The organism is Methylobacterium sp. PvP105 (assembly GCF_017876975.1).
GTDB classification, from domain to species: domain Bacteria; phylum Pseudomonadota; class Alphaproteobacteria; order Rhizobiales; family Beijerinckiaceae; genus Methylobacterium; species Methylobacterium radiotolerans.
The window spans coordinates 5597019-5709123 of sequence record NZ_JAGIPA010000001.1 but is presented as its reverse complement, the minus strand read 5'-3'; the positions used below and the strand labels follow the sequence as shown (position 1 = coordinate 5709123).

The following is a 112105-nucleotide window of genomic DNA, read 5'->3' as shown; positions in this document are numbered from 1 at the left end:
CTCCCAGCTCGGGACGGACGATGAGGCCGCCGGGCACCCTCCGTCTCACGAGCGCATCGCCCTGGCACGCGAGACCGAAGCGGCACCTGCGCGCGTGCGGAGGGCGTCGCGACCACACGGACCGAACGCATGGGTCGTGCCCAGCTACTGCGTCGTGATCGGCGGCGTCGGCGTCGTTCTGGGGTTGTCGATATGGCTCGTCTGATGATGCGGCCGCCCAGTCACGCCGTATGGGTCGATGTCACCGTCGGGCTGACGGCCGGGCTGGTGGCAACGCTGGTGACGAACCTCGCCCAGCGTCCGTTGCGGTGGACCACCCCGGAGCGCGTTGATCGACACGAGAAGCGGGTGCGCCCCGGCGCATCCTCTTCCCTGGTCGCGGCACAAAAGCTCTGTGCTGCGATGGACGTCGACCCCACGCCTCGCCGGCACGAGATATCGGGCAAGGCGATCCACCTCGCCACCGGTATGGGTTGGGGCCCGGTCTACGGCCTGTTGCGGCGGTACGCCGGTCTGCGGCCCTTCACCGCCGCGCTGACCTGCGGGACCGCCATGTCGCTCATTCTGGACGAATACCTGGTGCCCACCCTCGGCCTCAGCGCGCCCAATCATCACTATCCGACCTTCACCCGCATCCGAGGCTTGGCCGCCCATCTCGTCTACGGATCTGCGGTGGCGATAGTGGCGGAGGGGCTTGGCCGCTCGCTCGAACGGTCCCCAGCCTATGGGGCCCGTCATCAGCAGTCCCCGGTTCGGGGGGCAGGCGGGTGATCGGCGGGACGCGGCACGACCATCGCCACGCCGCCGACATCTGCCGGGAGAACGGCTGGGGCGTAGGAACTCGCCTGATCGGCGACGCAGGTCTCGGGGCTACGGTGATCTGCATCACGGCGCTCGGCACAGAGGTGATGCTCGCACGCATGATCAGCCATGATGGCGATCCCGTTGCCTATTGCGGTGAGCAGGCCTGGCGCCTCGGAGCGCGCGATTGGTGCCGGATCGGGTGCTGACGTGACCTTGATCAGAGTCGTGCGCCGGATGCCCCTGCGGTCGAGAAACCCGGGCGCGCCCAGTCCCCTGGACGTGGACTGCATCGGAGAAGTTCGGTCCCGAGGGCCGCTGCGGTGGCAGAGCCCTTGACGGACAAGCCGAAGCGGGCTGGCCGGGCACGCCGGGCCAGGAGGTTGGTGAGGCCTGATAGCTGTCAGGCCGAGCCTCACTCGATGTGGCGGAAGCGCTGCCCTTCCGGTCGGGGCTCGATCAGGCGGGCCAGCCTGGCCGCCATATCGCTGTGCCCTGCCGCCCAGCGACCGCGGATCGAGGAGGGCGAGTAGTCGAAGCTCTTGGTGGCAAGCTGGTCGGGGCCTGCTCGATAGACGAGGTGAAGCAGCGTCACCGCCGGACCGCTCGGATCGAGCTGTTGCCGCAGGTCGTACTCGCGCTTCAGGCTGGCGATCGCCCAGCGGGGGGCGCTCCCATGCAGAGCCTCATAGGCTCCGGCGTGATAGGCGCCCACCGCGTTTCCGCCCGCGAGCACGAGCACGAGATCCTGAGGCGATCCGGACCGGCTCTGGCGGTGGACATGCAGGCCATCCTCGCACGACGGACGCTGATTTTCCCGCGAAGCCGGAGCCCCGCGGAAGGTGAGTCGTCACGGGCTGAACCGCTCGAACGACCTGTCTGTTGCGGCTCCTATGGAAGCTTCACGCGGTTTCTACAGGAACCCGCTCCCCGAATGCCCCGCGAAGGCGTTTGCCCGCCGGATACAGCCGACCACGGTGCGCGGATCTCGGTGGCCCGACTGGTCCATGACGCGGGCGGGATCCGCCCCGCGCCCCGCGGCCGCGGTGATGTAGCCGGCGCGCAGGCCGCGCGCTCCAGAGGTCGACGCATCGAGGCCAGCTGCCGGGGCGACGCCGGCCTTGCGCCGGGCCCCCGTCATGGCAGCCCGCCCGCCATCATCGTCCGCCGGATCGGCGGCGCCGGCCAGCTTGTGCGCGCAGCGGATTGCCGCGAGCCGGCGGCCGAGCGTCGAGGCGGCGCGGCCGGCTACCGCTTCCGGGACGATGAACCCCGCTACAGCGTCCGGGCTCGCCGGCAACGGCCCGGACCCGCGCCGGGCGCACCGGTCCCGAAACGCGCGGGCATCCGACGGACAGGCCCGCACAATCGCGTCCGCCCTGCCGCCACGGTGATCGGCGCGAAGGAGGCTTCGGCCCCGGCTGGCAGCCTCGCCGCGACCCCCAGAGCCTCAGTAGGCCGACTGTCAGGCATCGTCCTCGGGCGCGAACACCTCGCCCTCCTCTGCCAGGCGCGTGTTGTCCGCGTCGGCCCGAAGCTCGCTCAATGCGCGATGCTCGGAGAGCAGGCGCCGCATCGTCCGATCCGCGTCCGAGCAATCGGCCGGCTCGGACGAGGCAGGGTCGCAGCCTTCGATCGTCTCGGCGGTCTGCCGATCGACCGCGGCACGCTCCTCTCGACTGAGCCCCGCGAGATCTCCGAGCCCCAGGTCGCGGGCAACATGGGCGGCGATCTCCTCGCGCTTGGCATGAAGGGCCAGAACACGCGCCTCTGCCGGGTCCTCGGCATCATCGCGCCCGACCTGTCGCGCGAGTGCGAGGCGCCAGCCGCGCGGGAGCGACGCGCCGCGCATCCGCATCCTGTCTGTGACGCTGGCCACCACGAGCTGCCAATGCTCGGGGCACAGCTCGGCGAGAGGTCTGCCCTGACCGAGGTTGCGTGCGGCCTGCTCGGCGGCCTCTGTCCACTCCGATGGCAGGGAGAGCGTCTCGGTCGGGATGACGACGGGTACCTCAGACATGCCGAACCCCTCCTGCTCACTTTACGACATACCAGCACCGGATGCCGGCCGCGCGCCAGTGACCGGCGACGCGATGCCTCCACCACACGCGCTATAACCGAGGTTTCACTTCTTCATTGCTCTGGCAGTTCACCCTGATTCTAACGTTTCAGAATGACGATTGTCGCAAAATACAGGGTCAGAGAGACACCTGCAATTGGACGTCTCGCCGTTCTGTCGCCACGTGCGCGCGGCGACGCCTGAGCATGAACGCTCGCGAGCAAGTCCAGCATTTCGGAAATGCCGCGATCCGTGTTCCTGGCGCGGACACCCGCTCCGAGGTCGGATCATCGGACCGGCGCGTGCTTCCGGTTCTCCCGGCAGACCGACGCGATCCATCTGCGCTGGGGCACGACCGACAAGGCGTGTCTGAGCTGTGGCTGCGCTCGTCCGTGCAGGTCTCGGCGCCCTGGCCGGCCCCGCCTAGGCCGTGCCGGCCGGTCCTGTGACCGGCATCTCGTCGCCGTCCGGCAGGCTGACCAACGTTCGGATGCGGCGCCATCAGGTGCGGCGACATTCCATGGCGCGGGTCCCGCAGCGGTAGCCCGGTGCGGGCTTCCGCGTGCGCTGCATCCGCCACCGGACCTCTCACCTTCGACATCGTGCAGAGCTACAGCGGCCGATGGCGAAGGCGGAGTCGATCAGCCACCGCCGCCGCCGCCGCCGCCGGTCCCGGGACCGCCGAGGTTGCCGTCCTTGTTCGGCGTGTTCCAATGGATAATGCCGTCGTCAGGCGGCCGCAGCGTCGTGGTTGGTGGCCGCAGGGATGAGAATGGCGGCGCCGCAATGGCCCCCCGAGGAGAAGTACTGCTGGCTCGATGGCGCCGCGCGAAAGCTTCGGTGCTCCAGAAACCTGCGAGCGCGACGACGAACCATCTGACCGCCGCGCCTCTCATGGTCGACCCGCCTCGTGCTGAGTTGCGCCACACAGCGGCGACGGCTGTGCGCAGGTTAGCGCACCCTCCGGCAGCGGCAACCTGTTCCGGCCTGCTGCGCCCTATCGGCCGGCGGGCTGTCTCGATGCCGAGGTAACCAAGCGGTCGGCCTCCGCACTCAGCAGCTCAACTTCCGGCCTTCCGCCATCCCGACCTTCCGGTAGTGTTCCAGCCCGGACTTGATTGCGCGACCGATGACAGCCCGGCGCACGTCCGGATTGCAGCGCAGATACTCCTCCTCGTTGAAGGCGTAGTCGCCACGTCCGCCCCGCGCGCCTCGGTCATAATCCCGATCGTAATCGCGGCGATCGCGCTCGCCGTAGCCGCGATCGCCGCGATCTCCGTAGCCTCTGTCGCGGGAGCCGTAATCGCCGCGGTCGTAACCGTAGTCGCGCCCGCCGTAGGGCTGCGCGAAGGCCGGAGCTACGCCGCTGAGGAGCGCCAAGCCGAGGACCGTCGTCGAGATCACCTTCATATCGCGTTCCTTGCTGCTGAGACTGTGGAACGCCCTCAGCGTAGGGTGGTTCGCTGCGAGCCGCCATCCCGGGCGCCGCGGCCACGACCGCGACGGCTGACAACCTATTCCGCGACGCGGTGCAGAACCATGGACGGCAGGTGGCCGAGACGGATGGGCAATCGGGCAATTCGTGACTGCTTAGGTTCTGCGTAATCCGAACCCTCGGCACTGCATGATTTCCCGTTGAGGTCGCGCCTTCGGGATGTATACCACTCTCGGTTGCATCAGTTGACCGGAACAGGGCGGCGCGTCCGATGCCCCAAGTCATCCTCGCACGCGGGCAACTGAGCGAGTGGTTGCCCAGGAGCAGTCCGGGTCTTCTGATCTTCGCGCTCGGCGCACTGCTATGGGTCTCGATCGTCCTCTGCATGCTGCCGATCACCGTGCTGGCATTTCCCGCTGGATGGATGTTCAGGAACAAGCCGCAATTGCACGCGAAAGCCGTGATGATCCTGGTCTGTATCGGAGCAGCCAATGTGGTGATCGCTCCGGCGAGTGCGCTCTATATTCTATATGCCTGAACGGCCGGCTGCGCGGGCGCTTCGCCGCGGGAACGGAGCTTGCGGCATCGACTCGGTACGCTGATTAGACGGTGAATTATGGCTCACATCGAGACAGTGTCGGTTCAGGATCAATCCACGCGTCCCTGGATGGACCGCTTTCTCACGATGATCATGGTTGCAGGCGGCGTGGCAACGGTGGCGTGGATCGCCGCGATCTTGGTCGCTGGCTGGCAAATGGCCGCGGTGCTGATGGGCCTGAGCGCAGTCTGACCGTCGTCCTCGCCACGGGGTCGCTGCCATCGCTTCCGGGCAGCCTGTTCCGCGACGCGGTGCAGGACCACGGGCGCCCGATTGCGCCGCTGAGTCGGTCAGCCTCCACCGATGCCACCTCAGGAGACCTCGGTCTCGGCGCTTTCCCGAGCGAGCCGCCTTGCTCGCAGCTCCGCTGCCCGCACTTCCAGCTCGTGCTTCTCGGCGTCGAGTTCCTTCTGGACCTGCTTTGCCAGCGTCCGGCGGGCCTCGTACCGGGCTGGCGGCGTCGGTAGATGGCCGAAGGGGCCGCGACCGCATCGAGTCTCGACGCCGCTCGATGCACGAAGCGGAGCCGGGCTGTCGGCTGAGCCGGGCGAGCCGTGATGATATGGCCGCCCGGAGAAGTTCTACGGTTCGCGTCCATCGTCGGCGCGGGCGTCTCAGGACGTCGACCACTCACGCATGACCTCATCCGCCGGCCGGTCCAGGCGAACCTTGCCGCCGTCGATCGATTGCACGAAATCGACCGGGATGAAGTGGTGCAGGCCACCGGCAGAGGCGTCCTTCTTCGTCAGCTTGATCTCGCCCTTATCGATGTGATCGACGGTCCCGACATGTTTGCCGTCCGAGCCGACCACCTCGGCATGCTCCTGGATCTGTGCGACATCGACCATCGGCTTCACTCCCTGTTGAGCTGCCGTAACCGGCGGCCGAACGGCGATGTTCCGGTTCGGTCGGTCGGCACCGACTGAGCTGGCGCTGAGCCATGTCATGGACGGGACAGCGGAGCCGCGTTAGCTCTCTGGCCTGGCCACAGTGATCCCGAGCGTCGGCGACTTGCGCCGCAAGTCCGAGGTGACGGACGACGAGATCGCGGCGGCGGCGACCGCCTACCTGAAGGACGAGAACGCCAAGCCGTTCGCCTTCGAGTCTGGCCACACCGATGCAAGTCTCAGTGGAAGCGGTCGCTGCCATCAGGCGAGATCATCTTGCGCGCCAGCAGAACGCCGGCCACCATCAACGCCTGCCGCAATATCGGCAGCATCTCCTTGGCGTGGTCCTGTTCGATCAGCCCGTGCGCGATCAGCAGATGGTCGGCGACCGCCTCCAGCGTCGAACCGGGCGGCGTTGCCGGATGCATGGGCGGCGGGACGAAGCGTGCGAGCGTTCCGTAGGCACCGATGGGTTCAGAACCGGTCGGGGTGATCTCTGTGAGTGATCCCAGATAACCCAGGAAGGTGTGGCCCGGCGGTCCATAGGAGGGGACGGCGCCAATCATCACCCAGGCGTAGCTGCCATCCGCACGACGCAGGCGGAGGCGCAGGCTGTATTCGCTCTGCTGATCACGGGCGGTGCGCAGGAAGGTGACGGCGGCCCCGTAATCCTCAGGATGGATGCAGGTGAGCCAGCCCAGTTCGGCGGCTGCCGTGGCGGCTTGGCCGGTGAACGCGGTCCACTCCGGGCTGACGTAGGTCACGCCGCCGTCCGCCCTCGTAACGAAGATCATCTGAAACGCCCCCAGCTCCGATTGTTCGGCGCCATCGAAGGCCGCACGTCGACGCCGAGACTGGTGAGCCTAACGAGGGCGACATCAGTATAATTCAACCGCTGCGATCGGTATCTGGCGGCGGCACGGCGCCGGAACAGAACTTTTCAGGCTTTGATTTTTCTCGTGTCATGGAAAAAGATCGATAAGCCTGGTTGGGCCGTTTTGAACCGGCTTGCCGATGTGCTGGGCGTTGCCCCAGAACATTTCTTCATCGATGCTTCGCCGACAGGTCCGGCCGCGAGCGCGGAGGAATGCATGCGCTGGTGGTCGGAAATCGCGACGGAGGAAGGGCGTCGGCAGGCTCTCCGAGCCCCTTCAGCGATCGTAGAACGTGATCGCGAGTAGCCCCAGCGAACGCTGCTCTGGCCGGTCGCAGAGGCCGTTCTACGACCGCGTTGACGGCGGAGTGAAGTCCCGGCCCTGCCTCCGCATCCGGGAATACAGAATAGCACCAGTAGCTCGCCGATGGGCAGGATGTGTCGCGGCGCACAAAACCCGGCGAACGATCGGCGGAGTACGCCGTTGAGAGGTCACAGCCGGCCAAGCACAGCCGCCGCGATCGAGACCGCCGCACCGACGATCTTCCTCACGCGACCCGACTGACCGGATGGCTTCCCCGCGAAGTCGAACGAACCCGCATGGAGATCGTCATGAAGCTGCATCTGCTCGCTGCGGCCGCCCTGGTCGCCGTCGCCACGCCCGCCCTGGCGCAGGGCATCGACAGCAGGCACAGCCCCTATCCGGCTTCGGCCTACTCGGGCTACGCCGGCAACGCCTCGGTGGTCCTGCCGGACATCTCGGTGACGCACTATCGCACCGCCCCGGCCTACCGGTACTCGGGCCAGCATGCCGGTGGCCCGGCCGACGCTTTGGCCCGCTGACGGCCGACACGACTGCGTCTCCCGCGAAGCTAGGTGAGACGCGGCCCCGGAACGTTCCGGGCGCCCGAGCCATGGTGTGGAAGCGCACCTGAGCGGGCGTCCAGCGCCACTTATGCACGCGACGAAGCCTAACGGCGGTTGTGCGCCGCACCGTGCAGGCTTAGGTCGGCGGTGTGAGACCGCGATGGCGTCGCGGTCTGGCAGCCCTTCCCAAGGGCGTTTCCTCCCAAGACTTCGGGCCGCTCCCTCGGGAGTGGCCTTTTTTCTGCGCGCCCGGTTGCTACAGCGACGCTTTCCCTCTGCCGACGGGCCCGAGGCGTTCGCGACACCGCACGGCGCTGTTGCAGGCGGACACGCCACGATGGCCCGCGACCCTGCCCGAGGTTGAGCGCAGCCGATCCGCTCGTGGCTCCCTCGAAGAGGCCGTTTTCGGGCTTCCTTCCGACCCGGCGCAAGGGTTCGCTAACCCTGCCGCACCAGGCTGGCGCGTATGTCGAAGCGTCCCCTCCGCACCTTCCGGGCCCTCCTATGGATCGCCGCCCTGATGCTGTGCTGCTTCTCCGCAGCCATGCTGGCCGAGGCGAACAGACCGAACACGGAAGGGGATCAGCGCCTCGCCGGCGATCCTGCCGTCACCGGCTCGGTGGCGCGCATGCGCTGGTGCGGCGCCGCGCCTTGGTGTCGTTAGCGATCCGTCTTCGATCCACCTCGCTCAGCAGCGCGTCACATGCCCCTCATACGAGACCTGCTCGCCCGCTTCCGCCAGACGGTGACCGCCTATGCCGGCGACGACGCGCTGATGCAGGCCGGCGTCTCCGCGGCTGCCAATGTCATCGTCGCCGACGGCGAGGTCGCGGGCGATGAACTGGAAACGGCCCTCGCCGGCGTCCTCGCCAGCCCGATCCTGGAGAAAGGCTACGACGTCCTGATGCTCGATGAGGCGCTACACGAGGCGATCGGTCGAGCCGGCACCCGGGCTGGCCGCGCGGAGAACCTGCGACGGGTCGCGGCGATTGCCGGTCGGCCCATGGACCAACGCGCGGGCGTGTTTCGAGTGGCGGCCGATGTGGCAGATCACGACGGCATCGCCGCGATCGAGCGCGCGGCCCTGTCCGAGATCGCCGCCGCGCTTCTCGTCGACGCGGATGCGCTCCGCGAAGCGGCGGCGCAGCCTAAGCGATCGCGGATGGCGGTGTAGCGCCATCGTCGACGAGCTCACCGATCAACGCCCACACCGCCTGATGCTCGGGGCCTCCGCGATCGGCGGCGAGAAAAGCCACCAATGCCACGTCGGTGACGTGTCCGCCCGAAGCTGGGTTGGCCTCGTGCCGGACGAAGCTGCGACCGTCGGACGGATCGCGCAGCAGGAGCCAGCGATCTCCGTTCGGACTCAGATAGAGGTCGCGGCTCAACGGCGGGCGGCCCATGTCAGCGGGCAGACTGACCAAGATACGCCGCGACGCTGGTGACGCGGGATCCGACCATCCTCACGGCCTTGCGCAGGCGGTCCTCGGTCACTCCGAAGTGCAGGGACCAATGCTCGCGGGCGGCGCGGTCGAAGACGTCGATGTGGGCCTTGTCGTGCAGCTCGGTGGGCATGGCTGAACCCGAGGATGTGGGAGCTACGATGGGTGTCCGGCTTTCAACGCCGAGCCACGATCCCGGTTGCAGCTATCGTCGTGCCCGCCGCGATCGCGCCGTGTTCGGCGCGCCTCCGGGGCGCACCGGCGGTGGCGGACCGCCGATCCCACTCCGTTCGAGCGTGCACCGCGTGCTGAACACCCTCTTGGCGCGTCTCGCTGTCCTCGCTGTCATGGCCGCCCACACCGTCTACAGGCTCGCGCGGCTGCCCTCGCCGACTCGTGCGCGGTCTGCTCCGGCACGGGGTTCGGCCAGCCTCGCCCACGGCGCACGAGCCCAGTCTTGTCCCCGAGCGGACGGCCCGCGTTGCGTATCGGTCCGCGCGTGGGATCGGACGCGTCCCCGGCCCGTGATCAGATCGAGGCGGGGCCGAGCGGCCGGGAACCCCGATTGCGCCTCGCGCCTTGGCTTCTCGCAACATCGAGGGAGGCCGGCATGGGTCAGGACGTCGACGCGGCGCGCGAGGCCTTCGGCACGGTACCGCCGGGCCGGCCGATCGGCGAGGTGGGGAAGCCGGATCCGGCGACTGGCGGAACCGGCCCGCACTCGCCGGGCAGTCCGGAGCCTGAGGCCGGCGTGGGGCCGGAAAGCGGCGGCTACGACAACCGACCGGATCTTCCCGGGCCCGACAACGCCAAGGGCGGTCACGGCGCCGGGTGACGCGTAACGATCCTCCCGGAGAGGCCACCGATGGAAGCCAGCGACCTGAGACACCCAACCTTCCGCGTGCTCACCTTCCGAGACGGGCGGCAGGTGATCGCCGAGGATGTGGAGACCGAGATCGCCGCGCGGACCCGCTTCGCTTCGGCCGTTGACCTCTGCGAGACCCGGGACGATGCCCACAGCCACCATGTCGAGCTGCGCGCCGGGTCGCGCGTGCTGGACAGGTGGCCCGGCACCGGCACCTGACGGCGCGGTGATCGTTCCGGCAGGCGTCGCGCGGGCCGCTCTGTAGCTCGGGGGCTAGTCTCGGATCTCCTCGACGTCGAGGCCGCCAGCGCGGAGGTCGTAGCAGCCGGCCTCGTGGGCCATGGCGTCGCGTGCCGCGAGCGGGTTCGTGGCCGATCCGGTCCAGAGGATGGCTCCCGTCACCTCGTGCCGGATCCGAAACACCTTCATCGCCGTCCGCCCGTGCCGAGCGCGCAGATCCGCGCGGCGGTGGCAGGCTGTTCCGGTATGGAGCGTGCGGCGCACGATCAGTGTGCCTTGCCGGTTCGGCGGCTGGTGACGCGGAGTTCCGCCTGCCCAGCCGCCGGCAGGTCGCTCCTAGTAGCGGCGCTCGCTGCTCGCGCTCATCCGCCTCGAGACGTAGTCGCCCGTATACGATTGCTGACCGAAGACCAGCCAGCCGAGACCGAAGCCGATCGCGCCCGCGATGAACAGGCCGGCCATCGTGCCGCTGTCCATGTCACTGACGGCGCGACTGCCCTGCCGATAGTAGCGGGACCCGTACTCGGAGGCGTTGTCCCACGCGTCCGAAGCCTTGTTCGTGGCATCCCGCAGCGTCTCTCTGGCCTGATCGGCGACGCCGGCACCGCCGCCGGCCGAGCCGCCGGCCTGGTCTGATCCTGGCCGGCCGTCAGATCGTCCGACCGGATCGTGTGAGCGGATGTCTGCCATGTCAGCTTTCCTCCTGCGCTCGCTTTTGAGCAGCTTGCGTGTTCCTCACCCCGCAGAGTGCCCATGACCAACGGTCCGGCTCGGCACGGTGCGGGAGTGGGCGCACGAGGGGGGAACCGGCCGATTGGCGGAGGTGATCCCTGCACGTGAAGTTCAGGCGCCTCGCCGGTTCCGGCTGAGGCCCGGTGCGGCGGGGGAACTGCATACCGCAGAGCGCCGGCTCACGGCCCATGCTTGCGGGCGGGATGTGCCGGTACTGGCCCTGATCCAGTTGGGCGCCAGGATGTCGCCGTTCTCGATGATGATCCAGGGCTTCGCGTCGTCCGCATCAATCGCCTCGGCCGCGGCTTGTTGCAGGACCAGATCCGCGCACGAGAGCGGGTCATCGGCGCTGTCGCCGTCGCCCGCGTTCGATCGCCGGCGGTCATGGTGCGGCTGCCTCTTTCCGAGGGCTTCGGCGCGCGCGGAGGACGGACCTGAGCGGCGGCGCTGGGCCGCGGCCAGGCTCAGCCGCCTCCTGGCCCGGCGGCTGTCGCGGGCGCGACGCGTCCCGTACCCCGCGCGCCCGCCCGCGTCGCTCCCGGCGGGAAACGGAGAGCCCGGATTCGGAGCTGTCCTGGCGCTGTCCCGGGGTTCTTGCCGCTGCGCAAACTCGGTGCCAACCCGTTGAAACACCTGGCGACCCCGGTAGGGCTCGAACCTACGACCTGCCGCTTAGAAGGCGGCTGCTCTATCCAGCTGAGCTACGGAGTCTGGTGCCAAAATCGTGGTAGCAGGCCCCCCGGTACCTGTCACCAAGAGACTCTGTCACAAGGCATTTCCCCTCTGCAGAGGCCCTCTGTCCGGGGCATTCGGGAGGGGGCACTTAACCCTGGGCCGACCGCGGCCCGGAGGTCCAGACGGAGGGCGGGGCCGACCACGTTTGCCACGGGTGCGCTCCGGGGTAGAGCGGGCGTCGACCCGGGAGCCGTGCAGGCCGAGGAAAGCCGCCGCGGTCCTCACCGGGACGCAGATCGACGACCTCATCGAGGAGGCCCGCGCGAACCGGACGCCTGCTCGGGACGTGAGCGTCGGCGGCTGCGCGGGTGCGACGCTCAGGCTGACGCCGACGGCAGCGGTCTATTCGATGCGTTTCCGGCACGCGGGTGAGCCGCTGCGAATCCGCCTCGGCGATGCGGGCGACTGGACGCCGGTGCAGGTGCGCTCCGCCGGGGCTGCGGTCCGCGCCCGTGTCGAGGGAGGCGCCGGTGTCCCAGACCCGGCCTGGATCGCACTCAAGCGGTCGGCGCTCGTGGCGAAGGCGGCCAGGGGCGAGGCGGTTGTCGTCCAGACCCACATGCCGAAGAACCGCGCCCCCAAGACGTGGACATACAGGCAGGCCCGGGACGCCTGGGTCGCGCACCTGGAGGCGGAGGCCGAGAGCCCGGCGCAGATCTACCGGCCCGACACCGTGCGGAACTACAGGTCTGTCATCGGCTGCCCCGCGATGCGGGCCCTCGACGACCGGTTCGTCTCCCGCAGCCCGGCGCCCGACGTGGCCGAGGCGGTGGCCGGCCTCGTGTGAGAGGGCAAGCGCTCCCAGGCACGGGACGTCGTCCGCGGCTCGAAGCGGTTCTGGGCCTGGATGGTCGAGCCCGGGCAAGTCCGCCTCAGAGGGTTGGGGGATCTGGTGGGAGGGGCACCGGAAGGTGGGCCAAGGTGCCCCGACGGCGCGGGACCCGTTCGCCGGTCGCCACGCCGTCCCTCTGCCCCCGGTCGTCTGGCGTCGCGTGCAGGCTTACGTCGAGCGCACCACCGACGTTGCCAGGGCGGCCGGGCGCCAGAGGTCCCCCTGGATGTTCCCCCTGGTTCGAGCTCGCCGCGCCGGCGGCCAAACGGACTGGCATCTCCACGAAGATACGCTGTGCGACGCCCCACGACGTCCGCAGGGCGTTCGCGTCCTACCTGCACGAGGAGGCGAGGATCTCCTCCGACCGCGTCGGGCTCGTCATGGACCGTGCGACGAGCGACCTGCCGCACGTCACCGACGACAACGGCATGGCCCGCCGGTACACCAGGGACGAGATCCTAGCCCTGAAGGCCAAGACCGAGCTCAAGGCGCAGCTTGTCGCCGAGCACCGGCGCCAGCGCGGCATCGGGGACGCTGCAGCCGAACGGGCCCGTCGGCGTTCCGCATCAGCGAAGGCTCACGCCGAGGGCCGGACCACTCGGCAGCGTCAGCGACGGGGACCGGTAGGAGGGGCCGAGCCTGCCTGAGCCCGGCGGTTTCGGCCGAGGGCCCGCGCCACGTCCGCCGGCCGCTCCGCCCGCACGAAGCCGGCCCGGCAGCGTTCGCGCCCGGAGGCTTCCGCCATGTCCTCGGCGAAGGCGCGCATCAGGGCGTCCCGCTCCTCGCCGGCCGCCGCGTCCCGCAGATCCTCGTAGCTGAGCATTGACCCCTCCGGATTTGAGAACAAAATAGGAACGACCTGGACGGCTTCAACGGGGGCGAAGGACGCGACGCGCGAATCTCGGGTTCTCGGCGAGTTCCCCTCTCGACGTGTCCGCGTGCCGTGCTGCTGGTGCCCCCGGCGGCGCGGGGACGACGACACTGAGCGGCTGTCCGCACGGCAGCCCCTTCGCGGAGGCTGCCCGTATGACGATCGACGAGGCGGCCGGTCAGCCACGTCGGCTCGACGTTGCGGCCGGCTTCACGCTCCGGGCGGCGGCTGGAGGCGACCTGATCGAGGTAGCCGTAGAGGTCGCGCTTCGGCAGCGTCGCCGGGTGGTAGCCGGGCCGGCCCGTCGCAGCTGGCACCACGCCCTCGAAACCCCGAACCGCGAGATCGAGTGCGTCCACGAACACGTCGACGACGCGCACCGGATCGTCCTCGGACAGGTAGGCGTCCAACCGGTTCGGCAGTGGCGTGACGTGGTCGCGATCCGCACCCCGGACGAACCGCGCCATACAAGCCTCCACAGGCACGCAGAGCCTATCCGAACTCCAACGTCCTCACACGGCCTCTACCCTGAGCGGCCGTCGAAGTGGTCCAGCCGAGCCCCTCGTCGGGCTCGTGAGATCGTGGAATTCGGCCAGCCGATCCGCCTCTCCCCGGCCGATGGCGGCCAGCAGCCGGCATAGCGTGGCGTCGTCGGCCAAGGTGGTTCGCCACAGAAACCGGGGCGCCTTCCGTGGGCCGCCCATCCTTTTGCTGCTCTAACCCGAGCGGCCTGACTGTGACGATGCGCGGCGGTCGGGGATGGCGGTGAGCGGAACGTCTGCGCGACGGTCTCTGGCACAGACGAGCGGGCACCGATCATGAGGTACGCCGCAGCGGCGAAGCACCGCTCGTCGAGCCGGCCCGTTAGCCGGGAACTGACTCAGAGCTGTGCTCCGAGCTCAGACGAGAGGCGTTCGCCGGCCTCTCGGAGCCGCGGCTTGAGAGTCTCGGCTCGCTCCGCGGTCAACCGAGACGCTGGACCGGACAGAGCGATGGCACCGATCAACCGCTGCTCTGTCCCGAACACGGGCATCGCGATCGACGCGACGTGAGGGTCGGTGATACCGGAAGAGTACAGGGGGACCTGAGCCGTCGAGCTTTCCGTAGCCCTCCGGTCGCCGAAAATCCTCAGAACCTGCGCGATGGCGGACTCGTCCATCGGCCGCATGTCGCCGGGGCGGACGTTCATCCGCAACGGTGACGGTGAGTCGGCACGGAACAGGCACAGCCGCTGGTTGCCCCGGCGGATGTAGAACGAGGCCGTCTCGAAGGACTCGGCGGCGAGCCGCTCCAGGACCGGGACGATCCGCTCCTCCAGGGCGAAGGATTGCTGGTAGACCGAGCCGATCCGGGCCGCCTCGACACCGAGGCGATAGCGCCCGTCGTCCAGGCGCTCGATCAGGTCGAACTTCTCCAGCGAGATGCACAGCCGCATGATCGTGCTCTTCACGAGCGACGTGCGGCGCGCGAGCTCGGAGAGTTCCAGAGCGTCGTCGCCCCGCCGGAACGCCGTCAGCACCGTCAGAACCCGATCGGCCGAAGCCACGCCCTCGAGATTGGGCCGCGCGCGCGCCTCCTTCGCCATCTCTTCGCACTCGTTCCGGTTTCGCGGGATTCGGGACACGCGATCCATAGCCACCGGCCTACCGCTCACCAAGCCGTGACGGGCCGCTTCCACGACATCGTTGACAACCGCCGCCGCGTGATGGATTAAAAACGAAACGCCGTTTCAAAACTGGCGATTCGGGAGTGGACGTCATGGCGCAAGGGCAGCAGTCCCGAGCTCCGGCCCACGCGGTCGACGAGCGGAACCTTCATCGCAAGATGATGCGGCGGATCCTGCCGTTCCTCTTCGTGTGCTACGTGGTCAGCTACCTGGACCGCGTGAATGTCGGCTTCGCCGCGCTCACGATGAACGCGCATATCGGGCTCACCGCGACGTCGTTCGGCATCGGCGCCGGGCTGTTCTTACTCGGCTATTTCCTCGCCGAGATCCCCAGCAACCTGATCATGATGCGTGTCGGGGCCCGGCTCTGGATCGCCCGGATCATGATCACCTGGGGCCTCGTCTCGGCGGCGACGGCCTTCGTGACCGGGCCGATCCAGTTCGGCATCGCCCGGTTCCTCCTCGGCCTCGGCGAGGCCGGGTTCGTGCCGGGCGTCTTCCTCTACCTGAGTTTCTGGTTCCCCTCCGCCGTGCGCGCGCGGGCCACCTCTCTCTTCCTGCTCGGTATCCCGGTCGCCAACATCGTCGGCTCGCCGATCTCCGGCGCCCTGGTGCAGATCGAAGGCTTCGGCCTCGTGGGATGGCAGTGGCTCCTCATCCTCGAAGCCCTGCCGGCGGTGATCCTCGGCATCGTCTGCCTCTTCGTCCTCACCGACCGGCCGGAGAAGGCGCAGTGGCTCACGCCCGCGGAGCGTGACGTCCTCGTCGCCACGCTCGCGGCGGAGAAGGCGGCCATCGAGAAGAAGCATCCCATGACCCTGGCGCAGGCCCTGCGGAACTGGCGGGTGCTGACGCTGGCGGCGATCAATTTCTGCGCGATCATCGGCTCCCTCGGCGTTGGCCTGTGGCTGCCGCAGATGATCAAGCAGCTCGGGCTCGCGAGCTCGGTGGTCGGGGTCGTCGCCGCCATTCCCTATGTCTGCGGCGCGGTGGCGATGGTGGTGTGGGGCCGCGTCTCCGACCGGGGCGGTGACCGCACCATCTATCCGGCCCTGTCCCTGGCTCTCGGTGCCGTCGGCCTGACCGCGAGCACCCTGACCCCGACACCGGGCCTGACCATCGTGGCGCTCTGCGTCGCGGTGATGGGCATCAACTCGTACACGGCGACCTTCTGGGCCGTGCCCTCGGGCTTCCTCACCGGTCGCGCCGCGGCGGGCGGGATCGCGATGATCGTCTCGATCGGCAATCTCGGCGGCTTCGCCGGCCCGTACCTGATCGGCGTGATGCGCGAACTGTCCGGGGGATTCACCGCGCCGCTGCTGGCGGTCGGCGGGATCCTGCTCCTCGGCGCCCTGATGATGCTGGCCCTGGGGCGGCAGATCCGGCGGGACACAATCGCCGTCGCGGTCCCGGCGTGACCGCCATGATCCCGCCTCTCCCCTCCGGCCCGACGGTGACCTCGCTGACCGCGGCCTTCTGCGCCGAGCTGCGCGCGCGGGGCTTCGCGGGCGACCTGACGATGGCCGAGGCCGACCGCACCGTGCTCGCCACGGACAACTCGATCTACCAGATCATGCCGCAGGCCATCGCGTTCCCGCGGGACCGCGACGACCTCGTGCGCATCGCGACCCTGCTCGCCGAGGAGCGGTTCGTGGCGGTGCGGATCGCCCCCCGCGGCGGCGGGACGGGGACCAACGGCCAGTCCCTGACGGACGGGATCGTGGTCGACCTGTCGCGGCACATGAACCGCATCCTCGCCATCGACCCGGTGCGCCGCACGGCGCGGGTCGAGGCGGGTGTGGTGAAGGACCAGCTCAACGCGGCCTTGGCCGAGCACGGCCTGTTCTTCGCCCCCGAGCTCTCGACCTCCGACCGCGCCACCATCGGCGGGATGATCGCGACCGACGCCTGTGGTCAGGGCTCCTGCCTCTACGGCAAGACCCGCGACCACGTGCGCGCCCTCACCACGGTGCTCGCCGACGGCACCGTCTGGCATTCCGAGCCCCTCGACGCGGCCGGGCTGGAGGCCGCCCAGGGCCGGCCCGGTCTCGCGGGCGCCATCCACCGGGAGGTCGACAGGCTCCAGCGCGCGAACGCGGCGCTGATCGAGACGACCTTCCCGCCGCTGAACCGCTGCCTCACCGGCTACGACCTCGCCCATCTGCGCCGCGCCGACGGCCGCTTCGACCTCAACGCCGTGCTGTGCGGTTCGGAGGGCACGCTGGGCCTCCTCGCCGAGGCGACGCTCAACGTCCTTCCGCTGCCGCGCCACGTCGCGCTCGTGAACCTCCGCTACGACAGCTTCGACGCGGCCCTCCGCGACGCGCGGACCCTCGCGGCCTTCGGCGCGGCCTCGGTCGAGACGGTCGATTCCAAGGTGCTGGGTCTCGCCCAGCAGGATCCCGTCTGGGAGGGCGTCGCCGCCTACTTCCCGGAGGATGCCGGCGAGCGGGCCCGCGGCGTCAACCTGATCGAGTTCGTCGGCGACGGCGCGGAGGCGGTCGAGGCGGCGCTCGCCCGCCTCACGGCGACCCTGGACGAGGCCGGGACCGCCCACGGCCGGCGCGGCTACACGGTGGCCCGGGGCGAGGCGGAGGTCGGCCGCCTCTGGGCGATGCGCAAGAAGGCGGTCGGCCTGCTCGGCAACACCAAGGGCGACCGGCGGCCCATCGCCTTCGTCGAGGACACCGCCGTCCCGCCGGAGCATCTCGCCGACTACATCGCGGCGTTCCGCGACGCCCTCGACCGGCGCGGGCTCGAGTACGGCATGTTCGGCCACGTCGATGCCGGCGTGCTCCACGTCCGCCCGGCCATCGACATGAAGGCGCCCGGCGCCGAGGCGCTGGTCCGCGCCGTCACCGAGGACGTCGTCGCCCTGACGCGGCGCTACGGCGGGCTGCTCTGGGGCGAGCACGGCAAGGGCGTGCGCAGCGAGTTCTCGCCCCGCTTCTTCGGCCCGCTCTACCCCGTGCTGCAGGCGGTGAAGGCCGCCTTCGACCCGCGCAACCAGTTCAACCCCGGCAAGATCGCCGCCCCCGAGGGCGCGGCGCTCCTGACCGTCGACGGCGTGCCGACCAAGGGCCAGCGGGACCGGGCGATCCCGGAGGAGGTCCGGGCCGGCTACGACGAGGCGCTCCACTGCAACGGCAACGGCGCCTGCTTCAGCTGGGACCCGGACGAGGCGATGTGCCCGTCCTGGAAGGGCACCCGCGAGCGGCGCCACTCGCCGAAGGGCCGCGCCCAGCTGATGCGCGAGTGGCTGCGTCGGCTCGCCGCCGAGGGCCGCGACCCGCTGGAGGAAGCCCGGCGCCTGCGCGCCCGCCCGGGCTGGCGCGCCTTCCCGGCCCGCCTCGCCGCGACCCTGCGGCGGCGCGACGACTTCTCCCACGAGGTCCACGAGGCGATGGCGGGCTGCCTCGCCTGCAAGTCCTGCACGGGACAGTGCCCGATCAAGGTCGACGTTCCGACCTTCCGGGCGAAGTTCCTCGAACTCTATCACGGCCGCTACCTGCGGCCCCTGCGCCACCACGCCGTCGCCGCCCTGGAGATCGCCGTGCCGCAGCTGGCGCGGGCGCCCCGGCTCGCGAATGCGGCGACGTCCCTCGGGCTCGCGCGCGTGGTCGGCCTGGTCCACGTCCCGCGGCTGTCCGGGCTCGATCTGCACGAGGAGCTGAAGCGCCGCGGCGTGGCGCCGGCCGATGCGCGGACCCTGGGCCGCCTCCCGGAGGCCGAGCGGTTGACGAGCGTCATCGTCGTGCAGGACGCCTTCACCAGCCACTACGACACGCCCGTCCTCCTCGCCCTCCTCGACCTGCTGATCGGGCTCGGCCTGCGGCCCTGGCTCGCGCCCTATCGCCCGAACGGCAAGCCGCTGCATGTCCACGGCTTCCTCGGCCGGTTCGCGCGGCTGGCGGCGGCCAACGCCGACGACCTCGGCCGGCTCGCCGCGACGGGCGTCGACCTCGTCGGCCTCGACCCGTCGATGACGCTGACCTACCGCTCCGAGTACCGGCAGGCCCTGCCGGGGCGGGACCTGCCGCGGGTCCACCTCGTCCAGGAATGGCTCGCCGGCCGCCTCGACCGGGCCCGTCCGGCCTCCGGGTCCGAGCCCTACTGGCTGCTGCCCCACTGCACCGAGCGGGCGACGGCGCAGCCGGCGCTCGCCGATTGGACCGAGGTTTTCGCCGCCCTGGGATTGCGCCTGTCGGTCCTGCCTTCCGGCTGCTGCGGCATGGCCGGGACCTACGGCCACGAGGCCGAGCACCGGGCGATGTCGGAGCGGATCTACGGCCTCAGCTGGGCCGGTCACGTCGCCGGGAGGGGCCGCTCGGGCCGCCTCCTGGCGGACGGCTACTCGTGCCGCTCGCAGGTGAAGCTCGTCGACGGCCTGCGCCTGCCGCACCCCGTCGAGATCCTCCGCGACCACCTCGCCGCCGGCCCGCTGGCCTGCCGGCGGACCACCCCCCTCACCGCATAGCCCGACAGGAGCACAGCATGGCAGACCGCACGCAATTCCGTTTGGGCCTCGTCGGCTACGGCGAGATCGGCAGCACGCTCGGCGCGGGCCTGCGCGGTGCCGGCCTCGAGTCGATCGCCTGCTACGACAAGTACGCCTTCGACGGACCCTACGCGGACCTCATCCAGGCGCGGGCCAGGGACGCCGGCGTCACCCTCGTCCGCTCGAACGGGGACCTCGCCGAGGCGGCCGACCTGATCGTCAGCGTCACGCCGGGGGCCGCCTCGCTGGAGAGCGCCGACGCCTTCGCGCCGGTGCTGGCGAGCCGCCACACCTTCCTCGACTTCGCCTCGGCGACGCCGAAGATCAAGCAGGGTGTCGCGGCCAAGCTCGAAGCGACCGGCGCCCGCCTCGGCGACGGCTCGATCGAGGGCACGCCGCTGCACGGCTATTCCATGCGGATGCTGTCGAGCGGCCCGGCCGGCGAGCGGGTGCGCGACCTCCTCGTGCCGTGGGGGATGCAGATCGAGTTCACCGGCCCGGTGCTCGGCACCGCCTCGGGCATCAAGATCATCCGCTCGGTCCTGATCAAGGGGATCGAGGCGCTGACCGACGAGATGCTGCTCGCCGCCCATCAGTACGGGATCGACGAGATCGTCCTCGCCTCGGCCTCCAAGACCCTCGCCCGGCCGTGGATGGACACGGTCCAGAGCCTGACCCCGTCGGGGGTGATCCACGCCAAGCGCCGGGCCGAGGAACTGGAGATGTCGGCCGACGCCGTCGCCGATGCCGGCGTCGAGCCGATCATGGCCCGCGCCGTCGCCGAGCGCCTGCGCTGGAAGGCGAGCCTCGGCCTCAAGGACCACTTCAAGGGCGTCGTCCCCCGGACCTACCAGGAGGCCCTCGACGCCATGATCCTCAAGGCCGGCCTGAAGCCCGTCGCCTGACGCCCCACTCACCTCCCCGCATCGCAGGACGAACAGCCATGGCCATCGGTTTCAAGATCCACCCGCGCACCCGCACGGTCGACCCCGCCACCGTCGAGAAGTTCAAGGGCATCGCGGTCGCCAACATCAGCGACTCCATGAACCGGATGAGCCACGGCGGCGCGCGGATCCGGCCGCTCCACGCCGGCGGCGTGCTCAGCGGCGTCGCCCTGACGGTGCGGGTGCGCCCCGGCGACAACCTGATGATCCATGCCGCCTTGAACAGGGCGAAGCCCGGCGACGTCCTCGTGGTCGACGGCGACGGCGACCTGACGAACGCGCTGATGGGCGAGCTCATGATCTCCCACGCGCAGCAGATCGGTCTGGCCGGTGTGGTCCTGAACGGCGCGGTCCGCGATTACGGCTGGATCCGCATGAACGCGTTCCCGGTCTTCGCCGCCGGCATCACCCACCGCGGCCCCTACAAGAACGGGCCGGGCGAGGTGAACGCCACCATCGCCCTCGACGGCATGGTGATCGAGCCCGGCGACCTGATCGTCGGCGACGACGACGGCGTCGTCTGCGTGCCGTTCGACCAGACCGAGACGGTCTTCGCCGCCGCCGACAAGAAGCAGCAGGGCGAGGCCAAGACCATGGCGGCGATCCAGGCCGGCACCGTGGACCGCTCCTGGGTCGAGCGCGCCCTCGCGGAGGCGGGCTGCGAGGGGATCTGATCCCCTCCGGGCAGGACCGCACCACCGGGGCTCAAGGGCGCGGGACGTCACGCGAGCCGCATCTCGACAACAAGGGAGGTTGGGACGTGAACGTCTCCGAACACGCCAAGCATCCGCTCGAGGCCGCGACCATGCGCCGGGTCATTCTCCGGCTCGTGCCGTTCCTGATGCTCTGCTACTTCTTCGCGTTGCTGGATCGGGTGAACGTGGGCTTCGCCGCCCTGCAGATGAACAAGGATCTCGGGCTCACCCCGGCCATGTTCGGCTTCGCGGCGAGCCTGTTCTTCGTGTCCTACTTCCTGGTCGAAGTCCCGAGCAACCTCGCCCTGCAGAAGGTCGGGGCGCGGCGCTGGATCGCCCGGATCATGATCACCTGGGGCCTCGTCACCATCGGCATGGCCCTCGTGACCGGGCCCCACTCCCTCTACGTGATGCGCTTCATCCTGGGCGCGGCGGAGGCCGGGTTCTTCCCGGGCGCGATCCTCTACCTGACCTACTGGCTGCCGAGCGCCTACCGGGCGCGGATCCTGGCGACCTTCACGGTCTCGATCCCGCTGGCGACCTTCCTCGGCTCGCCCCTGTCGGTCACGCTCCTCGAACTCGACGGCCTGCTCGGCCTCAAGGGCTGGCAGTGGCTGTTCGTGCTGGAGGGCCTGCCGACCGTGTGCCTCGGCATCGCCTGCCTGTTCGTCCTGACCGACCGCCCCCGCGACGCGCGCTGGCTGAAGGACGACGAGCGCGCCTGGCTCGTCGGGCGCCTCGACGACGAGGCGGGCAAGCGCAAGCCCATCGGCCACATCTCCCTGTGGCAGCTCGCCCGCAACAAGTACTTCCTGACGATGGCTCTGGTCTGCTCCGGCGCCTCAGCGACGGGGAGCGTGCTGTCGGTCTGGCAGCCGCAGATGATCAAGTCCTTCGGCCTGACGAACCTCCAGACCGGCTTCGTCAACGCGATCCCCTACGGCATCGCCACGGTGCTGATGGTGCTCTGGGGCCGCCACTCCGACCGCCGGGGCGAGCGGCGCTGGCACACGGCGATCCCGCTGCTGCTCGCGTCCTTCGGGCTCGCGTATCTGAACCTCACCGCGGGCATCGCGACGGCCGTCATGGCCGTGACCTTCGCCCTCGTCGGCGCCTACTCCTTCAAGGGGCCGTTCTGGGCGCTCTCCGCCGGGTGGCTGTCCCCGGGGACGCTGGCGGCCGGGCTCGCCGGCATCAACGCCATCGCCAATCTGATCGGCGGCGGCCTGATGGTGAACGTGGTCGGCCTCGTGAAGGACGCCACCGGCAGCTTCGCCCTCGGGATGCTCCCCGTCGCCGCGCTGGATGCCGCCGCCGCGATCTGCGTGATCCTGATCAGCCGCGCCCATGCCCGCGAGGCCCGGACGGCGGCGCTGCCAGCCTGATCCACCGCTCCCGCACCCACACCGAGGCCACGCGATGTCGTTCTTCGCTCCCCCGCCGGCCGTGACGGCCGAGGTCTTCACGCGCCTGCCCGACCGCTTCCGCAAGGTCCGGCCGACAGCCTGGGCGAACGCCAACCGGGGCGGGCACGCCATCGACTCCTTCCTGGAGGGCCCCGTCTTCGACCGGGCCGGCCGGCTCTACGTCACCGACATTCCCTTCGGCCGGATCTTCCGCATCGACCCGGCCGGCGAATGGGAGCTCGTGGCCGAGTACGACGGCTGGCCGAACGGCCTGAAGATCCACCGCGACGGGCGGATCTTCATCACCTGCTACAGGCGCGGCCTGATGCTCCTCGATCCCGATACGGGGGCGGTGACGCCGTTCCTGGAGACGGCGGGCTCGGAGGGCTTTCGCGGGGTCAACGACCTGACCTTCGCGCGGAACGGCGACCTCTACTTCACCGACCAGGGCCAGACCGGGCTGCAGGACCCGACCGGCCGGGTCTACCGCCTGCGCCCCTCCGGCGAGCTGACCTGCCTCGTCGACACGATCCCGAGCCCGAACGGCATCGTCATCGACGATGCCATGGGGAGCCTGTTCGTGGCCGTGACCCGCGCCCAGCAGATCTGGCGGGTGCCCCTGAACGCCAGCGGCCTCGTCGCCAAGGTCGGCGTGTTCGCGCAGCTGCACGGCGGCCTCGGCGGTCCGGACGGCATCGCGCTCGATGCCGAGGGCTGCCTGATCGTCGCCCATACCGGGTTCGGCTCGATCTGGCGGCTGTCGCCGGTCGCCGAGCCGCTGCTGCGGGTGAAGTCTCCCGCCGGGATCTCGACCACCAACGTCGCCTACGGCGGCCCGGACGGCGCGACCCTGTTCATCACCGAATCCCAGACCGGCAGCATCCTGACGGCGCGGATGCCGTCCCCCGGCCAGACCCTCTTCTCGCATCACTGACCGGACCGGACGGATGACCCCCTCGATGACCCGCCGCGCGCACATCGCGGCCCTCGTGGCCGGCGCCGCCGGCGCCGCCGGCCTGCGGCCCGCAGCGGCGCAGACCGTCCCCTGGTCCTCGGGCACGGATCGGCCGACCTTCACCGTGCCGCCGGGCGCCACGGACTGCCACCACCACATCTACGATGCGCGCTTCCCGGCCGCGCCCGGTGCGACCCTGCGGCCGCCGGATGCGAGCGTCGCGGATTACAAGCTCCTGATGCGGCGCCTCGGCCTCACCCGGCACGTCGTGGTGCAGCCCTCGACCTACGGGGTCGACAACAGCCTCCTCGTCGAGTCGGTGAAGGCGTTCGGGCCGACCGCCCGGGGCATCGCGATGCTCGACGCCGCGGTCACGCCCGAGGAGCTGAAGCGCCTCGACGGGGCCGGCATCCGCGGCGTCCGGTTCGGGACGCGCCTGCCGGGCGGTGCGCCGATCACCGACATGGTGCCGGTTGCCCGGAAGATCGCCGAGCTCGGCTGGCACATCCAGCTGGTCTCCGACGGCGACAAGATCGTGGAGCTGGCCGACACCCTGAAGGGCCTGCCGGTCCCGGTCGTGTTCGACCACATGGGCCACCTGCCCGAACCCGCCGGCCCGGACCATCCGGGTTTCAAGGTCATCGCCGACCTGATCGACAAGAACGGCGCCTGGGTGAAGCTCACCGGTGCCTACATCCTCTCGAAGGTCGGGCCGCCGACCTACGCGGATCGCGGCCGCCTCGCCCGCGCCTACGTGGCGCTCGCCCCCGAACGGCTCGTCTGGGGCAGCGACTGGCCGCATCCGACCGCCGCGGCCGACGCGAAGCCGGACGATGCCGTGCTCATCGACCTGCTGGCGGTCTGGGCCCCCGACGAGGCGGTGCGAAACCGCATCCTCGTGGCCAATCCGGCCAAGCTCTACGGCTTCTGATCCGATCCGAGACGAGAGAGGCCTCGCCTATGCTCAGCCAAACCCGATCCCGGCGCACCGTCCTCCAGGGCGGCGCGGCGCTCGCCCTGGCCACGGCCGCCGACCTCCGTGACCGGCCGGCGGACGCCGCGGACGCCACGCCGTTCTCGTCGGGGACGGAGGCGCCGGCGATCGCCGTTCCGCCGAACGCCTGCGACTGCCACATCCACATCCTGTCGACCCGCTATCCGGCCTCGCCCCACTGGAAGGGCCAGCCGGTGCTGGACAGCGACGTCGCCGCCTACCGCCAGGTGCAGGCCCGCCTCGGGACGAGCCGGGTGGTGGTGGTGACGCCCTCGACCTACGGCACCGACAACCGCCCGACCCTCGACGGCGTGGCGCAGTTCGGCCCCTCGGCCCGCGCGGTGGTCGTGGTCGATCGCGACGTCACCGATGCCGAGCTTCGGACGATGGCGGGCCGGGGCGCGGTCGGCATCCGGGTGAACTTCGGCACGCCGCAATCCTGGGGGCCGACCACCGCGGAGCGTCTCGAGACGATGGCCCGCAAGGTCGCGCCGCTGGGCTGGCACGTCCAGATCTACGCGACCGGCGACACGATCGTGGAGCTCGAACCCGTCCTGAGCCGCCTGCCGACGCCCCTGGTCATCGATCATCTGGCGCGGCTCCCGCCGGACCAGGGCGTGAGCCATCCCGCCTACGCCGCGGTGCGCCGGCTGCTCGACGGCGGCCAGACGTGGATGAAGCTGTCGGGGGCCTACCTCAACACCGCGAGCGGACCGCCCGCCTATGCCGACGCGACGGCGGTGGCGAAGTCCTTCGCGGCCGCGGCCCCGGAGCGCGTGGTCTGGGGCAGCGACTGGCCGCACCGGGGCGAGAAGCACCTGCCCGACGACGCCCGGCTGCTCGACCTCCTGGCCGAATGGGTCCCCGACGACCGGGCGCGGGCGCGGGTTCTGGTCGATAATCCCGCGGCGCTGTACGGGTTCGGCTGAGCGAAGACGGAGGAGCAGATCCGGGCCCAAGCCGCGGTGATCGTGTCTGCTTCAGCGATCCTCCACGTCGCGTGACGCGGCCGAACGGGCTCGAAGCAGCCCGCCGATCCGGCCGAAAGCGGAAGGGACGCGCTTCTGCGGGTTGCTCAGGACAGGAGCGCGAGCAGACCGGACAGGTCGGGTCGTTCATCGATCGTCCAGAAGGCGTCGAGGACGCGACGCGCCTCGAGCGGATCGAGACGCTTGCCCGCGTTCATGCGAAACTTGCGTTCGACGTCGTCGCGGGTCATCGGCCTCGACACGAATCCCGGCACGTCGTCGACCTGCCTCACGATCTCGCGCCCATCCCTCAGCGTCGCGGTCAGTCGGTTCGGCACCGCTTTCGGCTGCATCGCCGTGAGGGCAGGGTCCTCGGCGACGGTGATCCGGTCAATGAGGGCGAGCAGGGCCGGATCGCTCAGCCTGTCGGGGGCGTAGCTGTCGTTGGTGATGGCTCCGTCGAGCATCGCCCGCGCGGTGATATAGGGCAGGCTGTGATCGGCGGTGTCCTTCGTCGTCGGGCGCCACTTCTCGCGGTCGCGGCCGGCGGTGACGTAGCCGAGATGGGTCGTGTCGATGCGCAGGCTCTGAACGGCGTCGACACCACCGGCTTCCGTGACGACGTCGATCGCCGCCGGGATCGCCGTCAGGCAATAGACCTGGGCCGGATAGGGCTTGATCCCGCATCGCGAGATCCGGAAGGGGCGCCCCTCACCGCCGAACGTCGCCACGTCGACGGTGAACGGGCCCGAGACCTGCTTGAAGAATCCGGCGCGGCCTTCGAAGATCGGCGCCGGGCCCGTGAGACCGGCGCGGGCGAGGCGCGCGGCGAACACGCCTGCGCGGGTCGCCTCGGCATCGGCCACGCCCTTCCAGTCCGAGAGCGTCTGGACGCGGGTCTGGTTCATGGCGATATGGCCGTTGATCGCGAGATTGACGGCCTGGGTCAGGGCTTCCGGGGAGAGACGCATCAGCCGGCCCGATGCCAGCGCGGAGGCAGGCAGGCAGTAGACCGGATGGTCCCAGCCACGCCCCGTTACTTCCGCGGCATCGAGCAGGCGGCAATTGATCTCGTAGGCGAGGGCGATCGAAGCGATCAGTTCGCGGCCGGTCGCACGCTCGGCCTCGGCGACGGCGAGGCAGGCGGCGATGGCGTCGCTGGGGTGACCGGGCTCGCGGCCGACATAGACGTCGTTGAAATCCGCGTAGCGGATGGCGACGCCGTTGGCGAAGGCTGCGAGTTCCGGGCTGCTCCGCCGGTCCGTGCCGAGCACCGTCGCGGCACCCGCTCCGTCGCTGAGCGCAATGTCCCGACAGATCCGCACCGGGCCGGCATCGAGGGCGGCGAGCCCGCATCCCAGCGCGTCGATCAGATGGACCTTCGCGGTCTCGACCGTGGCCGTGTCGAGATCCTCGAATCGCAGGGCGTGGGCGTAGGCCGCGAGCCGGTCGGCGAGGGGCGGCCCGTCACCGGAGGCGGCCCTCGCCGGTGCGGCGGCAAGGGATGCGGCCGCGGCCAGCCACGCGGCCACCTGACGGCGGGAGGGGTCGGTCGGGATCCGCATCGCGCCCTCCCGTTCAGGCGAAGCCGTAGAGCGTCGCCGGGTTGTCGACGAGGATCCTGTCGCGGGCAGCGGCGCTGCCGGCCCAGTCGGAGAGCAGGTCGAACAGCACCGCGTCGTCGGGCTTGTGCTTCTCCGTGACGTGCGGCCAGTCGCTACCCCAGACGAGGCGTTCGGGGGCGAGCCGCACGAAGGCCTGAGCGGTGCGCGTCGCGTCCGGATAGCCGGGCGGACCGGCCTCGGTGTTGAGGTAGGCGCCGGCGAGCTTCACCCAGGCCCGGCCCTTCTCGACCAGTCCGGCGATGGTCGCGAAGGCAGGATCGTCGGGCCCCCTGGCCGGGTCGAGGCGGCCCATGTGGTCGAATACGATGGGGCATGGCAGCCTGTTCAGCAGGGCCTCGTTCTCCCGGATCTGGTTCCCGGACATGTGCAACTGCACGTGCCAGCCGAGATCGGCGATGCGCTTGGCGAGCGGCTCGATCGTCGCGATGGGGGCCACCGTGTCGTTGGGATTCCACACGCTGAAGCGAAGGCCGCGGACGTAGCCGGCGTCGAGGCGCTTCAGCTCGACGTCGGTGACGTCCGGGCGCAGGACGGCGATGCCGCGCCCGTTCCCGCCGAAGCGCGCGAGGGCGTCCAGCAGACAGGTCGGGTCGGTGCCGTGATTCTTCGGCTGGACCGGCACGGCGCGGGTCGTGCCGAGACGCGCCTGGAGCAGGCGATACGCGTCGAAGGTCATGCCCGGGGGCTTGGGCGTGTCCGGCGGCGGGAAGCGCGCGTCGATGATGTGGAAGTGGCAATCGCAGGCCCGGGCCGGCGCACGATGGCGCGGCCGCTCGGTCCCGGCCGAGTTCGGCACCGATCCGTCGGTCGCGCGCGCCCAGTCGGACGTTGCCATGCCGGCCATGCCGGCCATGCCGGCCATGGCGGCCGCGACGAAGCCGCGGCGTGACAGCGTGGGCATTCCCAGCCTCCCTGTCATTGTCGTCAGCGGGCGTCGCCGCTGCGGACCACGCCCGCGGCGACGAGGTCGTCAAAGGCCGCGCCCGCGATGCCGATCTGCCCCAGCACCTCGCGGTTGTGCTGGCCGAGGGTGGGCGCGGGCGTGCGGATCGCGCCCGGCCGGTCGTGGAGCCGCGGCACGACGGCGTGCATGGGGATGAGCCCCATGTCGGGGTCGGGATAGTCGGCGATGAGTTCGCGCTCGACCACGTGCGGGTCGGCGACGAGCTTGGCCGCATCGTTGATCGGGCCGATCGTCACCTCGGCGGCCTCGAAGAACGCGACGTTCTCGTCCTGCGTCCGCTCCGCGATGAAGGCGCCGATGATCGCGTCGAGCTCGTCCACGTGGCGCAGCCGGTCGGCGTTGGTGCGGAAGCGCGGATCGTCCACGAGGTCGGGGCGCCCGATCGCCCGGAACAGGCGCTCGGCCATCTTCTGGATCGAGCCCGACAGGCCGACATAGAGCCCGTCGCTGCACCGGTAGGCGTTGCGCGGCGCCGAGTTCGTCGAGCGCGAGCCGGTCCGCGGCTTTCCCTTGCCGGTGAGCCGGTAATGGGCGGCCTGCGGGCTGAGGATCGCGAAGAGCGGATCCAGAAGCGGCAGATCGATCACCTGCCCCCGGCCGCCGTTCACCTCGACCTCGCGCAGGGCGATCATGGCGGCCGAGGCGCCGGTGAGTCCGGCGACGCCGTCCGCGAGGTACATCGGCGGCAGCACGGGCTCGCGGTCGGCGAAGCCGTTCATGGCGGCGAAGCCCGAGAAGCCCTCGATGACCGTGCCGAAGCCGGGCCGCTGCGCGTAGGGCCCGTCCTGCCCCCAGCCGGAGATGCGGATGATCGTCAATCCGGGATTGAGGGCGTGCAGAGACTCCGGCGCGAGGCCCATCGCTTCCAGCACCCCGGGGCGGAAGCTTTCGATCAGCATCTGGCAGGAGGGCACGAGCGCGCGGAGCACCTCGACGGCGCGGGGATCGCGCAGCGACAGGCACAGGCTCTTCTTGTTGCGGGCGTAGATCTTCCAGTGGGTCTCGACGCCCTCGGTCTTCCAGGCGCGCAGGGTGTCGCCCTCGGGGGGCTCGACCTTGATCACCTCGGCACCGAAATCGCCGAGCATCTGCGTCAGCACGTTGCCGGCGAAGAGCCGGGAGAGGTCGAGGATGCGCACCCCGTCGAGGATACCCCGGGCCTCGGGTCGGTAGGCGCGCCGGTGCAGTTCGCGCTCGGTCATGGGACTTCCGTCGCGGTGTGGAGATCGGACAGCGCCACGACGGCGCGGGCGCGGGCCAGGAAGGGCGGATCGATCATCCGCCCGTCCACGAGGATGGCGCCGAGACCCCGCGCCTCGGCCTCGGCGGCCGCCGCCAGGATGCGGCGCGACCACGCCACCGCGTCCGGGCTCGGCAGGAAGGCGGCGTTGGCGATGTCGACCTGGGACGGGTGGATGCAGGTCTTGCCCGCGAAGCCGTGGCGGCGGGCCGCCTCGCACTCGGCGCGGAAGGCCTCGGGGTCCCTCACCGCCGCGAAGGCTCCGTCATAGGCGGGCAGGCCGGCCTCGGCGGCGGCGAGCCGGACGGCGACGCGGATCTGAGCGAGGGCGGCTTCGTCGTGCCGGACGATGCCGCACGGCTCCAGCAGATCGGCGTAGCCGATCTGCAGGCCGGCGACGCGGGGATGGGCGCAGGCGAGGTCAGCCGCCCGGCGGAGGCTTCTCGGGGTCTCGATGTTGACGAGGAGGCGAATGCGACCCGTCGGATCGAGGCGGTCGAGGCGCGCGGCCGCCTCGATGATGGCGGCCGGATCCTCGACCATCGGCAGGTTGATGAGATCCGTGCGCGGCAGGGACACCGCCTCGAGGTCGCGCGCGAAATGCCCGGTGCCGGGGGCGTTGACCCGCACCACGACCGCCTTGCGCAGGGTGGTCGGCGCTTCCCGCAGATAGGTCGCGAGCGTGTCCCGCGCCTCGTCCTTGCGGGCTTCCGGCACGGCGTCCTCCAGGTCGAAGGAGAGGGCGTCGGCGGGGCCGGTGGCGGCCTTCGCGAACAATTCGGGCCGGGAGGCCGGGACGAACAGCTTGGAGCGCATCAGCACGGCGCGCCTCCGTCAGGCGATCTTGAAATGCGCCATCGCGACGATGGCCACGGTGACGGTGAGGGCCCCGCCGATCCGCGTCGCGACCTGGGCGAAGGGCATCAGTTCCATCCGCTCGGCGGCGGTCAGGATCATCACGTCGCCCGTGCCGCCGAGGCCGCTGTGGCAGGCGTTCACGATCGCGGTCTCGATCGGGTACATGGCGAGCCAGCGCCCGACGACGTAGCCGGTGCCGGTCAGCGCGAGCACGGTCGCCACGATGGTGACGAGGTTGGCCGGGTGGAACGCCTCGACCAGCTCGTGCCAGGGAGTCAGCGCCACCGCCGTGCTGAACAGCAGCGGATAGGTCACCGCCACCACGAAGAAGCGGAACACCACGCGGGCGCCTTCTTCCAGCGAGGCCGGAACCGCCCGCAGCAGCTTCGCGAGGACGACGAGGAACAGCATCGCCACCGGCGCGGGTAATCCGATCAGCGCGTGGATCAGCGTGCCGAAGACGTAGACGGCGATGCCGGTGATGCCGCCGGCCGCGACGGTGGCGACGTCGATCCCGGAGGTGTTGCGGTGAGCCGCACCGTGGTCGGCATCCGTGTCTCCGTCAGCGGCGGGCTGGAGCCGGCCGTTGCCGGTGAGGTCGGGGCGGCGCTTGCCCAGCGTGTTCAGGGCGCCGCAGATGACGATGGCGACGAGGTTCCCGAAGAACACCAGCGGCAGGATCTGCCCCAGCATCCCGCCGTGGTCGACGCCCAGCGCCTCCGCGTAGCCGACCGAGAGCGGGATCGCGCCCTCGCCGACGCCCCCGGCCATCACGGGCACCACGACGTAGAGGATCGACCGCCAGAAGCCGATGCCGACGAGCCAGCCGACACTTCCGCCCATGAGGAGGCCGGCGAGCGACCCCAGCGCCAGGGGCACGAAGATCTTGGCGAAGCCCTGGATCAGCACCCGACGGTCCATGCTCAGGATCGAGCCGACCACCACGGCAGTGATGAACAGGTAGATGAAGTTCGTCGACTTGGTGAAGGTCGTCACCGACTGCACCAGCGGCGCCGGCAGGAGCTGGTGGGCGACGAGGAACGAGGGCAGGAAGATCGTCACCAGGGACGATCCGCCGACCGCCCGCAGCAGCGGGATCCGCCGGCCGATCTCGGCGCAGGTGAAGCCCCCCGCGACCAGGACGGCGATCATCACCGTCACTTCGCCCGAGATCTTACCCCTGACGGCGAAGGCCGCGATGAGGGCCAGCAGCAGCACATAGACGGGCAGCGGGACGATGCCGACCCGCGTCTCCATGGCCTGAGTCCAGAAGGGTTTCGGCGTCGATATCGAGCGGGTCGAGGTCGCGACCGTGGACCCGGCAGCGGCACGCGCAGTCATCGTTTCCTCCGCATCGCCCCGTGTTCAGCCGGAGTCGCATCGTGTCGGGCAGGCGTCGCCCCGCGCCTTGTCCCGCAGCGGCATGGTCGAGTAAAATGAATTGATCGCATCAATTCATGACGTTCCGGCATGAAACTCCCCGTCGACGGTGTTCAGGCCTTCGTTCTCATTGCGGAGCTCGGCAGCTACCGCCGGGCGTCCGAGAGTCTCGGCTTGACCCAGACCGCGCTCACCCGGCGGATCCAGAAGCTCGAGGGCTTTCTCGGCGCGATGCTCCTCGACCGCACCACGCGGACGGTGCGCCTCAGCGCCGTCGGCCGCGAGTTCCTGCCGCTGGCCACGCGGCTCATCGCCGACTTCACCCAGGGGATCGAGCGCTTGCGCACGACCTCTCGGCTGGGCGTCGGCGACGTCACCGTCGCGACCGTCCAATCGATTGCCTTCCGTCGGATGCCGGCGGTTCTGCAGGCCTACGCGCGCGATCATCCGCAGAACCGGGTGCAGATCCTCGAACGCTCCGGCGCGCTGGTCACCGAAGCCGTGCGCAAGGGTGAGGCGGATTTCGGGATCCACATCCAGCAGGAGGCCGATGCCGATCTCCTCGAGGATCGGCTCGTGCGGGATCCGTTCGTGCTGATCTGCCACCGCAGCCATCCGCTGGCCGGACGGCGCGAGCTTCGGTGGACCGAGTTATCCGGTACGGATCTCGTGACGCTCGGCGGCGCCAGCGGCAACCGGGCGCGCGTCGAGGCTCAACTGGCAGCCGCGGACTTGCCGCCGCGCGGTCGGTTCGTGGTCGAGAGCACGCCGACCGCCCTGGCGCTGGTGTCGGCCGGCATCGGCGCCGCGATTCTCCCGGCGGCCCTCGGGGGCGCTTCTCCGCGCGACGATCTCGTTGAGGTCTTGCTGACCGAGCCCGCGATCTACCGCACGATCAGTCTGGTGCGCCGCCGCAATACCTCCCTGACGCCGGCCGCAGCCATGTTCTACGAGGCACTCAAGGCTGAACTGTCGACGGATCTCGATGAGTTTGCACTGCGAGGAGATCCGGGCGGCGCCGCCCTCCTGCGCCGATGAGGGCGTGCCGCCGGAAAATCTCGCTCTCGGGATCCGCCGTCAACGCCCTGCATGACCGGGAAGGGGCGCAACGCGGGACGGGCGGTTGGCGGAACAGGGCTGCCCGCGCCGCGTCCGGCGCATGACCGACGTCGGAGATACCGCGGAAGCCAAGCTGGAATGAGCCGGCTCTCGACCGGGCCCTCTCCCGGCTAAGGAGCTGCGATGGGTTTCCGGGCCGCCGTGGCAGCATCCGACTATCCTCGGGCGAGCGGTTCGCTGAGGATGCCGTGCGGCGATGTGCGGCGATGTGCGGTGATGCGCAACGCTGCGCTGCACGCGCCCCGCGATCCCGCGCCGGCCGCGGGCCGGGGTTGCGCGCTGCCGCGGATCCGGTCAGGCCGGAGCGCGGTTCATGCCGGGGCGCCGCGCCCCCGTCGGGAGACCGAGCTTGACCGCGCCGAGTCCCACAGCCTCGCCCCCCGGACGTCTGCGGCGGCGCCGCCTCGCGGCCGGCCGGGGCAGCCTGAGCCGGCCCGGCGGCGACCTGCGGCGCCTGCCCACGGGTCTCGATCTCCGGAACGTGCGGCTCGTGGAGGGCGTGCGCGCCGCCTTCGCGTTCGGCGTCGTCATCCTCCTCAACATCTGGATCCAGTGGTCGCCGCTGCTGACCATGGCGCTCGCCGCCAACCTCGCCTGCTTCTGCGACAACGGCGGCCCGATGCGCGCGCGCCTGCGCGTCCTCACCGCCTTCTCGTTCCTCGGCGGCCTGCTCTGGGCCGGCCTCGGCCTGATCCAGCCCCTCGGCCTGCCGGTGGTCGTCCCGGTCGCCTGCGCGCTGATCTTCGCCTGCTCGTACGCGCGCGTCTGGAGCGTGCAGGCCCAGTCGGCCGGCAACGTGCTCGTGGTGGTGCTGTGCATCGCCCTCGACCGGCCGCTCGACGGGGCGCAGGCGGCCGTCACCGCGGCGATGTTCGCGGCCGGCGGTCTCTGGGCGACATTCCTGGCCCTGGTCATCTGGCGGCTGCACCCGTACCGCCCGGCCCACCGGGCCGTGGCGGAGGTCTGGCACAACCTCGCCCGGCTCTGCGGCGACCTCGAGCGGCTCGTCGCCCTGCCGGAGCCCGACACGGCCGCCTTCGACGGCCACGCGCGGGGCCACCGACGCGGCGTGCGGGCGAGCATCGAGACCGCCCGGACCATGATCCTCGACCTCGCCCGCTCCCGCGAGCGCGTCTCCGACCGCACCGCCCAGGCCCTGCTGCGTCTGGAGAGCGCCGAGCAGATCTTCGCTGCCCTGATCGCCGTGGGCGAACTGATCGACAGCCGCCCCGACGCGCGCCGCCGGGCGCTCGCCAAGGTGTTCCTGCGGCGCCTGCGCCCCCTGCTGGTGACCATCGCCCGGGCGATCCGCGACGACGTCAACCTCGACCTCGCCCGCCTGGAGCACTCCATCGCCCGGGTGGCCGAGGGCCTGTCGGAGGACCCGACCCTGGCCCGCCTCGCCGACCGGATCGTCGGGCGCGTGCGGATCGGCGCCAAGCTGTCGACGCCGGACGGCTACCGGCCCGGCGGCACGATCACGGAGGGCGGCAGCCTCGACCGCTGGACCCGCTACGTCGGGCCGCTGGCGCAGAACTTCACCCTGGCCTCGCCCAACCTGCGGCACGCCCTGCGGGCGAGCGCGGTCGCGGCGCCGGCGCTCGCCGCGACCCTGACCTACGCGGGCGCCTTCACGCACTGGCTGGTGATGACCGTGGTGCTCACCATGCAGCCCTTCTACGCGGCGACGTGGCAGCGGGCGCTGGAGCGGATCGGCGGCACGGTGCTGGGCGGCCTCGTGGGCGCCGTGCTCGCCTACTACGCCACGAGCCCGCTGGCGGAGGCCGGGCTGATCCTGGTGCTCAGCATCGTCGGCTTCGCGGCGCGCCAGATCTCCTACGGCTTCTTCGTCACCTGCCTGACGCCCCTCGTGGTGCTGCTCGTCGAACTGCTGGAGCCCGGCCACAGCTCCTGGGAGATCGTCGCCATGCGGGGCGGCTTCACGGTGCTGGGCGGCGTGATCGCGGTGGCGAGCTGCCTGGTGCTCTGGCCGATCTGGGAGCCCGATCAGGTCCGGCAGGAACTGCGCCGGGCGCTCAGGGCGCAGGCCGGCCTCGCCGAGGCGGTGCTCCGCGCGCCGCCCGGCGAGGGCCGCGAGACCGCGATCGCGGCGCAGAGCCGCGAGGCCGGCCTCGCCCTCAACGATCTGGAAGCGGCGCTGTCCCGCGCCCTGCAGCAGCCCCGGGCCGGCAGCCACCCGGAGGTGGAATCCGCCCTGGTGGCCGACGCGACCCTGCGCCGGATCAGCGCCCGGCTCATCGTCCTGCGGCACGCCCCGGAGGCGGCCGCCCCCGAGGCGGAGCCTTGGCGGGCCTGGATCAGCGCGACCCTGGCGGCCCTGGGTGCCGACAGGCCCGTGCCCGAGCGGCCCGCGCTGGATCGCGGGCAATCGCTCGTGCGCCTCGTCAGTCAGGTCGATCTTCTGGTCGGAACCCTGCGCCCCGGGGAGATCCGGGCCGCGGCGGGGGGCGATGGCGGGGCGCCGGAAACCGGGCGCGGGGCCGACGCGCGCGCGGGCCAGCCGGTCCTGCCGTCCTGACGGACGGGCCTGCCGAGCCCCGCGCGAGGGCCGGTCCCGCGGCGTTCCCGCGGGCCCGGTCTCCCGTCAGAACCGCGGCAGGGCGTTGGCCGGGCCGCCGGCATGCGGGCCGCTGTAGCGGTAGGCGGCCGCCCGCGCGGGACCGGCGTCGTTCCGGTACAGGGCGGGGGCGTTGCCGACCCAGCCCGAATAGGCCGAGGCCGGGTAGGGCGAGTGCTTCGAATCGAGGCCCTGCGCGAGGGCGGGCGTGGCGACCGCGGCGACCAGGGCGGCGGCGGCGAGCATGCGGACGGTCATGGTGATCTCCTAGTGTCTTCGTATGACTTCGACGGGAAGTCATCCGGTCAACCGTGTCGAGTGAGGAAGATCGTCGTCGCGATGCGCTGGGCGGCGGTCTTGATCGCTCCGGCTTTGCTTGGCCGAATGTGACCTCTCAACGGGGATACTCTGCCCCGGGTTCGCGCGCCGCCGTGCGCTGGCGCACGGGGAGACGCGGCGCGGGCCGGGAGGCCGGAGACCGGCCCGGCCGGGGATGCGTCCCGCGCCGAAGCGTGGCACAGACCGCGGCCTGAAAGGGATGCAGACCATGCGGCTGATCGTCGGCCTCGGAAACCCGGGCGCGCGCTACGCGGGCAACCGCCACAATATCGGCTTCCTCGCCGTCGAAGCGATCGCCCGCCAGCACCGGGCGAGCCCGTTCCGCCACCGCTTCCAGGGCGAGGCCGCCGAGGTGGTGCTGGGCACCGAGCGGGCGATCCTGCTGAAGCCCTCGACCTTCATGAACGAGTCCGGCCGCGCGGTCTCGGAGGCGCAGCGCTTCTACAAGATCCCGCTGGCCGACGTGATCGTGCTGCACGACGAGCTCGACCTCGCCCCCGCCAAGCTCCGGGTGAAGCGCGGCGGCGGCAATGCCGGCCATAACGGCCTGCGCTCGATCACCGCGCAGTGCGGCAACGACTACCGGAGGGTGCGGCTCGGCATCGGTCATCCCGGCGACAAGGCGCTGGTCCATGCCTACGTGCTCAACGATTTCGGCAAGGCCGAGCTGCCCTGGGTCGAGGATCTCTGCCGGGCGGTGGCCGACCACGCCGCCCTGCTCGCCGCCGGCGAGGACGCGAGCTTCCAGAACAAGGTCCACCTCGCCATGGCCGGCCGCGGCTGGGACGACGTGAAGACGCTGGGCGCCAGAAATTGACACGCCCACACGGGGACGGGATATCGGGGCGGGCGAGAGGGTCCGATGAAGGCGGTGCGCGTCGCGCCCGGCTGTCGGCGGTTCGATTGCCTCCCGGCGGCCGCGGCCCGGCGCGTCGGTGCCGCGCGTGCTCGACCGAGGACAGGGCGCGCGGCGTGTTCGCGGACCCGATTCTCATCAACCCATTCCGCGCGTCGCCCGACGACGCGCTGCGACGGAACTGACCCATGGGCTTCAAATGCGGCATCGTCGGCCTGCCGAACGTCGGCAAGTCGACCCTCTTCAACGCGCTGACGCAGACGGCGGCCGCCCAGGCGGCGAACTACCCGTTCTGCACCATCGAGCCGAATGTCGGCGAGGTGGCGGTGCCGGATCCGCGGCTGACTGACCTCGCCCGGATCGCGTCCTCGAAGGAGATCATCCCGACGCGGCTGACCTTCGTGGACATCGCCGGCCTCGTCCGCGGCGCCTCCAAGGGCGAGGGCCTGGGCAACCAGTTCCTGGCCAATATCCGCGAGGTCGACGCGATCGCCCACGTGGTCCGCTGCTTCACGGACGGCGACGTCACCCACGTGGAGGGCAAGGTCGATCCGGCCGCCGATATCGAGACCATCGAGACCGAGCTGATGCTCGCCGACCTCGACAGCCTGGAGCGCCGCGCCCAGTCGCTGGAGAAGAAGGCCAAGGGCGCCGACAAGGAGGCCAAGGAGACCCTCGACCTCGTCAACCGCGCCCTGCCGCTCCTGCGCGACGGCAAGCCCGCCCGCCTCGTGGAGCGCAAGCCCGACGAGGAGAGGCTGTTCCAGCAGCTCGGCCTGATGACCGCCAAGCCCGTCCTCTACGTCTGCAACGTCGACGAGGGCGACGCCGACAAGGGCAACGCCTACTCGGACGCGGTCTTCGCCCGCGCCAGGGCGGAGGGCGCCGTGGCGGTGGTGGTCTCGGCCAAGATCGAGAGCGAGATCGCCGTGATGCCGGAGGCCGACCAGGCCGAGTTCCTGGAGGCGGTGGGGCTCACCGAGCCGGGCCTGAACCGGGTGATCCGCGCCGGCTACGACCTGCTCGGCCTCGTCACCTACTTCACGGTCGGCCCCAAGGAGGCCCGCGCCTGGACGATCACCAAGGGCACCCGCGCCCCCGGGGCGGCCGGGGTGATCCACTCGGATTTCGAGAAGGGCTTCATCCGCGCCGAGACGATCGCGTTCAAGGATTACACGACCCTCAACGGCGAGGCCGGGGCCCGGGACGCCGGCAAGCTCCGGCTGGAGGGCAAGGATTACGTGGTGCAGGACGGCGACGTGCTGCACTTCCGCTTCGCCAACTGAGGCCGGTGCTGTCGGCACGGTGCGCGCGCTTCATCCCCGCCCCGCTGATCAACGAGACGAGCCCGCCATGCCCGATCCCGCCCTCGAAGACTTCTCCGTCGGCGACGTGATCGTCGGGGAGCCGCTGACGGTGACCCGCGACGACATCGTGGGCTTCGCGAAGGATTTCGACTTCCAGCCGTTCCACCTCGACGAGGCGGCGGCGGAGACGACCTTCGCGGGCCGGCTGATCGGCTCGGGCTGGCACACGGCGGCCCTGGGCATGCGGCTGCTCCAGCAGGGGCCGTTCCGGGGCGGCTCGTCGCTCGGCGCGCCGGGCATCGACGAGCTGCGCTGGCTCGCGCCGGTCCTGCCCGGCGACGCCCTGACGCTGACCTTCCGGGTCGCGGGCCTGCGCGACTCGGCCACGAAGCCCGGCCTCGGCTTCGTGACCGCCGAGCTCGCCCTCGGCAACCAGCGGGCTGAGACGGTGCTGACCCAGCGCTTCACCTTCATGCTCGCCCGCCGCGGCACCGACCCCCTGCCCCCGCGGCCGGTGGAGACCGGCGTGCCGGGGCCGGTCGCCGAGCCGGAGGATGCCGAGATCCTGCCGTTCCTGCGGGATGCCGAGATCGGGGCCGTGCGCGACCTGGGCGCCTACCCGTTCACCGCCGAGGCGATCGTGGCCTTTGCGCGGGCCTACGATCCGCAGGCCTTCCACCTCGACCACGACGCGGCCAGGCGCAGCCATTTCGGCGGCCTCTGCGCCTCCGGCTGGCACACGACCGCCGCCTACATGAACCGGATGCTCACGACCCGCGCCCGGGACGCCGCCTACACGGCCAGCCGCGGGCCGGTGCCGGAGGCGGGGCCCTCCCCCGGGTTCAAGAACCTGCGCTGGCTGAAGCCCGTCTACGCGGGCGACACGGTGCGCTTCAGCGCCAAGCTCACCGACAAGCGCGCCTCGGCGTCACGGCCCGGCTGGGGCCTGGCCTTCGCGCGCAACACCGGGGTGAACCAGCGCGGCGAGGCGGTCTTCGCCTTCGACAGCGCGGTCTTCCACCGCTGGGAGCCCTGAGCGGGCCGGGCCGTCAGGCCGGCGCCTTGCCGAGCACCGCGAGGGACTGGCCCAGATGCGCGCCCGACGGCCACGGCGCCGCCGTTCCGTCGAGGAACGTCACGCTGTCGAAGCCGATATGGTCCGCCCAGGTCTGCCAGACGCTGCGCTCGATGAACGTGTTGAGGTGCGGCACCGTGCTGGTGCGCTGCTCGCCGACCGTCTTGGTGAAGACGCCCCAGTGCGAGGCCATGCTGAACTCGAGGAACGAGGCCACGACGCGGCCGCCGGGCCTGAGGGCGCGGTGCATCTCCTCCAGGTAGATGTAGCACTCCGTGTGCAGGAGATGCGTGAACACGCTGAAGGCCGAGACGAGGTCGACGCTGCCGTCGGCGACCGGCAGCGACAGCGCCGTGTTCCTGGCGAAGCGGTAATCCTTGGGACAGCGGCGCTTGGCGTAGTCCAGCAGCTCCTGGACGACGTCGAGGCCGAGATACGCGACGGTGCCGGTGCGGGCGAGGTGAACCGCCAGGCGCCCGGAGCCGCAGCCGAAATCGACCACCGACTGGCCGTCCCGGAGCCCGAAATGGTGGAGGATCTCGCACTCGATCGCGCCGATCCGGTCGTAGTCGCCGCCCACCGCCACGCTCATCGCCTCGTCCAGGGGCAAGTCGCGCGTCAATTGGCGTACGTACGCCTCGTAATCCTCGACGAAATGAAATCTCGCCATCGCGGCCACCTCGAAGGCATCGAGATCGGACTGGGATGATCAGTCCGTCCGCCGTCGAGACGTGTTCTTCCCCGCGGCGGTCCAGCATCCGTTGTGCCGAACACCGTCGATCCGGGGAAGCATCGGCGTGGATACGGGGCGCGAATTGCCCCCGAGGCTGCCTTTTCGGTCACACCGCGTTCGGGACGCCCCGGATACTGCGCCGGGCGGCCGCGGCCGCCCGGAACTCCGCCCTCACGCCGCGTTCCGGCGCTCCGGGTAGAGCCCGTACAGGCCCTCGCGGCTCGCGTCGCAGATGCCGCGCTCGGTGATGATCCCGGTCACGAGGCGCGACGGCGTCACGTCGAAGGCGGGGTTGGCCACCGGGCTGCCGGGGGAGACGACCTCGATCGTGGCGAAGCCGCCGTCGGGCAGCCGGCCGGTCATGTGGGTGACCTCGCGCCCGTCGCGCTCCTCGATCGGGATCTCCTTCACCCCGTCGTCGAGCGTCCAGTCGATGGTCGAGAACGGCAGGGCGGCGTAGAACGGCACGCCGTTGTCGTGGGCCGCCAGCGCCTTCAGGTAGGTGCCGATCTTGTTGCAGACGTCGCCGCTCGCCGTGGTCCGGTCCGAGCCGACGATGCAGAGGTCGACGTCGCCGTGCTGCATCAGGTGGCCGCCGGCATTGTCGGCGATGACCGTGTGCGGCACGCCGTGGCCGTTCAGCTCGAAGGCCGTGAGCGCGGCGCCCTGGCTGCGCGGCCGGGTCTCGTCGACCAGGACGTGGACCGGCACGCCCCGCTCGTGGGCGGCGTAGACCGGCGCGAGCGCCGTGCCCCAGTCCACCGTGGCCAGCCAGCCGGCATTGCAGTGGGTCAGCACGGTGATCGGCCGGTCGCCGCCCCGGGCCGTGTGGAGGTCGGCGATGATCTGGCCGCCGTGGGCGCCGATCGCGCGGCAGCTCGCCACGTCCTCCTCGGCGATGCGGCCGGCCTCCGCGAAGGCGCGGGCGAAGCGCTCGTCCGGCGCGGTCTGGCGCAGGTTGGCGGAGACCCGGTCCAGCGCCCAGCGCAGGTTGATCGCGGTCGGGCGGGTCGCCGCGAGCGTCGCCACCGCCCGGTCGATGCCGTCGTGGGAGGCGTCGGCCCGCATGGCGAGCGCCAGCCCGTAGGCGGCCGTGACGCCGATCAGGGGCGCGCCCCGCACGATCATCGTGCGGATCGCCACCGCGGCGTCCTCCAGCGTGGCGAGGCGCCTCAACTCGAACGCGAAGGGCAGGCGGGTCTGGTCGATCACCTGGACGCTGACGCCGTCGGGGTCCGGGAAGATCGTGCGGTAGGGCTGGCCGTCGATATTCATGGCCGCTCCTGTGCCACAGCGGGGCGGCTTTTGCATCCTCCCGGGCGCCGGCACGACGGCCTGGGGATGCCCCGCCCGGCGGCCGGTCAGCCTTCCTCAACCTTAGCGGGTCGTTAAGGCGCTCGTGCCTAGCCTCGGGGGTAAGTTCCCGTTTCGCGTCCGGTCCCGCATGCGCTCGCTTCGCCGTCCCGCATCGCCCTACGAGACTTTCGTCGACAGCGTTCGCCCGTTCCTGGGCAAGCGCCTGACGGAGCTCGGCGGCTTCGTGCTGTTCACCGGCGCGGTCGCCCTGACCGTGGCGCTGGCCACGTGGTCGATCGACGACCCGAGCCTGAACCACGCCACCGACCACGCCGCCCACAACGTCCTCGGCCAGCCGGGCGCCGTCGTGGCCGATCTCGCCATGCAGATCCTGGGCCTGGGCTCCCTGGCCTTCGTGCTGCCGCCGGTCCTCTGGGGCATCCGGCTGATGCGGGAGCGCGACCTGCCCGAGGGCGGCCTGCGCATCGCGCTCTGGATCATCGGCTTCTGCGCCGCCAGCGCGGTGGCGAGCGCGCTCCCGCCGACGACCCGCTGGCCGCTGCCCACCGGCCTCGGCGGCGTGGCCGGCGACGGCCTGCTGTCGATGGCGCGGGTGATCGTCGGCGCGGTCTCGTCGGCGGCGGCCCACCTCGTCGGCTTCGGCTACGCCGCGGTGGCGATCCTCAGCCTGACCGGCGCCTGCCGATTCGGCGCCGTCGAGGAGGAACCCCTGCACGACGACCCCTACCCCGTCCGGCGCGCGCCGGCGCGGGGCCGGGATTCGGGCCGGGACGAGCGCGAGGATTCCGACGAGCCGAGCCTCGGCCTCGTCGGTGTCGGCGCCCTGGCGCAGGGGCTGATGGGCCTGCGCGGCGCCGCGGCCGAGCGGATCGCCGCGTGGCGCGCGGGCCGGGCCGAGCCGATCGACGGCGCGTCGCCCGCCCTCGCGGCCCGCCGCGCCTTCACGGACGCCGATCTCCCCTGGGCCGACCACCTGCCCGAGGGCCGGCAGGCCGGCGCGAGCCGGCGCGAGCCCGTCTTCGACGCCTCCGAGGACGCCACCGCGGCGCCGGCCCGCCGCGCCGCGCCGCCGCGGGACGACGCGGAGGACGATCCGGACACGTTCGAGGCGCCGCAGCGCCCGGTCCCGCCGCGGGGCGAACCGACCGCGTCCCGGGTCGCCCCGCCGCCCGCCGCGCCCGTGCCGGCCCGGCGCGCCCCCGCGCCCCCGGTCCGCCCCGAGGATTACGCCCTGCCCGCCCTCGACCTGCTGGCGGCCCCCCGCGGCCCGTCCCAGGCGAGCCTGATCTCGGCCGATGCCCTGGAGCAGAACGCCACGCTGCTGGAGGCGACGCTCGGCGATTTCGGCGTGCGCGGCGACATCCTGGCGGTGCGGCCGGGCCCGGTCGTCACCCTCTACGAGCTCGAGCCCGCCCCCGGCACCAAGTCCAGCCGCGTGATCGCGCTCGCCGACGACATCGCCCGGTCGATGTCGGCGGTCTCGGCCCGCGTCGCGGTCGTGCCCGGCCGGAACGCCATCGGCATCGAGCTGCCGAACGCCAAGCGCGAGACGGTGTACCTGCGCGAACTCCTGGCCTCGACGGACTTCGCCGAGAGCAAGCACAAGCTGGCTTTGTGCCTCGGCAAGAACATCGGCGGCGAGCCGATCATCGCCGACCTCGCGCGCATGCCGCACCTGCTGGTGGCCGGCACCACCGGCTCGGGCAAGTCGGTGGCGATCAACACCATGATCCTCAGCCTGCTCTACCGGCTCAAGCCGGAGGAGTGCCGCCTGATCATGGTCGACCCGAAGATGCTGGAGCTGTCGGTCTACGACGGCATCCCGCACCTGCTCTCCCCCGTGGTCACCGACCCCAAGAAGGCGGTGATCGCCCTCAAGTGGGCCGTGCGCGAGATGGAGGAGCGCTACAAGAAGATGGCCAAGATCGCGGTGCGCAACATCGACGGCTACAACGCCCGGGTCGCCGAGGCGGCGGCGCGCGGCGAGGTGCTGACCCGGACCGTCCAGACCGGCTTCGACCGCCACACCGGCGAGGCCGTGTACGAGGACGAGGCGATGGACCTGGCGCCGCTGCCGTACATCGTGATCGTGGTCGACGAGATGGCCGACCTGATGATGGTGGCCGGCAAGGACATCGAGGGGGCGATCCAGCGTCTGGCGCAGATGGCGCGGGCGGCGGGCATCCACCTGATCATGGCCACGCAGCGGCCGTCGGTGGACGTGATCACCGGCACGATCAAGGCGAACTTCCCGACCCGGATCAGCTTCCAGGTGACGAGCAAGATCGACAGCCGCACGATCCTGGGCGAGATGGGCGCCGAGCAGCTTCTGGGCCAGGGCGACATGCTGTTCATGGCCGGCGGCGGGCGCACGACGCGCGTGCACGGGCCGTTCTGCTCGGACAGCGAGGTCGAGAGCGTGGTCGCCCACCTCAAGCGCCAGGGCCGCCCCAGCTACCTCGACGCCGTCACCGCCGACGACGAGGAGGGCGCGTCCGAGAAGGGCGGCGAGCGCGGCGGGAAGGGCAAGGCCGGCGCCGCGGAGCTCGAACTCGACGGCGCGGTGTTCGACCAGGGCTCCTTCGGCGAGGCCGGCGGCGACCTCTACGACCAGGCCGTGCAGGTGGTGCTGCGCGACCAGAAGGCGTCGACGAGCTACATCCAGCGCCGCCTGCAGATCGGCTACAACCGCGCCGCCTCCATCATGGAGCGGATGGAGATCGAGGGCATCGTCGGCCCGGCCAACCACGCCGGCAAGCGCGAGATCCTCGTGGAGGAGGCGGTCGGCTGAGAGCGGGGCCTGTCGCGTCCGCGGCGCCCCCCTCCCCTGCCGCCTGGGCAGGTTCGAGGCGCTGTCTGTGACGGAGCGCCCCTCGCCCCGGCGAGGGCGGGGCCACGCTCTCTCGACCTGACGCGCGTGCCGGCCGGGACCGCGGGCCTGTGCAGCCCGCAGCTCAGGGGAGAGGCCGCACGGGGCGGGTCGCGGTATTCGACCACGCCTGCCCGACCCGAAAAAATCTCGCCCGGCGCGGAACCGGCCGCTCACCCGCACGTTACGCGCGTGCGAGGCCTGGAAACGGGCTCGCTCTGAGGGCGCCGGACACGGTGTCCGGCGCTGCTTGTAGTCACGTTGCTCGTCGGAGGATGTGGTTATGAGGACGTACGACGTTTCGCCCCTGTTCCGGTCGTCCATCGGGTTCGACCGTCTGTTCGAGCTGCTTAACCAGGCCGACCGCGTCGAGCCGTCGACCGCCTGGCCGCCCTACAACATCGAGAAGGTGGCCGAGGACCAGTACCGCATCACCATGGCGGTCGCGGGCTTCACGCCCGACGAGATCGAGCTGACCCAGCAGGACACCACGCTCCTCGTCTCGGGTCAGAAGGCCGCCCAGGAGGGTGAGAAGCACTACCTCTACCGCGGCATCGCGGCCCGCACCTTCCGCCAGACCTTCAATCTGGCCGAGCACGTGAAGGTCGTGGGCGCGTCCCTGGAGAACGGCCTGCTCACCGTCGCGCTGAAGCGCGAGGTGCCGGAGGCGCTGAAGCCCCGCCGCATCGCCATCGGCGGCACGACGGCCGCGTCCGGCCAGGACAACGCCCCGGCGCAGATCACCCGCGAGGCCAAGGCAGCCTGATCGGCAGCCTGATCGGCAGCCTGATCCGGTGTCCCGGGCCGCGCGCCCGGCCACCCCCTTATCGACACGGATGACATCCCTCACGGGTCCGCGGACCCGCGGGCCCGTTCCCACGACTGCACCGCATTCGATGGAGCGAGGACCATGAGCGTGAGAGATCTGATTCCCTGGAACCGCACCAGCACCCCGGCGCCGACCGCCCTCGCGCAGGGGTCGGCCAGCCCCTTCCTGACGCTGCACCGGGAGATGAACCGCCTGTTCGACGACGTGTTCGGCGGGTTCGGCAGCGTGCCGAGCCTCGCGGACCGCGGCTTCGGTTGGCCCCAGGTCGAGCTGGCGGAGGCGGACGGCGCGCTGCGCGTCTCCGCCGAGCTTCCCGGGCTCGACGAGAAGGACGTCGAACTGCTCATCGCGGACGGAGTCCTGACTCTGAAAGGCGAGAAGCGCGCGGAGACCACCGACAAGGACCGCGGCTATTCCGAGCGCAGCTACGGCCGCTTCGAGCGGTCGATCGCCCTGCCCGTGCCGGTGGAGGAGGATAAGGCCGAGGCGACGTTCCGCAACGGCGTCCTCACCGTGACGCTGCCGCGCGCCGCCGAGGCGCCGGAGCGCCGCCGGCGCATCGCCATCAACGGCGCGGGCGCGCCGGTCGCCAAGCACTGAGCCGGTCCTGGGCCTGTCCTGGCGGCGGCCGCCCCCGCGGCCGCGGACACGAACGCATGACGCGACGGCCGGCGGCCCCGACCGGGACCGACGGCCGTTCCAGCCTTTGCTCACGATGAGGAGGGTCGCATGCAGCCGATCGATACGAACCACGTCCAACCCGAGATCGCGCGCCTGGGTCCGGTGGCGGCCGCCAGCCTGAGGCCGCAGGCGGTCGAGCCGTTCGAGGCCTTCGTGGCGCCGGGCGACGTCTTCCGGCATCCGCGCGAGGTGCTGCGCTATCCCGGCCTGTCGCGGGCCGAGAAGCGGGCGATCCTGGCCTCCTGGGCCTCGGACGCCCGCGCGGTCGATTCCTGCCCGACGCTGCGCTGCCTGCCGGGCTGCCGGGCCGAGCCCGTGCCGCTGAGCGCGGTCCTGGAGGCGCTCCAGACGCTCGACGCGGGCTCGGCACCGCCCGCAGCCCCGGCGCCGCGCAGGCCGCCCGACCCGGCGGCGTTCATCCGCCGCTGGCGGCGCGGTCCGACCGGACCGGAGCCCCTGCTGAACTGAGCCGGGGAGGCGCGCGATGGCAACCTTCGACCTGCGGGGCGGGCACAGGGGCCTGTCCCGGTCGCGGCGCGGCCGGCGCGGAGGGCAGGTGCGGACCACCGACGGGACCGTGCTGGGCCGCTGGATCCTGTCCGCCGCCCTGTGCGTCGCCCTGGCGGCGCCCTGCCCGGCCCCCGCCCTGCCCTGGGTGCTGGCCGCCCTGCTGAGCCTGTCGGGCTTCGCGTGGCTCGGCCGGGCGCTCACGCAGGCCGGTCCGCCGGCCAACGCCCCGCACCTGACCGCCTGGGACGCGGCCCTGCTGTCCTTCGCGGCGAGCTTCGGCGTGCAAGCGGCGGCGCGGCTCGGCCTCTTCGGCGGCTGAGCGCGCCCCTTTCGGGAGGCAACCATGCAGGATGGGACGATCGGAATCGGACACAACAGCCCGCCCGGCCCGGCCGGCGCGCCGTGGCTCGCCGGTCGCCGGGCGCTGATCCGCCGGCGCGGGCGCTCCGTCGACACGGCGGGGCGCGCCCGGGCCGGGACGTGGCTTCTCACCTTCGAGCGGGAGACGCCGCCGGAGCGGGAGCCGCTGATGGGCTGGACCGGCGGGCGCGACACCCTCGCCGCGGAGGTGGTGCTGACGTTCCCGACGCGGGCGCGGGCGGTGGCCTACGCCGAGCGCCAGGGCCTCGCCTACCGGATCGAGCCGGACCCGCCCGACGGCCGCCGGGCGGGGACCCTGCGGGTCTGGGGCGCGCACCGGGTCTCCCGGGCGCCGCCCGCGGGCCTGCCCGACCTGGAGCGCGCCCTGCTCAACCCGGCCGCGGTGTTCGACGCCCCGGCCGCGGTGCGCGATCATCCCCGGCTGCTGCCGAGCTGCAAGCGCGAGATCCTGCGGCGCTGGGCCTGGGACGAGTACCTGAAGGAGGTCGCCGCCGCCGAGGGCATGGCCGAGGGCGAGCCGTCGCGGCTCGACGCCGTGAAGGCCGCCCTCCTGGCGCTCGGCGAGGCGTGGCGCCCCGATCCCGCCGCGCCGGCCGCCGCGATCCCGGCGCCGCGGGCGGTCGACCGCGCGGCGGCCTGAGCGCGCGGGGACGACCGGTCCGGCCCTCCGCCGGTGGCGACGCCGCGCCCCCGGAAGGCCCGCGCGGTGCGGCCGTCACACGACCGAGAACCGGAACTCCGTGGCGGCCGCGAAGGTCTCGCCCGGCCGCAGGACCGCGGACGGGAAGCCCGGCTGGTTCGGCGCGTCCGGAAAGCCCTGGGTCTCGAAGCAGACGCCGTCGCCCGAGCGGTAGATCCGCCCGGACGGACCGATCAGCCGCCCGTCGAGGTTGTTGCCGCTGTAGAGCTGCAGCGCCGGCTGCGTGGTCCAGACGTCGAGCCGCCGCCCGCTTCCGGGATCGACGCAGCTGGCGGCCGGCCGCAGCGTCCCGGCGGCCCCGCGCAGCGCGAAGGTGTGGTCGTAGCCCTTGGCGTAGGTGAGCTGCGGGTCTCCGGCGCGGATCCGCGCCTCCAGGGCCCGCGGCGTGCGGAAGTCGAACGGCGTCCCGGCGACCGGCAGGAGCGCGCCGGTGGGGATCTGGGTCGCGTCGGTCGGCGCGAAGGCGTCCGCCTCGACCTGCACGAGGTGGCCGAGGACGCTGCCCGTCCCCTCGCCGGCGAGGTTGAAGTAGCTGTGATTCGTGAGGTTCAGGATCGTGGGCCGGTCGGTCACCGCGGCGTAGTCGACGCGCAGCACGCCGTCCTCGGGCAGGCTGTAGGTGACGCGGACGTCGAGGTTGCCGGGAAACCCCTCCTCCCCGTCCGGCGAGCGGCGGACCAGGACGAGGCGCGCCGCGTCGGAGAACTCCGCCCGCCACAGGCGCCGGCCGAAATTCTCCGGGCCCCCGTGGAGGGTGTTGGGGGCCTCGTTCACCGGCAATCGGTAGCCGTGCCCGTCGAGGCTGAAGCGCCCGCCCGCGATGCGGTTCGCGTAGCGGCCGACGATCGCGCCGAAGCTCGGGCTCACGGTCTCGTAGCCCGCCAGGGTGCCGAGGCCGAGCACGACGTTGGCCGGATGGCCGGCGCGGTCGGGCACCTCGATCGCCGTGACGGCCGCACCGTACTCGATGACGGCGACGCGCAGGCTGCCCCGGCTCAGGGTGTGGCGGCTGACCGATCGGCCGTCCGCCGTCGTGCCGAACGGTTCGGCCGGCATCAGGCTAGCGCTTCCAGACGCCGAGCCGCTCGCTCCGGGCGTGGTCCTCGGCCGCGACCAGCTCGGGGCTCGCCTCCGGAGAGGCGCGACCGCCGCCGTTGAACAGCACCACCTCGGAGAGGTCGCGCCCGTCGACGAGGCAGTTCATGTTGGCGCTGCCGGGGGCCGGCTGGCAGGTCACCGGCCGGTTGCCGATGTACCGGGCCAGTTCCTCCGCCTGGCCGCCCCGCACCCACTCGACGCCGAACAGGTGCACGACCTTGCCGCCGACCTTGAGGGTCGCGGTGTCGATCACCTGGGCCTGTCCGGTCACGGCGTTCGGCGGCAGCGGCGCGTCGGGCTCGGACTCGCCGCCGGTCTCGGGGGGCGGCGTCACCGTGTCGGGGGCCGAGGCGGGCGGGTTCGCGGGCCGTGCGTTCGGCGCGGGGGTGCTCGGCGCCTCCGTGCGGGAGCCGGTCGGGGCGGCGGGACGCCCGGGTTCGGGCGCGGAGCGGTCCAGCACGACCCCCGCGGCGAGGACCGCCACCAGCGTGCCGGCGACGGCGCCCAGGAGCAGGCGGCGCTGCCGGCGCGCGCCGTCGTCGGCCCCGTCTCCCCCGAGGCCGAGCCGGTCGCGCAGGTGGCCGAGGCCGCCGCGCAGCGTCTCTCCGAACCGTCCCGGGCCGCTGTTCCAGGCGGCGGTCGGATCCGCGGCCGGGGCGGGCGCGGCCTCCGCGTCGGCGGCCGCGCCCGCCGGGCGGGCGAAGCGGCCGCGCAGGTTCGTCCGCAGGCTGGCGAAGCGGCCGGCGGCGTTCTGCGCGAGCGCGCGGCCCTGCTCGGAGGAGCGCTCCGCCAGGGAGCGCGCCCGCTCGGACTGGGTCCCGACGAAGCGGGCGGTCGCGGCCTTCATCTCGTAGGCGCCGCTCAGCAGGGACGAATCGCGGGCCTCCTCGGCGGTCCGCGGGGCCGGTTCGGGCTCGGGCTCCGGCGGCAGGAACAGGGCGGGATGGCGCGCGCGCAGCTCCGCGATCAGGTCCGCGAGGGTCATCGGCTCGGACGTGTCGTCCCGCCGCCGCACGGCCCCCTGGCGGTCGAGGACGCGGAGGCCGGTTCCGGCCTCGTCGGGGGCGCAGGCGGCCTCGGCCAGCAACTCGAGGGTCCGGACCGCGACGGGGCGCGGACGCGCGCGCGCGATCTCGGCCCGGATCGTCTCGCGCAGGGCGAGGCGGCCGGGACTGTCGAGGACCGGCCGGGCCGGCTCCGCCTCCTGTTTCTCCACCACCGTTGAAGACGTCATTCACCCGATCCCGGCATCACCGACGCGCGGCGCGAAGGAGGCCCGACCGCACCTCCTGACGAAGCCCGCCCGCGGGCGCCTCACGGAACGCCCGACCACCGGGACCGATCCCACGACACGCCCCCAGCCCGCTTCCCTGCACGCCCTTCCGCGAGTCCCCCCGCAAGCCCGTGCCCGCCGCGGGGCGGCGGACCGCGATGCGGGGCTCTTACGCCTTGCCGGGCGACGCGGCCAGGGTTCCGGCCTGAATGCTCCGCCGCAGGACGCGGCCGGTCTCGCCGAGGATGTAAGGCCGCGTGCCGGCGAAGCCCACCTCCAGAACCAGTTCGGCCTCGCCGCTGGAGACGGCGCCCCGGCCCGGATTGGCGGTCCGGAAATCCACGAGCGCGCGGATCGTGCAGGTCTCGGCGTCGCAGGCGGCGCGCATCGCCCGCGGCTCGTAGCGCCGCTCGGGCCAGCGCTGGACGAAGCTGCGCTTCTCGGCGACGAGGGCCGCCGTGGTGATCGGCCGCCCGTAGAAGCGCACGCGGGTCGCGTAGTACTGGGTCGCGGCGCCGACCATGGTGTCGCTCGAGCCCGAGACGGTGGCGAGGTAGCGCGTCGTCAGCGCCCGGGCGGCGGCGGCGCGCTCCGCCGGCGCACCCGGCGCCGGGGTGACCGCGGCCGGCGTCTCGGCGAGCCGGTGCGGGTGGCGCGCGGCGTGGTGCAGGGGCTCCCGGACCGGCGGGCGCTCCAGGGCGGCCGCCCGCTTCGGGCCCGGCGCGCGCGTCGCCGCCGCCTTCGGCAGGGCATCCTCGCCCGGCTCGGGTCTGGCGGCCTGCCGGACCGGTTCGGCGGCGCGCGCGCCATCGGGCTGCGCCTTCGCGCGGGCGGCGACCGCGTCCTGCCCCCGCGGATCGACGGCCGTCGCCGGCGCCTTCGCCGCTTCCGTCCCCGCAGTCCGCGCCGGACCCTGCGCCGGTGCGGCGGCCCGGGGCGGCGGGTCCACCCAGGCGCTCTGGGCGGCGGCACCGCCCGCGAGGGCGAACGGCAGGAGCGCGCCGAGGGCGAGAACCTGGGGACGGACGGGACGTGTGGCGGACATCGGTGCCTTCCTGGCGGCCGGGGCGGGCATCATGGAGAACGCGCCCGCGTGGGTGAGGGGTTCCACGAAGGGCTCGGGCGCGCCCACATCCTGCCGAACTCTGCGACGTCGGCCAGCCCGGGATTGCGGGGATGATGGGGTTGCGTTCGTGCGTTTGGGTACCAAGTCGGGGACAGTCTTGGCCTCTGGCCGCTTCCGGGTTCCGATACCGCGTTCCAGACCGCCCGCTCCCTGCCGTGCCCCGAGGATCCCTTGTCCCGACCTGAGACCGAGTCGCCCCCCGGCCCGCTTCCCGGGGGCACGCGATGAGCACGCAAAGGCGTCGGGCCCTGCTGCTCTGCAACGCCAAGGCGCGCAACGGCGCCCTGGATCTGGACGAGGTGCGGGGAATCTTGCGGGCGGGCGGCATCGAGCCGGAGGAGCCGCCGCCGGAGGCCGATTGCCGCGACGTGATCCGTGACCGGGTCGGCGCGGTCGACCTCGTGATCCTCGGCGGCGGCGACGGCACCATGAACTACGCCGCGCCCGCCCTAGTGGACAGCGGTCTGCCCTTCGCGATCCTGCCGCTCGGCACGGCCAACGACCTCGCCCGCTCCCTCAACCTGCCGCTCGACCCCCTGGCGGCGGCCCGCTTCATCCCGACCGCGCAGGCGCGGCCGGTGGATCTCGGCTGGGTCAACGGCCACTACTACTTCAACGTGGCGAGCATCGGCTTCTCGGCGGAGCTCGCCGGCGAGCTGACCGCCGAATCGAAGAAGACCTGGGGCGTGCTCGGCTACGCGGTGGCGGCGGTGCGGGTGCTGCGCCGGGTCCGGCCCTTCACGGTGACGATCGAGCACGACGGGGTGGTCGAGAAGGTCACCACCATCCAGGTCTCGGTGGGCAACGGCCGCCACTACGGCGGTGGCATGACCGTGGAGGAGAGTGCCGCGGTCGACGACGGCAAGCTCGATTTCTACAGCCTGGAGATCAATCACTGGTGGCGTCTCCTCGCGCTGCTGCCCGCCCTGCGGCGGGGCACGCAGGGGCGGGCGGGCGACGTGCGGGCGTTCCACACGCGGGAGATCCGGCTCTCGACCCGCAAGCCGCGGCCGGTGAACACCGACGGCGAGCTGACCACGCACACGCCCGCCCACTTCAAGGTCTTCCCGAAGATCCTGCAGGTCCTGGCCCCCGAACCGGTGCGCGGTCCCACCCCCTTCGACCTCACCGCCCTGGGCAACCGCCTGTTCCCGACCAGCGAGGCGCCCCGCCTGTGACCGACCTGATCCAGCTCGCCAGCCAGCCCGCCGTCTGGGCCGCGCTCGCCACCCTGGTGGTGATGGAGGTGGTGCTCGGTGTCGACAACCTGATCTTCATCTCGATCCTGACCAACAAGCTGCCGGCCGAGCAGCAGACCCGGGCGCGGCGCATCGGGATCGGGCTCGCGCTGATCCTGCGCCTGGGGCTGCTCGGCACCGTGGCGTTCATCGTCCACCTGACCGAGCCGGTCTTCGCGGTGTTCGACCAGGCCTTCTCCTGGCGCGACCTGATCCTGATCGGGGGCGGCCTGTTCCTGCTCTGGAAGGCCACCAAGGAGATCCACCACACGGTGGATCCGGAGCCAGAGACCGCGGGGGCGACCGGAGGCACGATCGGCTTCGGCGCGGCGATCGGCCAGATCCTGCTGCTCGACCTCGTCTTCTCGATCGACTCGATCATCACGGCGGTCGGCATGACCGAGCACGTGCCGGTGATGATGGTGGCGGTGGTGGTCGCCGTGGTGGTGATGCTGGTCGCCGCCGAGCCGCTCTCGGCCTTCATCGCCCGGAACCCCACCGTGGTGATGCTGGCCCTCGGCTTCCTGATCATGATCGGCATGACGCTGATCGCCGAGGGGTTCGGCGCCCACGTGCCGAAGGGCTACATCTACACCGCGATGGCCTTCTCGGCCGGCGTCGAGGGCCTCAACATGCTGGCCCGCCGGCGCCGCCGTCCCGCCCGGGACGGCGCCTCCCCGTCGACCGGGCCGTCGCGGCGCGCCTGAGGGCGGGACGAGCGTCATGCGGATCCGCGCAGCCCTCCTCCTCCCGCTCCTCCGGCTCCTCCCCACCGCCGCGCACGCGGAGCCGAGACCGATGACGCCCGATCCGACGGTCCTGCACGACCTCGCCCCTACCGGCACGCTCCGTGCGGCGATCAACCTCGGCAACCCGGTCCTGGCCCAGGGCGGCGCCGACGGCCCGGCAGGGGTTTCGGTCGATCTCGCGCGGGCGCTGGCGGCCCGGCTCGGCGTGCCGGTGGCGTTCGTGACCTTCCCGGGGGCGGGCGCGGTCTCGGGCTCGGCGGGCTCCGGGACCTGGGACATCTGCTTCCTGGCGATCGACCCGAAGCGGGCCGAGGGGATCGCCTTCACGGAGCCCTACGTGCTGATCGCCGGCAGCTACCTCGTGCCGGCCGCCTCGCCGATCCGATCCCCGGAGGCGGTGGACCGCGACGGCGTGCGCGTCTCGGTGGGGCGCGGGAGCGCCTACGACCTGTTCCTGAGCCGGGCCCTGACGCGCGCCACCCTGGTGCGGGCCCCGACCTCGGCCGAGGCGGTCACGGCCTTCGCCCGCGACGGGCTCGACGTCGCGGCCGGGGTGCACCAGCCCCTCGCCGCCTACGCGGCGGCGCACCCGGAGGTGCGGCTGCTGCCGGGGCACTTCATGGAGATCCCGCAGGCGATGGGACTGCCGGTCGGGCACCCGGCGGGAGCCGCCTATCTCGCGGATTTCGTCGCGCGGGCGAAGCGCGACGGGCTGGTGCGGCGCGGCCTGGAAGCCAGCGGACAGGATCCGGATCTGGCCGCGCCGTGAGAGGCGAGCCGGATCGTCGAACCGGCCAGCGGTCACGGTGCCTTCACCGGGGGTGAGGATTCGATACCGGGTCGGGGTGAGATCCTCCGGCAGGGCTCACCCGCTCCGTCATCACGCGCGAGGCGAAGTGATCCAGGCCGGCGCGACCTCCCTGTGACCGTCACGCGACCCCGGATCGCTTCGCTCCGCTCGCGAAGACGGCAGGAGCGGAGCGACCGGGCGGATGTCGGATCACACCACCAGGTTCACGATCCGCCCCGGCACGACGATCACCTTCCGCGGTGCCTTGCCCTCCAGCACCTTCTGGACGGCCTCCAGCGCCAGGGTCGCGGCCTCGACGGCCTTGGCGTCGGCGTCGCGCGGCACGGTGACGTCCGCTCGCTTCTTGCCGTTGATCTGGACCGGCAGGGTCATCTCGTCCTCGACCAGCAGCGCGGCCTCGGTCTCGGGCCACGGCGCCTGGGCGACGAGGCCGCCGCGGCCGAGGACGGACCAGCACTCCTCGGCGAGGTGCGGCATCATCGGGGCGATGAGCTGGACCAGGATCCCGGCGGCCTCCTTGGCGGCGGCCGGCGAGACCGGGCCGCGCAGGCCGTCCTCCAGGGCGTTGGCCAGGGTGTAGATGTGGGCGACGCAGCGGTTGAAGCGCAGGCGCTCGATATCGTCCTGCACGGAGGCGAGCGCCCGGTGGGCGGCCTTGCGCAGAGCGAGATCCGCGGCGCCGTCGCCTTTCGCCTGCCCGGCGGCGTTCACCAGGCGCCAGACCTTCTGGACGAACCGGGCCGCACCCTGCACGCCCTCCTCGGTCCAGATCACGTCGCGCTCCGGCGGCGAGTCGGACAGCATGAACCAGCGCGCCGTGTCGGCCCCGTAGCTCGCGATGATGTCGTCGGGGTCGACCACGTTCTTCTTCGACTTCGACATCTTCTCGATCGGGCCGATCGCGATCGGCGCCTGAGTTTTCACGTGAAACGCGCGGCGCTCGCCCTCCTCGGTGGCGAAGCGGATCTCGGCCGGGGGCACCCAGGCGCCGGCCGCGTCCTTGTAGGTCTCGTGGACCACCATGCCCTGCGTGAACAGGCCGGCGAACGGCTCGGCGACGCCGGCCCAGCCGGTCTCGCGCATCGCCCGCATGAAGAACCGGGCGTAGAGCAGGTGCAGGATCGCGTGCTCGATGCCGCCGATATACTGGTCCACGGCCAGCCAGCGATCGACCACGGCCCGGTCGGTGGGGGCGTCCGCCAGCCAGGGCGCGGTGAAGCGGGCGTAGTACCAGGACGAATCGACGAACGTGTCCATCGTGTCGGTCTCGCGCCGGGCCGGCGCGCCGCAATGCGGGCAGGCCACGTTCCGCCACGCGGCGTCCCGCTCCAGCGGGTTGCCGGGCTGGTCGAAGGAGACCTCCTCGGGGAGCTTCACCGGCAGGTCGGCCACCGGCACCGGGACCGGGCCGCAGGACTCGCAGTGGATGATCGGGATCGGGCAGCCCCAGTAGCGCTGCCGGGACACGCCCCAGTCGCGCAGGCGGAACTGGACCTTGCGCCTGGCGACCCCCGCCCCTTCCAGCCGCCGGGCCACGGCCTCGAACGCCTCGCCCGTGCCCATCCCGTCCAGGAAGCGCGAGTTGATCATCCGCCCGTCCTCGACATAGGCGGTGTCGGTGATCACGAACGTCGCCGGGTCCTGCCCTTCCGGGCAGACCACCGGCGTGTTGCCGAGCCCGTACTTGTTGGCGAAGTCGAGGTCGCGCTGGTCGTGCGCCGGGCAGCCGAACACCGCGCCGGTGCCGTACTCCATCAGCACGAAGTTCGCCACGTAGACCGGCAGCTCCCAGGACGGGTCCAGAGGATGGCGCACGGTGAGGCCGGTGTCGAAACCGTGCTTCTCGGCGGTGTCGATCGCGGCCTGGGCGGTGCCGGTGCGGCGGCACTCCTCGATGAAGGTCTGCAGCTCCGGCCTGCCCTCGGCCAGAGCGGCCGCCAGGGGATGGTCGGCCGCGATCGCCAGGAACTTGGCGCCGAACAGGGTGTCGGGCCGGGTCGTGTAGACGGTCACCGTGTCGGGCTCGCCGGCGACCGGCCGGGCGAGGCCGAACTGGACCTCCAGGCCTTCCGAGCGGCCGATCCAGTTCTTCTGCATCAGCCGGACCTTCTCAGGCCAGCGGTCCAGCCCGTCGAGAGCCGTCAGCAGGTCCTCGGCGAAGTCGGTGATCTTGAAGAACCACTGGGTGAGCTCGCGCTGCTCCACCAGGGCGCCGGAGCGCCAGCCGCGCCCGTCGATCACCTGCTCGTTGGCCAGCACCGTGTGGTCCACCGGGTCCCAGTTCACCTTGGCGGTGCGGCGGGTGACGAGGCCCTTCTCCAGGAAGTCCAGGAACATGCGCTGCTGGTGCTTGTAGTAGTCGGGATCGCAGGTCGCGATCTCCCGGCTCCAGTCGAGCGACAGCCCCATGGCCTTCAGCTGGTCGCGCATCGACGCGATGTTGGCGTAGGTCCAGTCCCGCGGGTTGACCTTGCGCTCCATGGCGGCGTTCTCGGCCGGCAGGCCGAAGGCGTCCCAGCCCATCGGGTGCAGGACGTTGAAGCCGCGGGCGCGCTTGTAGCGGGCGACCACGTCGCCCATCGCGTAGTTGCGGACGTGGCCCATGTGGATGCGCCCCGACGGGTAGGGGAACATCTCGAGCACGTAGTATTTCGGGCGGGGATCGGAATTGTCGGTCTCGAACAGCCGCTTCTCGGCCCAGGCCTCCTGCCAGCGCGGCTCGGCATCCTTGGCGTTGTAGCGCTCGACGGGCTGGGGGGCGGTGCTGGCGGTCATGGATCCGGCTGGGTCAGGGGCTCGTCGGTCATTCCGAAGGATGACCACGGCACGGTCGCGCCGCGATAGCATATCTGCGCCGCAGCCGGTCAACGCGGCGCGCGATTCGGACTTGCGCGGGACGCGCGAACGCATAGGTCCTTCCGCAGCAGAGACGGTACACGGGAGCGGCCGGCCCTGGGCTGATTCCATCCCTCCCCGCATCCCGCGGTGCCCGCGTCGGCGGGCCTCGAAGGAGGGCTCCAGGGATCGCAGCGGCCGGCTGGAGCGCCCCTTCGCGACCTCCGCTGCGCTCCGGCACCTCGGGATGAGGGGTCTGAGCTGGACAGCTGGGTCGCCGGGAAGGTGCCGCCGAGGTGTTGTGTACCGTGGGGCGCCTGGTTCGGCGTCCGGCAGCGATAGGACGGCCCGCTATGGACGACGCGATCACCGACCCGAACCCGCCCGCGACGGACGGGATGGGCCAGCGGACCGACAAGCTCCCCGTCGGCCAGGCCGACGTCGCCGCCGGTCTCGCCGAGGTGCGGGCGGCGATCGCCCGCGCCGCCGAGGATTCGGAGCGCGATCCCGCCGAGATCCAGCTCGTCGCGGTCTCCAAGACCGTGCCGGCCGAGGGGATCCTGCCCGCGCTCAAGGCCGGCCATCGGGTCTTCGGCGAGAACTACGTCCAGGAATCCGTGGCGAAGTGGCCGGGTCTCCGGGCCCGGTTCCCGGACGTGGAGCTGCACCTCGTCGGGCCGCTGCAATCCAACAAGGCCCGGGAGGCGGTGGCCCTGTTCGACGTGATCCACTCCCTCGACCGGCTGTCGCTCGCGGCGGCGCTGGCCAAGGAGATCGAGCGGTCCGGCCGGACCCCGAAGCTGCTGATCCAGGTCAACACCGGCGCGGAGCCGCAGAAGGGCGGCGTGCTCCCGGACCAGCTCGCCACCCTCCTGTCGGAGTGCCGGGAGACCCACGGGCTGGCGATCCAGGGCCTGATGTGCATCCCCCCGGCCGAGGACCCGCCCTCGGCCCACTTCGCCCTGCTGGCCCGGCTGGCGAAGGCGCACAACCTGCCGATCCTCTCCATGGGCATGAGCGCCGACTTCCCGGCGGCGATCCAGCTCGGCGCCACCCATGTCCGGGTCGGGACCGCGATCTTCGGGGCCCGGACCCGGAAGGCCTGAGCCGGACGCGCGCCTCAGCCGATCCGCAGGTGCGTCCGCGGCCCGAGGCGGCGGAGCAGGCGCAGCAGGTCGGCCCGGGCCAGGGCGACGCAGCCCTCGGTGGGGCGGTAGCCGTCCCGGGCGATGTGCAGGAAGATCGCCGAGCCCCGCCCCTTCCGGATCGGGGCACGGTTGTAGTCGAGGTCGATCACCACGTCGTAGAGCCCGTCGTCCCGCCACATCGATTCGGCGCTGACCCCCGGGGCCGGCAAGCGGATCGGCCGATTGTAGCGGCGGTCCCGGCTCTCGTCGCACCAACCGTCGGCGGGGCGGGTCGCCCGCAGGGGCAGCAGCGTGCGCGGCCGGATCGCGAGATGATCGGGCCGGTAGGCGCCGCCGCGCAAGCGGAACCGCCCGCGCGGCGAGCCGCCGTCGCCCTCGCGCTTGTCGCAAACGATGCCGCCCGCCCCGAGGGCGCAGGGAAACACCGCCCGACCGACGAGCAGCTGCCCGCGCCGCCGGTCCCCGACGAGGGCGCGCACGCGGATCTCTCCCAAGGTCAGGCGGATGGGTCCCCCGCTCGGCCGCCGCATGTCCGTCCTCCCGAATCCGTCCGGTCCCGCGGGCCTTATGCCCGGGATCCGTACTTCGAACCGGTGAAAAATTGCGCGCAAGGCAACTTCCGGCCACAAACGGCGCCCTATCTCTCGGCCGAACCCGGGCCGCCGAGCCGGGATTCGGGAGCGCGCCAGCCCTCCGCCTCGCCGCGGGGACCGACGACCTGATCCCGGAGCGGCGTGCCCCGTTCCCGCAGCCCGTTCGCCGGCGCGCTTGTCACGGCGGCGAAAGGATGCGGAAACACAAGCCTGGGTAGGGTCGTCGCGCGATCCTGCCGCGATCTGACATCATCGCATGCTGCACCCGGCAGGCCGCCCCTCGCCCCTCCCGCAGCACGCACTGGGGCCCGGACGATGCCGAACGCCTACCGCCTGCTGATCTGCGACGACGACGCGATCCTGCGCGACACCCTGACCGAGCAGCTCGATCTCTGCGACGAATTCACGGTCTTCACCGAGGCCAACGCCGCGGACGCGATCCGGCGGGTCGCCGCGGAGCGGATCGACCTCGCCGTGATGGATGTCGGCCTGCCCGACCTCGACGGGCGCGAGGCCGTGCGCCGGATGCGCGCCGGCGGCTTCCGCGGCCCGGTGATCATGCTGACGGCCCAGGATTCCGAGGCGGACCACGTCGAGGGCCTGGAGGCCGGCGCCAACGACTACGTCACCAAGCCGTTCAAGTTCGGCATCCTTCTGGCCCGGATCCGCGCCCACCTGCGCAGCCACGAGGCCTCCGAGGACGCGGTCTTCCAGATCGGCCCCTACACGTTCCGCCCGGGGGCCAAGCTCCTCGTCGGCGAGCGCGGCTCCAAGCTGAAGCTCACCGAGAAGGAGACCGCGATCCTGCGCTTCCTCTACCGGGCGGGCCGGGCCGTGGTGAACCGCGACACCCTGCTGGCCGAGGTCTGGGGCTACAACGCCCAGGTGACCACGCACACGCTGGAGACGCATATCTACCGGCTGCGCCAGAAGATCGAGCCGAACCCCGCCACCGCCGCGATCCTCGTGACCGAGGGTGGCGGATACAAGTTGCTGCCCTGACGAATTGAAGCTTTACGTGTAGGCGATCCGGCGGGTTCGCGTATGCGCAGGGTGGTGAGGCGTTCTTGGGGCTCGACGACGATATCGCGATCCTCGCGGCCGCGCCGCTGTTCGGCTTCCTCGACCGGGACGCCCTGCGCCTGCTGACCTTCGCGGCGGAGCGGCGCGACCTCGCCGACGGCGACCTGCTCTTCGCCCGCGGCGACCCGGCCGATGGCGGCTTCGTGGTCATGGCGGGCACGATCCGGCTGGAGCCCCGGCTCGCGGGGGCCGAGCCGGTGCGGGCCGGGCGCTCGGCCCTGATCGGCCAGCTCGCCCTGTTCGTGCGCGGGACGCGCCCGACCGAGGCCCGGGCCGAGGGGAGCGCCGCGGTGATGCGGATCACCCCGATGCTGATGCGCCGCGTGCTGGAGGAGTTTCCCGCCGCCGCGCAGGCCGTCCACGACACCCTGGCGGACGACCTCGCCGATCTGGTGACCGATCTCGATCAGGTGCGCGAACTGCTCGAGATCATCGACGGCATCTCCTCAGGTGACAGCTCCGGTGGCCGCTTGTAAGCACGGGCTCCCGCCGCAAGAGTTCTGATCCGTTCCATGTCCCAGGCCGGCAAGCCCCATTCCGATCTCGCCCATTCCGATCTCGCCCAGACCATCGAAGCCGCCTGGGAAGACCGCGCCAACGTGTCGACCGCGACCCGGGGCGCGGTGCGCGAGGCGGTCGAGGCGGCCCTGGAGCTGCTCGATTCGGGCAAGGCCCGCGTCGCCGAGAAGTCCGGCAACCGCGACTGGGTGGTGAACCAATGGCTGAAGAAGGCGGTGCTGCTCTCCTTCCGCCTCAACGACATGGCGACGATCGAGGGCGGCCCCGGCGGCGCGCCCTGGTGGGACAAGGTCGCGTCGAAATTCGCCGGCTGGGGCGAGGCCGAGTTCCGCGCCGCGGGCCTGCGCGCCGTCCCGGGCTGCTTCGTCCGCCGGGGCTCCTACATCGCCCCCGGCGCCGTGCTGATGCCGAGCTTCGTCAATCTCGGCGCGCATGTCGGCGAGGGCACGATGGTCGACACCTGGGTGACGATCGGCTCCTGCGCGCAGGTGGGGAAGAACTGCCACATCTCGGGCGGTGCCGGCATCGCGGGCGTTCTGGAGCCGCTGCAGGCGAACCCGGTGATCATCGAGGACGACTGCTTCATCGGCGCCCGCGCCGAGGTGGCGGAGGGCGTCATCGTCGGCCAGGGCAGCGTCCTGTCCATGGGCGTCTATATCGGCGCCTCCACCAAGATCGTCGACCGGACCACCGGCGAGGTCATGTACGGCCGGGTGCCGCCCTACTCGGTGGTCGTCTCGGGCACGATGCCCGGCAAGGCGCTGCCGGACGGCACGCCGGGCCCGGGCCTCTACTGCGCGGTGATCGTCAAGCGCGTCGATGCCGGCACGCGGTCCAAGACCGCCATCAACGAGCTGCTGCGCACCTGAACATCCGGAAGCTGGCGGGAGCGCGATGGAGACGTCGGAGCTGACCCTCACGGTGGCGGGCCGGACGGTGCCGACCCCCTGCGACCGGATCGGGGCGGGGCCGGACGCGCTCCTGCTCCCGGCCCTGTCGACCATCTCGGCGCGGGCCGAGATGCGCGGCCTCGCCGGCCTGCTGGGGACGCAGTACCGCTGCCACGTCCCCGACTGGCCGGGCTTCGGCGCCCGGCCGCGGGCGCGGGTCCCCCTCGCCCCGGCGACCTTCCACGCCTTCCTGGACGCCCTGCTGGCCGCCGCGCCCGGCCCCTACGCCCTCGGCGTCGCGGCCGGCCACGCCGCCGGCTACCTGGTCGCGGCGGCGCGGCGCCACCCGCGGGCCTTCGAGCGGCTGGTCCTGGTGGCCCCGACCTGGCGGGGACCGCTGCCCACCGCGATGCCGGGCCGGGCGCACTGGTTCCCGCGCATCCGCCGGGCCGTGGAGGCCCCGGTCCTCGGCGAGGCGCTCTACCGGATCAACATCAGCCCGCCGATCATCGGCCGGATGATGCGCGCCCACGTCTACGCCGACGCGGCCCGGGTCACGCCGGCGGTGATCCGCGACAAGCACGCCATCACCCGTCAGCGCAACGGCCGCTTCGGCACCGCGGCCTTCGTCACCGGGGGCCTCGACCCGGTCGGCAGCCGCGACGCCTTCCTGGCCCTGTTCGGCGACGGCCTGCCGCCGACCCTGGTGCTGCGGCCCGCGGGCGCCCCCCGGCGCTCGGGCGCCGAGATGGACGCCCTCATCGCCGACGGTCGCGTGACCGGCGCCGCGATCCCCGGTGCCCTGAGCCCGCACGAGGAGCACCCGGACGCCGTGGCCGCCGCGATCCGGGCGGCGTGAGCGCGGTGCGCGGCCCGGGGCGGGTGACAGGCGGCCCGGATCGCCGCCGCCTCGCCCTGGACAGGCGTGTGTGCCTGTGCAGGGACTGAAGCGGCCGGCTGAGCCGTTCGTCCGGCAGCGGGCGCGCCCCGCAGATTCCATCCGATAGAGCCCCGGATCCGATGCTGCGCACGCCGTCCCTGCCCCTCCTCGCCCCGGCCGCCCTCGCCCTCCTCCTGGCCGTCGCGGCCCGCGCCGAGGATTCCCCGCGCCCGGCCCCCGCGGCCCCCTCGGCAACACCCGCGGCCCCGTCCCTCGGCGCCGACACGCTGAAGCCCGGCAAGCCGGCCGTGAAGCCCTACCTGGCCGAAGGAGCGGTGCCGGACGCCGTCCAGTTCCTGCCCTCCCCGCCGGCCCACGACGCGCCCCTCGACAAGGCCGACCGGGCGGCCTTCAGCAGCACCCGCGCCCTCAAGGGGACGCCCCGCTGGGAGCTCGCCGCCAACGACGTGTCGGAGGGGGCCGCCGCCGTGCTGGAGAACTTCGCCTGCGTGCTCGGCACCCGGATCGATCAGGCGCGGGTGCCGGCGGTGATCAACCTCCTCGAGCGCGCCCGGCTCGATCTCGCGCGGGCGACGCGGGGGCCCAAGGTCCATTACCGCCGCCTGCGCCCGTTCGTCGGCAACGAGGCGCCGATCTGCGTGCAGCGCAGCCAGGCCCTGGCCGACAGCTTCAGCTACCCCTCGGGCCACGCCACGCAGGGCTGGGCCTACGCGCTGATCCTCGCGTCCCTGGTGCCCGAGAAGGCGACCCCGATCCTGGCCCGCGGCCGGGCCTACGGCGAGAGCCGGATCGTGTGCGGCGTGCACTGGCTCAGCGACGTGGCGGCGGGGCGCCTGACCGGCACCGCGGTCTTCGCCGCCCTGATGGGCGACGCGACCTTCCGGGCCGATCTCGACAGGGCCCGCGCCGAGCTTCGCGCGGCCCTCGCGGGCCCCGGGACGGTTCCCGATCAGGCCGCCTGCACCCGGGAGGCCACCGCCCTGCGGGAGCCGCCGCTCGAGTTCTAGGCTCGAACCGCTCCAGATTTGAACGCTTCTAAGTGTGTGATTTGCAACACGTTTTCGGCTTGATCAAGAGACCGTGAGTAATGGTACCTGAGCTCCAGGCGCCGTCTGTAGGCGTGTTTCTGGGTCTCCGATGTCGCTTCGTTCCGCTCAGTCCGGCCTCCTCCTCGCCACCACCGCTCTGACCACCGTCGCCTTCGTTCGGGCCGCCGCCGCGCAGGACGCCGCCGTCCAGCTCAACGAGATCTCCGTGGAGGCCACCCGGCCGGCCATCGCGGCCCCCGCGGGATCCGGCATCGGCGGCGGCAATGTCAGCGGCGGCGACGGCGGCAGCGCGGCCACCAGCGGCGGCGGCGGCGGACCCTCCGGCGTCACCGGCTACGTGGCGCGCGTGAGCCCCACGGCGACGAAGACCAACACGCCCCTGATCGAGACCCCGCAATCGGTCTCGGTGGTCACCCGCGAGCAGCTCAACGACCGCAACGTGCAGGATCTGGCCCAGGCGATTGCCTACACGCCGGGCGTGTCGAGCAGCGTGTTCGGCTTCGACCCGCGCTACGATGCCTTCTACATCCGCGGCTTCAGCGCGACCTACAACGGCATCTTCCGCGACGGCCTGCGCCTCAACGCCGTCGGCCTGACGATCCCGCGCAGCGAGCCCTACGGGCTGGAGGCGGTCACCATCCTGAGAGGGCCGGCCTCGGGACTCTACGGTCTCGGCTCGCCCGGCGGCATCGTCGACTCGACCTCGAAGCGCCCGGTCTTCGTGCCCTTCGGCGAGGTGCAGTTTCAGGCCGGCAACTACGACCGCTTCCAGGGCAATTTCGACATCGGCGGCCCGGTGGCGGGCACCGACGGGACGTTGGCCTACCGCGTGACCGGGGTGAAGCGCCAGTCCAACACCTACCTGCCCGGCGGAGACGACGACCGCACCTTCATCGCCCCGTCCTTCACGTGGCGACCGGATTCCGACACCAGCTTCACGTTCCTCAGCGAGTATTTCGAGTCGCGCCTGCCGGGAACGTCGTTCTTCTACAACGATCCGGGCTTCCGGGTGACCAATTTCTACTCCGGTGACCCGGCGTTCAATCAGTACAAGCAGCAGCAATATCGCATCGGCTACGCTTTCGAGCACAAATTCTCGCCGGATCTGATCTTCCGTCAGAACTTTCGCTACTATGATGTCCGCGCGGATTACGATTACACGTCGATCACGGGACTCAATCCTGCCCGAACCCTGGGCTCGCGGACGGCCGGCGCCTACCTGGACACGCTGAGCCAGATCTCCCTCGACAACCAACTCGAAGGCCACTTCACCACCGGTCCGATCCAGCACACCCTGATCGGCGGGGTCGATTACGCCCATTACGACTACACGCGCGCCTTCGGCTTCGGTGCCGCGCCGGATCTCAACCTCCTGACCTTGAACTACGGGCAGCAGGTCATCGCCCGGCCGCGTTACACGAACTTCCAGAGCCAGGCGCAGGATCAGATCGGTGCCTACTTGCAGGAACAGGCCAAGCTCGGGCGCTTCGTCCTGACCCTCACCGGCCGGCACGACTGGGTCTTCCAGAACACGAGCGACCAGACGGCCGGCACGGTCGCCAACCAGACCGACCGGGCCTTCTCGGGCCGTATCGGGCTGAATTACCTGCTCACCGATTTCCTGGTGCCCTACGCCAGCTACGCCACGACCTTCACGCCGCAGGTCGGCATCGACGTGAACGGGAACCCGTTCAAGGCCGCGACCGGCGACCAGATCGAGGCCGGCGTGAAGGTGGCCATCCCGAACACCAACATCACGACGTCGTTCTCAGGATTCGACATCGTGCAATCGTCGCTCCTGCGGCAGGATCCCAATAACATCGCCAATCAGGTCGCGACCGGGTCGGTGGAGTCCAAGGGATTCGAGGCCGAACTGACGGCCAATTTCGCGCCGGGAACCAACCTGACGCTGTCCTACACCCATCTCGATCTTCGCTACCTGCGCCAGACCTCCCTGGTCACGGGTCGGCCGATCGACGGCAACGCCCTCTCGGGCATCCCGGGCGACAGCTTCACCGCCTTCGGAACCTATCTGTTCGCGCCCTCCTCGCCGCTGGCCGGCCTGCAACTGGGCGGCGGTATCCGCTACGCCGGGACGAGTTTCGCCGACGACGAGAACACCGTCCGCAACCCGACCGTGACCCTGTTCGACGCGCTGGTCGCCTACGATTTCGCGGCCCTCGACCCGAAATACAGGGGCTTCCGCGCGCAGATCAACGCCACCAACATCTTCGACCGCAGCTACACGACCTGCCAGGCCGGCTTCTGCTATCGCGGCGCGCCCGCGACGGTCATCGGCAGCCTGATCTACCGCTGGTAGTTTGCGGGGGCGGGGGCCGCGGCATGGCAGGTCCCCGTCCGCGGCACTGGAGCCGGGATCGGAAACCGTCCTAAGGCCGGAGCATCGTCCTCCGACCCGGACCCGCCATGCTCTCGACCCTGCTGGTCGTGCTGCCGATCTTCGCGCTGATCTTCGCCGGCTGGCTGACGCGGCGGATCGGAGTGCTCGGAGCCGCCGCCACCACCGAGCTCAACCGGTTCGTGGTCTTCCTGGCCCTGCCGGCGCTCCTGTTCGACGTGACCGCGCACGCCCACTGGAGCGCCATCTGGAAGCCCGGCTTCATCGGCGCCTTCGGGCTCAGCAGCCTCGCGGTCTTCGGTCTCACCGTGATGATCCGGCGCGGGGCGGGGAGGCCGCTGGCCGACGCCGCGGTCGACGGCCTCAACGCCGGCTACGCCAATACCGGCTTCATGGGCTTCCCGCTGGCGCTGGTCGCCTTCGGGCCGGAGGCGCTCGCGCCCACCACGGTGGCGGCGATCCTCACGGTCTGCGGCGTGTTCGCGGTGGCGATCGTGCTGATTGAGACCGGTCTGCGGCGCGAGGCGGCCGCCACGGGCCGCGGCGGCGGGGCCCGCCGGCCGGTCTGGTGGACGGTTATCCGCTCCCTCGTGCGCAACCCGCTGCTGGTGGCGCCGGCGCTGGGCGCCCTGGTGCCGAGCGCCGGGCTGACCGTGCCGGAGGCGGTGGCCACGTTCCTGAAGCTCCTCGGCGGCGCGGCGGCGCCCTGCGCCCTGGTGGCGCTCGGCCTGTTCCTGGCCCAGGCCCGCCACACCGGGGGCGGGCAGGGGCGCACCGCCGCGCTGCTCGTCGGCCTGAAGCTCGCGCTCCACCCGCTCCTGGCCTACGGCCTCGGCCGCTACCTGTTCGACCTGCCCCCGCTCCTGCTCCACACCGCCGTGCTCATGGCCGCCCTCCCCACCGGCACCGGGCCGTTCATGCTGGCCGAGTTCTACCGGCGCGAGGCCGACCTGACCGCCACCGTGGTGCTGGCCTCCACCGTGCTGGCCATCGTCACGGTCTCGGCCTACCTCTCGGCGATCGCCTAGGCGTCGCCACCCCCCGGCGCTCCGGCGCTCCGCGGCCTCACGGTCGGAAACGGGACGATCACGCTCTTGCCGCAGAGGAATCGTAACGTTTGCCCCGTAGCGTCGTGGCGCGGCACGCCGTGTCCGCGCTAGAACGATCCGACAGGCAGGGGCGGAACGACGGCGGATGGTGGGTTCGGGAGTTTCCATCGCGGGGCGTATCGCCCGCCTCGCCTGCGCGACGGGCCTGGCGCTGAGCCTCTCGGCCTGCTTCCGGCCGCTCTACGGGCCGACCGCCTCGGGAGAATCCGTCCAGGCGCTGCTCGCCTCGGTGCAGGTCGACGACGTGGCGATGGCCCAGGGCCAGGAGCGCCTCGGCCACTACCTGCGCAGCGAGCTGGTCTTCGACCTCGACGGGTCCGGCCATCCGGCGACCAAGCGCTACCGGCTCAAGCTCTCGGGCTCCGAGATCGTGCAGACCCCGATCGTCTCGTCCACCACCGGCCGCGCCGAGGCCGGCACCCTGGTGGCCAACATCAAGTACAGCCTGGAGGACATGGCCGGCACCAAGGTCTACACCGAGGGTGTCGCCACCTCGACCGCGACCTACGACCGCTCGGTCCAGCGCTTCGCCAGCCAGCGGGCGGCGCGGGACGCCGAGATCCGGCTGGCGAGCGTGCTGTCCGATCAGATCAAGAGCCGCCTCGCGGCCGTGCTCTCGACAAAGCCGTAACCCGACGTGACGGCAGTCAAGGCCGGCGAGATCGAGGGGCTGATCCGGCGCGGGCCCGATCCGCGCATCCCCGTCATCCTGGTCTTCGGGCCCGATACCGGTCTGGTGACCGAGCGGGCCCGGAAGCTCGCCGAGGATTTCGTCGACGATCCGGCCGATCCCTTCGCGCTGGTGCGGATCGACGGCGACGCCCTGGCCGCCGATCCGGGCCGGCTGTGCGACGAGGCCGGGACGATGGGCCTGTTCGGCGGCCGCCGGTCGATCTGGGTCCGGCCCGGCACGCGCAACTACGCGCCCGCCGTCGAGGCGGTGCTGGGCGCGACCGTCGCCGACGCCCGCATCGTGGTGGAGGCCGGCGACCTCGCCAAGAACAACCCGCTCCGCACCCTCTGCGAGCGCTCGCCGAAGGCGCTCGCGATCCCCTGCTACGCCGACGACGAGCGGACCCTCTCGGACCTGATCGAGCGCACCCTCCAGGAGCGCGGCCTGCGCATCGACCGCGCCGCCCGGGAGGTCCTGGCCCGCAGCCTCGGCGGCGACCGTCGCGCGAGCCTGATGGAGATCGAGAAGCTCGCCCTCTACGCCGCGGGGGAGGGGGACAAGACCGTGACCCTCGAGCACGTCGAGGCCGTCACCAGCGACGTCGCGGCGAGCGTGCTCAACACCCTGATCGACGCCGCCTTCGACGGCCGCCGCGAGGCGGTGGAGCGCGACTACCGCCGCTTCCGGCACGAGGGCCTCGATCCGGGCGTGGTGCTGGGCTCGGCGCTGCGGCACGCCCTGACACTGCTCACCACCCGCCTCGACAATCCCGAGAAGACGCCCGCCATGATGGCCGCGACCTGGCGGGGCCTGCATTTCAAGCGCAAGGCCAGCATCGAGGGCCAGCTCGGCGCGTGGCCGCCCGGCACCCTCCGCCAGGCCGTCGCGGCCCTGCAGGAGGCCGTCCTCGCCTGCCGGCGGGCCGAGCCCGACCTGGCCCACGCGCTGGCCTCGGCGGCCCTCCTGCGGGTCGCGGAGGCGGGGGCACGGCGGCGGCGCTAGCCGGGCTCAGGCGCCGTCCGCGCCCCCGGCACGGCGGCGCGCGAGCCACGCGCCCCAGAACAGGCTGAAGAAGAAGCGGGTCGGCGTCCCGAAGCCGGCGGCATCCAGCAGGTCCGCGACGGCCTCCTCGGAGTGGGGCGGGTCGGCGCCCTGCAGGATCTTCCCGCGCCGGGCCTCGATCTCGTCGGCGCCGGCGCCCTGCTGGCGCCAGCGCTCGCCCCAGGCCGCCAGGAGCAGGGGCTGGCTCGCGTAGGCGTAGTGGTTGCCGGCGAGCACCAGGGGCGCCCCCGGCCTCAGGTGTCCGGCGATGGCGTGCAGGATCGCCCGCTTCTCCGCGTCGCCCGGCAGATGGTGGAGCACGCCGATCAGGGTCGCGGCGTCGTAGGTCGCGTCGCGGGGGAGGGCCTCCACCGGGCCGCGGACGATCTCGGTCCGGTCGGCGAGTCCGTCCCGCTCCAGCCGCGCGACCGTCAGGTCCATCATGGCGCTGGAGGGGTCGACGGCGGTGAAGCGCCAGGCCGGCTCGAGGGCCGCCGCGGTGACGATCTCCGTGCCGCCCCCGCCCGCGCCGACGACCAGCAGCCGCGCGGGCGCGCCGCGACCCAGGGCGGCGGCGAGCATGCAGGCGGCGAGCTCGTGGCAGGCGTCGTAGCCCGCCAGGGCGATCCGGCTCTGCTGCGCGTACGCCCCGGCCCGGTCGGCGTCGAACTTCCGCGCCGCCGCGCCGCCCTGCTCGGCCAAGCTCCGCTCCTCCGCTCTACGGGGCGCCGACGGCGCCGCCTCAGGCGTCCGAGACCTTGAACCGGTTGAGCAGGGCCTGCAGCTCGTCCTGGGTCTCGTAGCGGATGCGGATCTCGCCCGAATCGGCGTCCTTCGGCTTGTAGGAGACCGGGACGCCGAGCGCCCGGTGGATCCGCAGCTCCAGGTCGCGCACCGTCGCGGGGCGCTCGGCCGAGAGGCGCGGGCGCCCCGGGCGCGGCGTCTCGGCCGGGGCAGCCTCCGCGGAGGCGATGGCCTCCACGTCCCGGACCGACAGGCTCTCGGCCACGACGCGGCGCGCCGTCGCCTCGGGATCGCGCACGGCCAGCAGCGCGCGGGCGTGGCCGGCGGTCAGCTCGCCGGCGGTGACCCGCTCCTGCACGGACAGCGGCAGGTTGAGCAGCCGGAGCGTGTTGGCGAGGTGGCTGCGGCTCTTGCCCAGGATCTCGGCCAGCTCCTTCTGGGTGTACGAGAAATCCTTCATCAGGCGCTCGTACCCGGACGCCTCCTCGATCGCGTTGAGGTCCGTGCGCTGGACGTTCTCCAGGATGGCGAATTCCAGCGAGCCGCGGTCGTCGATCTCGACCACCACCACCGGCACCTCGTCGAGGCCGGCGCGCTGGGCGGCCCGCCAGCGCCGCTCGCCGGCCACGATCTCGTAGGTCCCGGGCACGTCGCCGATCGGGCGGACCACGATCGGCTGGATGATGCCCCGCTGACCGATCGAGGCCGCCAGCTCGGACAGCTCCGTCTCGGCGAAGCTCCGGCGCGGGTTGCGCGGGTTGGCGCGCAGGAACTCGATCTGGACCCTGCGCTGCTCCTCGGCCTTGGTCGAGGCGCGGCCGGCCTCGTTGAAGTCACCGATCAGCGCCGCGAGCCCGCGCCCCAGTCGAGGCTTCGCCCCCTCCTCCGCCATGATCGCCACCCGTGTCACGCTCCACACTCGCCCCTCGTACCGGGAGGGGGACTCAAATCCGTCAGGCCGCGGCCGGAACCCGGCCCTCGCGCTGGATCACCTCCGAGGCGAGGCGCAGGTAGGCCTGACTGCCGGCGCATTTCAGGTCGTACAGCAGCGCCGGCTTGCCGTGCGAGGGCGCCTCGGAGATCCGGACATTGCGGGGGATCACGGTCTCGTAGACCTTGTCGCCCATGAACCCGCGCACGTCCGCCACCACCTGGGCGGAGAGGTTGTTGCGCGGGTCGAACATCGTCAGCACGATGCCCTGGATCGTCAGCTTCGGGTTCAGGGCGCCGCGGACCTGCTCGACGGTGCGCAGCAGCTGGCTGAGGCCCTCCAGGGCGAAGAACTCGCACTGCAGCGGCACCAGCACCGCGTCGGCGGCCGCCAGCGCGTTGATGGTCAGCAGGTTGAGCGAGGGCGGGCAGTCGATCAGGACGTAGCTGATCCGGCTCAGGCTCGGCGCCTGGGTCAGGCTCTTCAGGACGCCGCGCAGCCGGTGCGCCCGGTCGGGGAGGGTGGCCAGCTCCAGCTCCAGGCCGAGGAGGTCCATGGTCGAAGGCGCCAGCGACAGCCGCGGCACGGCGGTGGGGACCACGGCCTGCGCCAGGGAGGCCTCGCCGGCCATGACCTCGTAGGTCGAGACCCGGCGCTTGGCGCGGTCGATCCCGAGGCCCGTGGAGGCGTTGCCCTGCGGGTCGAGATCGATCACCAGCACGTCCTCGCCGATCGCCGCCAGGGCGGTGCCGAGGTTGATCGCCGTCGTGGTCTTGCCGACGCCGCCCTTCTGGTTGGCGAGCGCCAGCACGCGCAGAGGGCGTCGCATGGATGAATCCATGGACCGGTCGGCGGGATCGCCGAGGATCGCTTCGCTCATCGGTGGCTCGGGGCGGCGAGGGCAGTGACGCGCACGATCCGGGCTTCGGAATCGGTCCGGCTCGGCACGAGGTCGTTAACGACTCTCCACTGCGCGCCGGCCTGGGTCAATTCGGCTTGTACGTCCCGCCCCTTCGGAAACAGGCCGGTGGTGCCCGTTTTCAACAGAGGCTCGGTCCAGGCGAGGAGCTGCGTCATCGGGGCGAGGGCGCGGGCGCAGACCACGTCGGTCCCGCCGTACTCACCGATCACCGCCTCGATCCGCGCGTTGCGCACCCGGGCCGGGGCCTCGGTCAGCCGGGCGGTCTCGGTGAGGAAGGCGCATTTGCGCGCGTTGCTCTCCACGAGGTCGACCCGGACGCCGCGCTCCCGGCCGGCGATGGCCAGGATCAGGCCCGGGATGCCCGCCCCGGAGCCGAGATCGAGCCACGTGCGGGCCTCCGGCGCGAGGTCGAGCAGTTGCAGCGCGTCGTCGATATGGCGGCTCCAAACCTCCGTCAGGGTCGCGGGGCCGACGAGGTTCTTGATGGGCTGCCAGCGTCGCAGCTGCGCCACGTAGAGGTCGAGCCGCTCCGCTGTTTCACGTGAAACACCGGCAGCCGCCAGGACACGGGCGCGATCCGGATCGCTCATGCCGGGTGCCGGTCCACGGGGGCCGACGGCGCGCGCGCGCCGCGCCTTGCGTGGGCGGCCAGGAGGGTGAGGGCCGCCGGGGTAACGCCCTCGATCCGGGCCGCCTGCCCCAGGGTCCCGGGGCGCACGGTCTCGAGCTTCACCCGCATCTCGTTTGAGAGGCCGCTGATCGCCGCGTAGTCGAGCCCCGGCGGCAGGCGCACCGCCTCGTCCCGGCGGAAGGCCGCGATGTCGGCGTTCTGGCGGTCGAGGTAGACCGCGTAGGTCGCGTCGGTCTTCATCCGGTCGGCGATCCGCGGGGGGACCTCCGCCAGGTCCGGCCACACCGCCGCCAAGTCCGCCCATCCGATCTCCGGGTACGCGAGCAGCTGGAAGCCGGTGCGGCGGATGCCGTCGCGGTTGAGGCTGATCCCGTGGGGCGCGGCCTGGCTGGGCGTCAGGCTCACCGCGTCGAGGCGGGCGCGGGCCGCGCCGAGCGCCGCCTGGCCGGCCGCGAACTGGGTCGCCCGGTGTCCCCCGACGCAGCCGAGCGCGATCCCGCGCGGCGTCAGCCGGGCGTCGGCGTTGTCGACCCGCAGGGACAGCCGGTACTCCGAGCGCGAGGTGAACATCCGGTACGGCTCGCTGACCCCCTGGGTCACGAGGTCGTCGATCATCACGCCGAGATACGACTCGGCCCGGTCGAAGCCCGCGATGCCGAGGCCGCCCGCGTGCCGGGCGGCATTGAGGCCGGCCACCAGGCCCTGGCCGGCGGCCTCCTCGTAGCCCGTGGTCCCGTTGATCTGGCCGGCCAGGAACAGGCCCGGCAGGCGCTTCACCTGGAGGCCGAGATCGAGCTCCCGGGGATCGACGTAGTCGTACTCGATGGCGTAGCCCGGCCGCAGGATCTCGACCCGCTCCAGGCCCGGGATCAGCCGCACGAGGTCGCGTTGCACCGCCTCCGGCAGCGCCGTCGAGATGCCGTTCGGGTAGATGGTGGGATCGTCGAGCCCTTCAGGTTCCAGGAAAATCTGGTGGCCCTCCCGGTCGCCGAAGCGCACCACCTTGTCCTCGATCGACGGGCAGTAGCGCGGGCCCCGGCTGGCGATGCCGCCGGAATACATCGGCGAGCGGTGCAGGTTGGCGCGGATCAGGTCGTGGACGGCCCGGGTGGTCCGGGTGATGCCGCAGCGGATCTGCGGGTTGGTGATCCGCTCGGTCAGCGTCGAGAACGGCACCGGCTCGGCGTCGGCCTCCTGCATCTCCAGGCCGGACCAGTCGATGGTCCGCCCGTCGAGGCGCGGGGGCGTGCCGGTCTTCAGGCGCCCGAGGCGGAGGCCGAGGCGTTCGAGGGTCTGGGCCAGCCCGACCGCCGGCGCCTCGCCGACGCGGCCCGCCGGGATCTGCCGCTCGCCGATATGGATCAGGCCGCGCAGGAAGGTGCCGGTGGTCAGCACCACCGCGCCGCAGGCGAGGGTCCGCCCGTCCGCCAGGACGAGGCCGCAGAGGCGGCCCTCGGCGTCGAAGGCCAGATCCTCGCACGCGCCCGCGACCACGGTGAGGCCGGCGGTCTCGGCCACGGCGGTCTGCATGGCGGCCGCGTAGAGCTTGCGGTCGGCCTGGGTGCGCGGACCGCGCACCGCCGGTCCCTTGCGGCGGTTGAGCAGGCGGAACTGGATGCCGGCCGCGTCGGCGACCCGGCCCATCAGCCCGTCCAGGGCATCGACCTCGCGGACGAGGTGGCCCTTGCCGAGGCCGCCGATCGCCGGGTTGCAGGACATCGCGCCGATCGTCGCGGGATCGTGGGTGACCAGCGCGGTGCGCGCGCCGCAGCGCGCGGCGGCGGCGGCGGCCTCGACGCCGGCATGGCCGCCGCCGACGACCGCGACGTCGAACCGTGCGGAGGAGGTGGTGAGCATCGGGTACCGAGCAGCCTTTCGCAGATATTCCGCCGCGGGTGCGGGCGGCGCGCGCGCCGTGCACGGCCCGCGCGCGCGGGGACCGGCGGATCTGCCGGGAGGTCTAAGCGCGCCCGGGCGCGGCGGTCAACGCGTCCGGATCCCGCGCGCCTGGGACGGCGCCCCGCACGGCAGGACTCATCTGAATGCGGTATTCAACACCCGAGCCGCGGAAAGATCTGTTGTTCCCGCGGGCGTTGCTGGAGAAGGCTCTGCGATGACTTGCCCGCAATCTCTTGCCAGCCGCTCCGGGCCGTGCAAATCTTGCGCCGTGACGCGATCCTGAGCGGACAACGCCGTTCGCCAGGCCCACGAGAGGGACCGGTTTCGCCGCGCCGCGGAGCGACGCGCGAGGAGGAGACTCAAGATGTCGTCGCTGACAATCGGCCTGGGCGCCGCCTGTTGCGCGGCCGGCGCCGCCGCCCATTTCCTCGACCGCACCAAGCGCAAGGAAGGCCTGTTCGGCCTCGCGGGCTTCGCCCTGTTGCTGACCGGGATGTTCCTGAGCCGCTCCTGAGAGGGGGCCGCGCACGGGGCGCTCCGGCGTCCGCGGCCTCGGGAGGCCGCGGCGGCTCAGCCGGTCATGGCCGTCGCGGTGTAGCCGGCCTTGGTCAGGGCTTCGGCGATGGTGAGCGCCTGCGCGTCGGTGCGGATCGCCACGCGCGCGGCGTCCCGGTCGACCCGCACGTCGGCGGCGGGATCGACCCGCTTCACCGTGCGGGTCACCGCAGCGGCGCAGCCGTCGCAGGTCATGCCCTCGACTCGCATCAGCAGGTCGGCGCGCGTCTCGTCCATTCGGGCCTCCATGGCGTGTCCCCGGAATGTCGGGACCCGGCGGGGCCGGCGCAAGCCGGGGCGCGGCTCAGAACAGCGCCGGCATGCGGAAGGCGTAATCGACGCGCAGGCCGAACTGGTACTGGTTGGGGTTGCCGAACGGGCGCCGCACCAGCGGGCTGTCGCCGGAGGCGCCCAGGATCCGGGTGTAGCCGGCATAGGCCGTGTAGGACCAAGTCTCACTCTGGGTGTAGGTCACGCCGCCGAGCACGCCCGCCGAGTAGAAGCTGCGCGGGTCGTAGGGGGTGACGCGCCCGTTCAGCGCCGCCTCGATCGGCGAGACGCCGAAGTATTTCCGGGCGTAGCTGGCGTCGCCGACGTTCAGGCGCGGCCCGACGGAGAACAGGAACTTCTCCGCCGGGATCAGGTAGTCGGCCGCCACCGAGCCGACCGTGCCGTGGTGGCCGTAGAGGCCCTGGCGCACCTCGACGCGGGTCCGGATGAACGAGACCGGGTAGAACTCCGCGAACACGCCCGGCTCCACGGCGAAGCGGGCGTCGCGGAAGCCGTACAGGTGGCGCCTGTCGTCGCCGTAGTAGCGCCCCGGCACGAAGCGCGCGGTCGGGCCGATCCGGAACGACTCGGTGTCGAACAGCGACAGGCTGAACCCGTCATCCGGCGTCGAGAAGCGGCGCGGCTCGCCCACCCGGCGGACATCGATCGAGGGATAGCCGACGGCCGTATAGTCGCTGGCGCCCGGATAGCGCGGCACGGCCTGGATCGAGCCGCTCAGCGTGACGATCCAAGTGTTGGGATCGACCATCGCGAAGGTCGGCGTGGTGCGCGGAAGATCCGCGTTGAGATCGGCGGCCCGCGGCGCCGTCGTGCCGAAGGCCGCGAGGAGCGCGCCGGCGCCGAGAACGGCGCGATATCGGGGAGTACGCGGGGGGACGGGCGTCATGGCCACGCTTTATGATCCTTTTTCATCCCGTCCGCATTCGCAAGCCGCGCAACCCTCCCCGGATCGCCCCGCAATCGGGTCCGCCGTGATGAATCCGCAACGTTCCAGCGGGCGCCGGCGTCACACCGCCCGGAATTAACAGGCGGTGGCGCTCCATCGCGGTCCCTAAGCCTTGCCGGGCAGGGTGCGGGTGGCCAATGATCCTGCGATTCGGTTCGCGCCCGGTGGGGATCGCTCGGGATGTCCCCCGGCGACCGGCGCGCGTTCCTGGCAGGTGTTCAGACGATGGTCCCGGTCCTCGGCCGGTACGCGGGGCTGCTGACGGTCGGCCTTCTCGGGCTCGTCGTGTTCGGGCCGCTCGCGGTGTTCCTGCCGCTCTGGAGTGCCCTGACGCTCGGCGCCGCGGCCGCCGCGGCGGGCGGTCTCGCCCTCACCCGTATCGCCACCCTCAAGGCGCGCTGCGAGAAGCTGTCCGGCGAGGTCGACCTGCTGTCCCGGCGCCTGCTCAAGGTCGAGACGGCGGCCGCGACCGCGGCGGCCCAGCCGCGGCCCGAGGCCGCGGAGGCCGCCCTGCGGGCGCAGATCGAGGAACTGACCGTCGAGTTCGGGCTCCTCAGCGGGATCGTCCGCGACCTCACCACGGTCGTGAGCGCCCAGGATGCCGAGATCGCGGGCCTCAAGGCGCGGCCGGCGATCGGGCCCGGAATCGCGCCCGCCGAGGCGCCCCGGCCGCAGACCGCGGCGGCGCCCGCCGCTGGCCTTCCGGACGCCGCCGCCCCGTCGCTGCCGCAGCCGAGGGGCCCGGCCGCCCCGCTCGAGCGGGTCCCGCCCGGGCCGCAGCCGGCTCCGGCCGACCGGCAGCCCGCCCCGGACCCGACGCCGGCCGTCCCGGCGCGGCCGATCCCGCCGCGGCCGATCCCGCCCCGGCCCGCGGCCGCGCCCGCCGACGAGGGCGCGATCGTCGCGGCCTTCGAGGGCGACGGCCTGGAGATCCACCTGCAGCCGGTCGTCACCCTGCCGCAGCGCAAGGTGGTGGCCTACGAGGCGCTGGCCCGGCTGCGGATCGGCGGCCCCGGCGCGCCGCCGGCCGAGCCCGAGGTGTTCCTGCCGGTGCTGGAGCGCCACGGGCGCACCACCGAACTCGACCGCCGCATGCTCCAACGGGCCACGATCGTGGCGCGCCACCTCGCCCGGCGCGGCAGCGAGACCCTGCTGACCTACGGGCTGTCGCCGCTGTCGCTGTTCGAGCCCGGCCTCCTGCGCGAGCTGGCCCGCACGGCCGCCGACGATCCGGCCCTGGCCGGCCTGACCATCGCGCTGCCGCAGGAGAGCTGGCGCCGTCTCGACGCCGGCCAGCGGGGCCTGCTCGCGCCCCTGCAGGGTCGGATCGGGTTCAGCCTCGACCGTCCGGACGACCTCCGGTTCGACGCGGCCGAGCTGGCGGCGCTCGGCATCGGGCAGGTCAAGGTGCCGGCCGAGATGCTGCTCCGGCCCGGCACGAGTCGCGGCAGCCTGTCGGACATCGCCCTCGAGGACACCGCGCCGGCCCTGGCCCGGGCCGGGATCCGCGTCGTCGCCACGGGCGTCGCCGACGAGGCCGACGTCCCAGACCTGATCGATCTCGACGTGCCGTTCGCGCAGGGGACAGCTTTCGCGGCCCCGCGGCCGGTGCGCGCGGAGGTCCTGGCGGCCCCGCCCGCCGAGGAGCCGACGCCCCCGCCGGAGCCCGAGCGGCGCCCGTTCCGGTCGGTCCTGCGCCGGGCCGTGTGAGGGCTTCGGGCCGCCCGCCGAGCCGCGTCACCAGTAGATCTGCAGGCGCGCGATCACCGTGTCGACCGAGAACGGGCGGGTGCCGAGGGTGTCGGACTGGGCCTCCCCCGGCCGCACGCGCCCGTGGACGACGTTCCCGATCAGCCGCAGGTTGGGCTCGGGATACCAGCTCAGGCCGAGGGTCACGTCCTGCTCCATGCCCCCGCGGAAACCGCGGGCGTCCAGGTCGACGGCGCTGTAGCGCGCCGCCAGCTCGAACACGCCGATCCCGCCCCGGGAGAGCCGCTGCGCCTCCGGAACCGTCACGCCCCGGAAGGTCGCGTAGGTCGTGCCGCTCTGCGGCGTCAGCGCGTAGGCGCGGCCCTCGCCGTTGAGCACCAGGGCCGCCTCGACATAGCCGCCCTGGAAATCGAGCGCGGCGCCGGGCTGGCCGGGACCGGGGAACGGCTGCAGCTCGGCCCGGATGTACTCGGCCTGCACCAGGAGCGGGCCGCGGCGATAGGCCAGCTCGGCGCCGAGGCGCGACACGCTGGCGGCGTCGGGGAGATCGCCGGTATCCACCAGGGGGCGCTCGAACAGGAAGGCGCCGGCGGGGCTGGAGAAGCCGAAGGCGCCGTCCGACCGCGACCGGGTGCGGAAGACCCCGGCGAGCCCGAGATGCAGGGTCTCGTCCCCGGTCATGATCGGCGCGACGGTGGCGCGGGCCGCCACCGCGACGCCGTCCCCGTCGATGCCGCTGCTGGCGGCGTTGCCGAACACGCCGGCCACAGCGGTCCAGTTCTTCCCGTGATGTCCGGCCGCGAAACCGAAGCGGCGCTCCGGCACGAGGGCGTTGGCCACCGAGCGCTCGGCGAACAGCGTGTCGTTGTTGCTCTGCAGCCATTCCAGGCTGAAGGGCTCCTTCATGTTGCCGAGGGTCAGGATCGTGTCCGGCACCCCCTTCCAGGCGACCAGCGCGTCGTTGATCGGCAGCATCGGGTCGGCGAAATCGTACTGGAAGGCGATCACCCAGTCGCGGCCGATGGTCAGCGTCGGCTCGATCCAGGCCCGGCGCACGGCGACGTTGTCGGGGAAGGCCTCGGGCAGGTCCGGCCGGCTGAAGCCCGCCGCGCCGCCGTCGATGTGCAGCCGGCCGCCGATCTGGAGCTTCACGTCGGGTTCGGGAAAGGTGAGGGTCAGCCCCTTCGCGTCGTAGCGCAGGCGCTCGCCGGAGGGGCCGGCCATCCCCTCGAGCGCGTCCTCGCCGGCGCCGGCGGGACCCGCCAGGGCGAGGGACACGGCCAGTACGGCCGGTGCGGTGCGCGTTCCGATCACGGGAGCAGCAGAGAACAGGTCGGCCGGGCGGCGCCAATCACTTGGCGCAGTCAAAGCCGGAAATCCGCGCGTCGTGGCCCGGCGGCCACGACCGCCGGCGGCCGGACCGGCGCCGGCCTAGACGGCGCGATTGTCGATCAGCCGGGTCCGGCCCAGGAAGGCCGCGGCGATCACCCGGGCCGGGCCGTCGACCCGCTCCACCGGGACCAGGGTCCGGGCGTCGCAGACCGCGAGGTACTGGACGCGGAACCCCGCCGCCTCCAGCGCCGCCCGCCCGGCGGCGATCCGGCCGGCCACGGGGGTGCCGCTGCGGGACGCGGAGGCGATCTCCGACAAGACGGCGTGGAGCTTCGGGGCGACGGCCCGCTCCTCGGCCGAGAGGTAGCGGTTGCGCGACGACAGCGCGAGGCCGTCGGGCTCGCGCACGGTCGGCACGCCGCGGATCTCCACCGGGAGGTCGAGATCCGCCGCCACCTGCTGGAGCACGCGGAGCTGCTGGAAGTCCTTCTCGCCGAACAGGGCGACGTCCGGCCGGACCTGGTTGAGGAGCTTGGTCACCACCGTGGCGACGCCGGCGAAGTGGCCGGGCCGGAACGGCCCGCACAGGCCGTCGGTCAGGCCGGCGACCTCGATCCGGGTGGCGAAGCCCGGCGGGTACATGGTCTCGACGCTGGGCGTCCAGGCGGCGTCCGCGCCGGCTCGCGCCAGCAGGGCCAGGTCCGCGTCGAGGTCGCGGGGGTAGCGGGCGAAATCCTCGTTCGGGCCGAACTGGGTCGGATTGACGAAGATGCTGGCGACGGTCCGGCGGCCGATCCGCCGCGCCTCGGCCACGAGGGCGAGGTGCCCGTCGTGCAGGGCCCCCATGGTGGGGATCAGGACGACGCGCTCGCCCGCCGCGCGCCACGCCGCGACGCATCCGCGCAGGGCGGCGAGGTCGCGGAAGGACTGGAAGGTCGACTCGGACACGGCACGGGCTCCGGGGGAGGGTGGGGCCGGTCTAGAGCATGATGGGGAGCGGTGGAATCCGGCAGTCCGGTCACGGTCCGCGCGGTCCCGGTCGGCGTCAGGGGCAGTAGGGCAGGAGTGAGCGTCCGAACGGGTCGTCCACGCCGGGCGGCGGCGTGAAGCCGTAGTAGCTCGGATGCCCCAGGCCGTACTCGGAGCCGACATAGCTCGGATCGTCCGGGGCGTTGGTGGGCACGGGCGCCCGCCGGGGCGTGCAGCCCATCGGCGCGGGACGGGACCGGAGGGCGTAGACCGGCCGACGATCGAGGCCGTCGTTGCGCGGGAAGAAGCGGGGGCTGCCACCCGCGCCCGTCTCGACGCCGCCGCGGATGTCGAGGTCGGCCGCGCGGCCCGATCCGGCGAGCAGCAGGACGAATCCGAGCGCCGTCACCGCCCTGCGCGTCGTCGCCCGCATGCCGCCTCCATCCCAGCCGGAAGGCGGCACCGTGCGACGGCAGGGTAAACGGACGCTTACCGCGGGATCACGCGAGCGGCACGACGAGGGCGTTCAGGACGCCGACGAGGTCGCCCTCGGTCAGCCGGATCTGCAAGCCCCGGCCGCCGCCGTTGACGTGGATCTCGGCCGCCGGGTCGGTCAGGGATCCGGCGTCGATCGCCGTCGGGAAGGGGCGCTTCTGACCCAGGGGGCTGATCCCGCCGACATGGTAGCCGGTCAGCCGCTCGGCGTCGGCCGGCTTGAGCATGGACGCGGCCTTGCCCGAGAAGGCGGCGGCGACCCGCTTCATCGACACCTCCTTGTCGGAGGCCACGAGCAGGCAGACCGTCCGTCCGTCCACCGACGCCATCAGGGTCTTCAGCACGCGTCCCGGGTCCACACCGAGCGCCTCCGCGGCCTGCAGGCCGATGCGCGGGGCGTCCGGATCGTACGCGTAGACGTGGAGGCCGTGGCGGATGCCGGCCTTGTCGAGGGCGAGCGTGGCGCGGGTCGTCTTGGCAGATGTCTTGGCGGGCGTCTTCATGGCTCGTTCGGTCAGGTGGACTGGGCGCGCGCGGCGATGAGGCGGGCGATCTCCGCGTAGGCCGCCGCGCAGGTGTCGGGGGAGGCCGTCGATCCCGTGACGTAGACCGCCACGAGGATCGGCGCACGCCCCGGCGGCCGCAGGATCGCCACGTCGTTGACGGTGCCGTTGTCGCCGCTCCCGGTCTTGTCGCCCGCGCTCCAATCCGGCGGCAGGCCGGCCCGCAGGCGTTTCCGGCCGGTCTCGCAGGCGACCATCCAGGCCTCCAGCCGGTCGCGCGAGGCCGGCGACAGGGTCGTCCCGAGGAGGATCCGACCCAGGGTCGCCCGCATGGCGTCCGGCGTGGTCGTGTCGCGCGGGTCGCCGGGCAGGGCGGTGTTGAGGGTCGGCTCGGTCCGGTCGAGGCGGGTGACGGGATCGCCGGTCGTCCGCAGCCACGCGGTCAGCGCTGCGGGGCCGCCGAGATCCGCCAGGAGCAGGTTGGCGGCCGCGTTGTCGCTCCAGACCAGCGTCGCCGCGCACAGGTCGGCGACGCTCATCCGCCCGGTCCCGCCGCCGGCCTCCAGCGCCTTCCGGGTGACCGGGGCGTAGCTCAGGAGATCGCCGGGACCGTAGGTGACGATCCGGCCGAGGGTCTCGCGGCCGGCATCGACCCGCGCCAGGACCGCCGCCACCGCCAGGACCTTGAAGGTGCTGCACATCGGGAAGCGCGCGTCGGCGCGGTAGGCGGCGAGGACGCGGTCCGCCGAGGCGGCCGCGATCCCGAGGCGGCCACCGAGTCGGCGCTCGATCGCGGTCCAGTCCGGCTCCGCCTCGACGGCGCGCGCGGGGAGGGCGAAGGGCGCGGCGAGCAGGCCGAGGCCGACGGCGCGGCGGGTCCAGACGATCATGGCATCCCCGTTCGAGATCGCGGCCGCGCGCCCGGGCGCGTCACCGCGACGCCGGGATGGTATAGGGCGGCCGCGCGTGTTTCACGTGAAACTCCGCCCCTCCGCGCGGCCCTGTGGGACCATGAACGACACCGACACGCTCTTCGCCCCGGCCAGCGGCTTCGGCCGGGCCGCCGTCGCGGTCATCCGCATCAGCGGCCCGGCCGCGGGCGGCGTGCTCGCCACCCTGGGCGGCCGCCTGCCGACCCCGCGGCGGCTGTCCCTGCGGAGCCTCAGGGATCCGCGGGACGGCACCGAGCTCGACCGGGCGCTGGTGGCGTGGTTTCCCGGGCCGGACACCTACAGCGGCGAGGATATGGCGGAGCTGCACCTCCACGGCGGCGCGGCCGTGCGGATGCGCGTCCTCGCGACCCTCGCTCGCCTTCCCGGATGCCGGGCGGCCGAGCCCGGGGCGTTCACGCGGCGGGCGGTCCTCAACGGCCGGATGGATCTCGCCGAGGCGGAGGCCGTCGCCGACCTGATCGACGCCGAGACCGAGGGCCAGCGCCGGCAGGCCCTGCGCCAGCTCGACGGCGCGCTCAGCCGGCAGGTGGCCGCGTGGCGCGCGGAGGCGATCGACTGCCTCGCCGCCGCGGAGGCCGCGCTCGACTTCGCCGACGAGGGGGACGTGGACGATGCCGGGCTCGACGCCGCGCTGTTCGACCGCGCCGCGCGCCTGCGGGACGCGGTCGCCGCGACGCTGCGCGACGGCCACCGCGGCGAGCGCCTGCGCGAAGGCTTCACGGTGGTGCTGGCGGGGGCGCCCAACAGCGGGAAGTCGACCCTGCTGAACGCCCTGAGCCGGCGGGACGTCGCCATCGTGTCGGACAGCCCGGGGACGACCCGGGACGCCATCGAGGTGCGGCTCGACCTCGGCGGCCTGCCGGTCCTCCTGGTCGACACGGCCGGGCTCCGCGAGACCGCGGAGCCGATCGAGGCGCAGGGCATCGTGCGGACCCGGGCGCGGATCGACACGGCCGATCTGGTGGTCGCCCTCGTGCCCCCCGGCGGTGCTGTCCCGGATCTCGGGCCGGGACGCCGTCCGATCCTGATCGTCCGCACGAAGGCCGATCTTTTTGCCGGCTCACAGACCGCCGGCGACTCGGCCGACGTGACGGTCTCCGCACAGACCGGCGCCGGCATGGGCACCCTGCTCGACGCGATCCAGGCCGCGGCCGAGGACGGTCTCGGCACCGGCGACGCGCTGATCACCCGTGCCCGTCACAGGGCCGCGCTGGAGGCCTGCGTGGCCCATCTCGACCGCGTCTCCGGGAGCGCCGGCGGTCTGCCGGAGCTGGCCGCGGAGGACCTGCGGCTCGCGGTCCGGGCGCTGGGCGAGGTGGCCGGCCATGTCGGCGTCGAGGACGTCCTCGACCGGCTGTTCAGCGGCTTCTGCATCGGGAAGTAGATCTGTAGCTGGCAACCCATCGGGGCGGAAACCGGCCCGGCCGGGCGCCGTCGCCGGCTCCCGCAGCCCTGCGCGGCGGCGCTACCGGGGAATCCGCAGGATCCGCGGCCGCCAGATCCCGAGCGCGACGTTCGCGGTCGCGACCGCCAGCAGGACCCACAGGGTGCCGCGCTCGCCGGTCAGCGAGACGGCCAGCGCCGCCGGATCGCCGAGGCCCGCGAGCGCGCGGGCGCTCCGCTCCGCCTCCTGCTTCATCGGGCCCTGCACGTAGACCAGCCCGCCCTCGAACATCAGGACCCCGGTGGCGAGCTTCAGCCAGGCCCACCCGGCATTGAGGAAGGTGCGGTTCAGCGCCATCGCCAGCAGGCCGGACATCAGCGTCACCGCCAGGGCGGGCAGGAAGATCCAGGTGGCGACGGCGCCCATGGCGCCCCGCGTCGCCGCGTAGCCCGCCAGGGCGGACGGCGCGGGCGACAGGCTCAGCATGACGACCAAGGACGCCATGGCCCCCAGCAGCCCCGCGGACCCCATCGTGTGGAGGAACTTCAGCAGGCGTCGCACGGCGTCTCACCCGGGCCGTTTCGGCGCAGCCTAGCGCGGGGCATCGGGGGGCGATAGCGGCGCGCCGGTCGCAGGGCTTCCGGCCGAATCCCCCGCCGTCCCCGCGAGCGGAGCGACGCCGTCCAGCCGCGCCACGCTGATCGAGGTCGCGCTGCCCTGGGGCGCCTCGCTGCGCTCGCGACGACGGCGTGGCCCCTCAGCTGCGCAGGCCGGGCGCCTCCTGGCCGGTGCGGGCCACGTACTCGGTGTAGCCGCCGCCGTACTGGTGGATGCCCTCCGGGGTCACCTCGAGCACCCGGTTCGAGAGGGCGGCCAGAAAATGCCGGTCGTGGGACACGAACAGCATCGTCCCCTCATAGTTGGCCAGCGCCTCGATCAGCATCTCCTTGGTGCCCATGTCGAGGTGGTTGGTCGGCTCGTCGAGCACCAGGAAGTTCGGCGGGTCGTAGAGCATCAGCGCCATGACCAGCCGGGCCTTCTCGCCGCCCGAGAGCACCCGGCAGCGCTTCTCGACGTCGTCGCCCGAGAAGCCGAAGCAGCCGGCCAGCGCCCGCAGGGACCCCTGGCCGGCCTGCGGGAAGGCATCCTCCAGGGTCTGGAACACGGTGCGGTCGCCGTCGAGCAGGTCCATGGCGTGCTGGGCGAAGTAGCCGAGCTTCACGCTGCCGCCGACCGTGACCGAGCCGTCGTCGGGCGCGGTGGTGCCGGTGACGAGCTTCAGCAGCGTCGACTTGCCGGCGCCGTTGATGCCCATCACGCACCAGCGCTCCTTGCGCCGCACCGAGAAGTCGAGCCCCTCGTAGATCGTGCGGCTGCCGTAGCGCTTGTTCACGCCCTTGAGCATCACGACGTCGTCGCCCGAGCGGGGCGCCGGCTGGAACTCGAACGCCACCGATTGCCGCCGCCGGGGCGGCTCGACCCGCTCGATCTTGTCGAGCTTCTTCACCCGGCTCTGCACCTGGGCGGCGTGGGAGGCCCGGGCCTTGAACCGCTCGATGAAGGCGATCTCCTTCGCCAGCATGGCCTGCTGGCGCTCGTACTGCGCCTGGGCCTGCGCCTCGTTGAGCTTCCGCTGGCCCTCGTAGAAGGCGTAGTCGCCCGAGTAGGTGGTGAGCGCGCCGGCGTCGATCTCGATGATCTTGGTGACGATGCGGTTCATGAACTCGCGGTCGTGCGAGGTCATCAGCAGGGCGCCGTCGTAGCCCTTCAGGAACGATTCGAGCCAGATCAGGCTCTCGATGTCGAGGTGGTTCGACGGCTCGTCGAGGAGCATCACGTCCGGGCGCATCAGCAGGATGCGGGCGAGGGCGACGCGCATCTTCCAGCCGCCCGAGAGGGCGCCGACGTCGCCGTCCATCATCTCCTGGCTGAAGCTCAGCCCGTCGAGCACCTCACGGGCCCGGCCCTCCAGGGCGTAGCCGTCGAGCTCCTCGAACCGGGCCTGGACCTCGCCGTAGCGCTCGACCAGGGCGTCCATCTCGTCGGCGCGGTCCGGGTCGGCGAGCGCCGCGCCGAGCTCGGCGAGCTCGGCCGCCACCGCGCTCACCGGGCCGGCGCCGTCCATCACCTCGGTGACGACGCTGCGCCCCGACATCTCGCCGACATCCTGACTGAAATAGCCGATGGTGATGCCCCGGTCGGCGGCGACCTGCCCCTCGTCGGGCTGCTCCTGGCCGATGATCATCCGGAACAGGGTGGTCTTGCCGGCCCCGTTCGGGCCGACCAGGCCGACCTTCTCGCCCCGCTGCAGGGCGGCCGAGGCCTCGATGAAGACGAGCTGCCGCCCGTTCTGCTTGGTGATCTTGTCCAGGCGTATCATGGGGCGGGCGCTGTCCGGGAGGTCGCTGTCCGGAAGGTGTCCGGGAGTATCCCGGCCGCTTACGGCATCGGCCGACGCGGCGCAAAGGCGGGGTGCCGCAGTGCGGGATAACGCTTGCGTCCGGCGCAGGCCTGGGCGCATCCCGGGACCCAGGATCAGGCTCGGCCGTTGCCCTGGGCAACAAGAGGATCGCGATGCTGTTCGGTTGGTGGATGACGGGCCTGGACATGGCCATGCTGGGGCTGGAGGCGCAGGGCGTCATCGCGCAGCGCATGGCGATGTTCGCCCTCGGCGGCCCGGCGGCCCAGGCCGAGGCGCAGCTCATGGTGACCGAGAAGATGCTGGCCGCCGGCGAGGCGGCGCTCATGCTCGCCGCGGGCGCCTCGAACGGCAAGGTGATCCGCAGCTACCGGCGGAAGGTCCAGGCCAACGCCCGGCGGCTGAGCCGGGGCTGAGGCGCGTGCCCGCCGGGTTTGATCGCGAACGCGGCGCGGCGATCCAGCGGCGCCGCAGCGGACGACGGCGTGCTGCCCCGGGCCGCGTCGCTCCGCTCGCGACGACGGAGCCAGCTCGCGCAGCCGCGAGCCGGCCTCAGTTGTTGGCCGTCCGGAACGTGTCGCAGGACTTGGTCTGGCCGCTCTTGTAGCCGGCCATGAACCAGCGCTGGCGCTGGGCCGAGGAGCCGTGGGTGAAGGAATCCGGCACCACGTAGCCCCGCGAGCGCTGCTGGAGCGCGTCGTCGCCGATCTGCGCGGCGGCGTTCAGCGCCTCGTCGATGTCGCCCTTGTCGAGCTCGGCGTACTTGTCGTTGGAGTTCTTGGCCCAGACGCCGGCGAGGCAGTCGGCCATCAGCTCGATCCGCACCGAGAGGGCGTTCGCCTCGGTCTTGCTGGAGGCCTGCTGCTGGCGGGCCTGGACCTTGCCGAGGATGCCGAGCACGTCCTGGACGTGGTGGCCGACCTCGTGGGCGATCACGTACGCGTAGGCGAAGTCGCCCTTCACGCCGAACTTCGAGGCCATCTCCTTGAAGAAGCCGGTGTCCAGATAGACCTTCTTGTCGAGCGGGCAGTAGAACGGGCCCATGGCGGCCTGGGCCGAGCCGCAGCCGGAGCGGGTGCCGCCGGTGTAGAGCACCAGCGTCGTCGGGGTGTACTGCTTGCCGGTCTGCTGCGGCAGGATCTGGCTCCACACGTCCTCGGTGTTGCCGAGGATCTTCGAGGCGAACCGGCCGCTCTCGTCGGTGGGCGCCTGGCGCCGCTTGGCCTGGGTCTGCGGGTCGACCTGCTCCTGCTGGCTGCGGCCGCCGCCGCCGATCTGCTGGGCCCCGCCGATCAGGATCGCCGGGTTAATGCCCGTGAAGTAGCTGATGATCAGCAGCACCACGATGGTGCCGATGCCGAGCCCGCCGGCGCCGCCGCCGGGAAAGCCCATGCCGCCCCCGCCGCCGCCTTCACCGCGCCGATCCTCGACGTTGTCCGAGCTGCGTAGATCTTCCCAGCGCATGGTTGGGTCCCGCCATCGATGCTGCGCCGGCCGCCCCGGGCAGCCCACGATTTGCTGTGCGTCGTCGTGTCCGGCCGCCGGGGCACCGGCAGCGGGAACGAAGCTCTAATGGCGGGAGGGGAGAGCCGGTTCCGTCACCCCGGTCAAGCTCGCGGTCACGCTTTCCCGTCGAGGAGGGCGCGCAGGGACCGGAAATCCCGCCACGCCAGCCGCTTCTGGACCGGCTGGCGCAGCAGGAAGGCGGGGTGGAGGGTGGCGAGCAGCTTCACCTCGCGGTTCGGCAGCTTGTACGGGAACAGCCGGCCGCGGGTCCGCAGGATGCCGTCCTTGGTGCCGGTCAGCGTCTGGGTCGCGGGCGCGCCGAGGCAGACGATGATGTCCGGGTCGACGAGTTCGATCTGGCGCTCCACGAAGGGCCGGCAGACCGCCACCTCCTGGGGGGTCGGGTTGCGGTTGCCCGGCGGCCGCCAGGGCACGATGTTGCCGATATAGGCGCTCGTCCGGTCGAGCCCGACCGCCTTCATCATCTTGTCGAGGAGCTGGCCCGAGCGGCCCATGAACGGCTTGCCGATCCGGTCCTCGTCGGCGCCGGGCGCCTCGCCGAGAAACATCACCCGCGCCTCGGGATTGCCGTCGGCGAAGACGAGGTTCTTCGCCGTGAAGCGCAGCGGGCAGGCGTCGAAATCCGCGAGAATCCGCTCGAGCTCGTCGAGGGACTTGGCCTGCCGCGCCCGGGCGCGGGCGTCGCTCGCGGCCTCGTCGGGCTGGGCGCTGGCGGCGCGGCCGAAGGTGCGCGGCGCCGCGGCCGGCGGGGCCGGCGGGGCCGAGCCCGGGGGCGGCACGAGCGTGTTGGCGACGGGGCTGACGGGCTGCTCGGCGGCCCGGGGCGCTGCACGGCGCGGCGCGCGCAGGGTAGGCGCGGGCGCGTCGGCCTCGCTGAAGCGGTCGTGCGGGTGCTCGTCGAGCGCCGCGTCGGCACCGGCCTCCACGTGGAAGTCGAGATAGGCGATCAGGTCGGCTTGCGCGTCGGTGGAGCTCGGCATGGGACTCAGCATGTGGGATCGCCGGGGCCTGTGGACAACTCGCCGAATCGCTCCGGGTGGCAAGGACTTGCGTGACCGAACAGCGCGGCGCGGCACAGCGCTGTGACGCCGTTCCCCGCGGCAAAGGGAACTTTGCCTCGAGCTTGAGCGTCGGCAACTTGCCTTTCTAGCTTGGAATCGCTTGAGACGGCATCAGGAAGGCCGGCCCGGCGACGAACCGGGCGCCGGAACAAGAAAAGGAACCTGAGGATGGCGCTGCCCGAACGCGAGAGCATGGATTTCGACGTGGTCGTGGTGGGCGCCGGCCCGGCCGGCCTCGCCACCGCGATCCGCCTGAAGCAGCGCGCCGCCGAGATCGGCGAGGAGATCTCGGTCGTCGTCGTCGAGAAGGGCTCGGAGGTCGGCGCCCACATCCTGTCGGGGGCGGTGATCGACCCGATCGGCCTGGATCGCCTGCTGCCCGAGTGGCGCACCGACCCGGAGCGTCCGCTGAAGACCGAGGTCCAGCGCGACGAGTTCATGATGCTCACCAAGAACAGCGGCATCACCCTGCCGAACGTGTTCTTCCCCAAGCTGATGTCGAACCACGGCAACTTCGTCGGCTCGCTGTCCAACACCTGCAAGTATCTCGGCGTGCAGGCCGAGGCGCTCGGCGTCGAGATCTATCCGGGCTTCCCGGCCTCCGAGGTGCTGTTCGACGAAAACGGCGCCGTGGCGGGCATCGCCACGGGCGATCTCGGCATCGGCAAGTCCGGCGAGCCGCGCGACGACTACACCCGCGGCATGGAGCTGCGCGGCAAGTACACGGTGTTCGGCGAGGGCGCCCGGGGCAACCTGACCAAGGGGCTGATCCGGCGCTTCGAGCTCAACCGGCACAGCGACCACTTCAAGTACGGGCTCGGCGTGAAGGAGCTCTGGCAGCTCGCCCCCGGCAAGTTCGAGCCCGGCCTCGTGCAGCACACGATGGGCTGGCCGCTGCCCAACAGGGCCGGCGGCGGCTCATGGCTCTATCACTTCGACGACCACCTGCTCTCGGTCGGCTTCGTCACGCACCTGAACTACGAGAACCCGACCCTGTCGCCGTTCGAGGAGTTCCAGCGCTTCAAGACCCACCCGATGATCGCCGAGACCTTCGAGGGCGCCAAGCGCATCGGCTACGGCGCGCGGGCCATCATGGAGGGCGGCTGGCAGTCCGTGCCGAAGCTGGTCTTCCCGGGTGGGTGCCTCGTCGGCTGCTCGGCGGGCTTCGTGAACGTGCCGCGGATCAAGGGCTCGCACAACGCGATCCTGTCCGGCATGCAGGCGGCCGACGCCATCGCGGACGCCCTGAAGGCGGGCCGCGCCGGCGACGAGCTCACCGCCTACGAGGCCGGCTGGCGCGACAGCCCGATCGGGCAGGACCTGAAGGCGGTGCGCAACGTCAAGCCGCTCTGGTCCAAGTACGGGACGCTGGTCGGCGTGGGGCTCGGCGGGATCGACATGTGGGCGACCAGCATCCTCGGCGCCTCGCCGTTCGGCACGCTCTCGCACGGCAAGCCGGATCACGCCTGCCTCAAGCCGCTCTCGGAGGTGACGCCGATCGTCTACCCGAAGCCGGACGGCAAGCTGACCTTCGACCGGCTCTCCTCGGTCTACCTGTCGAACACCAACCACGAGGAGGACCAGCCGCCCCACCTGAAGGTCCGCGACCTGGAGCTGCAGAAGCGCTCCGAGCACGACGTCTACGGCGGGCCCTCGGGCCGCTACTGCCCGGCCGGCGTCTACGAGTGGGTGGAGGATGCCTCCGCCAGCGACGGGGTGCGCTACCAGATCAACGCGCAGAACTGCGTCCACTGCAAGACCTGCGACATCAAGGATCCGAACCAGAACATCGACTGGGTGACGCCGGAGGGCCCGGGCGGGCCGAACTACCCGAACATGTGAGGCGGAGCTTCGCCGGAGCTTCGTCGGAGCGCCTCGGGCGCTCGGTCGTCCTCGCGCGCGGAGCGATCCGGCGGCGCCCCGCTTGCCGCGGTCGCGCATCTCTGGGTCGCTTCGCTTCGCCCGCGATGACGGAGGCGTGACCCGGGGCGGGGACGGGTCACCGAGCCCCGGCGCTTCCCGATCGGGAGGCGCGCCATCCTTTCGCCTTGCGGGGCTGGCGGGATGGGTTCAGTGTCCCCAACGTTTTTTCGGGGATGCCCCGCCATTCTCGCGCCCGGCCCTCTCGTGAGCCGGCGCCCAGGAGCCGCGATCGGTTCATGATGATGACACGCGCCCGCCGGAGCGTTTCGGCGCTCGCCCTGCTGCTCGCCGCCGGGCTTCCGCAGACCGTGCTCGCGGCGCAGCCGAAGGAATCGACCCCGGTGCTCGACTACGAGCCCGCGGACTCGCTCGAGGGCAACTTCCTCTCCGCCTACATCGCGGGCGCGTCGCGGGACACGGCGGCGGCGGCGACCTTCTACCGCGAGGCGGTGAAGGCCGACCCGCGCAACGCGGAACTCGTCGAGCGCGCCTTCATCTCGCTGCTGGCCGACGGTGCCCTGCCGGACGCGTTCCGCACCGCCGAGAAGCTGATCGCCCGCGATCCGACCAACGGCCTCGCCAACCTCTCCCTCGGGGTGCGCCAGATCAAGGCCGGCCAGTGGGCCGCCGCCCGCCAGAACTTCTCCCGGAGCGGCCGGGGTGCTGCGACCGACCTGACCGCGACGCTGCTGACCGCGTGGTCCTACGCGGGCGCGGGCGACGGCAAGAAGGCGCTGGAGACGGTCAACAAGCTCCGGGGCGAGCGCTACTACAACACCTTCCGCGACTACCACGCCGGCCTGATCGCCTCGGTGACCGGCGACAACGCCGAGGCCGAGCGCCGGCTCAAGGCCGCCTACGACGCCGACCACAACACCCTGCGCATCGTCGACGCCTACGCCCGGATGGAGGCCAGCCTCGGCCGCACCGACCTGGCGATCCAGGCCTATTCCGACTTCGACCAGCTCTCGCCGCGCCACCCGCTCGTGCGCGACGCCCTCGAGAAGCTGAAGGAGGGCAAGCCGCTCACCCGGCTGATCGGCACCGCCCAGGAGGGCGCCGCCGAGGTGCTGTACGGGCTCGGCTCGGCCGGCTCGACCCAGGGCGACGAGCTGCCCGCGGTGATCTACCTGCGGCTGGCGCTCTACCTCGCCCCCGACCACGCCCTCGCGCGGCTGACGCTCGCCGACACGCTGGACCGGATGAAGCAGCCCGAGCGCGCCAACGAGGCCTACGCGCAGATCCCGGCCAACTCCCCGCTCAAGCTCAACGCCGACATCCAGATCGGCCTGAACCTGGAGCAGATGGGCAAGGGCGACGAGGCGCTCGCCCATCTCGACGCGGCGATGAAAGCCCACCCGGACGACATCGACGTCATCACGGCGCTCGGCAACGTCCAGCGCGCCCGCAAGAAGTACGAGGAGGCGGCGGCCACCTACACCCGCGCCATCGACCTGATCGGCGACCGGCCGCAATCCAACTACTGGACGACCTACTATTTCCGCGGCACCGCCTACGAGCGCGCCAAGCAGTGGCCGAAGGCCGAGGCCGACCTGAAGAAGGCCCTGTCGCTGGTGCCCGCCAACCAGCCCGCCGCCAAGGCGCAGGTGATGAACTACCTCGGCTATTCCTGGGTCGACCAGAACATCAACATCGACGAGGCGTTCAAGCTGCTGCAGCAGGCCGCCGACGCGAGCCCCCGGGACGGCATGATCGTCGACAGCCTCGGCTGGGCCTATTACCGCCTCGGCCGCTGGGACGACGCGGTGCGCGAGCTGGAGAAGGCGGTCGAGCTGAAGCCCGGCGATCCGACCATCAACGACCACCTCGGCGACGCCTACTGGCGCTCGGGCCGGCGCCTCGAGGGCAAGTTCCAGTGGCAGCACGCCAAGGACCTGAACCCCGAGCCGGACGACCTCGCGCAGATCAACGCGAAGCTGAAGGACGGGCTGCCCGACATCGAGAAGCCGACCGCCACCGCCGAGACGGTGCCGGCCCCGGTCGCCGCCCCGCACAACGCCGAGAACCCGGAGCTGCCGAAGGGCGCGCCCCAGCCGCACGAGGCGCCGGGCTCGGCCGACAAGGCCAAGAAGTCGGGGGGCTAGGGCTCCCGCCCGATCCCGCCTCGGGGCGGTGCGGCTGCCGCGCCGTCCCGACGATCGTCCGCCGGCCCGTCGCGGCTTCGGGCGCCCGGGGCCGTAGGTCGTGAGACCTAATTGCCTCCCGATTGGCCCCCGCTATCGTCGCGCCTCCGCAACGTGCCGGAGTGCGACGTGAGAGCGCTGAAGCCTGTCCGGATCCTGCTGACCCTCGCCTGCGCGGCGTCCGGGATCGGGGCCGCACCCGCGCGCGCGCAGGACGCGCCGGCGGCCTTCGCGATCGATGCGGTGCCCGTCTCGGACGCGCCGCTCGGCCGCTTCCCCTACTTCGCGCTGCCCGACGGCTACCAGCCGCTGAACCCGCCCGAGACGCGCGCGTTCGGGCATTTCCCGTTCTGGACCGGGACGGCGCTGCACGACGTCGAGGGCCGGGTCTTCCTGTCCCTGATCGGCCCCAGGGAGGGCAAGACCTACGCCTCCTACGAGCTGAGGAAGAACATCGAGGCCGTGCTGACCCAGGCCGGCGGCCGGAAGATCGCCGACGGCCGGATCCCCGGCTCCGTGACCGAGACGCTGCCGGAGGACATCCGGGTCGGGATGTACGAGGGCCTGGGCAACGTCTACGGCGCGCCGGTGCAGACCTGGGTGATCCGCCGCCCGGACCGGCAGATCTGGGTGCATTTCGTGCCCGACAGCAACGGCGCGGCCTGGACGATCCTCGAGACGAAGCCGTTCGTCCAGACCGCCGCCCTCCTGCCCGCCGAGCGGCTGAAGCAGGATCTCGACAAGACCGGGAAGGCGGTGATCCAGGTCAACTTCGCCACCGACAGGACCGAGATCCTGCCGGCCTCCGCCCCGCAGATCGACGCGGTGGCGGCCCTGCTGCGGACGGATCCCGGCCTGCGGCTCGCCATCAACGGCTACACGGACGGGGCCGGGGCCGCCGCGCACAACCAAGCCCTGTCCGACGGCCGCGCCAAGGCGGTCGTGGCGAGGCTCGTCGGCGCCGGCATCGCGAAGGACCGGCTGAGGGCCGAGGGCTTCGGGGCCGCCAGCCCGGTCGCCTCCAACGACAGCGCGGCGGGGCGGGCGCAGAACCGGCGCGTCGAGCTGGTCAAGTTCTGACGGGCGCGGATGGCGGGCGCCGCTCGACGCCGGTCTCGGACGGCCGATCCGGGCCCGCTCCGGCGCCTGAGCAGGGGACAGCGCGATCGACAAGAGTATTTTGTCCGCCAGCTCATAAAAATCGACGCGCATTTTCGCGGGCTTTGACGCACAGTGCGTGGCCGTTCGCGGGCGGCCATGCCGCAGCCCGCACGGCAGGAGATTCGCACGGCAAGAGCCGGCGGGCGGGCAGCGTGCCCGCGACCCAGGGAGGAAGGCCCATGCCGTCAGACATCGAGATTGCCCGCGCCGCGACCCTGAAGCCGATCGCGCAGGTCGCCGAGAAGCTCGGCATCCCGGATGACGCGCTCCACAATTACGGCAAGCACATCGCCAAGATCGACCACGGCTACATCGCCGGGCTGGAGAGCCGGAAGCCCGGCAAGCTCGTGCTGGTGACGGCGATCTCCCCGACCCCGGCCGGCGAGGGCAAGACCACCACCACGGTGGGCCTCGGCGACGCGCTGAACCGCATCGGCGAGAAGACCATGATCTGCCTGCGCGAGCCCTCGCTCGGGCCGTGCTTCGGCATGAAAGGGGGCGCTGCCGGCGGCGGCAAGGCGCAGGTCGTGCCGATGGAGCAGATCAACCTGCACTTCACCGGCGACTTCCACGCCATCACGTCGGCCCACAGCCTCGCGGCCGCGCTGATCGACAACCACGTCTACTGGGCGAACGAGCTCAACATCGACGTCCGCCGCATCCACTGGCGCCGGGTCGTCGACATGAACGACCGCGCGCTGCGCGCGATCACCCAGTCGCTGGGCGGCGTCGCCAACGGCTTCCCCCGCGAGGACGGGTTCGACATCACGGTGGCCTCCGAGGTGATGGCGGTGTTCTGCCTCGCCAAGGACCTCGCCGACCTGGAGGAGCGCCTCGGCCGGATCGTCATCGCCGAGACCCGCGACCGCAAGCTCGTCACCCTCAAGGACGTGAAGGCGACCGGCGCCATGACGGTGCTGCTCAAGGACGCCCTGCAGCCGAACCTCGTGCAGACGCTCGAGGGCAACCCGGCGCTGATCCACGGCGGCCCCTTCGCCAACATCGCCCACGGATGCAACTCGGTGATCGCCACGCGGGCCGGCCTGCGGCTCGCCGACTACACCGTGACGGAGGCCGGCTTCGGCGCCGATCTCGGCGCCGAGAAGTTCCTGGACATCAAGTGCCGGCAGGCGGGGCTGACCCCGTCGGCCGTGGTGGTGGTGGCGACGATCCGCGCCCTCAAGATGCACGGCGGCGTCGACAAGAAGAACCTCGGGGCCGAGAACATCGACGCCCTGGAGAAGGGCTTCGCCAACCTCGCCCGGCACGTCACCAACCTGCGCGGCTTCGGCCTGCCGGTGGTGGTCGGCGTCAACCACTTCCACGCCGACACCGAGGCCGAGCACGCCAAGCTCAAGGAACTGTGCCGCGAGCGGCTCGACGTCGAGGCGATCACCTGCCGCCACTGGGCCGAGGGCGGCGCCGGGGCCGAGGAGCTCGCCCGCGCGGTGGTGAAGCTCAGCCAGGCCGAGCCGGCGCCGATCCGCCACGCCTACGAGACCGAGAGCCGCCTCACCGACAAGATCCGGGCGATCGCCACCAAGCTGTACGGCGCCGCCGACATCCAGATCGAGACGAAGGCCGCCGGCAAGCTCGCCACCTTCGAGAAGGACGGCTACGGCCACCTGCCGATCTGCATGGCCAAGACCCAGTACTCGTTCTCCACCGACCCGACCCTGATGGGCGCCCCCGAGGGCCACATCGTCGGCGTGCGCGACGTCCGCCTCTCGGCCGGCGCCGGCTTCGTGGTGGCGATCTGCGGGGAGATCATGACCATGCCGGGCCTGCCCCGGGTGCCGGCCGCCGACACGATCCGGCTGGACGCCAACGGCCAGATCGACGGGCTGTTCTGAGGATCGCGCGCGGGGCCCGCCCACGGGCGGGCCCCGCCGTTCGTCTTCGCGAGCGGAGCGGGCCGGATCGGGGGCCGCGCGCTACGCGGTCCCGAACAGCTCCACCGCCAGCCGGGAATGGGCCTCGCGGAGCGCGCCGAGATCGACCCCGAGCGGCTGCCCGTCGATCACCCGCCACTGACCCGCAACCATCACCCGGTCGGCCCGGGTGGCGCCGCACAGGACCAGGGCCGCCAGCGGGTCGTGGGCGCCGGAGAAGCGCAGCTCGTCCAGGGTGAACAGCGCGAGGTCGGCCTCGCGACCCGGCGCGATCCGGCCGATGTCGGAGCGGCCGAGGCAGGCGGCCGAGCCCTCGGTCGCCCAGCGCAGGGCGTCCAGGTGCGTCACGGCCTCCGCCCCGTAGCTGAGCCGGTTGATCAGCAGGGCGTGGCGCACGCCCTCCATCAGGTTCGAGCTGTCGTTCGAGGCCGAGCCGTCGACGCCGAGGCCCACGGGCGCGCCCGCCGCCTCCAGCTCGCAGGTGCGGCATCTGCCCGAGGCCAGGGTCATGTTCGAGGTCGGGCAGTGGCAGACGCCCACGCCGGCCCTGCCGAGCCGCGCGACCTCGGCATCGTCGAAGTGGATGCCGTGGGCGAGCCAGACCCGGTCGCTCAGCCAGCCGACCTCTTCGAGGTACTCCACCGGGCGGCAGCCGAACATCTGCTGGCAGTAGGCGTCCTCGTCCCGCGTCTCGCCGAGATGGGTGTGCAGCCGGCACCCGTGCCGGGCCGCGAGCGCCGCGCTCTCGCGCATCAGGCGCCCGGTCACCGCGAAGGGCGAGCAGGGGGCGAGCGCGACCTGCACCATCGCGCCGGGGCCGGGGTCGTGGAACAGGTTCAGCACCCGCTCGCAATCGGCGAGGATCGCGTCGTCGTCCTGGGTCAGGCTCTCGGGCGGCAGACCGCCCTCGCGGTCGGACAGGCTCATGGAGCCGCGGGTGATCGCGGCCCGGACCCCGAGGCTCCGCGCCTCCGCGACCTGGATGTCCATCGACGCTTCCAGGCCCTTCGGGAACAGGTAGTGGTGGTCGCCCGCCGTGGTGCAACCCGAGAGCAGCAGTTCGGTGAAGGCGACCCGGGTGGCGAGCCGGAACGCCTCGGGGGTGATCCGCCCCCAGACGGTGTAGAGCGCCTTCAGCCAGGGGAAGAGCGGCTTGTTGATCGCCAGCGGATGGGCGCGGGTCAGCGTCTGGAAGGCGTGGTGGTGGGTGTTGATGAGCCCCGGGATGACCACGTGGCGCGACGCGTCGAAGACCGCGTCGACGGGCGCGGCGGGCCGCGCGCCCGCCGGCACGCACTCGACGATCCGGGTGCCCGCCACGACGATCCCGCCGCCGGCGCCCTCGGCCAGGACGGCGCGCGGATCGCGGATCCAGAGGCGGTCCGGTCCCGGTTCAGCTGCCTCGGCCATGCGCGTCCGCTCCCGTCGCCCGAGGGGCCTGCGTAGCGGAGGTGCCGGACCGGCGGCAATCCCGCGGGATCGCGCTTGGGGATCCGCGTCGGTCGGCGCCCCGGCCGCCCCGGCCAGGGTTGACGGGCCCGGGCCGCCTTGAGAAACGTCATGGGGACTGACCTATCACCCGTTGGGAGCGGCCGCGCCGTGACACGGACAGCCCCGCGCGAGGAGATGTTCGCGCCGAAACCCGTCCCGGGCGCCGCCCTCGGCAGCGACGACCTGATCGAGCTCCTGTTCTTCGCCTACCGGGACTTCGTCGGCGATCCGGACCGGATCCTGGCCGCCTACGGCTTCGGCCGCGCCCACCACCGGGTGCTGCACTTCGTCGACCGCTACCCGGGCCTCACGATCGCCGAGCTCCTCGACATCCTGCGCATCACCAAGCAGAGCCTGAACCGGGTGCTCAAGGACCTGATCGGGCAGGGCTACGTCGCGCAGAAGCCCGGTTCCAGCGACCGCCGCCAGCGCCTCCTCTACTGCACCGAGGCCGGGGCCGGGCTCGCGGCCGACCTCACCCGGGTCCAGGCCCGCCGCCTCGCCCGGGCGCTCGCGGCGCCGGATGCCCGGGGCTCCCCGGAGGACTTCCTGATGGCGATGATCGAGCCGGAGGACCGGCCGGCGGTCCAGCGCCTGATGGCGCGGCGCGGGGGCGGGGCCGAGGGGCGCCTCGGCGCGGAGGAGCCCGCGTGAGCCACGCTGCCCGGTCCGACCTGCCCGACGAGGCACCCCACGTCCTCGTGGTCGACGACGACCGCCGCCTGCGCGAGCTGCTCGCCCGCTACCTCACCGACCAGGGCTTCCGGGTCACCGCGGCGGCGAGCGCCGCGGAGGCGCGGGCCCGGGCCCAGAGCGTCGTGTTCGACGCCATGGTGCTCGACGTGATGATGCCCGGCGAGAACGGCTTCGACTACGCGCGCAGCGTGCGCGAGACCTCCCGGGTGCCGATCCTGATGCTCACGGCGCGCTCCAACCCGAACGACCGGGTGATGGGGCTGGAGATCGGCGCGGACGATTACCTGCCGAAGCCGTTCGAGCCGCGGGAGCTGACGCTGCGGCTCAACAACATCATCAAGCGCAGCGCGCGGCCCCGCCCGGCCTCCGCCGAGGCGGTCACCTTCGGGCCGTTCGCGTTCCGGATCGACCGGGGCGAGCTGCGCCGGGACGACGAGCTGATCCGCATCACCGAGCGCGAGCGCGAGATCCTGACGATCCTGGCGGCGGCGGGCGGCGCCAATGTCGAGCGCGAGCAGCTCGCCGGGCCAGGGGGCGCCGCGGCGGAGCGGACCGTCGACGTGCAGATCAACCGCCTGCGCCGCAAGACCGAGGTCGACCCCGCCAACCCGGTCTTCCTGCAGACCGTGCGGGGCGTCGGCTACCGGCTCGCGGTCGACTGAGCCGCGCGCGGGCCGGCGCCGGGCGGCTCAGACCACCCGCGGCGCGTCGGGCTTCAGCTTGAGGGCCTTGGCGATCCGGGTGGACAGGCTGCCTACGATGGCGAGGCTGGCCGACGGGGCGGCGAGGGCGCGGACGGCCTCCAGCGCCTCCTCGGCGCTGGGCTTCATCACCGCGTAGACCGTGGCGCCGGGCGCCGCGCCCTCCGCGGTGACGGAGACGAGGAAGGTCGTGTGGCGTCGCCGCAGGCGTCCAGGCATGGTCCAGCATTTGGCATGTCGGCTAACCATCACCAATGCCCGAGTCCCGGAGCCGGCCGGGAAACTGCACGAACCCGGCACGATAACGCGTGCCGGGCCTTTCAGCTCAGGGCAAGGTCGATGCCGGGAAGCGGCAGCCCGTCGAGCCGCGCGCGCCAGCGCTGACCGGCGGCGACCGGAAGCGCGTCCGTCAGCGTGCCCGTCGTGACGACGGTCCCGGCCGCGAGCGGCGCGGCCGCCGGATCGTTAGCCAGCGCATCGACGAGGTGGGCCAGGGCGGCGAGCGGCCCCGTCCCGAGCACGCAGCGGCCGCCGCCCCGGTCCGCGACGGCCTCGTCCCGGAGCAGGTCGACGGTGAAGCCCGCGAGGTCGCCGATCCAGGCCGATCGCGCGTCCGGGGAGATCCGCACCCGCTCGCCCACCACCAGCAGCCCGTGCAGGCCGAAGGCCGCGACCGTGTCGGGCGCCGCGAAGCGCCAGCCGGGGTAGAGCGACTGCACGATCTCGAAGCCGCTCGCCGCCCAGTCGAGGCAGGCGATCAGCGCCTCGGCATCCATGCCGGGCTCGGGCGCGCGCGCCAGCCCGAACACGATCTCAGGCTCGATCCGCGGCTCGACGAAGGCGGCGAGCGGGACCGGCCCAGTCAGCGCGGCCCGGTCGCGCAGGGTCGTGTCGTAGACGTGCCCCCAGATCGGCGCCCGGACGCCGTAGCGCTCCCACAGGGTCGTGTTGGTGAAGCCGATCTTGTAGCCGACGGGCCGCTCGCCGCGCTCCCCGCGCAGGACCCGGACCGCCTCGGCGACCCGGTAGGCCGCCGGCAGGTCGAGGGTCGGATCCCAGTCGGTCAGCGGCGCGATCGGGCGGCGATGCTCGTGCGCGGCCAGGATCGTGCGGGCATGGGCCGCGGCGGAGATCGGCTCGGTCATCGGCGAACGGCGTGAGGGCCGACGGGGTGACATCCGCGTCGGGCCGCCTTGATCGCGGCGCCGCCGATCTTACGCAGGGCCGTCACCGCCGTGAACGCGCGATTTGTCCCCGCCTCGCCGGCCGCCGGTGCCCTCAAACCTGCGGCGGCCGCGGCGTGCCGGAGGACCGGGTCGCGGTCGGCCGATGCCCGGAATGCCGGCCCGGCCGCATATTCTCATTAGATAAATACCAAACTACGTTTCTGGAATATGTGTCTTCGGGGGCACATTCCGCTCACGGATCCGTGATAGCTGGGACTCGGCGCCTATTCGCCCAGTATTTGTAGTTTAGAGTCGGTGTAATGTCGAGATCTGTTGGCGGGCTGACCGCGTCGCGCGCGTACGATCATGCGGAGAGGCTGCTCCGGATCGGGTTTGTATCGTCGACATCTCTGCTCGCCCTCGGAACGGCCGCGATCGCCCAGCCCGCGCCCGTCCCGCCCCCGCCCGCCACGGACATCGAACTGTCCGAACTGAGCGTGATGGGCGAGGCGCGCGGGCGCAGCCTGAACAGCGATCTGTACGGGCGCGGCGGGGCGACCGGGCCGGTGCCCGGCTACGTCGCCAGCCGCAGCACGGTCGGCACGAAGACCGACACGCCGATCCTGGAGACGGCGCAGTCGGTGTCGGTCATCGGGCGCCAGCAGATCGAGGACCAGAACGCCCTGACCATCAACCAGGCGCTGCGCTTCACGCCGAGCGTCACCACCGAGCAGCGGGGCGGCGCCGGCTCGACGCGCCTGGAGCAGTTCTACATCCGCGGCTTCACCGCGCCGATCTTCCTCGACAACATGGCGCTGCCCACGAACCGCGACGCCTTCCCCAGCGTCGATCCCTACCGCCTGGAGCGGGTCGACATCATCAAGGGGCCGGCCTCGGTCCTCTACGGGCAGTCCGGTCCGGGCGGCCTCGTCAACCTCGTCTCGAAGGTCCCGCAATTCGTCCGCCACGGCGAGATCTTCGTCCAGGGCGGCGGCTTCAGCGAGGTCCGCGGCGGCTTCGACGTCGGCGGGCCGATCCAATCCGACATCCCCGGCCTCGCCGACCAGTTCGCCTACCGGGTCATCGGCCTCGGCTGGAACGGCGACGGGCCGGCCGTGACCACCAAGGTCGAGCGCGCCTTCATCAATCCGAGCCTCACGTGGCGGCCCTCCGCCGACACCTCGCTCACCATCATCGCCAACTACCAGCGCGACCCGTTCTCGGGCTTCTACGGCGGCTTCCCGGCCGTCGGCACGGTGTTCCCGCGCAACTTCGGCAACGGCGTCTTCGGCCGGCTGCCGGTGAACTTCTACGACGGCGACCGCAACATCGAGCGCTCCGACCGCACCCAGGCCTCCATCGAGTACCTGTTCGACCACCGGATCACCGAGAACCTGCGCTTCCACTCGGCCGGCCGCTACCTGCGCTCGAACGGCGACTACCGGAGCGTGTTCACGACCTTCGGCGACGTCAACGGCCCGTACACGAGCGGCCCGACCATCGGCCGCTCGGTCGGCGGCACCCAGGTCGACATCGAAGCCTACACGATGGACAACAACTTCATCGCCGATTTCGACACCGGCCCGATCGCCCACACGGCGCTGCTCGGCGTCGACCACCGGACCTTCAGCACGCGGTCGGTCACCGGCCCGTTCCCGGCGACGACGGGCCTGAACGCCCTCGCCCCCGACCACGACCTGCCGATCCGGTTCCCCGCCTTCACGTCGACCTCGCGGATCGACGCGCAGCAGACCGGCGTGTACTTCCAGGATCAGGCGAAGTTCGACCGCTTCATCCTGACGCTCGGCGGCCGCTACGACACCGCCCGGCAGACCGGCCCGACCCGCACCTTCGCGCCGAACGGGCTGACCATCCAGGACGTGCCGGCCGAGGCTTTCACCGGCCGCGCCAGCCTGCTCTACCTGTTCGACAGCGGCGTCGCCCCGTACGTCTCCTACAGCGAGGCGTTCGAGCCGATCGTCAACGGGCGGATCTTCGACACGGCGTTCGGCTCGGCCGGGCGCATCCCCGTCCCGATCGCCAGCGACCAGTACGAGGCCGGCATCAAGTACCAGCCCCCCGGCACCGACATCCTGCTGACCACCGCGTTCTTCGACATCCGCCGCTCGAACGCCACCACCACCGACCCGGTCAATCCCGGCTTCGTCGTGCAGACCGGCGAGGTCGGCGTGCAGGGCGTCGAGTTCGAGGCGCGGGCCACCCTCGCCGAGGGCCTCAGCCTGATCGGCGGCTTCTCGCTCCTCGACATCCGCAACGTCCGCGACACCGGCTTCACCACGAACGACCTGACCCGCCGGCAGGTGCCGCTCCAGGGCCTGCGGCCGGTGCAGGTGCCGGACACGACGGCCTCGCTGTTCGTCGACTACCGCTTCACCAGCGGCCCGCTCATCGGCCTCGGCCTCGGCGGCGGCGTGCGCTACCTCGGCCCGTCCTGGGGCGATCCGGCCAACACCTTCCAGGTGCCCGAGAGCGTGCTGGTCGACGCCGTCGCCTCCTACGACATGAAGCACCTCGACCCGCGGCTGACGGGGCTCACGGCGCAGATCAACGTGCAGAACCTGCTCGACGAGCGCTACGTGACCGGCTGCTTCACCTACTCGGGCTGCTATTACGGCCTGCCGCGCACGGTCTACGCGACCCTGCGCTACCGCTGGTGAGGCGGTCGCCGTGCGCAAGACCTTCCGGCAGTCGATGGCGTGGCTCCACGCCTGGTCGGGCCTCGTCGTCGGCTGGGTGCTGTTCGCCGTCTTCGTGACGGGCACGGCGAGCTACTACCGGCCGGAGATCTCGCAGTGGATGCGGCCCGAGCTCCGCACCGACCGGACCTTCGGGGCGGCGGAGCTCGCGGCGGCGGCCGAGCGCGGCGTCGCCCACCTGCAGGCCCACGCGGGCGGCGCGCGGACGTGGTTCCTCGCGCTGCCGCGGCCGGACCGGCCGGTGCTGGAGCTGTTCTGGCGGACCGGCCCGGGCCGGCCGCCCGGCCACGTCCTCCTAGATCCCGACAGCGGCGCGCCGGCGGCGGTGCGGGCGACGCGCGGCGGCGACTTCCTCTACCGCTTCCACTTCGAGCTGAACCTGCCGCCGCTCTGGGGCCGCTGGATCGTCGGCGCCTGCGCGATGATCATGCTGGTGGCGCTGATCTCGGGCCTCGTCACGCACCGGCGCATCTTCGCCGACTTCTTCACCTTCCGCCGGGACAAGTCCGCCCAGCGGGGCTGGCTCGACGCGCACAACGTCACGGGCGTCCTCGCCCTGCCGTTCCACCTGATGATCACCTATACCGGGCTCGCCACCCTCATGCTGATGTACGTGCCCTGGGGCCTGAACACGGCCTATCGCGGCGGCAGCCAGCGCTACTTCGCCGAATCCGGCCAGATCACCGCGCCGCGCCCGCCCGCCGGTCAGCCCGGCACGCTGGCGCCGGTCGGGCCGCTGGTGGTCCGCGCGCTGGCGATGCGGCCGGAGCCCCTGGAGCGGATCACCATCGTCAACCCGAAGGACGCCAACGCCACGGTGGTGGCGGTGTTCGAGGAGCCGCACGGCCTCTCCCACGAGCATCCGCAGATCGCCTTCGACGGCGTGACGGGCGCGGTCCTGGAGGTGCGCGCGGGCGGCCTGCGGCCGGCGACCAAGACGTTCACCGCGATGGTCGGCCTGCACGAGGCGCACTTCGCCGGCCCGGCCCTGCGGGTGCTGTTCTTCCTGTGCGGCGTGGCCGGCAGCGCCATGGTGGCGACCGGGCTGCTGCTCTGGGCCGTGGCGCGCCTGCCCAAGGGGGACGCGCCCGGGGGCTTCGGCCTGCGGCTCGTCCAGGGCCTGAACGTCGCCACGATCGCCGGCCTGCCCGCGGCCGTCGCCGCCTATTTCCTGGCCAACCGGCTCCTGCCGGCCGCGCTGCCCGCGCGGGCGGAGTGGGAGGTCGGGGCCTTCTTCGCCGTCTGGCTGCTCGTCGCCGCGGCGGCGCTCCTGCGCCCGGCCGGGCGGGTCTGGCCGGAGACGCTGACGGCGGCGGCCGGGCTGTACGGCGCCGTCGCGGCCGCCGATGTCGGGCGCCTCGTCGCGCGCCGGCTCGGCGGCGACGCGCCGGTCGAGCCGGTCTTCCTCGCCTTCGACGGCGCGATGCTGGCCCTCGCCGCCCTCTTCCTGCTCGCGGTCCGCACGATCGCGCGGCGCGGCGGAGCGTCCCGCGGCCCCGCGAAGGCCGCGGGGCTCTCGATCGCGGGGCACGCGCGGCGGGACCGGGCCCGGCCCGGCATGCCGGTACCGGGAGATCGTGAGCCGATATGATAAAATTGAACTGGTATATTGAACCCAGTGCGGCGAATTAATTCAAAATAACTCCCGAAACCTGACATATATCGGATGCGCGTCGACTGTATCTGTGCAGAATGGTTCGGCCGGCATGCCAGCCGGTCGCGCCTGTGTCGTCGATTTTCACGCCCTTGATCCTTCGGCCCAGGCGTTCCAGCGCGGTCCATCCCAAGCGCACGCTGGACATGTCCCCGAGACCCAGAACTCGAGCCTCGAGGCGCGGCCCTCGGGGCTCTTTTTCTGCCGCGCTGGGCGATGCGGGCCCGGCGGCTGTTCACGGGCCCCGCGTCCCCGTACCAGAAGGCCACGGGAGCGGCAGGACGGGCATGCAGCGCATCACCATCACCATCGACGACGCCCTGCTGACGGCGGTCGACGACCTCTGCGCGCGGCGCGGCTACGGCAGCCGCTCGGAGGCGGTGCGCGACATCGTCCGCGACGCCCTGGCGCCGGCCCGCGCCGCGGAGACCGGCGGATCGGCGGCCTGCTACGGGGCCCTGAGCTACGTCTACAGCCACGGCACCCGCGACCTGGCCCGCCGGCTGACCGGCGAGGGGCATGAGCACGGCGTCTCGATCGCCAGCCTGCACGTGCACCTGAACCACGACGCGTGCCTCGAGGTGGCGGTGCTGCGCGGGCCGCCGGCCCGGATGCAGAGCTACGCCGACGCCGTCGTCACGCAGCGCGGCGTCCGCTACGGCCACCTGCACCTCATCCCAGAGGGCGACGACGCGCCGACCCGTCCGGGCCACGGCGACGGCCCGGAGTGAGGGCCGCGCCCGGACGGCGTCCCGAGGGCGGTTCGACTGCGCCCCGCGGGCAACACGACGGCGCCGATCCGCCGGTGTGAATTTTTCGTATGTTTATCATACGCGCGGCGTGCGAGGGTCCGAGGATCGCCACGCCTCCTCCGATCCGCCGGTGTCCCGCCCGATCTCCCGCCACCCTCCTGCCGCTCCCGGCCGCCGCGCCGTGACGCGGCTGCTCGCCGCGGGCGGTCTCGCCGTCGCGACCGGCGGGCGCGGCTGGGCGGCGCCGGATACCGGTGCCCCGGCAGCCTCCGCCGTGACCCTGTCCGAGATCTCGGTGGTCTCGGCTGCGCCCCCGGTCGTCCCCGCGGCCGGCACGCCCGGCGCCAGCGCCGGCTACGTCGGCGGCGTCACCGGGATCGGCGGCTCCCTGCTGACCGTCGACGCGGCCAGCGCCGGCCTCATCGGCGGCGCGGCCCTCAACGCCCGCCCGGTGACGCGCCCCGGCGAGGTGCTGGAGGCGGTGCCGGGCCTGATCGTCACCCAGCACAGCGGGGAGGGGAAGGCCAACCAGTACTTCCTGCGCGGCTTCAACCTCGACCACGGGACCGACATCGCCATCAGCGTCGACGGCATGCCGGTCAACATGCGCACCCACGCCCACGGCCAGGGCTACGCCGACCTCAACTTCCTCATCCCCGAACTCGTCGGCGCGGTGGAGTATCACAAGGGACCGTACTTCGTGCGCGACGGCGACTTCGCCTCCGCGGGCTCGGTGCGCCTCGACTATCTCGACACCGTTCAGAAGAACCTCGCGCTGACCACGATCGGCAGCTTCGGCTACAAGCGGGGCCTGTCGATCGCCTCGGTGCCGGTGGGCGAGGGCAACCTGCTCGTGGCCGGCGAGGCGCAGGTCTACGACGGGCCGTGGGCCGTCCCGGACGCGCTGCGCAAGCTCAACGGCGTCGCCCGCTACAGCCAGGGCACGGCGCTGGACGGGTTCGCGGTCACCGGCATGGCCTACGCGTCCCGCTGGACGGCCACCAACCAGATCCCGGAGCGGGCCGTCGGCGCGGGGCTGATCGGCCGCTACGGCACCCTCAACCCCACGGATGGCGGCGACACCGGCCGGTTCTCGCTCTCGGGGCGGTTCAGCGCCACGGACGACACCGGGATCACGCGGGCCTCGGCCTACGTGATCCGCTACCAGATGAACCTGTTCAACGACTTCACCTACTTCCTCAACGATCCCGTCGGCGGCGACCAGTTCCACCAGCTCGACCAGCGCGTCCTCGGCGGCGGCGAGGTGCTGCACATCTTCCAGGGCGACCTGTTCGGCCGGCCGCTGGAGGTCGAGGTCGGCGCCCAGACCCGGACGGACTCGATCCGCGTCGGCCTGTTCAACACCGCCGTCCGCCGGTACCGGTCGACCGTGCTCGACGACCGCGTGCTGGAATCGAGCGGCGCCCTCTACCTGGACACGCGGGTGCGCTGGACCCCGTGGCTGCGCACGAGCGTCGGCCTGCGGGCGGACGGCTACTACGCCGATGTCCGCTCCGACACGCCGGCGAATTCCGGCCGGGCCACCGACGGCATCGTCAACCCGAAGCTCGGCCTCGTGCTCGGGCCCTGGTCCGACACCGAGATCTACGTGAATTACGGCGGCGGCTTCCACTCGAACGACGCGCGCGGCGTCACCGCCACGGTCGATCCCGCGAGTCCCCTGTTCAACATCACCCGGTCGCCCTTCCTGGTGCCCTCCACGGGCTACGAGCTGGGCCTGCGCAACCGCTCGATCGCCGGGCTGGAGACGAGCCTCGCCCTGTTCCGGCTCGACTTCGCCTCGGAGAACATCTTCCAGGGCGACACCGGCACCACGGAGCCGAGCCGCCCGACCCGGCGCTTCGGCGTCGAGTGGACGAACCGGTACGCGCTGACGCCGTGGCTCGCCCTGGACGGGGATCTGACGATCACCAACGCCCGGTTCTCCCGCTACGACCCGGCGGGCAACCGGGTCCCGGAAGCCCCCACGACCATCGCGTCGGCGGGGGTGACCTTCGGTGAGCCCCTCGGCTGGTTCGGGTCGCTCCGCTTCCGCTACTTCGGGCCGCGCCCGTTGATCGAGGACAACTCGATCCGCTCGCGGTCGACCGCCCTCGTCAACGGCCGGATCGGCTACGCCTTCGGCAATGGCGTGAGCGTCTCGCTGGACGTGCTGAACCTGACCAACAGCAGGTCCGACCAGATCACCTACGCGTACGCGTCCCGCCTGCCGGGTGAGCCCGCCGAGGGGCTGATCGACCGCGTCTTCCATCCCGTCGAGCCCACGGCCGTGCGCCTGACGATCGCCGGACGGTTCTGACCGCCGGCGCCGGCGCGATTCGCCGCTTCCCGCGCGTCGACCCGGCCGCCGCGCCGCACTCTCCGCGACGGAGGTGCAGGTTCCGCACGGGCATCGCTTCGGCCTTCCGGCATCCCTCGCCCCAGTAAGACCTTCCCGCCGGCACGGGAACTACGGAAGCTCCTTCTGCCGGCCGCGCGCTATCCTGAGATCGTCTCGGGAAAGTCCCGGATGTCCTGCCGCGCCGGATCGTGCCGCATGCCCCCCATCGATGCCTATCCCGACGACGAGAGGCGCGCTGGATCGCGCCGACGCGGTCCGGATCGCGCCGACGCGGTCCGGATCGGGCCGGAGGCGGATCCCGTGCGGATCGCGGCGCTCCGGCCCCGGGTGGAGGCGGTCCGCCCGACCCCCGACCTCCTGCGTCGTCCGCGGGCCGTGACCGGCCGGTTCGGGCCGGTCGAACCGCCCGCTCACCCCGCGACGGAGGTCCCCGCGTGACGACAACACGACGCCGCGCCGCGGCCCTGATCCTCGCCCTCGGGGCGGGCCTCGCCACCGGCGCGGCCGCGCAGGACGCGGCGCCGAAGGAGTTCCGGATCGGCTACCAGAAGGTCGGCGTGGTCGTGGTGGCGCGCCGGCAGGGCGTCATCGAGACGCGTCTGGCGCCGCAGGGCGTCGCCGTCCGCTGGGTCGAGTTCCAGGCCGGGCCGCCGCTGCTGGAGGCCCTCAACGCGGGCAGCATCGATTTCGGCTTCGCCGGGGACACGCCGCCGATCTTCGCGCAGGCGGCCGGCAACGATCTCGTCTATGTCGGCGCCTCGGTGCTGTCCGGCGACGGCGAGGCCGTCGTGGTGAAGGCGAGCTCGGCGATCCGCACCGTCGCCGACCTCAAGGGCCGGACCGTCGCGGTGGCGCGGGGCACCAGTTCGCACAACCTGCTGGTGACGGCCCTGGAGAAGGCGGGCCTCGCCTTCTCCGATGTCAGGCCCGCCTACCTGCTGCCCTCCGACGCCGGCGCCGCCTTCGCGAACGGCAGCGTCGACGCCTGGGTGATCTGGGATCCCTACCTCGCCCTGGCGCAGGCGCACGACGACACGCGGGTCCTCACCACCTCGCGGCAGACCCACGCCGTCTCGGACTTCTTCCTGGCGCGCCGGAGCTTCGCCGACCGTTACCCGGGGATCGTCACGGCGACGGTGGCGGCGCTGGTGGACGCGGCCGCCTGGGCGGAGGCCCACCGGGATCAGGTCGCGCAGGTGCTGTCGAGCGTGACCGGCGTCCCGTACCCGATCGAGACGGTCGTCGCCGCGCGCTCCGAGTTCGGCGTCGGCCCGGTCACGGACGCGCTCGCGGCCAAGCAGCAATCGACCGCCGACCGGTTCCACCGGCTCGGGCTGCTCCCGCGGCCGATCCAGGTCCGGGACGCGCTCTGGACGCCGCCGCGGACCTGACGGACCCGCGGCGCGGAGGGTTCCCCCGCGGGTCGATCCGGCTTCCCGTGCGTGCCGGCGCTCCGGATGGAGAACCGCGCCGCGCTGAGCGCGGCGCGGCCGTCATGGCGCGCACCCCCGTCGAGATCCCGCCTCGGCGCGGGCGGACGCGCCCCCCACCGGATCAAGGGCCGCGAGAAGCTCACGGTCGGCATCATCCTGTCGGGGGCGCCGTTCGGGGACACCGCCTCCGCGGCGGCCCTGACTTCCGGCCGCCCGTGGCCCGCCGGGCCGGTGCGGGCCTATGTCGAGCCCGCGCAGCACGCCGATGCCGGTCCAGCGCATGGTCGCGTTCTTCGCGCTGAACATGCTCCCGTCCCGGGCGCTGGGCGGCGCGGCACACGCCCCGTTCAGCCCCGTCGTCTCGGTGGTGGCGGTGATGCCGGACTTCCTGCCGGTGATCGGCCACGCGCCGGCATCCTACGACCTCGACGGGCCCCTGCCCGACCTGCCGGTCTCGGACCAGGGCCGCAGCCGCGCCGAACGCCGCACCGCCCTGGCGCGCCGGGAGGGCCTGACCATCCGCCGGGCCGCCCTGCGAGTGGCGGCGGGTCGCGGCCACCACGTGATCGTCGGCATCGCCGCGGACGTGGCCGACCGCGTGCAGGCCAGGTTCGAGACGGGGGCGCGGCCGACGGCATCACCGTCATGCCGCCCGTCTTCCCCGACGGCCTCAGCGACTTCGTGCGCGAAGTCGTGCGGCTGCCGCAGGCGCGGGGCCTGTTCCGGACGGCGTATGCGGCCGGGCCGGACACCGCGCCCGGGAGTCGCACCGGGGCTGTTGCGCATCGGCGACACCGTGCCCGTCGCTGCGCGCGCCCCGGGAACCCGGTCGGCCTCAGGGCGTTCGCCGGCCCATGAATGCCGCTGAGCCCGCCCGGAACCTGTCCTGGGGAGACGTCTTCCTCGCGCTCTGCGTCGGCGCCTCCTGCGCGCTCGCCCTCCTCGCGCTGCTCTAGCGCGCGGCGCCCCCCCGCGCGGGACGGGGGAGAGCGGGGATGGTCGCAAGAGTAATCCGGTTGTCGGGTAGGGCGACTCAGAGAAAGAGCTAATCAACTTTAGTTGACCGCAGACAAATCCGTTCAAAGACCGCCTGGATATAAATATTAAGACTTTCCGAGCGAAGTGTAGGCTGCTTGGTGGGCTGCCTGTGAGGGCGGGAAGCCGGTCCAGGCTCACCCCTTCGTGCCCGTGCGGCCGCCCGACCGTCTGCGCTCCGGCAGGCGCCGTCGCGGACGTGCGGGATGCCTCGTCCAGGACCGGATCATGCGCCTTCACCTGACAGTCAAAGCGTCGCTCCTCGCCGCCTTCGGCCTCCTCGCGCTCCTGTGCGCCGGCCAGGCCGTTCTCACGACCCTCACGCTCTCCGGGATCCGGGCCAACGTCACGGGCGTCGCCACGAACTGGCTCCCCTCCGTCGTGGCGATCACCAACATCCGCGCCGCGGCCTCGGATGTGCGCATCAAGCAGTTGCGCACGCTGACCCTGTCCGGCAGTCCCGAGACGCGGGCCGACAACGCGCGGCAGACCGAACAGGCCGTCGCGGCGCTCGCCGCCGCCCGGAAGGCCTACGAGCCGCTGATCTCGTCGGACGCGGAGCGGGCCCTCTACGACGCCTTCGGCGCCACCTGGGAGCGCTACCAGACCGTCGGCCGCGAGGCGGCGCGCCTGGCGGAGGCGGGCCAGGGTGCCGACGGCATCCGGCTCATGGCCGACCCGGCCAACATCGATCTCTACAACGAGGCCCGCGACACGCTGGCCAAGGACGTCGCCCTGAACGAGCGCGGCGCGCACGCGGACGCCGAGAGCGCCATGGCGGCGACGGATTTCGCGACCCTGACGGCCTATCTCTCCGCCGCGCTGAGCGTGCTGGCGGCCTGCGGCGCCACCGCGTTCGTGCTGCTGCGCGTGTCCCGCCCGATCCAGGCGATGACGGGCGCGATGACCGTCCTGGCCGCGGGCGACACGGGGGGCGAGGTGCCCCACCGCGCGCGCCGCGACGAGGTCGGCGCGATGGCGGCGGCCGTTCAGGTGTTCAAGGACAACCTGATCCGCACCCGCCGTCTGGAGGACGAGACCGCGCAGGCGCGCCTGGCCGCCGAGGAGCAGCGCAAGGCCGGCATGCGGCAGATGGCCGACGACTTCGAGGCCGCGGTCGGCGGGATCATCGGCACGGTGTCGTCCTCCGCGACCGAGCTGCAGGCGACCGCGCAGGCGATGACCGCCACCGCCACCGAGACCGCCAGCCAGTCGACGACCGTGGCGGCGGCGGCCGAGGAAGCCGCCTCCAACGTCAGCACGGTCGCGGCGGCGGCCGAGGAGCTCGGCTCGTCGGTGCAGGAGATCGGCCGGCAGGTGCAGGGCTCGGCCAGCCTCGCGCACCTCGCGGTGAGCGAGGCCGATCAGACCGGTCTCCGCGTGCAGGAACTCAGCGCCGCCGTCACCCGCATCGGCGACGTGGTCGGGCTGATCTCGAACATCGCCGGCCAGACCAACCTGCTGGCGCTCAACGCCACCATCGAGGCGGCCCGGGCCGGGGCCGCCGGCAAGGGCTTCGCGGTGGTCGCCTCCGAGGTCAAGGCGCTGGCCGAGCAGACCGCCAGGGCGACGCACGAGATCTCCGGCCAGATCGCGCAGATCCAGGCCTCGACCGGGCAGGCGGTCACGTCGATCGCCGGCATCACCGGCCGGATCCGCGAGATCAGCGGCGTGGCGACCTCGATCGCCGCCGCGGTCGAGCAGCAGGGTGCGGCGACCCAGGAGATCGTCCGCAACGTGGCGCAGGCCTCGACCGGCACCAGCGAGGTGACGGGCAACATGGCCGGGGTGGCGCAGGCGTCGGAGGAGACGGGGGCCGCGGCCGGCCAGGTCCTCGACGCGGCCTCGGAGCTGTCGCGGCAATCCGAGCATCTCGGCGCCGAGGTCGGCCGCTTCCTCGCGACCGTCCGCGCCGCCTGAGCGCGTCAGGGCCGGGTGCGCGACGGCGCATCCGGACCCGCCGACGGGGCGGCCGGGGCCGCGAGCTTCAGCGCGTGGTCCCGGATGTCGGGGGGCCACGCCGCCATGCGGCCGGCGAAGCCCGCGCCGTCGCCGGCGAAGAGCGCCCGGATCACCTCCTCGAAACCGGGGCGATCGCCCGCCACGGCGGCGAGGAAGCGGTAGGCGGCCTCGCGGGCAGCCCGCACCCGGGCCTGTCCGTCATCCGTGCGCCGCGCCTCGTCGACGAGGCGCCGCAGCGCCTGCGAGGCGCCGCCGGGCTGCGCCGCGAGCCACTCCCACTGACGGGGGAGCAGCGTCACCTCGCGGGCGATCACGCCGAGCTTGGGGCGACCGCGGCCCCGCGCGGCGCCCTCGGAGTCGGGCCGGCTCCCGCGACCGCTCGCGGCGGCGTCCGCCGCTTCGCGCCGGGCGAGCCGAGCGACGACGTCCGCCGCGGTGCCGCGCAGGTCGAGGTCGACGACGGAACCGGACCGATCGTCGAAGGTCAGGACCGGGTCGCCGCCCTCCGCCGCCAGCGCCTTCACGGCGAGCGCCACGTCGCGCAGGGCGCCGCTGGCGAGCCGCCGCGGGCCCACGAAGGCGGTGAAGGTCGGCCGTCCCTCGTCCGGCACGGCAGACCCGTCCGAGCCTTGCCCGAGCCTGTCCTGGTCCATTATTTTACCCGGGTAATATTGCCTGCGTCCGTGCTCTTCGATAGCATCGCTGCCGGAGTGAGAGGACGTCCGATGCCGAGAGAGGCCCGGAAGGCGGCCGTGAACGCCTACAAGGATCGCGCGGTCGAGGCCGGCATCTACGCGATCCGCTGCGCGGCCACCGGCGAGACCTGGGTCGGCGGAGCCCCCGACCTGCCGGCCATCAGGAATCGCCTCTGGTTCACCCTGCGCCTGGGCACGAACACGCACCGCACGCTCCAGGACGCCTGGAACCGGCACGGCGCCGACGCCTTCGCGTTCGAGATCGTCGAGCGGCTGGACGAGGAGGCGAGCGGCTACGTCAGGGACCGGGCGATGAGGGAGCACCTGACCCGATGGGCGGACCGCCTGGGGGCGGTCCGGATATGAGTGCGCCGGACGCGTCGGGGCACCTGCCGGCCAACGGCGTCACCCTGGCCTATGACTGCTTCGGCGACGCGGCCGCCGAGACGATCCTCCTGATCGCCGGTCTCGGGACGCAGATGATCCGCTGGACCGAGGCCTTCTGCCGGGCGCTGGCGGAGCGCGGCTTCCGGGTCGTGCGGTTCGACAACCGCGATTCGGGGCGCTCGACCGCCTTCACCCCGCACGGCGCCACGGACTTCGCGGCCTTGTCGGCGGCGCTGGCCGAAGGTCGGCGGCCGGACCTCGCCTACACGCTGGCCGACATGGCGCAGGACGCGGTCGGGCTGCTCGATGCCCTGTCGGTCCGCCGCGCCCACGTCGTCGGCCGCTCCATGGGCGGCATGATCGCCCAGATCCTGGCGAGCGAGCATCCCGCGCGGGTTGGATCCCTCACCGCGATCATGTCGAGCACGGGCAACCCGGGCCTGCCCCCGGCCGCGCCCGACGCGATGGCCCTGATGATGCGGCCCGCCCCCGACCCGTCGCTGGACGAGGCGGGCTTCGTCGCGCAGGCCGTCGCCGTCGCCCGGCGGCTGGCCGGCCGGTCCGACCCTCTGGACGAGGCGGCGTACCGGGCACTCATCCGCGCGGAGCTGCGCCGCGGCTACGTCCCGGGCGGCTTCGGACGGCAGCTCGCCGCGCTGGTCCTCGCGGGCGACCGACGCGCCCGGTTGGCGGCGATCCGCGCGCCGACCCTCGTGGTGCACGGGACCGAGGATCCCCTGTTCCCGCTCGCCTGCGGGCAGGACATTGCCGACTCGATCCCCGGCGCGGCCTGGCTGCCCATCCAGGGGATGGGACACGACCTGCCGCCGTCGCTGCACGGCCCCATCGCCGAAGCGATCGCGCGAACCGCGCGCCGCGCGACCCCGTCGGTGCCGGGCGAACAGCCGGCCATCGATCCGGGGCGCGGCGCGTGACGGCTCGGCCGCGGCGGTCCCGGTCGCATCAGCCGCCGCTGCGCGAGGCGCGGTAGTCGCGCGGCGTCAGGCCGTAGGCCTCCCGGAAGGCACGGCTGAGCTGGGCGCTGCTCCCGAAGCCGTAGGCCTCCCCGATCTCGCCGATCGACCGCGGCTCCAGCGGATTGTCGAGGGCGGCCCGCACGGCCGCGAGGCGCTGCCGCGCGCGGTAGCGTGCCACCCCGCCTTCCGGTTCGAACAGGCGGTAGAGCTGGGAGCGCGATATGCCGAGCGCCCGCGCCATCGCGTCGATCCGGGGCGGCGCGGCGAGCTGGCCGCGGATGAGCCGCTTCGCGGTCCTGAGCCGGGCGGCCTCGAGCGGTGCGGCCGCGCGGGCCGCCCCGTCCAGGCTCGGGCGCGCGCAGGCCGCGACCATGTGGAGCGTGGCCTGGGCGATATGGGCCGCGTCGGTCGCGGTGATCGCGTCGCTGTGCGCCGCCAGGCTCCGGATGTGGTCGGCGAGGAGGT

108 protein-coding genes, 1 tRNA gene and 2 pseudogenes (2 of these 111 only partly in view) are annotated in these 112105 nt (G+C 72.2%); 63 read left to right on the top strand and 48 right to left on the bottom strand.

Annotated elements, in window-relative coordinates; translation table 11 throughout:
• The 3 genes in view from J3A75_RS27870 to J3A75_RS27860 are tightly spaced (each overlapping or abutting the next) and all read left to right on the top strand, a layout consistent with a single transcriptional unit that may run on beyond the window.
• Window positions 1-205 carry the 3' portion of a hypothetical protein gene (locus tag J3A75_RS27870; RefSeq protein ID WP_012321102.1) on the top strand. Its footprint begins 149 nt before the window's first position, so the window shows 205 of its 354 coding nt (coding positions 150-354); its start codon lies off the left edge, out of view; it ends in the stop codon at window positions 203-205.
• Window positions 193-771: a hypothetical protein gene (locus J3A75_RS27865; RefSeq protein WP_234740868.1), complete on the top strand. Its 579-nt coding sequence runs from the start codon at window positions 193-195 to the stop codon at window positions 769-771. The genes J3A75_RS27870 and J3A75_RS27865 overlap by 13 nt, the downstream gene beginning before the upstream one ends.
• Window positions 768-1010, top strand: coding sequence for a hypothetical protein (locus J3A75_RS27860; protein WP_024828927.1), 243 nt, complete (start codon window positions 768-770; stop codon window positions 1008-1010). Before J3A75_RS27865 ends, J3A75_RS27860 begins: the two co-directional genes overlap by 4 nt.
• 206 nt (window positions 1011-1216) lie before the next feature.
• On the opposite strand, the gene J3A75_RS36695 is transcribed toward J3A75_RS27860, so the two are convergent.
• From J3A75_RS36695 to J3A75_RS27840, 4 genes are all read right to left on the bottom strand, one after another.
• Window positions 1217-1543, bottom strand: coding sequence for a DUF3734 domain-containing protein (locus tag J3A75_RS36695; RefSeq protein ID WP_312892906.1), 327 nt, complete (start codon window positions 1541-1543; stop codon window positions 1217-1219).
• Window positions 1544-1714: 171 nt separating this feature from the next.
• A complete protein-coding gene (locus J3A75_RS27850) occupies window positions 1715-2101 on the bottom strand; it encodes a hypothetical protein (RefSeq protein ID WP_071000103.1) in 387 nt (128 codons plus the stop codon).
• A 165-nt stretch (window positions 2102-2266) separates the two neighbouring features.
• Window positions 2267-2821, bottom strand: a complete 555-nt coding sequence (locus tag J3A75_RS36690) for a hypothetical protein (RefSeq protein ID WP_012321099.1) — start codon at window positions 2819-2821, stop codon at window positions 2267-2269.
• A 1092-nt stretch (window positions 2822-3913) separates the two neighbouring features.
• On the bottom strand, window positions 3914-4270 hold the full coding sequence (locus tag J3A75_RS27840) for a hypothetical protein (protein ID WP_024828930.1): 357 nt from the start codon (window positions 4268-4270) through the stop codon (window positions 3914-3916).
• Between the two features lie 296 nt (window positions 4271-4566).
• Between J3A75_RS27840 and J3A75_RS27835 the strand changes: the two genes are divergently transcribed.
• Entirely contained in the window at window positions 4567-4833 is a 267-nt protein-coding gene (locus tag J3A75_RS27835) for a hypothetical protein (RefSeq protein WP_024828931.1), read from the top strand.
• Between the two features lie 78 nt (window positions 4834-4911).
• Window positions 4912-5085, top strand: a complete 174-nt coding sequence (locus J3A75_RS27830) for a hypothetical protein (protein ID WP_012321096.1) — start codon at window positions 4912-4914, stop codon at window positions 5083-5085.
• 422 nt (window positions 5086-5507) lie between these two features.
• On the opposite strand, the gene J3A75_RS27825 is transcribed toward J3A75_RS27830, so the two are convergent.
• Window positions 5508-5741, bottom strand: a complete 234-nt coding sequence (locus J3A75_RS27825) for a DUF2171 domain-containing protein (protein WP_063111290.1) — start codon at window positions 5739-5741, stop codon at window positions 5508-5510.
• A gap of 278 nt (window positions 5742-6019) precedes the next feature.
• Entirely contained in the window at window positions 6020-6574 is a 555-nt protein-coding gene (locus tag J3A75_RS27820) for a PAS domain-containing protein (protein WP_043074498.1), read from the bottom strand.
• A 692-nt stretch (window positions 6575-7266) separates the two neighbouring features.
• Here J3A75_RS27820 and J3A75_RS27815 point away from each other — a divergent pair.
• From J3A75_RS27815 to J3A75_RS27805, 3 genes are all read left to right on the top strand, one after another.
• Window positions 7267-7497: a hypothetical protein gene (locus J3A75_RS27815; protein ID WP_012318280.1), complete on the top strand. Its 231-nt coding sequence runs from the start codon at window positions 7267-7269 to the stop codon at window positions 7495-7497.
• Window positions 7498-7987: 490 nt separating this feature from the next.
• Window positions 7988-8185 (top strand): hypothetical protein, encoded by a 198-nt coding sequence (locus J3A75_RS27810; RefSeq protein WP_012321092.1) that lies wholly within the window; start codon window positions 7988-7990, stop codon window positions 8183-8185.
• 39 nt (window positions 8186-8224) lie between these two features.
• Window positions 8225-8695, top strand: coding sequence for a tellurite resistance TerB family protein (locus J3A75_RS27805; protein WP_024828933.1), 471 nt, complete (start codon window positions 8225-8227; stop codon window positions 8693-8695).
• Here the strand turns inward: J3A75_RS27805 and J3A75_RS27800 are convergent.
• Together J3A75_RS27800 and J3A75_RS27795 are read right to left on the bottom strand one after the other, a co-directional pair.
• On the bottom strand, window positions 8670-8909 hold the full coding sequence (locus tag J3A75_RS27800) for a hypothetical protein (protein ID WP_199825808.1): 240 nt from the start codon (window positions 8907-8909) through the stop codon (window positions 8670-8672). The genes J3A75_RS27805 and J3A75_RS27800 overlap by 26 nt on opposite strands.
• Window positions 8910-8925: 16 nt before the next feature.
• The gene (locus tag J3A75_RS27795; RefSeq protein ID WP_012321090.1) at window positions 8926-9096 is read right to left on the bottom strand and encodes a DUF3606 domain-containing protein; all 171 of its coding nucleotides are present in this window, start codon (window positions 9094-9096) and stop codon (window positions 8926-8928) included.
• 477 nt (window positions 9097-9573) lie between these two features.
• On the opposite strand from J3A75_RS27795, the gene J3A75_RS27790 reads away from it, so the two are divergent.
• Both J3A75_RS27790 and J3A75_RS27785 read left to right on the top strand, forming a co-directional pair.
• Window positions 9574-9798, top strand: a complete 225-nt coding sequence (locus J3A75_RS27790; RefSeq protein ID WP_012321089.1) for a hypothetical protein — start codon at window positions 9574-9576, stop codon at window positions 9796-9798.
• Window positions 9799-9828: 30 nt separating this feature from the next.
• Entirely contained in the window at window positions 9829-10047 is a 219-nt protein-coding gene (locus J3A75_RS27785; protein WP_012321088.1) for a hypothetical protein, read from the top strand.
• A 54-nt stretch (window positions 10048-10101) separates the two neighbouring features.
• Here the strand turns inward: J3A75_RS27785 and J3A75_RS27780 are convergent, their stop codons facing one another.
• From J3A75_RS27780 to J3A75_RS27770, 3 genes are all read right to left on the bottom strand, one after another.
• Window positions 10102-10257 carry a hypothetical protein gene (locus J3A75_RS27780; protein WP_012321087.1) on the bottom strand — a complete coding sequence of 52 codons (156 nt, stop codon included), beginning with the start codon at window positions 10255-10257 and terminating at the stop codon, window positions 10102-10104.
• A gap of 147 nt (window positions 10258-10404) precedes the next feature.
• Entirely contained in the window at window positions 10405-10758 is a 354-nt protein-coding gene (locus J3A75_RS27775; RefSeq protein ID WP_071000102.1) for a hypothetical protein, read from the bottom strand.
• A gap of 676 nt (window positions 10759-11434) precedes the next feature.
• A tRNA-Arg gene (locus tag J3A75_RS27770) sits at window positions 11435-11511 on the bottom strand.
• A gap of 178 nt (window positions 11512-11689) precedes the next feature.
• On the opposite strand from J3A75_RS27770, the gene J3A75_RS27765 reads away from it, so the two are divergent.
• Entirely contained in the window at window positions 11690-12322 is a 633-nt protein-coding gene (locus J3A75_RS27765) for a DUF4102 domain-containing protein (protein ID WP_029359235.1), read from the top strand.
• Between the two features lie 652 nt (window positions 12323-12974).
• Here J3A75_RS27765 and J3A75_RS27760 read toward each other — a convergent pair.
• The 3 genes and pseudogenes from J3A75_RS27760 to J3A75_RS27750 form a co-directional block, all read right to left on the bottom strand.
• Window positions 12975-13190, bottom strand: coding sequence for a hypothetical protein (locus J3A75_RS27760; RefSeq protein ID WP_012321069.1), 216 nt, complete (start codon window positions 13188-13190; stop codon window positions 12975-12977).
• A gap of 212 nt (window positions 13191-13402) precedes the next feature.
• Window positions 13403-13705, bottom strand: a pseudogene (locus tag J3A75_RS27755) (transposase); the annotation flags it as partial.
• A 413-nt stretch (window positions 13706-14118) separates the two neighbouring features.
• Window positions 14119-14823, bottom strand: a complete 705-nt coding sequence (locus J3A75_RS27750; protein ID WP_041372383.1) for an IclR family transcriptional regulator — start codon at window positions 14821-14823, stop codon at window positions 14119-14121.
• A 173-nt stretch (window positions 14824-14996) separates the two neighbouring features.
• Here J3A75_RS27750 and J3A75_RS27745 point away from each other — a divergent pair, with 173 nt between their 5' ends.
• From J3A75_RS27745 to J3A75_RS27710, 8 genes are all read left to right on the top strand, one after another.
• Window positions 14997-16322 (top strand): MFS transporter, encoded by a 1326-nt coding sequence (locus tag J3A75_RS27745; RefSeq protein WP_209650838.1) that lies wholly within the window; start codon window positions 14997-14999, stop codon window positions 16320-16322.
• 5 nt (window positions 16323-16327) lie between these two features.
• On the top strand, window positions 16328-19381 hold the full coding sequence (locus tag J3A75_RS27740; protein ID WP_071000735.1) for an FAD-binding and (Fe-S)-binding domain-containing protein: 3054 nt from the start codon (window positions 16328-16330) through the stop codon (window positions 19379-19381).
• Window positions 19382-19398: 17 nt separating this feature from the next.
• On the top strand, window positions 19399-20307 hold the full coding sequence (locus J3A75_RS27735) for a DUF1932 domain-containing protein (RefSeq protein ID WP_012321065.1): 909 nt from the start codon (window positions 19399-19401) through the stop codon (window positions 20305-20307).
• A 38-nt stretch (window positions 20308-20345) separates the two neighbouring features.
• Entirely contained in the window at window positions 20346-21020 is a 675-nt protein-coding gene (locus tag J3A75_RS27730; protein WP_024828950.1) for an RraA family protein, read from the top strand.
• Between the two features lie 86 nt (window positions 21021-21106).
• Entirely contained in the window at window positions 21107-22426 is a 1320-nt protein-coding gene (locus J3A75_RS27725; RefSeq protein ID WP_012321063.1) for an MFS transporter, read from the top strand.
• Window positions 22427-22460: 34 nt separating this feature from the next.
• Complete coding sequence (locus J3A75_RS27720; RefSeq protein ID WP_024828951.1) at window positions 22461-23381, top strand: SMP-30/gluconolactonase/LRE family protein; 921 nt, start codon at window positions 22461-22463, stop codon at window positions 23379-23381.
• 13 nt (window positions 23382-23394) lie between these two features.
• Window positions 23395-24333 (top strand): amidohydrolase family protein, encoded by a 939-nt coding sequence (locus J3A75_RS27715; RefSeq protein ID WP_063111294.1) that lies wholly within the window; start codon window positions 23395-23397, stop codon window positions 24331-24333.
• Window positions 24334-24362: 29 nt separating this feature from the next.
• Entirely contained in the window at window positions 24363-25325 is a 963-nt protein-coding gene (locus J3A75_RS27710) for an amidohydrolase family protein (RefSeq protein ID WP_029359244.1), read from the top strand.
• Window positions 25326-25471: 146 nt separating this feature from the next.
• On the opposite strand, the gene J3A75_RS27705 is transcribed toward J3A75_RS27710, so the two are convergent.
• Genes J3A75_RS27705 through J3A75_RS27685 form a run of 5 tightly spaced genes read right to left on the bottom strand, consistent with a single transcriptional unit; the run spans window position 25472 to window position 31392 of the window.
• Window positions 25472-26929, bottom strand: coding sequence for an MmgE/PrpD family protein (locus tag J3A75_RS27705; protein ID WP_053621922.1), 1458 nt, complete (start codon window positions 26927-26929; stop codon window positions 25472-25474).
• Window positions 26930-26942: 13 nt separating this feature from the next.
• The gene (locus J3A75_RS27700) at window positions 26943-27890 is read right to left on the bottom strand and encodes an amidohydrolase family protein (RefSeq protein WP_209650837.1); all 948 of its coding nucleotides are present in this window, start codon (window positions 27888-27890) and stop codon (window positions 26943-26945) included.
• A 23-nt stretch (window positions 27891-27913) separates the two neighbouring features.
• Window positions 27914-29155 (bottom strand): CaiB/BaiF CoA transferase family protein, encoded by a 1242-nt coding sequence (locus tag J3A75_RS27695; protein ID WP_012321057.1) that lies wholly within the window; start codon window positions 29153-29155, stop codon window positions 27914-27916.
• Window positions 29152-30009, bottom strand: a complete 858-nt coding sequence (locus J3A75_RS27690; protein ID WP_012321056.1) for an HpcH/HpaI aldolase/citrate lyase family protein — start codon at window positions 30007-30009, stop codon at window positions 29152-29154. Before J3A75_RS27690 ends, J3A75_RS27695 begins: the two co-directional genes overlap by 4 nt.
• Before the next feature lie 18 nt (window positions 30010-30027).
• Window positions 30028-31392 (bottom strand): 2-hydroxycarboxylate transporter family protein, encoded by a 1365-nt coding sequence (locus tag J3A75_RS27685; protein ID WP_071000100.1) that lies wholly within the window; start codon window positions 31390-31392, stop codon window positions 30028-30030.
• A gap of 129 nt (window positions 31393-31521) precedes the next feature.
• On the opposite strand from J3A75_RS27685, the gene J3A75_RS27680 reads away from it, so the two are divergent.
• Complete coding sequence (locus J3A75_RS27680) at window positions 31522-32469, top strand: LysR family transcriptional regulator (protein WP_012321054.1); 948 nt, start codon at window positions 31522-31524, stop codon at window positions 32467-32469.
• 394 nt (window positions 32470-32863) lie between these two features.
• Window positions 32864-35089: an FUSC family protein gene (locus J3A75_RS27675; protein WP_063111298.1), complete on the top strand. Its 2226-nt coding sequence runs from the start codon at window positions 32864-32866 to the stop codon at window positions 35087-35089.
• Window positions 35090-35155: 66 nt separating this feature from the next.
• On the opposite strand, the gene J3A75_RS27670 is transcribed toward J3A75_RS27675, so the two are convergent.
• Window positions 35156-35386 (bottom strand): hypothetical protein, encoded by a 231-nt coding sequence (locus J3A75_RS27670; RefSeq protein WP_012321052.1) that lies wholly within the window; start codon window positions 35384-35386, stop codon window positions 35156-35158.
• 289 nt (window positions 35387-35675) lie between these two features.
• Here J3A75_RS27670 and pth point away from each other — a divergent pair, with 289 nt between their 5' ends.
• The 3 genes from pth to J3A75_RS27655 all read left to right on the top strand — a co-directional run bounded on the left by pth (window position 35676) and on the right by J3A75_RS27655 (window position 38666).
• A complete protein-coding gene (gene pth / locus J3A75_RS27665; protein ID WP_071000734.1) occupies window positions 35676-36284 on the top strand; it encodes an aminoacyl-tRNA hydrolase in 609 nt (202 codons plus the stop codon).
• A gap of 227 nt (window positions 36285-36511) precedes the next feature.
• Window positions 36512-37609 (top strand): redox-regulated ATPase YchF, encoded by a 1098-nt coding sequence (gene ychF / locus J3A75_RS27660; RefSeq protein ID WP_012321050.1) that lies wholly within the window; start codon window positions 36512-36514, stop codon window positions 37607-37609.
• 67 nt (window positions 37610-37676) lie between these two features.
• Window positions 37677-38666: a MaoC/PaaZ C-terminal domain-containing protein gene (locus J3A75_RS27655; RefSeq protein WP_029359248.1), complete on the top strand. Its 990-nt coding sequence runs from the start codon at window positions 37677-37679 to the stop codon at window positions 38664-38666.
• 13 nt (window positions 38667-38679) lie between these two features.
• Here the strand turns inward: J3A75_RS27655 and J3A75_RS27650 are convergent, their stop codons facing one another.
• Both J3A75_RS27650 and mtnA read right to left on the bottom strand, forming a co-directional pair.
• On the bottom strand, window positions 38680-39375 hold the full coding sequence (locus J3A75_RS27650) for a class I SAM-dependent methyltransferase (protein WP_012321048.1): 696 nt from the start codon (window positions 39373-39375) through the stop codon (window positions 38680-38682).
• A 234-nt stretch (window positions 39376-39609) separates the two neighbouring features.
• Window positions 39610-40713 carry an S-methyl-5-thioribose-1-phosphate isomerase gene (mtnA, locus tag J3A75_RS27645; protein WP_209650836.1) on the bottom strand — a complete coding sequence of 368 codons (1104 nt, stop codon included), beginning with the start codon at window positions 40711-40713 and terminating at the stop codon, window positions 39610-39612.
• A 169-nt stretch (window positions 40714-40882) separates the two neighbouring features.
• On the opposite strand from mtnA, the gene J3A75_RS27640 reads away from it, so the two are divergent.
• The 6 genes from J3A75_RS27640 (at window position 40883) to J3A75_RS27615 (ending at window position 46665) form a co-directional block, all read left to right on the top strand.
• Window positions 40883-43546, top strand: coding sequence for a DNA translocase FtsK (locus tag J3A75_RS27640; protein ID WP_209650835.1), 2664 nt, complete (start codon window positions 40883-40885; stop codon window positions 43544-43546).
• A 361-nt stretch (window positions 43547-43907) separates the two neighbouring features.
• Entirely contained in the window at window positions 43908-44390 is a 483-nt protein-coding gene (locus J3A75_RS27635; protein ID WP_012321045.1) for an Hsp20 family protein, read from the top strand.
• Between the two features lie 144 nt (window positions 44391-44534).
• Complete coding sequence (locus tag J3A75_RS27630) at window positions 44535-45053, top strand: Hsp20/alpha crystallin family protein (protein WP_209650834.1); 519 nt, start codon at window positions 44535-44537, stop codon at window positions 45051-45053.
• Between the two features lie 129 nt (window positions 45054-45182).
• Complete coding sequence (locus tag J3A75_RS27625) at window positions 45183-45602, top strand: hypothetical protein (RefSeq protein WP_182180766.1); 420 nt, start codon at window positions 45183-45185, stop codon at window positions 45600-45602.
• Window positions 45603-45618: 16 nt separating this feature from the next.
• Entirely contained in the window at window positions 45619-45963 is a 345-nt protein-coding gene (locus J3A75_RS27620; protein ID WP_029361624.1) for a hypothetical protein, read from the top strand.
• Between the two features lie 24 nt (window positions 45964-45987).
• Entirely contained in the window at window positions 45988-46665 is a 678-nt protein-coding gene (locus J3A75_RS27615) for an NADH dehydrogenase ubiquinone Fe-S protein 4 (protein ID WP_209650833.1), read from the top strand.
• Window positions 46666-46740: 75 nt separating this feature from the next.
• Here the strand turns inward: J3A75_RS27615 and J3A75_RS27610 are convergent, their stop codons facing one another.
• The 3 genes from J3A75_RS27610 to J3A75_RS27600 all read right to left on the bottom strand — a co-directional run bounded on the left by J3A75_RS27610 (window position 46741) and on the right by J3A75_RS27600 (window position 50141).
• Window positions 46741-47781, bottom strand: a complete 1041-nt coding sequence (locus J3A75_RS27610) for an aldose epimerase family protein (protein ID WP_209650832.1) — start codon at window positions 47779-47781, stop codon at window positions 46741-46743.
• A 4-nt stretch (window positions 47782-47785) separates the two neighbouring features.
• Complete coding sequence (locus tag J3A75_RS27605) at window positions 47786-49057, bottom strand: nuclease (protein WP_071000096.1); 1272 nt, start codon at window positions 49055-49057, stop codon at window positions 47786-47788.
• Window positions 49058-49265: 208 nt separating this feature from the next.
• Complete coding sequence (locus J3A75_RS27600) at window positions 49266-50141, bottom strand: hypothetical protein (protein ID WP_071000733.1); 876 nt, start codon at window positions 50139-50141, stop codon at window positions 49266-49268.
• A 305-nt stretch (window positions 50142-50446) separates the two neighbouring features.
• On the opposite strand from J3A75_RS27600, the gene J3A75_RS27595 reads away from it, so the two are divergent.
• The 3 genes from J3A75_RS27595 to J3A75_RS27585 all read left to right on the top strand — a co-directional run bounded on the left by J3A75_RS27595 (window position 50447) and on the right by J3A75_RS27585 (window position 52978).
• Window positions 50447-51400, top strand: a complete 954-nt coding sequence (locus J3A75_RS27595; RefSeq protein ID WP_209650831.1) for a lipid kinase — start codon at window positions 50447-50449, stop codon at window positions 51398-51400.
• A complete protein-coding gene (locus J3A75_RS27590) occupies window positions 51397-52167 on the top strand; it encodes a TerC family protein (protein WP_209650830.1) in 771 nt (256 codons plus the stop codon). Before J3A75_RS27595 ends, J3A75_RS27590 begins: the two co-directional genes overlap by 4 nt.
• A 91-nt stretch (window positions 52168-52258) precedes the next feature.
• The gene (locus J3A75_RS27585; RefSeq protein ID WP_029361178.1) at window positions 52259-52978 is read left to right on the top strand and encodes an ABC transporter substrate-binding protein; all 720 of its coding nucleotides are present in this window, start codon (window positions 52259-52261) and stop codon (window positions 52976-52978) included.
• Window positions 52979-53209: 231 nt separating this feature from the next.
• On the opposite strand, the gene leuS is transcribed toward J3A75_RS27585, so the two are convergent.
• Window positions 53210-55795, bottom strand: a complete 2586-nt coding sequence (gene leuS, locus J3A75_RS27580; RefSeq protein WP_209650829.1) for a leucine--tRNA ligase — start codon at window positions 55793-55795, stop codon at window positions 53210-53212.
• 458 nt (window positions 55796-56253) lie between these two features.
• Between leuS and J3A75_RS27575 the strand changes: the two genes are divergently transcribed.
• A complete protein-coding gene (locus J3A75_RS27575) occupies window positions 56254-56961 on the top strand; it encodes a YggS family pyridoxal phosphate-dependent enzyme (RefSeq protein ID WP_174805109.1) in 708 nt (235 codons plus the stop codon).
• A 14-nt stretch (window positions 56962-56975) separates the two neighbouring features.
• Here the strand turns inward: J3A75_RS27575 and J3A75_RS27570 are convergent, their stop codons facing one another.
• Complete coding sequence (locus J3A75_RS27570; RefSeq protein ID WP_012321032.1) at window positions 56976-57533, bottom strand: L,D-transpeptidase; 558 nt, start codon at window positions 57531-57533, stop codon at window positions 56976-56978.
• 378 nt (window positions 57534-57911) lie between these two features.
• Here J3A75_RS27570 and J3A75_RS27565 point away from each other — a divergent pair, with 378 nt between their 5' ends.
• The 9 genes from J3A75_RS27565 (at window position 57912) to holA (ending at window position 67181) form a co-directional block, all read left to right on the top strand.
• Entirely contained in the window at window positions 57912-58598 is a 687-nt protein-coding gene (locus J3A75_RS27565; RefSeq protein ID WP_012321031.1) for a response regulator transcription factor, read from the top strand.
• 65 nt (window positions 58599-58663) lie between these two features.
• Window positions 58664-59155 carry a cyclic nucleotide-binding domain-containing protein gene (locus tag J3A75_RS27560; RefSeq protein WP_012321030.1) on the top strand — a complete coding sequence of 164 codons (492 nt, stop codon included), beginning with the start codon at window positions 58664-58666 and terminating at the stop codon, window positions 59153-59155.
• Window positions 59156-59191: 36 nt separating this feature from the next.
• The gene (gene dapD / locus J3A75_RS27555) at window positions 59192-60067 is read left to right on the top strand and encodes a 2,3,4,5-tetrahydropyridine-2,6-dicarboxylate N-succinyltransferase (RefSeq protein WP_053621258.1); all 876 of its coding nucleotides are present in this window, start codon (window positions 59192-59194) and stop codon (window positions 60065-60067) included.
• A gap of 25 nt (window positions 60068-60092) precedes the next feature.
• Window positions 60093-60947, top strand: coding sequence for an alpha/beta fold hydrolase (locus tag J3A75_RS27550; RefSeq protein WP_071000091.1), 855 nt, complete (start codon window positions 60093-60095; stop codon window positions 60945-60947).
• A 161-nt stretch (window positions 60948-61108) separates the two neighbouring features.
• Entirely contained in the window at window positions 61109-61996 is an 888-nt protein-coding gene (locus tag J3A75_RS27545) for an acid phosphatase (protein ID WP_024828974.1), read from the top strand.
• Between the two features lie 130 nt (window positions 61997-62126).
• Window positions 62127-64358: a TonB-dependent siderophore receptor gene (locus tag J3A75_RS27540; RefSeq protein ID WP_029361174.1), complete on the top strand. Its 2232-nt coding sequence runs from the start codon at window positions 62127-62129 to the stop codon at window positions 64356-64358.
• A gap of 107 nt (window positions 64359-64465) precedes the next feature.
• On the top strand, window positions 64466-65425 hold the full coding sequence (locus tag J3A75_RS27535) for an AEC family transporter (protein ID WP_071000090.1): 960 nt from the start codon (window positions 64466-64468) through the stop codon (window positions 65423-65425).
• Between the two features lie 166 nt (window positions 65426-65591).
• A complete protein-coding gene (gene lptE / locus J3A75_RS27530; protein ID WP_012321023.1) occupies window positions 65592-66137 on the top strand; it encodes an LPS assembly lipoprotein LptE in 546 nt (181 codons plus the stop codon).
• 6 nt (window positions 66138-66143) lie between these two features.
• Window positions 66144-67181: a DNA polymerase III subunit delta gene (holA, locus tag J3A75_RS27525; protein ID WP_024828977.1), complete on the top strand. Its 1038-nt coding sequence runs from the start codon at window positions 66144-66146 to the stop codon at window positions 67179-67181.
• 6 nt (window positions 67182-67187) lie between these two features.
• Here holA and J3A75_RS27520 read toward each other — a convergent pair whose 3' ends face one another.
• From J3A75_RS27520 to mnmG, 5 genes are all read right to left on the bottom strand, one after another.
• On the bottom strand, window positions 67188-67922 hold the full coding sequence (locus J3A75_RS27520) for a class I SAM-dependent methyltransferase (RefSeq protein WP_071000088.1): 735 nt from the start codon (window positions 67920-67922) through the stop codon (window positions 67188-67190).
• Between the two features lie 40 nt (window positions 67923-67962).
• Window positions 67963-68856, bottom strand: coding sequence for a ParB/RepB/Spo0J family partition protein (locus J3A75_RS27515; protein WP_209650956.1), 894 nt, complete (start codon window positions 68854-68856; stop codon window positions 67963-67965).
• A 61-nt stretch (window positions 68857-68917) separates the two neighbouring features.
• Window positions 68918-69775, bottom strand: a complete 858-nt coding sequence (locus J3A75_RS27510; RefSeq protein WP_012321019.1) for a ParA family protein — start codon at window positions 69773-69775, stop codon at window positions 68918-68920.
• A complete protein-coding gene (rsmG, locus tag J3A75_RS27505) occupies window positions 69772-70407 on the bottom strand; it encodes a 16S rRNA (guanine(527)-N(7))-methyltransferase RsmG (RefSeq protein WP_012321018.1) in 636 nt (211 codons plus the stop codon). Before rsmG ends, J3A75_RS27510 begins: the two co-directional genes overlap by 4 nt.
• Entirely contained in the window at window positions 70404-72305 is a 1902-nt protein-coding gene (mnmG, locus tag J3A75_RS27500) for a tRNA uridine-5-carboxymethylaminomethyl(34) synthesis enzyme MnmG (RefSeq protein WP_116656693.1), read from the bottom strand. Before mnmG ends, rsmG begins: the two co-directional genes overlap by 4 nt.
• Before the next feature lie 406 nt (window positions 72306-72711).
• On the opposite strand from mnmG, the gene J3A75_RS27495 reads away from it, so the two are divergent.
• Window positions 72712-72861 (top strand): hypothetical protein, encoded by a 150-nt coding sequence (locus J3A75_RS27495; protein ID WP_012321016.1) that lies wholly within the window; start codon window positions 72712-72714, stop codon window positions 72859-72861.
• 56 nt (window positions 72862-72917) lie between these two features.
• On the opposite strand, the gene J3A75_RS27490 is transcribed toward J3A75_RS27495, so the two are convergent.
• Complete coding sequence (locus J3A75_RS27490; protein WP_012321015.1) at window positions 72918-73139, bottom strand: heavy-metal-associated domain-containing protein; 222 nt, start codon at window positions 73137-73139, stop codon at window positions 72918-72920.
• Between the two features lie 67 nt (window positions 73140-73206).
• Window positions 73207-74079 (bottom strand): MipA/OmpV family protein, encoded by an 873-nt coding sequence (locus tag J3A75_RS27485; protein ID WP_071000085.1) that lies wholly within the window; start codon window positions 74077-74079, stop codon window positions 73207-73209.
• A gap of 240 nt (window positions 74080-74319) precedes the next feature.
• Here J3A75_RS27485 and J3A75_RS27480 point away from each other — a divergent pair, with 240 nt between their 5' ends.
• Entirely contained in the window at window positions 74320-75849 is a 1530-nt protein-coding gene (locus J3A75_RS27480; RefSeq protein ID WP_245364392.1) for an EAL domain-containing protein, read from the top strand.
• Between the two features lie 27 nt (window positions 75850-75876).
• Here J3A75_RS27480 and J3A75_RS27475 read toward each other — a convergent pair whose 3' ends face one another.
• The 5 genes from J3A75_RS27475 to bla all read right to left on the bottom strand — a co-directional run bounded on the left by J3A75_RS27475 (window position 75877) and on the right by bla (window position 80038).
• Window positions 75877-77163 (bottom strand): OprO/OprP family phosphate-selective porin, encoded by a 1287-nt coding sequence (locus J3A75_RS27475; RefSeq protein ID WP_063110100.1) that lies wholly within the window; start codon window positions 77161-77163, stop codon window positions 75877-75879.
• 117 nt (window positions 77164-77280) lie between these two features.
• Window positions 77281-78129 carry a pantoate--beta-alanine ligase gene (gene panC, locus J3A75_RS27470; RefSeq protein ID WP_059410247.1) on the bottom strand — a complete coding sequence of 283 codons (849 nt, stop codon included), beginning with the start codon at window positions 78127-78129 and terminating at the stop codon, window positions 77281-77283.
• Between the two features lie 97 nt (window positions 78130-78226).
• On the bottom strand, window positions 78227-78583 hold the full coding sequence (locus tag J3A75_RS27465; protein ID WP_024828984.1) for a hypothetical protein: 357 nt from the start codon (window positions 78581-78583) through the stop codon (window positions 78227-78229).
• 67 nt (window positions 78584-78650) lie between these two features.
• On the bottom strand, window positions 78651-79148 hold the full coding sequence (locus J3A75_RS27460; protein ID WP_053621252.1) for an aminoacyl-tRNA deacylase: 498 nt from the start codon (window positions 79146-79148) through the stop codon (window positions 78651-78653).
• A gap of 11 nt (window positions 79149-79159) precedes the next feature.
• On the bottom strand, window positions 79160-80038 hold the full coding sequence (gene bla / locus J3A75_RS27455; protein WP_071000084.1) for a class A beta-lactamase: 879 nt from the start codon (window positions 80036-80038) through the stop codon (window positions 79160-79162).
• A 121-nt stretch (window positions 80039-80159) separates the two neighbouring features.
• On the opposite strand from bla, the gene mnmE reads away from it, so the two are divergent.
• Window positions 80160-81485 carry a tRNA uridine-5-carboxymethylaminomethyl(34) synthesis GTPase MnmE gene (gene mnmE, locus J3A75_RS27450; protein ID WP_209650828.1) on the top strand — a complete coding sequence of 442 codons (1326 nt, stop codon included), beginning with the start codon at window positions 80160-80162 and terminating at the stop codon, window positions 81483-81485.
• Window positions 81486-81566: 81 nt separating this feature from the next.
• Here the strand turns inward: mnmE and J3A75_RS27445 are convergent, their stop codons facing one another.
• Window positions 81567-82046: a hypothetical protein gene (locus J3A75_RS27445; RefSeq protein ID WP_071000082.1), complete on the bottom strand. Its 480-nt coding sequence runs from the start codon at window positions 82044-82046 to the stop codon at window positions 81567-81569.
• Window positions 82047-82242: 196 nt separating this feature from the next.
• On the bottom strand, window positions 82243-83865 hold the full coding sequence (locus J3A75_RS27440; protein WP_053621249.1) for an ABC-F family ATP-binding cassette domain-containing protein: 1623 nt from the start codon (window positions 83863-83865) through the stop codon (window positions 82243-82245).
• Between the two features lie 194 nt (window positions 83866-84059).
• Between J3A75_RS27440 and J3A75_RS27435 the strand changes: the two genes are divergently transcribed.
• Entirely contained in the window at window positions 84060-84320 is a 261-nt protein-coding gene (locus J3A75_RS27435; RefSeq protein WP_012321004.1) for a hypothetical protein, read from the top strand.
• Between the two features lie 136 nt (window positions 84321-84456).
• Here J3A75_RS27435 and J3A75_RS27430 read toward each other — a convergent pair whose 3' ends face one another.
• Together J3A75_RS27430 and J3A75_RS27425 are read right to left on the bottom strand one after the other, a co-directional pair.
• Window positions 84457-85368 (bottom strand): neutral zinc metallopeptidase, encoded by a 912-nt coding sequence (locus tag J3A75_RS27430; RefSeq protein ID WP_024828987.1) that lies wholly within the window; start codon window positions 85366-85368, stop codon window positions 84457-84459.
• A gap of 155 nt (window positions 85369-85523) precedes the next feature.
• Complete coding sequence (locus tag J3A75_RS27425) at window positions 85524-86423, bottom strand: uracil-DNA glycosylase family protein (protein ID WP_085985318.1); 900 nt, start codon at window positions 86421-86423, stop codon at window positions 85524-85526.
• 237 nt (window positions 86424-86660) lie between these two features.
• Between J3A75_RS27425 and J3A75_RS27420 the strand changes: the two genes are divergently transcribed.
• The 4 genes from J3A75_RS27420 to J3A75_RS27405 all read left to right on the top strand — a co-directional run bounded on the left by J3A75_RS27420 (window position 86661) and on the right by J3A75_RS27405 (window position 93573).
• A complete protein-coding gene (locus J3A75_RS27420) occupies window positions 86661-88334 on the top strand; it encodes an electron transfer flavoprotein-ubiquinone oxidoreductase (RefSeq protein ID WP_024828989.1) in 1674 nt (557 codons plus the stop codon).
• 317 nt (window positions 88335-88651) lie between these two features.
• Entirely contained in the window at window positions 88652-90520 is a 1869-nt protein-coding gene (locus J3A75_RS27415; RefSeq protein ID WP_012321000.1) for a tetratricopeptide repeat protein, read from the top strand.
• Window positions 90521-90688: 168 nt separating this feature from the next.
• On the top strand, window positions 90689-91639 hold the full coding sequence (locus J3A75_RS27410; RefSeq protein ID WP_058606416.1) for an OmpA family protein: 951 nt from the start codon (window positions 90689-90691) through the stop codon (window positions 91637-91639).
• A gap of 260 nt (window positions 91640-91899) precedes the next feature.
• Entirely contained in the window at window positions 91900-93573 is a 1674-nt protein-coding gene (locus tag J3A75_RS27405) for a formate--tetrahydrofolate ligase (protein WP_012320998.1), read from the top strand.
• A gap of 81 nt (window positions 93574-93654) precedes the next feature.
• Here the strand turns inward: J3A75_RS27405 and J3A75_RS27400 are convergent, their stop codons facing one another.
• A complete protein-coding gene (locus J3A75_RS27400) occupies window positions 93655-95022 on the bottom strand; it encodes an 8-oxoguanine deaminase (protein ID WP_012320997.1) in 1368 nt (455 codons plus the stop codon).
• A gap of 216 nt (window positions 95023-95238) precedes the next feature.
• Here J3A75_RS27400 and J3A75_RS27395 point away from each other — a divergent pair, with 216 nt between their 5' ends.
• Window positions 95239-95757: a MarR family winged helix-turn-helix transcriptional regulator gene (locus tag J3A75_RS27395; RefSeq protein ID WP_043074459.1), complete on the top strand. Its 519-nt coding sequence runs from the start codon at window positions 95239-95241 to the stop codon at window positions 95755-95757.
• Window positions 95754-96461 carry a response regulator gene (locus J3A75_RS27390; RefSeq protein WP_012320995.1) on the top strand — a complete coding sequence of 236 codons (708 nt, stop codon included), beginning with the start codon at window positions 95754-95756 and terminating at the stop codon, window positions 96459-96461. Before J3A75_RS27395 ends, J3A75_RS27390 begins: the two co-directional genes overlap by 4 nt.
• Before the next feature lie 27 nt (window positions 96462-96488).
• On the opposite strand, the gene J3A75_RS27385 is transcribed toward J3A75_RS27390, so the two are convergent.
• Both J3A75_RS27385 and J3A75_RS27380 read right to left on the bottom strand, forming a co-directional pair.
• Window positions 96489-96719, bottom strand: coding sequence for a hypothetical protein (locus J3A75_RS27385; RefSeq protein ID WP_012320994.1), 231 nt, complete (start codon window positions 96717-96719; stop codon window positions 96489-96491).
• Window positions 96720-96820: 101 nt separating this feature from the next.
• Window positions 96821-97645, bottom strand: a complete 825-nt coding sequence (locus tag J3A75_RS27380) for a 2-keto-4-pentenoate hydratase (protein ID WP_071000081.1) — start codon at window positions 97643-97645, stop codon at window positions 96821-96823.
• Between the two features lie 341 nt (window positions 97646-97986).
• Here J3A75_RS27380 and J3A75_RS27375 point away from each other — a divergent pair, with 341 nt between their 5' ends.
• From J3A75_RS27375 to J3A75_RS27340, 8 genes and pseudogenes are all read left to right on the top strand, one after another.
• Window positions 97987-100344 carry a TonB-dependent siderophore receptor gene (locus J3A75_RS27375; RefSeq protein WP_071000080.1) on the top strand — a complete coding sequence of 786 codons (2358 nt, stop codon included), beginning with the start codon at window positions 97987-97989 and terminating at the stop codon, window positions 100342-100344.
• Window positions 100345-100354: 10 nt separating this feature from the next.
• Window positions 100355-101974: a PepSY-associated TM helix domain-containing protein gene (locus J3A75_RS27370; protein WP_071000079.1), complete on the top strand. Its 1620-nt coding sequence runs from the start codon at window positions 100355-100357 to the stop codon at window positions 101972-101974.
• Window positions 101975-102324: 350 nt separating this feature from the next.
• Entirely contained in the window at window positions 102325-102768 is a 444-nt protein-coding gene (gene nikR, locus J3A75_RS27365) for a nickel-responsive transcriptional regulator NikR (RefSeq protein ID WP_053621247.1), read from the top strand.
• Between the two features lie 295 nt (window positions 102769-103063).
• Window positions 103064-105109 (top strand): TonB-dependent receptor domain-containing protein, encoded by a 2046-nt coding sequence (locus J3A75_RS27360; protein WP_071000731.1) that lies wholly within the window; start codon window positions 103064-103066, stop codon window positions 105107-105109.
• Window positions 105110-105346: 237 nt separating this feature from the next.
• Window positions 105347-105589: a hypothetical protein gene (locus tag J3A75_RS27355; RefSeq protein ID WP_071000078.1), complete on the top strand. Its 243-nt coding sequence runs from the start codon at window positions 105347-105349 to the stop codon at window positions 105587-105589.
• Window positions 105586-106542, top strand: a complete 957-nt coding sequence (locus tag J3A75_RS27350; RefSeq protein WP_071000077.1) for an aliphatic sulfonate ABC transporter substrate-binding protein — start codon at window positions 105586-105588, stop codon at window positions 106540-106542. The genes J3A75_RS27355 and J3A75_RS27350 overlap by 4 nt, the downstream gene beginning before the upstream one ends.
• A gap of 436 nt (window positions 106543-106978) precedes the next feature.
• Window positions 106979-107442 (top strand): annotated as a pseudogene (locus tag J3A75_RS27345) (hypothetical protein); the annotation flags it as partial.
• Window positions 107443-107847: 405 nt separating this feature from the next.
• The gene (locus J3A75_RS27340) at window positions 107848-109539 is read left to right on the top strand and encodes a methyl-accepting chemotaxis protein (protein WP_058606401.1); all 1692 of its coding nucleotides are present in this window, start codon (window positions 107848-107850) and stop codon (window positions 109537-109539) included.
• A gap of 5 nt (window positions 109540-109544) precedes the next feature.
• Here the strand turns inward: J3A75_RS27340 and J3A75_RS27335 are convergent, their stop codons facing one another.
• On the bottom strand, window positions 109545-110234 hold the full coding sequence (locus tag J3A75_RS27335) for a DUF2239 family protein (protein ID WP_245295822.1): 690 nt from the start codon (window positions 110232-110234) through the stop codon (window positions 109545-109547).
• Between the two features lie 72 nt (window positions 110235-110306).
• On the opposite strand from J3A75_RS27335, the gene J3A75_RS27330 reads away from it, so the two are divergent.
• Window positions 110307-110642, top strand: coding sequence for a GIY-YIG nuclease family protein (locus J3A75_RS27330; protein ID WP_012320985.1), 336 nt, complete (start codon window positions 110307-110309; stop codon window positions 110640-110642).
• Complete coding sequence (locus J3A75_RS27325; RefSeq protein ID WP_071000074.1) at window positions 110639-111598, top strand: alpha/beta fold hydrolase; 960 nt, start codon at window positions 110639-110641, stop codon at window positions 111596-111598. Before J3A75_RS27330 ends, J3A75_RS27325 begins: the two co-directional genes overlap by 4 nt.
• Before the next feature lie 28 nt (window positions 111599-111626).
• Here J3A75_RS27325 and J3A75_RS27320 read toward each other — a convergent pair whose 3' ends face one another.
• Window positions 111627-112105, bottom strand: the 3' portion of a protein-coding gene (locus J3A75_RS27320) for a helix-turn-helix domain-containing protein (RefSeq protein ID WP_043074455.1). 457 nt of this gene lie beyond the right edge of the window; 479 of the gene's 936 nt are visible here — the last part of the coding sequence; the start codon falls outside the window, past its right edge; the stop codon is at window positions 111627-111629.

Coding starts and splice junctions, on each gene's coding strand:
- J3A75_RS27865 (WP_234740868.1), top strand. CDS start 193: ATGGCTCGTCTGATGATGCGGCCGCCCAGTCACGCCGTATGGGTCGAT.
- J3A75_RS36690 (WP_012321099.1), bottom strand. CDS start 2,821: ATGTCTGAGGTACCCGTCGTCATCCCGACCGAGACGCTCTCCCTGCCA.
- J3A75_RS27840 (WP_024828930.1), bottom strand. CDS start 4,270: ATGAAGGTGATCTCGACGACGGTCCTCGGCTTGGCGCTCCTCAGCGGC.
- J3A75_RS27835 (WP_024828931.1), top strand. CDS start 4,567: ATGCCCCAAGTCATCCTCGCACGCGGGCAACTGAGCGAGTGGTTGCCC.
- J3A75_RS27830 (WP_012321096.1), top strand. CDS start 4,912: ATGGCTCACATCGAGACAGTGTCGGTTCAGGATCAATCCACGCGTCCC.
- J3A75_RS27825 (WP_063111290.1), bottom strand. CDS start 5,741: ATGGTCGATGTCGCACAGATCCAGGAGCATGCCGAGGTGGTCGGCTCG.
- J3A75_RS27820 (WP_043074498.1), bottom strand. CDS start 6,574: ATGATCTTCGTTACGAGGGCGGACGGCGGCGTGACCTACGTCAGCCCG.
- J3A75_RS27815 (WP_012318280.1), top strand. CDS start 7,267: ATGAAGCTGCATCTGCTCGCTGCGGCCGCCCTGGTCGCCGTCGCCACG.
- J3A75_RS27810 (WP_012321092.1), top strand. CDS start 7,988: ATGTCGAAGCGTCCCCTCCGCACCTTCCGGGCCCTCCTATGGATCGCC.
- J3A75_RS27805 (WP_024828933.1), top strand. CDS start 8,225: ATGCCCCTCATACGAGACCTGCTCGCCCGCTTCCGCCAGACGGTGACC.
- J3A75_RS27795 (WP_012321090.1), bottom strand. CDS start 9,096: ATGCCCACCGAGCTGCACGACAAGGCCCACATCGACGTCTTCGACCGC.
- J3A75_RS27790 (WP_012321089.1), top strand. CDS start 9,574: ATGGGTCAGGACGTCGACGCGGCGCGCGAGGCCTTCGGCACGGTACCG.
- J3A75_RS27785 (WP_012321088.1), top strand. CDS start 9,829: ATGGAAGCCAGCGACCTGAGACACCCAACCTTCCGCGTGCTCACCTTC.
- J3A75_RS27780 (WP_012321087.1), bottom strand. CDS start 10,257: ATGAAGGTGTTTCGGATCCGGCACGAGGTGACGGGAGCCATCCTCTGG.
- J3A75_RS27775 (WP_071000102.1), bottom strand. CDS start 10,758: ATGGCAGACATCCGCTCACACGATCCGGTCGGACGATCTGACGGCCGG.
- J3A75_RS27760 (WP_012321069.1), bottom strand. CDS start 13,190: ATGCTCAGCTACGAGGATCTGCGGGACGCGGCGGCCGGCGAGGAGCGG.
- J3A75_RS27750 (WP_041372383.1), bottom strand. CDS start 14,823: ATGGCGAAGGAGGCGCGCGCGCGGCCCAATCTCGAGGGCGTGGCTTCG.
- J3A75_RS27745 (WP_209650838.1), top strand. CDS start 14,997: ATGGCGCAAGGGCAGCAGTCCCGAGCTCCGGCCCACGCGGTCGACGAG.
- J3A75_RS27740 (WP_071000735.1), top strand. CDS start 16,328: ATGATCCCGCCTCTCCCCTCCGGCCCGACGGTGACCTCGCTGACCGCG.
- J3A75_RS27735 (WP_012321065.1), top strand. CDS start 19,399: ATGGCAGACCGCACGCAATTCCGTTTGGGCCTCGTCGGCTACGGCGAG.
- J3A75_RS27730 (WP_024828950.1), top strand. CDS start 20,346: ATGGCCATCGGTTTCAAGATCCACCCGCGCACCCGCACGGTCGACCCC.
- J3A75_RS27720 (WP_024828951.1), top strand. CDS start 22,461: ATGTCGTTCTTCGCTCCCCCGCCGGCCGTGACGGCCGAGGTCTTCACG.
- J3A75_RS27715 (WP_063111294.1), top strand. CDS start 23,395: ATGACCCCCTCGATGACCCGCCGCGCGCACATCGCGGCCCTCGTGGCC.
- J3A75_RS27710 (WP_029359244.1), top strand. CDS start 24,363: ATGCTCAGCCAAACCCGATCCCGGCGCACCGTCCTCCAGGGCGGCGCG.
- J3A75_RS27705 (WP_053621922.1), bottom strand. CDS start 26,929: ATGCGGATCCCGACCGACCCCTCCCGCCGTCAGGTGGCCGCGTGGCTG.
- J3A75_RS27700 (WP_209650837.1), bottom strand. CDS start 27,890: ATGCCCACGCTGTCACGCCGCGGCTTCGTCGCGGCCGCCATGGCCGGC.
- J3A75_RS27695 (WP_012321057.1), bottom strand. CDS start 29,155: ATGACCGAGCGCGAACTGCACCGGCGCGCCTACCGACCCGAGGCCCGG.
- J3A75_RS27690 (WP_012321056.1), bottom strand. CDS start 30,009: ATGCGCTCCAAGCTGTTCGTCCCGGCCTCCCGGCCCGAATTGTTCGCG.
- J3A75_RS27685 (WP_071000100.1), bottom strand. CDS start 31,392: ATGACTGCGCGTGCCGCTGCCGGGTCCACGGTCGCGACCTCGACCCGC.
- J3A75_RS27680 (WP_012321054.1), top strand. CDS start 31,522: ATGAAACTCCCCGTCGACGGTGTTCAGGCCTTCGTTCTCATTGCGGAG.
- J3A75_RS27675 (WP_063111298.1), top strand. CDS start 32,864: ATGCCGGGGCGCCGCGCCCCCGTCGGGAGACCGAGCTTGACCGCGCCG.
- J3A75_RS27670 (WP_012321052.1), bottom strand. CDS start 35,386: ATGACCGTCCGCATGCTCGCCGCCGCCGCCCTGGTCGCCGCGGTCGCC.
- pth (WP_071000734.1), top strand. CDS start 35,676: ATGCGGCTGATCGTCGGCCTCGGAAACCCGGGCGCGCGCTACGCGGGC.
- ychF (WP_012321050.1), top strand. CDS start 36,512: ATGGGCTTCAAATGCGGCATCGTCGGCCTGCCGAACGTCGGCAAGTCG.
- J3A75_RS27655 (WP_029359248.1), top strand. CDS start 37,677: ATGCCCGATCCCGCCCTCGAAGACTTCTCCGTCGGCGACGTGATCGTC.
- J3A75_RS27650 (WP_012321048.1), bottom strand. CDS start 39,375: ATGGCGAGATTTCATTTCGTCGAGGATTACGAGGCGTACGTACGCCAA.
- mtnA (WP_209650836.1), bottom strand. CDS start 40,713: ATGAATATCGACGGCCAGCCCTACCGCACGATCTTCCCGGACCCCGAC.
- J3A75_RS27640 (WP_209650835.1), top strand. CDS start 40,883: ATGCGCTCGCTTCGCCGTCCCGCATCGCCCTACGAGACTTTCGTCGAC.
- J3A75_RS27635 (WP_012321045.1), top strand. CDS start 43,908: ATGAGGACGTACGACGTTTCGCCCCTGTTCCGGTCGTCCATCGGGTTC.
- J3A75_RS27630 (WP_209650834.1), top strand. CDS start 44,535: ATGAGCGTGAGAGATCTGATTCCCTGGAACCGCACCAGCACCCCGGCG.
- J3A75_RS27625 (WP_182180766.1), top strand. CDS start 45,183: ATGCAGCCGATCGATACGAACCACGTCCAACCCGAGATCGCGCGCCTG.
- J3A75_RS27620 (WP_029361624.1), top strand. CDS start 45,619: ATGGCAACCTTCGACCTGCGGGGCGGGCACAGGGGCCTGTCCCGGTCG.
- J3A75_RS27615 (WP_209650833.1), top strand. CDS start 45,988: ATGCAGGATGGGACGATCGGAATCGGACACAACAGCCCGCCCGGCCCG.
- J3A75_RS27610 (WP_209650832.1), bottom strand. CDS start 47,781: ATGCCGGCCGAACCGTTCGGCACGACGGCGGACGGCCGATCGGTCAGC.
- J3A75_RS27605 (WP_071000096.1), bottom strand. CDS start 49,057: ATGACGTCTTCAACGGTGGTGGAGAAACAGGAGGCGGAGCCGGCCCGG.
- J3A75_RS27600 (WP_071000733.1), bottom strand. CDS start 50,141: ATGTCCGCCACACGTCCCGTCCGTCCCCAGGTTCTCGCCCTCGGCGCG.
- J3A75_RS27595 (WP_209650831.1), top strand. CDS start 50,447: ATGAGCACGCAAAGGCGTCGGGCCCTGCTGCTCTGCAACGCCAAGGCG.
- J3A75_RS27585 (WP_029361178.1), top strand. CDS start 52,259: ATGACGCCCGATCCGACGGTCCTGCACGACCTCGCCCCTACCGGCACG.
- leuS (WP_209650829.1), bottom strand. CDS start 55,795: ATGACCGCCAGCACCGCCCCCCAGCCCGTCGAGCGCTACAACGCCAAG.
- J3A75_RS27575 (WP_174805109.1), top strand. CDS start 56,254: ATGGGCCAGCGGACCGACAAGCTCCCCGTCGGCCAGGCCGACGTCGCC.
- J3A75_RS27570 (WP_012321032.1), bottom strand. CDS start 57,533: ATGCGGCGGCCGAGCGGGGGACCCATCCGCCTGACCTTGGGAGAGATC.
- J3A75_RS27565 (WP_012321031.1), top strand. CDS start 57,912: ATGCCGAACGCCTACCGCCTGCTGATCTGCGACGACGACGCGATCCTG.
- dapD (WP_053621258.1), top strand. CDS start 59,192: ATGTCCCAGGCCGGCAAGCCCCATTCCGATCTCGCCCATTCCGATCTC.
- J3A75_RS27550 (WP_071000091.1), top strand. CDS start 60,093: ATGGAGACGTCGGAGCTGACCCTCACGGTGGCGGGCCGGACGGTGCCG.
- J3A75_RS27545 (WP_024828974.1), top strand. CDS start 61,109: ATGCTGCGCACGCCGTCCCTGCCCCTCCTCGCCCCGGCCGCCCTCGCC.
- J3A75_RS27540 (WP_029361174.1), top strand. CDS start 62,127: ATGTCGCTTCGTTCCGCTCAGTCCGGCCTCCTCCTCGCCACCACCGCT.
- J3A75_RS27535 (WP_071000090.1), top strand. CDS start 64,466: ATGCTCTCGACCCTGCTGGTCGTGCTGCCGATCTTCGCGCTGATCTTC.
- lptE (WP_012321023.1), top strand. CDS start 65,592: ATGGTGGGTTCGGGAGTTTCCATCGCGGGGCGTATCGCCCGCCTCGCC.
- J3A75_RS27515 (WP_209650956.1), bottom strand. CDS start 68,856: ATGGCGGAGGAGGGGGCGAAGCCTCGACTGGGGCGCGGGCTCGCGGCG.
- J3A75_RS27510 (WP_012321019.1), bottom strand. CDS start 69,775: ATGAGCGAAGCGATCCTCGGCGATCCCGCCGACCGGTCCATGGATTCA.
- rsmG (WP_012321018.1), bottom strand. CDS start 70,407: ATGAGCGATCCGGATCGCGCCCGTGTCCTGGCGGCTGCCGGTGTTTCA.
- mnmG (WP_116656693.1), bottom strand. CDS start 72,305: ATGCTCACCACCTCCTCCGCACGGTTCGACGTCGCGGTCGTCGGCGGC.
- J3A75_RS27495 (WP_012321016.1), top strand. CDS start 72,712: ATGTCGTCGCTGACAATCGGCCTGGGCGCCGCCTGTTGCGCGGCCGGC.
- J3A75_RS27490 (WP_012321015.1), bottom strand. CDS start 73,139: ATGGACGAGACGCGCGCCGACCTGCTGATGCGAGTCGAGGGCATGACC.
- J3A75_RS27485 (WP_071000085.1), bottom strand. CDS start 74,079: ATGACGCCCGTCCCCCCGCGTACTCCCCGATATCGCGCCGTTCTCGGC.
- J3A75_RS27480 (WP_245364392.1), top strand. CDS start 74,320: ATGTCCCCCGGCGACCGGCGCGCGTTCCTGGCAGGTGTTCAGACGATG.
- J3A75_RS27465 (WP_024828984.1), bottom strand. CDS start 78,583: ATGCGGGCGACGACGCGCAGGGCGGTGACGGCGCTCGGATTCGTCCTG.
- J3A75_RS27460 (WP_053621252.1), bottom strand. CDS start 79,148: ATGAAGACGCCCGCCAAGACATCTGCCAAGACGACCCGCGCCACGCTC.
- bla (WP_071000084.1), bottom strand. CDS start 80,038: ATGATCGTCTGGACCCGCCGCGCCGTCGGCCTCGGCCTGCTCGCCGCG.
- mnmE (WP_209650828.1), top strand. CDS start 80,160: ATGAACGACACCGACACGCTCTTCGCCCCGGCCAGCGGCTTCGGCCGG.
- J3A75_RS27440 (WP_053621249.1), bottom strand. CDS start 83,865: ATGATACGCCTGGACAAGATCACCAAGCAGAACGGGCGGCAGCTCGTC.
- J3A75_RS27435 (WP_012321004.1), top strand. CDS start 84,060: ATGCTGTTCGGTTGGTGGATGACGGGCCTGGACATGGCCATGCTGGGG.
- J3A75_RS27430 (WP_024828987.1), bottom strand. CDS start 85,368: ATGCGCTGGGAAGATCTACGCAGCTCGGACAACGTCGAGGATCGGCGC.
- J3A75_RS27425 (WP_085985318.1), bottom strand. CDS start 86,423: ATGCTGAGTCCCATGCCGAGCTCCACCGACGCGCAAGCCGACCTGATC.
- J3A75_RS27420 (WP_024828989.1), top strand. CDS start 86,661: ATGGCGCTGCCCGAACGCGAGAGCATGGATTTCGACGTGGTCGTGGTG.
- J3A75_RS27415 (WP_012321000.1), top strand. CDS start 88,652: ATGATGATGACACGCGCCCGCCGGAGCGTTTCGGCGCTCGCCCTGCTG.
- J3A75_RS27405 (WP_012320998.1), top strand. CDS start 91,900: ATGCCGTCAGACATCGAGATTGCCCGCGCCGCGACCCTGAAGCCGATC.
- J3A75_RS27400 (WP_012320997.1), bottom strand. CDS start 95,022: ATGGCCGAGGCAGCTGAACCGGGACCGGACCGCCTCTGGATCCGCGAT.
- J3A75_RS27395 (WP_043074459.1), top strand. CDS start 95,239: ATGTTCGCGCCGAAACCCGTCCCGGGCGCCGCCCTCGGCAGCGACGAC.
- J3A75_RS27385 (WP_012320994.1), bottom strand. CDS start 96,719: ATGCCTGGACGCCTGCGGCGACGCCACACGACCTTCCTCGTCTCCGTC.
- J3A75_RS27380 (WP_071000081.1), bottom strand. CDS start 97,645: ATGACCGAGCCGATCTCCGCCGCGGCCCATGCCCGCACGATCCTGGCC.
- J3A75_RS27375 (WP_071000080.1), top strand. CDS start 97,987: ATGTCGAGATCTGTTGGCGGGCTGACCGCGTCGCGCGCGTACGATCAT.
- nikR (WP_053621247.1), top strand. CDS start 102,325: ATGCAGCGCATCACCATCACCATCGACGACGCCCTGCTGACGGCGGTC.
- J3A75_RS27355 (WP_071000078.1), top strand. CDS start 105,347: ATGCCCCCCATCGATGCCTATCCCGACGACGAGAGGCGCGCTGGATCG.
- J3A75_RS27340 (WP_058606401.1), top strand. CDS start 107,848: ATGCGCCTTCACCTGACAGTCAAAGCGTCGCTCCTCGCCGCCTTCGGC.
- J3A75_RS27335 (WP_245295822.1), bottom strand. CDS start 110,234: ATGGACCAGGACAGGCTCGGGCAAGGCTCGGACGGGTCTGCCGTGCCG.
- J3A75_RS27330 (WP_012320985.1), top strand. CDS start 110,307: ATGCCGAGAGAGGCCCGGAAGGCGGCCGTGAACGCCTACAAGGATCGC.
- J3A75_RS27325 (WP_071000074.1), top strand. CDS start 110,639: ATGAGTGCGCCGGACGCGTCGGGGCACCTGCCGGCCAACGGCGTCACC.